Genomic DNA, 115,343 nt, shown 5'->3' with positions numbered 1-115,343 from the left:
TTCTCCCGCCTGGCGCGCGACATGGCGCAAAACGAACCGCGCGACTGGCGGCGTACCGAACTGCTGGCCCTCGCGGATAACTGTGAACAGATCGCCCATCGCCCGCCGCACACCTTCTGGCAGGCGCTGCAGCTGTGCTATTTCATCCAGCTGACGTTGCAGATCGAATCCAACGGCCATTCGGTTTCCTTCGGCCGCCTCGATCAATACCTCTATCCCTGGTATCGTCGTGACGTGGAGCTGGAGCAAAAGCTGGCGCGGGAAGACGCCATCGAGCTGTTGCACAGCTGCTGGCTGAAGCTGCTGGAGGTCAACAAGATCCGCTCCGGCTCGCATTCCAAGGCTTCCGCCGGCAGCCCGCTGTACCAGAACGTCACCATCGGCGGACAGAAGCTGATCGACGGCCGGCCGTGCGATGCGGTCAACCCGCTGTCCTACGCCATTCTCGAGTCCTGCGGCCGCCTGCGTTCCACCCAGCCCAACCTCAGCGTGCGTTACCATGCCGGGATGAGCGCCGACTTCCTCGACGCCTGCGTGCAGGTGATCCGCTGCGGTTTCGGCATGCCGGCGTTCAACAACGACGAAATCGTCATTCCCGAATTCATCAAGCTGGGGGTTGAGCCGCAAGACGCCTACGACTACGCCGCCATCGGCTGCATCGAGACCGCCGTCGGCGGCAAATGGGGCTATCGCTGCACCGGCATGAGCTTCATCAACTTCGCCCGCGTGCTGCTGGCGGCGCTGGAACAGGGCCGCGACTCGACCTCCGGGCAGATCTTCCTGCCGCAGGAACAGGCACTATCCAAAGGAAACTTCGCCGATTTCGAGCAGGTATTAGCCGCCTGGGACCGGCAAATCCGCTACTACACGCGCAAGTCGATCGAGATCGAATGCGTGGTGGACAGCGTGCTGGAAGAGAATGCCCACGATATCCTCTGTTCCGCGCTGGTGGATGACTGCATCGAACGCGGTAAAAGCATCAAGCAAGGTGGCGCCAAATACGATTGGGTTTCCGGCCTGCAGGTCGGCATCGCCAACCTGGGCAACAGCCTGGCGGCGGTGCGCAAACTGGTGTTTGACCAGGGGACGATCGGCCAGCAGCAGCTGGCGGCGGCGCTGGCCGACGACTTCGCCGGGCTGGATGGCGAACAGCTGCGCCAGCGGCTGCTCAACGCCGCGCCTAAATACGGCAACGACGTGGACGAGGTCGATCGGCTGCTGGTGCGCGCCTACCAAACCTATATCGAAGAACTGAAGCAGTATCGCAACACCCGCTTCGGCCGCGGGCCGATCGGCGGTGGTTACTACGCCGGCACTTCGTCGATCTCGGCCAACGTGCCCTTCGGCGCCGCCACTGCGGCCACGCCCGATGGACGCAAGGCGCACACGCCACTGGCGGAAGGCGCCAGCCCAGCGTCCGGTACCGATCACCTAGGGCCGACGGCGGTGTTCAATTCGCTCGCCAAGTTGCCGACCGAGGCGATCCTCGGCGGCGTGCTGCTCAATCAAAAGCTGAACCCGGCGACGCTGGACAACCCGCGCGATCGGGAAAAGCTGATGCTGATGTTGCGCACCTTCTTCGAGAACTACCGAGGCTGGCATGTGCAGTACAATATCGTGTCGCGCGAAACGCTGCTGGCGGCGAAGCAACACCCTGACCAATATCGTGATTTAGTGGTTCGCGTAGCTGGCTATTCCGCCTTCTTTACCGCATTATCCCCTGAGGCGCAGGATGATATTATTGCGCGCACAGAACATACTCTTTAAACCTTTGACTCTTAGCGGCCGCGCCTTGGTGGCCGCATCATCAGGCCGATATGAATTTACGACAACAGACCATATTGCAGTTGGTTAACGATCGCCGGCGGATCAGCGTCAATGAACTGGCGCGCGCCTCGGGCGTCTCGGAAGTCACTATCCGGCAGGATCTCAACCTGCTGGAAAAGCGCAGTTATCTGAAGCGGGTGCACGGCTCTGCCGTGGCGTTAGAGAGCGACGACGTCGACGCCCGCATGATGTCCAATTTCACCCTCAAGCAGCGGTTGGCGCAGTACGCCGCCGCGCAGGTCAATGACGGCGAGACGATCTTTATCGAGAGCGGCAGCACCAATGCCCTGCTGGCCCGCTACATCGCCGAACGCAAGCGCATTACGCTTATCACCGTCAGCCATTACATCGCCAACCTGCTCAAAGAAACCGACTGCGACGTCATCGTGCTGGGTGGCATGTACCAGAAGAAAAGCGAGACCGTGGTCGGCCCGCTGACGCGGCTGTGCATTCAGCAGGTGCATTTCAACAAGGCGTTTATCGGCATTGACGGCTTTCAGGCCGAAACCGGCTTTACCGGCCGCGACATGATGCGCGCCGATGTGGTCAGCGCAGTGCTGGCCAAGGGCGTGGAGAATATCGTGCTGACGGACTCCAGCAAATTCGGCCAAATCCAACCCAACCCGCTGGCGCAGCCGGGGCAGATCAGCCGGGTGATCACCGATTCACGTTTGGCGCTGGAGTATCAACATCAGCTGAAACGCCAGGGCGTGCAGCTTGAGTTGGTCAACGAGTAACGCGGCCGCCACCGCACCTATCGCGCCGCGCGGGCCACACCGCGCGCCTTTCCCCTTGCACAGCGGGTTTTTAAGACTATTTACCTGTTTATCCTTCCCGAGAAACCTATACTCAGCTTCGGTAACTTTTGGGCCGTAACCTGCTAATTATTCGGCCGTTAACAAAAGATGCCATTTTTTATATCGATACTGTATGGGAACCAACGGCAGGCCTGATCTATGGTTAACGCCTATACTTACAGGGCACTTCCATATAGCCAATGCTAAGGAGAAGTCATTATGATGATTATCAATAAACGTTTCGCCACCGCCGCTCTGGCTCTGACTCTGGCGTTTTCACTCAGCGCATGTTCCAACATGTCCAAACGCGATCGCAACACCGCTATCGGTGCCGGCGCCGGTGCAGTCGGCGGTGCGGTGCTGACCAACGGCAGCGCGTTGGGCACGCTGGGTGGGGCTGCGGTAGGGGGTATCATCGGTCACCAGGTTGGCAAATAAACCTGACCGATAGTCTTCCGCCGACAGGCTGGCAAAAGCGCATCTGCGCTTTGACGTATTAACCAGAATAACGATGATTTCAGGTCTGTTTTACTTTAAGTCTATGGTTCTTTTGCCGTTAACGGGCTAACCCCCGGCAGCAACAACCTCAAGCCATGCCGCGGCATTGCACTGCGGCATGGCGATTCGCCTCAGCCGCCCGCCAGCTTCACCTTCATGCCTTTGGCTTCCAGCAACTGTTTAAGCAGGTCGCGCTTATCGCCTTGGATCTCGATGACGCCTTCTTTCACCGAACCGCCGCAGCCGCATTTCTTTTTCAATTCCGCCGCCAGCTTGTCGAGCGCGGCATCATCCAGATCGACGCCGGCGATCAGGCACACGCCCTTCCCCTTGCGGCCGCTGGTCTGACGCTGGATGCGCACGATGCCGTCGCCCTTGGCGCGTTGCGGTTTAACCTCTTCCTGCTTGATGCGACCGGTGTCCGTGGAATACACCAGACGGCTGTTATCGTCATTCATCATCGCTTCCTCAGGCCAAAGAGGCGCGGATCGCGCGCAGCGTCGCGGCCGGATCTGTAGATTGGGTGATCGGACGCCCAATCACCATGTAGTCCACGCCGGCGGCCTGCGCCTGCACCGGCGTCATGATGCGGCGCTGATCGCCCGCCGCGCTGCCTTCAGGGCGGATCCCCGGCGTAACCAGTTGGAAAGCCTGCCCACAAGCGGCCTTCAGACGCTGCGCTTCGTGCGCCGAACACACCACGCCGTCCAGCGCGCAGTCGCGGGTCAGGCGCGCCAGGCGCTCGGCGTGCTCCGCCGGGCTGGCCTCGATGCCGATGCCGCGCAGGTCTTCCGCTTCCATGCTGGTCAGTACCGTAACGGCGATCAGCAGCGGCGCATCCGCGCCGTAAGGCACCAGTGCTTCTTTAGCGGCGGTCATCATGCGCGCGCCGCCGCTGGCGTGCACGTTAACCATCCAAACGCCCAGCTCGGCCGCTGCGGCAACCGCATGTGCAGTGGTATTGGGAATATCGTGGAATTTCAGGTCGAGGAACACGTCGAAGCCGCGCCCATGCAGATCGCGCACCAGCTGCGGCCCAAACAACGTGAACATTTCTTTGCCCACTTTCAAGCGGCAGTCTTGCGGATCGATACGGTCGGCGAACGCCAGCGCAGCGTTCTTATCGGCGTAATCTAACGCCACAACGATTGGAGATGATTTTAAGTCATTGTTATTAGTGTTATTTTCAGACTTCATTTCTTCTACCTTCTGTAAAATGGACATAATCAGGGACTCACCCGCGAAACTGACCGCCGCATTCTACATGCCGGGGACCAGAAATCCCAGCCGCAGCGCGCACCTACGCTCTGTCATGTTACCTCCCGTCTTTGTCATGGCGCGTCAACGAACGCCCGTCAGCAATAAACTACGCAGCGTAAAACGCCGTAAAGATGCGTAAATTGTTAATCAGATATTTTGAAAGACTTGCTCAGCATTATCAGATTTTCAATCGGCACGGATGCTTTATTATTCAACACATCGGAAGCGAACGGCTTCCTTCCTAAATAAACAGACTGGAGTCACCTATGAAAACCATCAAATATTTTGCAGCCGCTGCCGCTATTGCACTGACCTCATTCGCCACCTTCGCCGCTGAACCGATCAGCAGCCAGCAGGCCGATAACCTGACCGCCACCGGCGTCGTTTCCGCAGGTCACGCAACGACCCTCAGCAGCCTGGAGAAAAAACTGGCCGCTAAAGCCGATGCCCAGGGCGCCAGCAGCTACCGTATCATCTCCGCCGGTGGTAACAACATGTTGAGCGGCACCGCGATCATCTACAAATAATGTTTCCGGTACAGGGCCCGAACGTTCGGGCCCTGCCTCTGTTTACCGCCTGAAAAAAACCGCATTTCCCCCGCCCCATTTTGTTACAGAAATATTAAATTTTTATTACACACTAGACACCCTATCGTCAGTGGCTTAGCTTGAAGGCATCTTCCTGCAGAAAGGCTTTCAAAATGAGCGAGATATCGACACTTACCATTAAAATTCCTCTGGAACTGAAGGAAAAAATCCGCGCCGCCGCCGCTGAAAACGAATTTTCGTTGAGCGTAGAAGTGTGCCAACGCCTGGAAAGCAGCTTCAGCGCGCCCGCCGCCAAGGCTGAAAAACCCACCAAGAAAGCGGATGAGCTGCACCACGGCGAGATCGACAATCAAAGCACCGAAGAAGAGATTGAACAGCCGCTGAGCCAGAAAGAGCTGAAGAAACTGCGTCAGCTGTTGAAAACCGGCGCCAAAGGCGGCAAGAAAAAGTAAGTGATGAACATAAAAAAACGGGGCGATTTATCGCCCCGTTTTTTTTGCCGTACCGCCGCGTTATTGCCCATCCAGACCGCGGATCGGTTTAACCGACGACCAGGCGCGGCACGACGGGCAATGCCAATAGAGCGAGTGCGCGGTGAAGCCACATTTGTGGCAGCGGTAACGCGGTTTGGTGCGAATTTGCTCGCCGACCATATCGCGCAACAACAGCAGACTCTCTTTCGCCCGGCCGTCTTCAGCGTCTGCCAGGTGGTAATCCATCAGCCGATAAAACACCCGCATGGTGGGATGGCGCTGCAGCTGACGGTTGATATAGACCTGCACCACATCACGCCCTTCGTGCTGCTCGATGATTTCGGCCAGCATCAGATCGGCGGTGGCGCCGGTGTTCTCTTCCACACAGCGTTTCAGGAAATCCGCCCAGTTGTGCTGCTGTTCCGGCAGATGCCGGTAGCACTCCTGCAGCATCGGCAGCGTCTCGCTGACCAGCTCTTTATCCTGGCTCAATACGCGCTGCAGCGATTCCGCCGCTTTGGCATAGTCGTTTTGCGCCATGTAAATGCGCCCGAACATGATGGACACGCGCGCACACTGTTTGTCGGCGGCGTCCGCACGCTTGAGCAGGCTCATCGCCCGATCGAGATCGTCGCTGCCCATCGCCTGCAGCGCCAGCTCGCAATAGAAGTGCGCAATCTCGACGCGCTGTTTCTCTTTGCCCAGCTTGACCAGCTTTTCCGCCACGTCGATCGCTTTTTGCCAATCGCTGGTGGCCTGATGGATCACCAGCAGCTGCTGCAGCGCCGAGACGCGAAAATCCGCTTCGTCGGTCAACTGGCTGAACATATCCTCCGCACGATCGTACAGCCCGGCCGCCATATAATCGCGGCCCAGCTGCTGTACCGCCAACAGACGTTGTTCGAAGGTCAGGGAGGCGCTTTCCATCAATGCCTGATGGATACGGATAGCGCGGTCGACTTCGCCGCGCGAACGGAACAGGTTGCCCAGCGTCAGGTGAGCCTCAACGGTGTTGCTGTCCTCTTTCAACATATCGAGGAACAGATCGACCGCCTTGTCCTGCTGGTTGGAAAGCAGAAAGTTCACCCCTGCCACGTATTCACGCGACAGGCGGTTGGCTTCTTGCTGTTTGTCCTGCTGAGCGCTTCTGCGCCCCATGTACCAACCGTACGCGGCAGCCACGGGCAGCAACAGAAACAGCAGTTCTAACATAGAGGATTATTCCTTGCTGACAACGGGCTGAGTCGCCGGTTCAGCGGGCTGCTCGAGCTGCAGCTCCAGCCTTTTGATCTTGCGCTCGGCGCGGCCCAGCGCAATGCGCGTGCGCAGGTAAAACAGGCCGCAAATGATCCAGCCGAGCACGAAACCGGCGCCAAACAGCGTGGCCAACAGGGTCGATACGCGATAGTCGCCCTGCGCGACCAGATAGTTAAAATTGACCACCTGATCGTTATGCGCACCCAGAGTGACGGAAATCACGAAGATCACCAGAACCAACAAAAAAATCAGCAAATATTTCACATTCTTTCCCGCGATGCCGAGTGAATCGGATGAACGATGCCAAAACGTGGCGTCCCTAACCCTTAAGTTAGCATTTCCCGTTGCGGCAGGGAAACCCTGCGGCACGATAAAACCACATATCTGCTGGCATATTCGGCAGTCAACGGCTTTAGCGATCAAATTGATGAGAAAGCTTCTCAAAACGTCGAATTTATAAGGATATGGGGGCGGCGGCGCAGATTGCAATGGCGGGAAAATGTAAGCGGTTAATGCGGCGCCGATCGGGCGCCGCGTTGCATGTGACATGGTCACATAACCATCACGGCTCCGGCTTGCGCGCCGCGATTTCCTGCTGCTCTTGTGGTGGCGGCGTCAGCGGGCCGAACCAGCGCTGCGCCAGCCAGCAGGTGACCACCACCAGCAGCCAACTGATCAGCGTCGCCATCGCCAGATCGCGCGGCCAATGCATTCCCAGCAGCAGACGGCTGCCCATCACCCCCGTTGCCCACACCATCAGCAGCGCAACGGTTTTATAATGGCGGCGCGGCCACAGCAGCCCTACGCCCAACAGCGCCCAGGTGGCGGCGAACATGGTGTGCCCCGACGGAAACGCGAAGCCGGTTTCAAACTGCCAGTGCTTGCGCAGCCAGTTCGGCACCACAGTTTGATCCTGCAGCTGCTCGCGCACCAGCGCGCTGCGCTCTTTGCGGTGCAGCGAATAAAAATATTTGCCGTCCACGCCGTGGGTTTGCTCCAGCCATACCACAAACGGCCGCGGTTCTTGCACCCGATCCTTGATTAACGACTTCACCCCCTGCCCGATCACCAGCGCGGCGAAAAGCAGGATCGCCAAACCGATGGCCGCCTTCAGCCGAAAGCGCAGACACCACAAAAACCAGCCGCAGAGGATAACGCTGGTCAGAATGCCCCACGGTGAGGTTACGGTTTCGGTCACCCAGTACAGCGCTTTGAGCAGCGGCTCATTGCCGCCGGGTTGCCAGTGCCAGCCGGATACCCAGACCGCCAGCGGCATCAACAACAACAGCAGCGCGCCGCCCGCCGTGCGTTTTGCTATCTCATACATTGCCATTTTCCTCTGCGTGAATCAGGCAGCAGTGTAACAAGAGTGCAATATTGATAACACGCTAAAAATTAAACAGATAGGCAACCTATCGCAATAATAGGTGGCCAGAAAACGCCATCTGCTGGTTTGCTGAGCACCGCCCGGCAAGAAGTTGTGGCAAAATAGCCGATAATTAACGAAATAGAGATCGGCGTAGCACGTTTTAGTCTTGGTCAATGTACTCAACCGGACTTAGGATGCGCGACAATGATTGAATCGTACGCTTTTGTGGAGAGTGACATGCAGCTTAAACGGGTGGCAGAGGCAAAACTGCCGACACCTTGGGGCGATTTCCTGATGGTAGGATTCGAAGAACTGGCGACCGGGCATGACCATCTGGCGCTGGTATTCGGTGACATTTCCGGCGAAGCGCCGGTGCTCGCGCGCGTGCATTCCGAATGTCTGACCGGCGACGCTTTGTTCAGCCTGCGCTGTGACTGCGGTTTTCAACTGGAAGCCGCGCTGGAGCAGATCGCTGAAGAAGGCCGCGGCATCCTGCTTTATCATCGCCAGGAGGGCCGCAACATCGGCCTATTGAACAAGATCCGCGCCTACGCCCTGCAGGATAAGGGCGCAGACACCGTGGAAGCCAACCACCAGCTCGGCTTCGCCGCCGACGAACGCGACTTCACCCTGTGCGCCGACATGTTCAAACTGCTGGGCGTCGACGCGGTGCGTTTGCTGACCAACAACCCGAAAAAGGTCGAGATCCTGACCGAGGCCGGTATCAACATCAGCGAACGCGTGCCGCTGATCGTCGGCCGCAATCCGAAGAACGAACACTATCTGGCGACCAAGGCCGCCAAAATGGGCCATTTGCTCGACCAGAAGTGATCGCCGCCGCGACGGAAACAATCAGGGCGCCTTGCGGCGCCCTTTTTATTGCTCGATTTACAGCATCTTCCTGATCACATAGTGCAGGATACCGTCGTTTTCGTAGTAGGTCAGCTCATTGCCGGTATCGATGCGGCAACGGGTGTCAATCACCTCTTTGCGCCCGTCAGCATAGGTGATGTGCACCGGCACCGTCTGGCCCGGCTGCAGCTGTTGCAGGCCGCCGACGCTGATCTGCTCGTCCCCGGTCAGCCCCAGCGTTTTGCGCGTCACCCCCTGTGGGAACTCCAGCGGCAAAATGCCCATGCCGATCAGGTTGGAGCGGTGAATGCGTTCGAAGGATTCGGCGATCACCACCCGCACGCCCAGCAGGCGCGGCCCTTTCGCCGCCCAGTCACGGCTAGAGCCGGAACCGTACTCTTTACCGGCAATCACCGCCAGCGGCACCTTCTCTTGCTGATACTGCATCGCGGCGTCGTAGATAGACAGCTGCTGCTGCGACGGAATATGACGGGTATAACCGCCCTCCACGCCCGGCACCATTTCGTTGCGGATACGGATATTGGCGAAAGTGCCGCGCATCATCACTTCATGGTTGCCGCGGCGCGAACCGTAGGAGTTGAAATCCTGCGGTGCCACGCCGTGCTCGCTCAGATAACGCCCCGCCGGGCTGTCGCGCTTGATATTCCCCGCCGGCGAAATGTGGTCGGTGGTCACCGAGTCGGCCAGTATCGCCAGAATGCGCGCATCCTTGATGTCTTGCACCGGATCCGGCTTCACCTTCATGGTGCTGAAGAACGGCGGATGGCGGATATAGGTCGAGTCTTCCTGCCACTGATAGGTCGCCGAACCGGTCACCTGGATCGCCTGCCAGTTGGCGTCGCCGTCGAACACTTCGCCGTATTCCTTGTGGAACATCTCGGTGCGCACCTCTTCCACCGCCTGAGCGATGTCCTGGCTGCTCGGCCAGATGTCCTTCAGGTAAACAGGTTGACCGTCGTTGCCCTCGCCGAGCGGCTCTTTGCTCAGATCAATCTTCATGCTGCCCGCCAGCGCATAGGCCACCACCAGCGGCGGCGAGGCCAGCCAGTTGGTTTTCACCAGCGGGTGGATGCGCCCTTCGAAGTTACGGTTGCCTGACAGCACCGCGCCCACGGTCAGATCGCCCTCTTTGATCGCCTGTTCGATCGGATCCGGCAGCGGGCCCGAGTTACCGATGCAGGTGGTACAGCCATACCCCACCAGGTTGAAACCCAACTCTTCCAGATAGGCGGTGAGTTTGGCGCTGTCGAAATAGTCGGTCACCACTTTCGAGCCCGGCGCCAACGAGGTTTTTACCCAGGGCTTGCTGCGCAGCCCCTTCTTGACGGCGTTTTTCGCCAGCAGGCCGGCCGCCATCATCACGCTCGGGTTGGAAGTGTTGGTGCAAGAGGTGATCGCCGCGATCACCACCGCGCCGTCGCGCAGTTCGTGCTGCTGCCCGTCCAGCGTAAAGGTTTTGCTGTCGGCCTTGGCCTTGTGCCCACCGATATCCAGTTCGGTAGCGGCCTTGAACGCCTGCGGCACATTCGGCAGCGCGACGCGATCCTGCGGGCGTTTCGGTCCGGCGAGGCTGGCTTCCACCGTCGACATGTCCAGCGCCAGCGAGCTGGTGAAGACCGGTTCATCACCCGGATGGCGCCACATGCCCTGCGCCTTGGCGTAAGCCTCTACCAGCGCGATTTGTTCGGCGCTGCGGCCGCTGAGTTTCATATAGCCGAGCGTAACGTCATCCACCGGGAAGAAGCCGCAGGTGGCGCCGAATTCCGGCGACATGTTGGCGATGGTCGCACGGTCCGCCAGCGGCAGATCGGCCAGGCCGTCGCCGTAGAACTCGACGAACTTGCCGACCACGCCGTGCTTGCGCAGCATTTGAGTGACGGTCAGCACCAGGTCAGTGGCGGTAATCCCCTCTCTGAGCTTACCGGTCAGCTTGAAGCCGACCACGTCGGGGATTAACATCGACACCGGCTGGCCCAGCATCGCCGCTTCCGCTTCGATGCCGCCGACGCCCCAACCGAGGATGCCCAGGCCGTTGATCATGGTGGTGTGGGAGTCGGTGCCCACCAGCGTATCCGGATAGGCCACGCGGCGGCCGCTTTCGTCGCTGTGCCAGACCGTTTGGCCAAGGTATTCGAGGTTAACCTGGTGGCAGATGCCGGTGCCTGGCGGCACCACGCGGAAGCGGTTGAAGGCTTTCTGCCCCCAACGCAAGAAGGTGTAGCGCTCGTGGTTACGCTGCATCTCGATACGCACGTTGTCTTCAAAGGCGTTGTCATCGCCGAATTCATCGACGGTGACCGAGTGGTCAATCACCAGATCCACCGGCGACAGCGGGTTCACCTGGTCGACGTTGCCGCCCAGCCGCCGCACCGCTTCGCGCATCGCCGCCAGATCGACCACCGCCGGGACGCCGGTAAAATCCTGCATCAGCACGCGCGCCGGACGGTAGGCGATCTCACGGTCAGCATGGCCGGTTTGCAGCCAGGCGACGATGGCCTTGAGGTCGTCAACCTGCACGGTGTCACCATCCACATGGCGCAGCAGGTTCTCCAACAGCACTTTCATCGATTTTGGCAACCGGTCGATATCACCCAGCTGCTTCGCTGCCAGCGGCAGACTGTAATAGTAATACTCGCTATTCAGCGCAACCAGCTTATCCATACTTGTTTCACGAAGATCGGACGACATAGCTCCTCCATTTCTTATTGTGAGTAAAACAGGGTAATTACTGAGGTCTTGTTTAAAGATACCACAAAGATAAGTTAACGATTTGATAACAACACGTTTTGCACACAACGATAGGCGGGAACAATCAACGGGAAGAAAGGATCAACACGGCCAAGGGGTTAGACAGCGCGCCAACAAAAACGCCGCAACGATGCGGCGCTTTAGCACGAAAAGGCAGGTTTACAATGGTGCAGCGGGGAAATCCATGCCCACCACCGCCAGCTGATTCTTACGGCCCTTCTTCACCTGGATGCCCATCCCTTTGTGCAGCAGATGCATCTGGCCAGGTTGAACCAGGGCTTTGGCGGTGTGAAGGCGGGTGTCGCCCGGCAGATAAAAATCGACGTCAAAGAAAAAATCATTCCCGTATCGGGTGTTGGTTTGCCGACAGGACTCGAGGCGCGAGGCGATAATCTCGCCTTGCCAGCTGTCCTTGCTGAGATAGTTTTTAACCGCGGACATCTCGCTCGAGTTACCGCCGTTATTTTTAAAAATACAGTAAAAGAAAATACCCATCACGACAGGGGTGGCGATCCCCGCATACAGGAAGTACTTCGACATATCAGCCAGAGACATAAGTGTGCTGCTCCATTTTATGTAATTATAAACAACGAGTTATTCGTTACATTCAGCGTTCTGTTGCTGATATTGGTCACCTCGATATTCACCACCACACCGTTCGTTTCCGTTTTAAACGCCGTCTTTGAAAACTCTTTCAGCTTATAAGAATTTGACAAGCCTGTCAGGCTGTTGGACACGCCAACGATGCTGCTGGTTATCGCCGATGCCGATACGCTGTTGCCGGTGATACTTTCGCTGAAGGCGGTCACGGTCAGGCTGTGCAACTTGGGATTGAACACGGACTCCGGCGCTTCCAGGCTGATCTTTTCACCGCTGACAATCTTGATTTGATGCGGGCTGTAAATCGTAATGGTTCCCGCGTTGACGTTTTGCGTCCAGTCGCCGCTATTGATGTTGGTGGTGACGCCGTCTTTGATCGATTCATTGACGCCGCCTTTGATCTCGCGTGTGACGCCGCCGGTGACGTCCTCTTTATGGCCGCCGGCACCGATCTTAACCTCCCGCCCTTTATCCAGAGTCTCGGTCAGTTTGCCGGTGACATGGTGGCTTTCATTCCCGTCGATATCGCTGGTGCGGTCGCCTTTGATCGTAACCTTGTCGCCGCCGTCTTTAATGTCGAACGTCCGCCCCGCCTTGATCTCCGTTACGACGCCGCCATTAAAATAGCCGGTTTCTTTTTGATCCACCGTGGTGGTGCGCTGGCCTTTGTAGTGGAAGGTGGCGTTGCCCGTCACTTCGTCTTGCTGTTGCTTGAGGATAGTTGTCGTCCGGTTGCCGTCGATATTGACCTGCTGGTCATTTTCCACCGAAACCTTCATATCCTTTTCGGAATGCAGCTCTACAGCCTCGCTTCCCGCCTTATCTTCGAAAAACAGATAGCTGGCATTGTCCCGGCTGCCGTCCTTACTGCGGGTCATAAAGCCCATTTGCGTCGCCGCCGCCGGCAACACCCACGGCGGCATGCTCGCTTCATTGTAGACGCGCCCGGTGACAATCGGCCGGTCCGGATCGCCGTTGATAAAGTCCACCACCACTTCATCACCAACGCGCGGTATTTGTACCGAACCGAACCCTTGCCCCGCCCAAGCGCTCGAGACCCTTACCCAGCACGAACTGGTGTCATCCCCTTTGGCGCGGCGATCCCAGTGAAACTTCACTTTTATCCGGCCGTATTTGTCCGTCCAGATATTCTCGCCGGCGGGCCCTACCACCCTGGCCGTTTGCGGGCCATAGGTGCGCGGCCATGGCGTCACCGTCAGCGGGCGAAAAACGGTGGCGGCCGGGATAACCGTAAAGTCGATGCGATGTACCGTTTCGCCTTCTTCGCCGCTGGCGTAGCGGTTCTCGGAGAACGTGTAATCGGCGGCCGTCGTCAGGTATTCGCCGTTATCGCTGAAAAACGGGGCGTTGATCAGGGTAAAGGTGTAGCCCGGCGCCACTCCAATCGCCGTTGCGGTGCCGTGTATCTGTTGATGTTCCACCTGCCAGCGCTCCTGGCGCACGCGTGCGTAGAACTCCCCATCAGCGTGTTCGACATAGCGGCCCGGCCAATCGTAGACGTCGATGCTGCCCGGCATCGGCGAGGCCGGGTTTTGGCGTGCCTGGAACAGCCAGGCGTTCGGCTTGCGGAAGTCATAGTCGTCCAGGCCGTAAATGCCAGGCGTCACGCTGTCTTCCGGTGCCCATTGCCCGATGCCCTGTTCGAGGGTGCTGCCGCCAGACGGAGTCTGATGGTAGGGAATCGTCTCGTAGCCGCTAAACGGCTGATACTGCCCTGCCGCATCCGTCAGCACCAACGTGTGACGGCCCGCCTCATGGCGAAAGTGATAAACGATCCCCTCCAGCTCCATGAGGCGGCTGATGAAGTCGAGACTGCTCTCCTGATACTGAACGCAGTAATCCCACACCCGATAGTGACCGGTGAGTTTATCCTCTACGTTCACCTGATATTCGCTGAGCAAAGCACGCACCGTTTGCGGCACCGTCTGGCCCTGGAAGATGCGCAGATTGCGATCGCGCTTCATCGGCCATAGATCCGATTCCACCGTCAGCGTATACACGGCATAACGCGTGCCACTTAACTCGACGGCGCTGACGGCCACGCGAGTCACCTTGCCATTGATATGGCGATCCGCTGACAGCAGCCCCGTCGGCAGAGTTACCGTGACCGGTTGCCCCAACAGCTCGCTGCGATTAATACGGGCATCGCGGCCCAGCAAGGTCAGCGTCAGCGCAAAAGGCTCGGACAAGGCTTCACGGCCCGCCAGCTTCCAAAAAAGCAGGCCCTCAACGGGCAATTGGACAGAGATACGGCTGGTCATGAGATAAGCGGCTCCGGTGACAATTGGTTAGCATCACTTTAACTTCCGAGAGAAAAAAAACTCTTTGCCAGAACAAAAACGCCTCATTTTCGGAGGATTCCTAACCAGCAAGACACAGGCCGCCTCAACGCAGAATGAGGGGTATTCAGAAACTTAATGGAAATGGCAGAGGGAGTTTGGTCTGGCGCAAGAGCACCGCAACGCGTTCCCCTGGCCAAGATTGGATTAGCGCAATTTGCGAATGGGGCGGTTTATGCCGCAGGCGCTTGCTCATAAAAAACCCGGAAAGGCGCTGGCCTGTCCGGGTGTGGTTTGATGTCGTCAACGCGGGGGATTATTTGATCGGCAGCTTGATGTCTTTGAACATGGCTTCGATCTCTTCGTTGGAGCGCAGCGCCACCGCGCTGTCGACCACGTCGCGCGTCAGGTGCGGCGCGAAGCGCTGAATGAAGTCGTACATGTAGCTGCGCAGGAAGGTGCTGCGGCGGAAGCCAATCTTGGTAGTGCTGTAAGTGAAGATATCGCGCGCATCCACCGTCACCAGGTCCGGATCCTGCACCGGATCCACCGCCATGCTGGCGATAACCCCTACCCCCAATCCCAGGCGCACGTAGGTTTTGATCACGTCGGCGTCGGTGGCGGTAAAGACGATGCGCGGCGTCAGGCCGGCGCGGTTGAAGGCGGTATCCAGCTCCGAACGGCCGGTGAAACCGAAGGTGTAAGTGACGATCGGATAAGCCGCCAACTCTTCAATGCTGATGCTGCTTTTGCCCGCCAAAGGATGATCGGGTTTCACCACCACCGCGCGGTTCCAGTGATAGCACGGCAACATAATGAGATCGTCGTACAGGTGCAGCGCTTCGGTGGCGATAGCGAAATCGGCGGTGCCCTTGGAGACCGCTTCGGCGATCTGCGTCGGCGAGCCCTGATGCATGTGCAGCGAGACGCGCGGATAACGCTCGATAAAGCCCTTGATCACGTTAGGCAAAGCATAGCGTGCCTGAGTATGCGTGGTGGCGACGTACAGCGAGCCTTTGTCCGGGTAGGTGTGTTCACCGGCCACGGCTTTAATGGCGTCCACCTTGGACAGCACTTCACGCGCGATGCGAATGATTTCCTGGCCTGCCGGGGTGACCTGGGTCAGGTGTTTGCCGCTGCGGGCGAAAATCTGGATGCCCAGCTCGTCTTCGAGCATGCGCACTTGTTTACTGATGCCGGGTTGCGAGGTATAGAGCCCTTCTGCCGTTGAGGAGACATTCAGGTTGTGGTTAACCACTTCCACAATGTAACGAAGCTGCTGCAATTTCATATCTTATACCATCCTAGGTTAAACACTGCGGCTTACCCGCAGCCAGGTATATCGGTGTCGCCCCGGTATGCTGAAACTCACAAGCCATAAACACCGTGTTTTACCCTGATGGTGAAGAAAACGCCGTTGTTAATAAGCTTTAATAATAAAAAAACTTTTTATATAACCACTATACCACGTTGCAGCTTCAAGTATAGATCCGCGTCACACTATGATAACGATTATTTTGCATTGGTATCAACGTGAAACGGCGGCGGTGGAGGGATAAAAGCAGCAAAGCATAGATCCGTTCTCCTCTTTTCACCAATAAAAAAACCAGCCGCCAGGGCTGGTTTTTCTTCTTGCAGGCGGAATGCGGCCTTACTTCTTGCCTTCAACCCACTTGCCGTCCACGTAAAACGCGGACCAGCCGGTCGCCTTGCCGTCTTTCTCGGAAGAGACATACTGCTGCTTGGTTTTGCGGCTGAAACGCACCAGCGTTTTATTGCCTTCGGCATCCGCCACCGGCGCATCGGCCAGGTAGCGCAGCTTCTCCGGCAGGCGATCCTTGAAGCGAGCCAGCTCTTCCACCAGCGGCGCGCGGGTTTCACGCGATTTAGGGAAGGTGTTGGCCGCCAGGAACACGCCGGCCGCGCCGTCACGCAGCACGAAATAGGCGTCGGACTTCTCGCACGGCAGCTCCGGCAACGGCACCGGATCTTCCTTCGGCGGCGCAACATCGCCGTTACGCAGGATCTTGCGGGTGTTTTTGCAGTTCTCGTTGGTGCAACCCATGTACTTGCCGAAACGACCCATTTTCAGGTGCATTTCGGAACCGCACTTGTCGCACTCAACGACCGGACCGTCGTAACCTTTGAGGCGGAACTCGCCCTCTTCGATCTCATAGCCGTCGCACGCCGGGTTGTTACCGCACACGTGCAACTTACGCTGGTTATCGATCAGATAGCTGTCCATCGCGGTACCGCATTTCTTGCAGCGGCGACGGGCGCGCAGCGCGTTGGTTTCCGCGTCGTCGCCTTCAAGGATGTTGAGCACTTCCGCTTCCGGCACCAGGTTGATGGTGGTTTTGCAGCGCTCTTTCGGCGGCAGCGCATAGCCGGAACAGCCGAGGAACACGCCGGTGCTGGCGGTGCGAATGCCCATCTTGCGGCCGCAGGTCGGGCAGTCGATGCTGGTCATTACCATCTGGTTAGGCCGCATGCCGCCTTCTTCCGGATCCTTCTCCGCCGTTTCCAGCTGTTCGCTGAAGTCGACGAAGAACTCGTCCAGCACCGCTTTCCACTCGGCCTGGTTGTTGGCGACCTCATCGAGGCCGTCTTCCATGCGGGCGGTGAAGTCATAGTTCATCAGCTCGCGGAAGTTCTCTTCCAGACGATCGGTGACGATCTCACCCATTTTTTCGGCATAGAAGCGGCGGCTTTCTACCCGCACATACCCGCGATCCTGAATGGTCGAGATGATGGAGGCGTAGGTGGACGGGCGGCCGATACCGCGTTTTTCCAGCTCTTTCACCAGCGAAGCTTCGCTGTAACGCGCCGGTGGCTTGGTGAAGTGCTGGCTCGGGATCAGTTTCTGCAGATCCAGTTCGCTGCCGATTTCGACGTAAGGCAGCGTGCGATCTTCATCGCCCTTGCGCAGCGCCGGCATCACCTTGGTCCAACCGTCAAAGCGCAGCGTACGGCCCTTGGCACGCAGCTGATAATCGCCGGCTTTCACCGTCAGCGTGGTGGAATCGTATTGCGCCGGCGTCATCTGACAGGCGACGAACTGGCGCCAAATCAGCTGATACAGCTTCTGCGCGTCCGCTTCCATGTCTTTCAGCTGCTCGGCGAGCACGTTCACGTCCGAAGGACGGATCGCTTCGTGCGCTTCCTGAGAATTCTCTTTGCTGCTGTACTGGTTTGGCGCCTTAGGCAGGTATTTGTCGCCGAAGTTGTCGCCGATATAGCCACGCACCATGTTGAGCGCGTCCTGGCTCAGGTTGGTGGAGTCGGTACGCATATAGGTGATGTGGCCGGCTTCATACAGCCGTTGCGCCATCATCATGGTTTTCTTCACGCCGAAGCTCAGGCGGGTACTGGCGGCCTGTTGCAGCGTGGAGGTAATGAAAGGCGCGCCCGGCTTGCTGCTAGTCGGTTTATCTTCGCGATCCAGCACCGTGTAGCGGGCTTTTTCCAGCAGTTTGACCGCGGCGTGAGTCTGCTCGCGGTTGACCGGTTTGAACGGTTTGTCGTGCGCGTGGGTCACTTCCATCTGCAGCGCGGTTTCACCCTTCGCCAGCAGATCGGCATGCAGCTCCCAGTACTCTTCCGGCACGAAAGCCTTGATGTCGCGCTCACGCTCAACCACCAGGCGCACCGCCACCGACTGCACGCGGCCGGCGGACAGGCCGCGGGCGATTTTTTTCCACAGCAGCGGCGAGACCATATAGCCCACCACGCGGTCCATAAACCGGCGCGCCTGCTGCGCGTTGACGCGATCAATGTTCAGCTCGCCCGGCTGTTTGAACGCCTGTTGGATCGCGTTTTTGGTGATTTCGTTAAACACCACGCGGCTAAAACGTTTGTCATCCCCACCGATCACTTCCCGCAGGTGCCAGGCGATGGCTTCCCCTTCGCGGTCAAGGTCGGTTGCGAGATAAATGTGGTCGGCGTTTTCCGCCAACGATTTTAACTCGGCGACCACTTTTTCTTTACCCGGCAGGATTTCGTAATGCGCTTTCCAACCGTGGTAAGGGTCGACGCCCATGCGATTTACCAGCGCCGCCTTCTCATCTTTTTTAACTTTTTTCTTGGCTTTGTCTTCGGTTGAGTCAGCGCTCTTTTTGCTGGCTGAGCCACTGGTCGGCAAATCACGGATATGACCGACGCTGGACTTCACCACGTAGTCATTTCCTAAATATTTATTAATAGTTTTGGCTTTTGCCGGGGACTCAACTATTACGAGAGCTTTACCCATATTTACCTTTACCTAAATTTATTTCTTCTAAAAAGAAGTCTTTTATCTCGCCGTGCCGCGGCAATTCGTGTCTCTTTTTTATATTGCGGCAGTCTGGCAAGAGATCAACAGATTTTTTTCTTTTGGCTGCCCAACTGCTCAACCTGAACGCAAGTTGTTGATCCTGCCTGCTATTCACTCATGCCCCAGAAGTATGGCTGTGCGAGTTTTATTCATAGCGTAAACAAAACCTTCCACCCGACGCCGCAAAATCCCACACTGTACCTGATAAAAAGCGTCACGCAACCTAATTAGCACGGAAAGACCGATTTCGCCAACCGGCGGCCACCCATGGCCATCCAGACGGCAAATAAACCTTAGTCGGTTTGCGGATAAAAGCGAACCGGCGTTAGAATATGCGCAGCGTTTTTTGTTTGGAGTCTAATAAATGTACACAAATACTGCACCTATCGGCCGCGAGGCCCTGCTGGCGGAAGCAAATAACATCATCCGCCAACACGAAGATTATCTGCACGGCATGATCGCCACCGACGTTGAACAAAAAAACGGCGTTTTAGTTTTCCGCGGCGAATACTTTTTAGATGCCGACGGGCTGCCCACCGCCAAAACCACCGCCGTATTTAATATGTTTAAACATTTGGCGCATCTGCTTTCGGAAAAATACCATCTGGTCGATTGAGAAATGAAAACGGGGGCGCCAGGCCCCCGTTGATCCATACACTCACGCCGTTACAGCAGCGGTTTTTCCCCACGCTGCCACCAACGCAACAGCAAGCGATCGACGCTCTCCGCCGCGCTGCCGGTGAAACGGTCCATCAGGCGTTTGCGGCGCGCATAGCGCACGGCGACCACCTCGTGATTATCCAGTTCGGCGATCAGCAAATCGTCGCTGGTGCCGATGGCGTCGATCAATCCCTTCTCTTTAGCCTGCGAACCGAACCAGTGCTCACCGGTGGCGACGCTATCGATGTCCAGCGATGGGCGCTGCTCATGCACGAAGCGCTTGAACAGCTCATGCGTTTCGTTCAGATCTTCGCGGAACTTCTCGCGCCCCTGCTCGGTGTTTTCACCGAACAGCGTCAGCGTGCGTTTGAACTGCCCGGCGGTGTGCAGCTCCACATCGATGTCGTTCTTCTTCAACAGGCGATGGAAGTTAGGGATCTGCGCCACCACGCCGATGGAACCGATGATGGCGAACGGCGCCGCCACGATGCGATCCGCGACGCAGGCCATCATGTAGCCGCCGCTGGCCGCCACTTTATCCACCGCCACCGTCAGGCGAATGCCGCCCTTGCGCAGGCGCTCCAGCTGCGAGGCCGCCAGACCGTAGCCGTGCACCACCCCGCCCGGGCTTTCCAGACGCAGCAGCACCTCATCCTGCGCCGTGGCTACCGCCAGCACCGCCGAAATCTCTTCCCGCAGCGACGTCACCTCGTGCGCGTCCATGCTGCCCTTGAAGTCCAGCACATACAGGCACGGCTTGCTCACTTCAACCGCGCCGGACTTGGCGCGCTGCTTTTTCAGCTTGTCGTCGGCCTTGGTCTGCTTCTTGAACTGTTTCAGCCACACCTTCTGCTCGGCGGCATCCATGCGCGCCAGACGCATATCGCGTTGCATCTCGCGATACTGTTCGCCGAGATCGGTCAGCTGCAGCTCCCCTTTTTGGCGGCTCTTGCGTTGCCCCAAACTGACCGCCAGTATGGCCAACGCGGCGATGGCCAGCACCACCGTGGCGACCTTGGCCAGAAACAGGCCATAAACAGATATAAACTCCACAGATTCCGCCTTTATTTACAGGTTGTTAGTATGCTTCTTTCCATTTTAGCCAACCACGGCGGCTGCTGTCGCGGCTAAATGAAAATTCGTTGCGTCCTGCACGTCACTATGGGGACGATTGGCCACCGAACCAAGCCACCGCCGCACCGCTTTTGTTACAAAAGAATGCCATTTCAGCCAGCTACGCATTGAAAATGCGCACGGATTAAGGCATATAACACCCATTATTCATCAATACGATGAGACAGATTCGCTGCGCGGCCCGCAGACGGTCGAGCCTTCGCTCCCGCCCCGGCCGCGCGTTTCACCCTTGCTCCCCATTATCAGCGGGAGAACAGCCACCCAGGCGAGGATTTATCGTGCATTACCAACCCAAACAAGATCTGCTCGAACAACGTATCATTTTGGTCACCGGCGCCGGCGACGGCATCGGCCGCGAAGCGGCGCTGACCTACGCGCGTTTTGGCGCCCAGCTGGTTCTGCTGGGGCGCACCGAAAGCAAACTGCAGGCGGTTCAACAAGAGATCGCGGCCCGGGGCGGCGCCCCGGCGCTGGTAGTGACGCTGGACTTGCTGCACGCCACGCCGGAGCAATGCCGGCAAATCGCCGACGATCTGGCGCGCCAGCTCCCACGGCTGGACGGCGTGCTGCACAACGCCGGCCTGCTCGGCGACATCGCACCGATGGCCGATCTGTCGATGACCATGTGGCAAGAGGTGATGCAGGTTAACGTCAACGCCACCTTTATGCTGACTCAGGCGCTGCTGCCGCTGCTGCTGAAATCTCACGCCGGTTCACTGGTGTTCACCAGCTCCAGTGTCGGGCGCACCGGCCGCGCCGACTGGGGCGCCTATGCGGTATCGAAGTTCGCCACCGAAGGTATGATGCAGGTGTTGGCCGATGAATACAAAAATCGCAATCTGCGGGTAAACTGCATCAATCCGGGGGGAACTCGCACCAAAATGCGCGCATCCGCCTTCCCGTACGAAGACAAGAACAAGCTGAAAACCCCGGCCGACATCATGCCGCTGTATCTGTATCTGATGGGCGAAGACAGCCGCCGCAAAACCGGCATGAGCTTCGACGCTCAGCCGAATCGTAAACCCGGCGCGGCCGAATAATAAGGAGGGTTTTCATGGCGGAAGATCGTCATCAACAGCGCCAGCAACGCCTGAAAGAACAGGTCGATGCGCGCATCGCCGCCGCGCAGGAAACGCGCGGCCTGCTGCTGGTGTTTACCGGCAACGGTAAGGGCAAGAGCACCGCCGCTTTCGGCACCGTCACCCGCGCGGTGGGTCACGGCATGCGCGCCGGTGTGATTCAGTTCATCAAGGGCGAATGGCCCAATGGCGAAAAGAATCTGCTGCAGCAACACGGCGTTGAGTTTCAGGTGATGGCCACCGGCTTCACCTGGGAAACGCAGAACAAGGCCGACGATACTGCCGCCTGCCAGGCGGTGTGGCAACACGGCAAGCGCATGCTGGCCGACAGCAGCCTGGATCTGGTGTTGCTGGACGAAGTGACCTACATGCTGACCTACGGCTATCTGGAACTGGAGGAGCTGAAGGCAGCGCTGCTGGGGCGTCCTGCGCACCAAACGGTGATCCTGACCGGGCGCGGATGCCATCGCGATCTGCTGGAACTGGCGGATACGGTCACGGAGATGAGGCCGGTGAAACACGCGTTCGACGCGGGTGTGAAGGCGCAACAGGGGATCGATTGGTAACACAAAGTTCTGGCCCCGAACGGGGCCAGAATGAGGGATTAACTGCGTTTGCTCGGCTTGCTCGGTTTACCCGGCTTGCTGCCCGGCGCACTGCGGCGGCCGCTGCCGGCTACCTGTGAGTGACGCTTGACCGCGCGACGGATCTGGTTAGCCTTCACGCGGCGGCGCTCGCGCTCGACCGGCATCTTGCTGACCGTTTCCGGTTTCAATTCAACCAGCTCACGCAGGTAGTTGATCGCCGCCAGGTCCAGCTCGGCCCAACCGCCGCGCGGCAGGCCTTTCGGCAGATCGATGTCGCCGTAGCGCACGCGGATCAGACGGCTGACCTGCACGCCCACCGCTTCCCACAGGCGGCGCACTTCACGGTTACGGCCTTCGGTCAGGGTCACGTTGTACCACTGGTTGAGACCTTCACCACCCTGGAAGCTGATGGTGCGGAAGGCGGCCGGGCCGTCTTCCAGCTGCACGCCCTTGCTCAGCTGTTTCACTTTCGCATCGTCCACCTGGCCGAACACGCGCACTGCGTACTCGCGTTCCACTTCGCGGCTCGGGTGCATCAGACGGTTGGCCAGTTCACCATCGGTGGTGAACAACAGCAGACCGGAGGTGTTGACGTCCAGACGCCCTACCGCCACCCAGCGCGAACCGCGCAGCTTCGGCAGGCGATCGAACACCGTCGGGCGGCCTTCAGGATCGCTGCGGGTACACAGCTCGCCTTCCGGCTTGTAGTAAGCCAGCACGCGGCAAACCACCTCTTCGGATTCTTTGATCGACAGGACATGACCGTCCAGACGAATTTTCATCGCCGGCGTCACTTCAACGCGATCGCCCAGTTTGGCGACCTTGCCGTCGACGCTGACGCGCCCGGCTTCAATCATGGTTTCGATTTCACGACGCGAGCCATGCCCGGCGCGCGCTAAAACTTTCTGTAACTTTTCGCTCATTGAGCAACCTCTAATGTCGCCTTCACAGGCGTCGGGGGGATAACCGCCGCGGCTGACCGCCACAGCGGTAATAATACGTTTATCAGGATCGAACCGCGCATTATACAGGCTTTCTAAGGTGTTGAAACCCACTTTATCGGCGGGGGCACCCTCGGGCGGCGTTCAATACGCCAAAAAATCCTCCACCGCCCACAGCACCGCGTCAGGCCGTTCCAGAATGCCGAGATGGGTGCGCGCCTCGCCTAAACGCACTACGGAGAAAAACGGCTGCTCGGCGGCAAACATCTGCTGCCGCCGCAGGTAGTCATCGCGGCGATCCAACGAGTAAATATGGCGGCACGGCGGCGGCACACTCATCCCCGCCAGGCGTTGCAGCGGCGAACCGAATTGCCGATAGGCCTGTTCGATGGCCACGCCGGCGGCGCGCCAAAGCCGGTAATCCTCCTGCGCCATCTCGACCTCCAGGTGGCGTTTAACCTCAACATGGTTGATTCCCCCCTGCCAGAAGTCAAACAAGGCGTCTCGCGCCGCCAGCCATTGTTGCGGCTGCTGCATGCGGCTTACCGCCGTAAAGAAAGCCGGCTCCGGCGGCGTCATGATCCAGTCGAGAAACACCATGCCGCGCACGCGCTGCGGCAACGCCTCGGCCAACGCCACCGCCAGCCAGCTGGCGTGCGCCACCGACAGAGTGACCACGTTGTCCAAATGCAGCGCCGTCAACAACTGACGCGCATCTTCCAGCAGATCGTCCGCCGTCAGCGACATCTCCGCCGCTTTTGACGACAGGCCGTGGCCGCGCCAATCGATGCTGATCACCCGGTAACGCTCGGCCGCCAGAGCGATGAACGGCTCGAACACGGTTTTCGGTTCACACCAGCCGGGCAGCAACACCAGCGTTATCGGCCCTGAGCCGATATCCTGATAGTCGAGCGTCACGTTGGCGCTGTGAAATACGGTCATGTTACCTCCTGCGCGTCTCTCCCCGACCCGTTCGGGGACTCTCGGGATGATAAGGTGACAGCGCAGCAGGCATTGATCTATTGAAGTTCGTGCGGAAAAGAACTCGAGCGCACCTTATGAAAAAATGCGCACCAATTGGAATAAGAAATTAATGACGCACACAGGGATAGGCAGCTGTCAGCGCCAGCATAATCACCGACGGCGCGGAATAATGCAGCTGCTCAGGATGTTCGTTTAAATATTGCATTACCGCGTCGGCAGCTACGCCAATGCTCATCCCGGCCGCCGGGCAGATATTGCGATTGCCCTGCATGGAATAGGTATCGAATACGCCGGCGACGTATCCCATAAACATGCCGCCATTCAACGCTTCCGCCACGGTGGCTTCGCCGCTTTTATTTTTTACGTAACCGCCGGATTCCGACAGCAAGGCGCTGCCTGAATAAAAACCCGCATTTGCCATTGAGGAAAATAATAAGGCCGCTAAAAAAGAAACCTGTTTAATCATTGTTGCGCATCCTGCCCATTATCAATTCTGAAGTATTCAAGAATAGCGGCTTTCACGCGAAGTCGCGTCGTTTCGGCCGATTTTCAGATAATGGGCAAGGTGGCAACAATTTACATCAGCGGAAAGGCGCCGCGTCGCCCGCCCCTTCGCGCACCACTTCTGGCGAGGATTCGGTCAGATCGATAACCGTAGTCGGCTGTTGGCCGAGGAAGCCGCCGTGGATCACCAGATCGACCACCTTACCCAAGTGATCGTTGATCTCTTCCGGATCCGACTCGGCAAAATCATTGCCCGGCAGCATCAGAGTGGTGGACATCATCGGCTCGTTCAACGCCTCCAGCAGCGCCAGTGCGATCGGGTTCGACGGCACACGCAGACCGATGGTTTTGCGTTTTTCATTCATCAGGCGGCGCGGCACTTCTTTGGTCGCTTTCAGAATGAAGGTGTAGTTGCCTGGCGTATTGTTTTTGATCAGGCGGAACGCCGTATTGTCAACGTGCGCATAGGTCGACAACTCGGACAGATCGCGGCACATCAAGGTAAAGTTGTGGTTGCCGTCCAATTGGCGGATGCGGCAAATGCGCTCCATCGCCGCCTTTTCTTCCAGCATGCAGCCCAGCGCATAGCCGGAATCGGTGGGATAGACGATCACCCCACCCTTGCGCAGCGCCTCTACCGCCTGGTTGATCAAGCGCGGCTGCGGGTTGTCTGGGTGAATATAAAAAAGCTGACTCATGACTTGCTCCTAAAATGATGCCCGCGCGCGTCGCCACGCGCGTAAAATCAGACCGCCTCGCCCGACTGCGGCCAATCGCGCCACACCGGCTCGACGCCGCCCGGCAACCATAGCTTGCGCCCCAGCTCGATCCACGAACAAGGCTGATGAAAATCAGAACCTTGCGAGGCCAACAGGCGGTAATCCTGCGCGTATTTGGCCAGCTGAGTGCGCTCGTGCGGCGCCTGCTGACACTGCGCCACTTCCATGGCGTCACCGCCGTGTTCGGCGAAATGCACTAACAGACGCTTCAACCACTTCGCGGTCAGATCGTAACGGCCCGGATGCGCCATCACCGCCTGGCCGCCCGATTGATGAATCGCATCAATGGCTTGTTCTATTGTACACCACTGCGGCGGCACATAGCCGGTTTTGCCCTTGGCCAGGTATTTCTTGAACACCTGCGCCATATTGTCCGCCACGCCGATCTCCACCAGGTAACGGGCGAAATGGCCACGGGTTACCGCGCCGCCGCCCGCCAGCCGCTGGGCGCCGGCATAGGCGTCGGGAATACGCGCTTTACCCAGCCGCACGCCGATCTCTTGCGCCCGTTGGTTGCGGCGTTCGGTTTGTGCCGCCAACAGCGACACCAGCGCCGGGTGCGCGACGTCCATGCCCAGCCCAACGATATGGATCTCATGATTTTCCCACAGCGTCGAGATCTCCACCCCGTTGACCAAGCGTAACGGCAACGCCTGTGCCGCAATGGCGGCGGCGGCCTCGGCCAGCCCGGCGGTGGTATCGTGATCGGTGATCGCCAGCACGCCCACGCGCATCTCAACCGCGCGCTGCACCAGCTGCGTCGGCGTCAGGTAGCCATCGGAGGCGGTCGTGTGGCTGTGGAGATCGTACAGAGTAAAAGCGATGGATTGAGGGTTACTGTCTGTCAAAACGGCTATCCGGCAATGGCTTGGCTTTCTATCATACCCACGATCGGCGGCCGGACGGAAATCTATTCTTCCCCCCAGCCGTAGGCGTCAGGCGGAGGATGAATAGAATTCACGCTGACCGCTAAAACATTGTGCAAAAAGAGGGTTGACTTTGCCTCGCCGAACCAGTTAACTAGTACACAAGTTCACGGCAACGGCCGTGTCGGATGAGAGTTAACAGAGAGAGTCTGCAAATGAACAAATACATTTCTCTTCACGGTTGGTGGCGTACCTCCCTCTTGCGGGCGGTGTAATCGCGCATAGCTGTCATCTGACAATGCAGATTTCCTGAGCCCGCACCTGATGCGGGCTTTTTTATGGACAGAATTCACTGGAACCACCGATGATGAACACCAAACCACAACTGACACTGCTGAAGGCGCAAGCCAGCTACCGGGGCGACCCCACCACCATTTTCCACCAGCTGTGCGGCGCGCGGCCGGCCACCCTGCTGCTGGAGTCGGCGGAAATCAACAGCAAACAGAATCTTCAGAGCCTGTTGGTGATCGACAGCGCGCTGCGCATCACCGCGCTGGGCCACACCGTCAGCGTGCAGGCGCTGACCGCCAACGGCGCGGCGCTGCTGCCGCTGCTGGACGAAGCGCTGCCGCCCGAGGTGCGCAATCAGGCACGCCCTAACGGCCGCGAGCTGACCTTCCCGACGATCGACGCGGTGCAGGACGAAGACGCCCGCCTGCGTTCACTGTCGGTGTTCGACGCGCTGCGCACGCTGCTGACGCTGGTCGACTCTCCGGCGGACGAGCGCGAAGCCGTGATGCTGGGCGGCCTGTTCGCCTATGACCTGGTCGCCGGTTTCGAAAACCTGCCGGCGCTGCGCCAGGATCAGCGTTGCCCGGACTTCTGCTTCTATCTGGCGGAAACTCTGCTGGTGCTGGATCACCAGCGCGGCTCGGCCCGCCTGCAGGCCAGCGTTTTCAGCGAACAAGCGAGCGAGACACAGCGCCTGCAGCAGCGTCTGGAACAGCTGCAGGCCGAGTTGCAACAAACCCCGCAGCCGATCCCGCACCAAAAGCTGGAGAACATGCAGCTGAGCTGTAACCAGAGCGACGAAGAGTACGGCGCGGTGGTCAGCGAGCTGCAGGAAGCGATCCGTCACGGCGAGATTTTCCAGGTGGTGCCGTCGCGCCGCTTCTCCCTACCGTGCCCGGCGCCGCTGGCGGCCTACCAGACCTTAAAAGACAACAACCCCAGCCCGTACATGTTCTTCATGCAGGATGATGACTTCACCCTGTTCGGCGCTTCGCCGGAGAGCGCGCTGAAATACGATGCGGGCAATCGCCAAATTGAAATCTACCCGATCGCCGGCACCCGCCCGCGCGGTCGCCGTGCCGACGGTTCGTTGGATCTGGATCTCGACAGCCGTATCGAGCTGGAAATGCGCACCGACCACAAAGAGCTGGCCGAGCACCTGATGCTGGTCGATCTGGCGCGCAACGATCTGGCGCGCATCTGCCAGGCCGGCAGCCGCTACGTGGCCGACCTGACCAAAGTAGACCGCTATTCGTTCGTCATGCATCTGGTTTCCCGCGTGGTGGGCACCCTGCGCGCCGATCTCGACGTGCTGCACGCCTACCAGGCCTGCATGAACATGGGCACCCTCAGCGGCGCGCCGAAAGTACGGGCGATGCAGCTGATCGCCGCCTCCGAAGGCACGCGCCGCGGCAGCTACGGTGGCGCGGTGGGCTACTTCACCGCCACCGGCGATCTGGATACCTGCATCGTCATTCGCTCCGCCTACGTTGAAGACGGCATCGCCACCGTGCAGGCCGGCGCCGGCGTAGTGCTGGATTCCATCCCGCAGGCGGAAGCCGACGAAACCCGTAATAAAGCCCGTGCCGTGCTGCGCGCCATCGCCACTGCGCACCATGCCAAGGAGGTGTTCTGATGGCCGATATCCTGCTGCTCGACAACGTCGATTCCTTTACCTACAACCTGGTCGATCAGCTGCGCGCCAGTGGCCACCAGGTAGTGATTTACCGTAATCAGATCGCCGCCGAGGTGATCATCGAGCGTCTGCAACAGATGGAACAGCCGGTGCTGATGCTGTCGCCCGGCCCCGGCACCCCTTCCGAAGCGGGCTGCATGCCGGAACTGCTGCAGCGTCTGCGCGGCCAACTGCCGATCATCGGCATCTGTCTCGGCCACCAGGCGATCGTCGAAGCCTACGGCGGCCAGGTCGGCCAGGCGGGTGAAATTCTGCACGGCAAAGCCTCGGCGATCGTTCACGACGGTGAAGGCATGTTCGCCGGCATGGTCAATCCGCTGCCGGTGGCGCGCTACCACTCGCTGGTCGGCAGCAACATCCCGGCCGACCTCACCGTCAACGCCCGTTTCGGCGAGATGGTGATGGCGGTGCGCGACGACCGCCGCCGCGTGTGCGGCTTCCAGTTCCACCCGGAATCGATTCTGACCACCCACGGCGCGCGCCTGCTTGAGCAGACCCTGGCCTGGGCGCTGGCGAAGTAATATAAGGAACACGACGATGCAACCTATTCTTGAGAAACTGTACCGCGCCGAGTCGATGAGCCAGCAGGAAAGCCAACAGCTGTTCAGCGCCATCGTGCGCGGCGAACTGGAGCCGAGCCAACTGGCGGCGGCGTTGATCAGCATGAAGGTCCGCGGCGAACGCCCGGAAGAGATCGCCGGCGCCGCCAAAGCGCTGCTGGACGACGCTCAGCCGTTCCCGCGCCCTGACTATCTGTTCGCCGATATCGTCGGCACCGGCGGCGACGGCACCAACAGCATCAATATCTCCACCGCCAGCGCTTTCGTGGCGGCGGCGTGCGGCGCGAAGATCGCCAAGCACGGCAACCGCAGCGTCTCCAGCCGCTCCGGCTCCTCGGATCTGCTGGCGGCGTTCGGCATCCGCCTGGATCTGCCGGCGGAAGAAGCGCGCAAGGCGCTGGACGATCTCGGCGTGTGCTTCCTGTTCGCGCCGCAGTACCACACCGGCTTTCGTCACGCCATGCCGGTGCGCCAGCAGCTGAAGACCCGCACGCTGTTCAACGTGCTGGGCCCGCTGATCAACCCGGCGCGTCCGCCGCTGGCGCTGATCGGCGTTTACAGCCCGGAACTGGTGTTGCCGATCGCCGAAACCCTGCGCGTGCTGGGCTATCAGCGCGCGGCGGTGGTCCACGGCGGCGGCATGGACGAGGTGGCGATCCACGCCCCGACGCACGTGGCAGAATTGAACAACGGCGAAATCAGCAGCTACCAGCTCACGCCGCAGTCCTTCGGATTGGAAACCTATCCGCTGGAAGCCTTGCTGGGCGGCACGCCGGAAGAAAACCGTGACATTTTGGCGCGGCTGTTACAAGGTAAAGGCGAGCCGGCGCACGCCGCGGCGGTCGCGGCCAACGTCGCGTTGCTTCTGAAGTTATTCGGACATGAAGACCTGCGCCAAAATGCGCGGCAGGCACTGGATATGATCAACAGCGGGCAGGCCTATGAGCGTGTCATCGCACTGGCGGCAAGAGGATAAATGATGCAGGAAACCGTGCTACACAAGATTGTCCGCGACAAAGCGCAATGGATCGCGGCGCGACAACAGCAACAGCCCCTGGCCGGCTTTCAGAATGACATCGTACCGAGCGAACGCAGCTTCTACCACGCGCTGCAGGGCACCCGGACGGCTTTCATTCTCGAATGCAAGAAGGCCTCGCCTTCCAAGGGACTGATTCGCGAGAACTTTGATCCGGTGGAGATCGCCTCGGTCTATAAAGATTTCGCCTCGGCGATCTCGGTGTTGACCGACGAGAAATACTTCCAGGGCAGCTTCGACTTCCTGCCGCTGGTCAGTCAAACCGTCAGCCAGCCGGTGTTGTGCAAAGACTTTATCATCGATCCGTATCAGATTTACCTGGCGCGCTACTATCAGGCCGACGCCATCCTGCTGATGCTGTCGGTGTTGACCGACGAACAGTACCGCCAACTGGCGGCGGTGGCCCACAGCCTCAATATGGGCGTGCTGACCGAAGTGATCAGTGAAGAAGAGCTGCAGCGTGCGATCGCGCTGGAAGCGCGGGTGGTTGGCATCAATAACCGCGACCTGCGCGATCTGAGCATCGACCTGAACCGCACCCGTCAGTTGGCGCCGCGCGTGCCGCACGGCGTGACGGTGATCAGCGAATCGGGCATCAACAACTACGGGCAGATTCGCGAGCTGAGCCACTACGCCAACGGCTTCCTGATCGGCAGCGCGTTGATGTCGGAACCCGATCTGCGCGCCGCCGTGCGCCGCGTGATCCTCGGTGACAACAAAGTGTGCGGACTGACTCGCCCGCAGGACGCCGCCGCCGCTTATCAGGCCGGCGCCATCTACGGCGGGCTGATTTTCGTCGGCCGTTCACCGCGCTATGTGGATATCACCCGCGCCCGTGAAGTGATCTCCGGCGCGCCGCTGAAGTACGTCGGCGTATTCTGCGACGCCCAGGTCGATACCGTGGCGTTGACCGTTGAGCGTCTCGGCTTGCAGGCGGTTCAGCTGCACGGTGCGGAAGACCAGGCCTATATCAGCGCCCTGCGCGCCCGTTTGCCGGCCGATTGCCGCATCTGGAAAGCGCTGAGCGTGAAAGATCGGGTGCCGGCGCGCGATCTGCAGCATGTCGATCGCTATCTGCTGGACAACGGCGCAGGCGGCACCGGCCAACGCTTCGACTGGTCGGTATTGCAAGGCGAAGACCTGACTAACGTCATGCTGGCGGGCGGCCTGCGCGCAGACAACTGCGTTGAAGCGGCCAAGCTCGGCTGCGCCGGTCTGGACTTCAACTCCGGCGTGGAAAGCGAACCGGGCATCAAAGATCCCGCGCGCCTGGCATCGGTTTTCCAAACCCTGCGCGCCTACTGAATATGGCTCTACATTAATAACGGATAATAACGGGAACTCTCATGACGCTGCTTAACCCCTACTTCGGCGAATTTGGTGGCCAATACGTGCCGCAAATTCTGATGCCGGCCTTGAAACAACTGGAAGAAGCCTTTGTCAGCGCTCAGCGCGATCCGGCGTTTCAGGCAGAATTTATCGATCTGTTGAAGAACTATGCGGGCCGCCCAACGGCGTTGACGCTGTGCAAAAACCTCACCGCCGGCAGCAACACCAAGCTCTATCTGAAGCGTGAAGATCTGCTGCACGGCGGCGCGCACAAAACCAACCAGGTGCTGGGCCAGGCCCTGCTGGCCAAACGCATGGGCAAAACCGAGATCATCGCGGAAACCGGCGCCGGTCAACACGGGGTCGCCTCCGCGCTGGCCTGCGCGCTGCTCGGCCTGAAATGCCGCATCTATATGGGTGCCAAAGACGTCGAGCGCCAGTCGCCGAACGTGTTCCGCATGCGGCTGATGGGTGCGGAAGTGATCCCGGTACACAGCGGCTCCGCCACGCTGAAAGACGCCTGCAACGAAGCGTTGCGCGACTGGTCCGGCAGCTATGAAACCGCGCACTATATGCTCGGCACCGCCGCCGGTCCGCACCCGTATCCCACCATCGTGCGTGAATTCCAGCGCATGATCGGCGAAGAAACCAAAGCGCAGGTGCTGGAGCGTGAAGGCCGTCTGCCGGATGCGGTCATCGCCTGTGTCGGCGGCGGCTCCAACGCCATCGGCATGTTCGCCGATTTTATCGATGACGCCGAAGTGGGCCTGATCGGCGTGGAACCCGCCGGTCTGGGCATCGAAACCGGTCAGCACGGCGCGCCGCTCAAGCATGGCCACGTCGGCATCTACTTCGGCATGAAAGCGCCGATGATGCAAACCGACGAAGGCCAGATTGAAGAGTCCTATTCGATCTCCGCCGGGCTGGACTTCCCGTCCGTCGGGCCACAGCACGCCTACCTGAACAGCATCGGCCGCGCAGAATACGTGTCAATCACCGACGACGAAGCGCTGGAAGCGTTCAAGGCGCTGTCGCGCCATGAAGGCATCATCCCGGCGCTGGAATCTTCGCACGCCCTGGCGCACGCGCTGAAAATGATCCGTGAAACGCCGCAGAAAGAGCAGATCCTGGTGGTCAACCTGTCCGGCCGCGGCGACAAAGACATATTTACCGTTCACGACATTTTGAAAGCACGGGGAGAAATCTGATGGAACGTTATCAGCAACTGTTCACGCGTCTGGAAAGCAGCAAGGAAGGCGCATTCGTCCCGTTCGTCACGCTGGGCGATCCCAACCCGGCGCTGTCGCTGCAGATTATCGACACCCTGATTGAAGCCGGCGCCGACGCGCTGGAGCTGGGCATTCCCTTCTCCGATCCCCTGGCGGACGGGCCGACGATCCAGAACGCGACGCTGCGCGCCTTCGCCGCCGGCGTCACCCCGACCCAGTGCTTCGAGATGCTGGCGGCCATCCGCCAAAAGCACCCGACCATTCCTATCGGCCTGCTGATGTATGCCAATCTGGTGTTCCATAAAGGCATCGATGCGTTTTACCAACGCTGCGCCGAAGTGGGCGTGGATTCGGTGCTGGTCGCCGACGTGCCGTTTGAAGAGTCTGCGCCATTCCGCGCTGCCGCCGCGCGCCACGGTATCGCGCCGATCTTCATCTGCCCACCGAACGCCGATGACGAGCTGCTGCGTGAAATCGCTTCGCACGGCCGCGGCTATACCTACCTGCTGTCGCGCGCCGGCGTAACCGGCACCGAAAGCCGGGCGCAGCTACCGCTGCATCATCTGGTGAACAAGCTGCGCGAGTACCACGCCGCGCCGCCGCTGCAGGGCTTTGGCATCTCCGAACCGGAGCAGGTAAAGGCCGCGCTGCAGGCCGGCGCCGCCGGCGCGATCTCCGGCTCGGCCATCGTCAAAATCATCGAACAGCACCATGCCAACCCGGCGGAGATGCTGGCTAAACTGGCAACCTTCGTCAGCGCGATGAAGCACGCCACCCGGGCATGATCCTCTTTGGCGAGCGCCCTGCCGGCGCTCGCTTTAACAGCTTGTTTCCCTTCAAAGTTTGTTCCATTTATTTACCGCAAAAATTTGAACAAACCGCCGTCTTGTCTCACAATGAACTTTGTTCGCTATGCATTTCTTCGTTTGATTTGGGGAATGCGCTCGCAGTGGCGATACACCGTCGCGAGTTTTAACCATAACATTGCATGGAGAGTAATTTATGAAGCTTTTTAAAACCCTTTCGGCCTTGTGCATGGCAGCCGTTGTGGCGGTCGCGGTGAGCGCTTGCGCGCCGACGGCAAAATCTGAGGGAACGGGCGGCTATATCGATGACACGGTGATCACCACCAAAGTGAAATCGGCGCTGCTGGCGGATAAAAACATTAAGTCGCGCGAGATCAGCGTGGAAACCTTTAAAGGACGCGTTCAGCTGAGCGGTTTCGTGACGTCCAGCGATGACGCCAACCGTGCGGTGCAGGTTACTCGCGGCGTTGCCGGCGTGAAATCCGTTGACAACGTAATGCAGCTTAAATAATACCGACAGGGAGGCCTTGCGCCTCCCTGCTTACGGCTTTGATCAGAAGCGGTAACCCGCCCCGAACATGAACACCCACGGATCCAGACGCGTATCGAAGCTGTGGTGCCCACCATTCGCATCGTTGAAGCGAGTTTTGGTTTCGATGTTCATCCACCACACCGACATGTTCAGCATCCAGTGTTCGTCCAGGTTGTAATCCAGACCGGCCTGCGCCGCCACACCCCAGGAGTCTTTCAGATCGAGGTTGCTCAACCCGGCGCTTTTACCGTAGTCGTTGAACTTCTCGTCGAAGAAGGTGGTGTAGTTAACGCCGACGCCCAGGTAAGGACGCAGTTTGTCCTGCTTGTCGCCGAAGTAGTATTGCGCCATCAGCGTTGGCGGCAGTTGGTGAACGGTCGCCAGATCGGTGCCGCCCAGCGTCACCTTGTGGCGGAACGGGGTTGCGGCCAACAGCTCAACGCCAATGTTGTCCGTCACCATATACCCGAAGGTCAGGCCGAGCTGGGTGTTGTTTTTCGCATCCAGCGAACCTAAGCCCAGCACGTTGTCCGACCCCGCATTCGGGCGTACCGTCGCGGTACCCGCGCGGAACAGGAAATCACCAGCCTGATGCGCACTTGCCAACATAGGCGCCATCATCGTCGCCAATACCACCAGAGTTGTCTTTTTCATTATCCATTCCATTTGTGTGGTTAATCTCTCGGGGAGGAATATACCTACTTTCGGGTATTTGTGATCCCATCGAGATCACATCTTATGTGTAAAAATTTAAAATCCCACTAAAAACAAGGTTACCTAACCGCTTAATAAATCAAGGATTGATCTGCATCAAAAAATCGATTTTGTTGTAAATTATCTACATGTTCAAATTTCAGTTGCGGAGAAAAATGCGGCTGAGGTAATTTCATTTTCCGTGTTGGTTTTGGTTGGTGCCGTAAGGAGTCGGCGGGCAATCAAGATGAGCGAAATCCTTAATCCCTGTGTCAGCTGCGGCGCATGCTGCGGTTATTTTCGAGTGTCATTCTATTGGGCCGAAGCCGAAGACGGCGGCGGCACCGTCCCTCTTTCCCTAACGGAGCCTTTGACCCCGTTCCTGCGCTGCATGCAGGGGACCAACAGCAAGTCCCCACGCTGTACCGCATTGGACGGCGAGATCGGCACCGCCGTGTCCTGCTCGATCTACCTCAATCGGCCCAGCCCGTGCAGAGAGTTCGATCAGTCCGGTGAAAACGGCCTGCGCAACGAAGCCTGCGATCGCGCTCGCGAACGTTACGGCCTGCCGCCGTTGCCGGTGCCCTTGCCGCTTTCGCTGCCTGAGACGACGATCGTTGAAGAAATAGGCGTAGTGCAATTCGCGGGGTGCCACAGCGGCGTGGAACAGGGTACAATCACCCACTGATTTATCTCTGTTTTCCCGACGCCAAGGAGTCTGCATGCCTATCACGGCCAACGCTTTGTACCGTGACAGTTTTAACTTTTTACGCAACCAACTGGCCAGCATCCTGATGCTGGCGCTGTTGACGGCGTTTATCTCCGTGCTGCTGAATCAGGCCTTCAGCCCCGATGCCGAACAGTTGGCGACGCTCGCTGCCACCACCAGCGATTTCGCCTCGTCTACCGGCATGGGCATTCAGGAAGTGATCCAGCAGATGACGCCGGAACAGCAGATGGTGCTGCTGAAAGTGTCGGCCGCCGCCACCTTCTCCGCCCTGGTCGGCAACGTGCTGCTGGTCGGCGGGATGCTGACGCTGATCCGTCTGGTGTCGCAAGGGCAACGCACCAGCGCCCTGCGCGCGCTCGGCGCTTCGGCGCCCGATCTGCCTCGCCTGTTGCTGCTGCTGTTTATCTGCACCCTGCTGATCCAGCTCGGCCTGACGCTGTTTGTGGTGCCGGGCGTGATCATGGCGATCGCCTTCGCGCTGGCGCCGGTGATCGCCTCCGTCGACAAAAAAGGCGTGTTCGCTTCGCTCAAGTTGAGCAGCAAGCTGGCCTTCGCCAATGCGCGCGTGATTGTGCCGGCGATGATGCTGTGGCTGGCGGCCAAGCTGCTGGTGCTGTTCCTGGTGAGCCATCTGTCGGTGCTGACGCCGAACGTCGCCAGCGTGGTGTTGACCGCGTTGAGCAACCTGGTGTCCGCCCTGCTGCTGATCTATCTGTTCCGTCTGTATATGCTGCTGCGCGGCTAAGGCCGGCGCCACCAAAACCCAAGGGGCACGCTTCGGCGCGCCCCTTTTTTGTTTACCCCGCCGTGGCGGCTTCCGCCTGCTCCTTACTCTGAATCAGCTTCAGCGCCAGATACAGGTCCGGCACCAAAATCAGCTCTTTGTCACGCCCCAATCGGTTGATGCGGAACCAGCGCGTCAGCTCGGTGCGGCGCCCCGCCAGTACCAGCTTAACGTTACGCTGCAATAAGTCGCGTTTCAGTTCGTCGATGGCCGCCAGTACGCTGATGTCGGCATGGGTAAAGCTGGCCACCGCGTCCACCACCACCCAGCGCGGCTGGAACGGCGTGCCGTCGACCAAATTGAGGATGCGGCGTTTAAAATACGCCACGTTGAAATAGGTTAGCGGCGAATTGAAGCGGTACATCATGACGCCAGGCACCGCCTTCACGCCATTGTTGTTGCCCATGGAATGGATCATGCCTTCGTCGTTGACCCCCAGCAGCTGTTCCGTCGGCCGGAAGACGGTGCGCAGAAACTGCATCAATCCGAGCAAGACCGCCAAGCCGATGCCGCTGATCACCCCCACCAGCAGCACGCTGAGGAAGGTAAACAGCGCCAGGCGGAAAGCCTGAGCGTTGCGACGGCGCAAGACCCAGATGCCGCGAATGTCCAGCAGCGACCAGGCCGCATACATCAGCACCACGCCCAATCCCGCCACCGGAATAAACTGCAGCGGCGCCATCAGGAACAGCAAGACGAAGGCGATTACCGCCGCGGCGATGATCGACACCAGCTGGCTCTTGCCACCGTTGGCGTCATTCACCGCGGTGCGCGAGTCCGCACCGCTGATGGCGAAACCTTGCGACAGCGCCGAAACGATATTCACCAGCCCCAACGCGCGAAACTCGGCGTCGGCGTTGACCTCATAACCGTTCTTGGCGGCGAAGCTGCGGGCAGTAAGCATCATGCTGACAAAGCTCACCACCGCCAGGTTGAGCGCCGGGATCACCATGTCGCGCAGCAAACCAGGCTGAAAGTCCGGCCACTGGACGATCGGCAACACGCCGCTGAAGCCACCCACCGTCACCACGCCATGCTGCTGCAAGCCGCCAGCCCAGGTAACGAACGCCGCCAGCACGATGGCGAACAGCGGCGCCGGCCAGTTAGGCCGCCATTTTTTGAATCCAAGCAGCGTCACCAACGTCAGCAGCGACACCACCATCGTCAGCCAATCGCTGTGCAGCAGGTTACTCGGCAGCGCGTAGATGCGTTCGATCAGCTGCGCCTGATGCACCGTGAACCCCAACACCTTGCCGATTTGATCGACGATAATGGTCAGCGCCACGCCGTTCAGCAGCCCGCTGAGGATCGGCCGCGACAGCAGATCCGCCAACGCCCCCAGCTTGAACCGGCTGGCCAGCAGGCACCATCCCCCCATCATGGCGGTCATCATGATGGTCAGTTGCCAATGGCGTTCCATATTGCCCGCCGCCAGCGGCGTCACCACCGCGGCGATCACCGCACAGGTGGCGGCGTCGGGCCCGACGATCAGCTGGCGTGACGAACCGAACAGCGCATAGGCCACCATCGGCAAGATACAGGAATAGAGCCCGACTACCGGGCTGACGCCGGCCAGCTCGGCGTAGGCGATGGCCACCGGCAAGGCGACGGCGGCAACGGAAAGACCGGCGCGAATATCCGGCTTGAGCCAACCGCGTTGATACCCCAATAAATGCGTCAAACCAGGCGTCAGGGCCTGGAGAGATTTCCACTGCATGCTGTTTTCCGCGGTAAATTATCTGGTTATTATGACACTTACTATGCGACCTGTGGCCGACTCTGGCAATGCAACCGTGCTTTCTTGCGTAAGTTTATGCAAATTCCTGCTTTCGCGGCAGAAATCCGCCGGCCAAACGCCGATAATCGGCAACGTCCGGCGGTACACAGAGCCCGCCGAATCCGGTATAGTCGGCCGATGAACAGATGATGGATTGATTTATGAAGCAGTTTCTTGATTTTCTCCCGTTGATTGTCTTTTTCGCTTTTTACAAGCTGTACGACATTTACGTCGCCTCTGGCGCGTTGATCGTCGCCACCGCGCTGGCGCTGGTGTTCACCTGGGTGAAATACCGCAAGGTTGAGAAGATGACGCTGATCACCTTCCTGATGGTGTTGGTGTTCGGCACTCTGACGCTGGTGTTCCACAACGATTTGTTCATCAAGTGGAAAGTGACGGTGATTTACGCGCTGTTCGCGCTGGCGCTTCTGATCAGCCAGTGGGTGCTCAAAAAGCCGCTGGTTCAACGCATGCTGGGCAAAGAGCTGACGCTGCCGGACAAAGTGTGGAGCAACCTCAACCTGGCCTGGGCGGTCTTCTTCCTGGCCTGCGGCCTGGCGAATATCTATGTCGCTTTCTGGCTGCCGCAAAGCGTCTGGGTCAATTTCAAAGTCTTTGGCCTGACGGTGTTGACGCTGGTATTCACCCTGCTCAGCGGTATCTATATTTACCGGCACATGCCGGCAGAACAGAAAAAATAGTTACAAATTTGTTAATGCCTGCGGCGCTTGCCGCGGGCAGTATGAAGTGATTCCCTCCTTTTAAAAGCAGACTGCTATGACACAACAACGACCTTTACCCAGCGGCGAGCTGGTGCTGCGCACGCTGGCGATGCCGGCTGATACCAATGCCAACGGCGATATCTTCGGCGGCTGGCTGATGTCGCAAATGGATATCGGCGGCGCCATCCAGGCAAAAGAGATCGCCGAAGGGCGCGTGGTGACCGTACGCGTAGACGGCATGACCTTCCTGAAACCGGTGGCGGTAGGCGACGTGGTTTGCTGCTATGCGCACTGCATCCGCACCGGGCGCAGCTCGATCACCATCAATATCGAAGTGTGGGTAAAGAAAGTCTCTTCCGCTCCGATCGGTCAGCGCTATCGCGCGACCGAAGCGGTGTTCACCTATGTGGCAGTCGATGCGGAAGGCAACTCGCGCGCGTTGCCAGAGGGTAAAATGAATTTCCGCGTCGGCTTCGAAGAGTAAGCCGGCGGAGATACCGCAAATGCAAAAAGGGTCGCCGAGGCGACCCTTTTTTTCTTTGATGGTGACCGAACTCAGTTCAATTCGGTCGTGCCGTTCAGCTTGAAGCGAATAGTCACGGTGCGATCTTTCGCTTCCTTGGCTTCATACCGCCATTTGCGCATCGCCTGCTTCACTTCACGCTCAAACATATTGCGCGGTTCCGCCGACAGGATGCGCACGTTGCTCACCCGGCCGTCGCTGTCGATATCGAACTGTACCCGCACATTACCTTCGATCTGCAAAGCCTGGGCTCGCGGCGGATAGAGCGGGTTAGCACGGCTGATCGGCCTTGGCCCAACCTCGCGCGAGTTGCCCTGCACCGGCGCGGCAGGCGCCTGTTTCACCGGCGCTTTGTCGATCGGCTTGGCCGGCGAATCGTTGTTGAACGGCGACGGCTCGCGCGGCTCGACCTTCTTCGGCTCCGATTTAACCGGTTTTTCTACCTTCGGCTTTGGCTTAGGCTTCGGTTTCGGTTTCGGCTTGACCGGCTCCGGCTTCACGATCGCCTTTGGCGGCGGCTCCACAATGGGTTCCGGTTCTGGCTCCGGCTCAGGTTCAACCTGCGGCGGTTCCGGCTCGGCCGGCGCCGGTGGCGGCGGTTCGGCCATCGCGGCGGTGTTGACCATCATGACGCTGATCGGCGCGTCCTCTGGCTTCGGCAGCTCCACCACTTCCTTTACCGAAGCGTAAAGCAACCCCGCCACCAGGGCGCTGTGCAAGCCTACGGACAAAACAAAAGGCACGGATATACGGCGATTAAGGAACATCTTTTTTAGCGGCATAATGATTCTGTTTCCTCTGGTTCGCCAAGTTTAAATGCAAATAGCAATCATATTCAATAACGAAAGGCAAACTATCGCTTTAATCGTCAGTATCCGTAGCGAAAACCAGCAAACTCATAAGGATATTAACCTGGCCGTTGCTTTTTAACCGCCGAATCAACACGCTTCATTAACGTTTGGCCGAGCGCTAAAAATAAAAAACCCGCCGTAGCGGGTCGATTGCGGTGATTAAGCTTTATTCTTCATCGCCATAGTAGAGCACGCCCAGCTTAATCAGCGGCCGCCCCTGCGCTTTGCGATGCAGGTTGGTGTCGCGCAGCGAATAGACGCAGCCGCAGTATTCCTGCTGATAGAAGCGTTCGCGTTTGCTGATCTCTATCATGCGCGACGAACCGCCCTTCTTGCGCCAGTTGTAATCCCAATACACCAGATCGGGATACTTTTCCGCCGCCCGGACGCCGCAGTCGGTGATCTGCTGCATGTTCTTCCAGCGCGAGATACCCAGCGAGCTGGAGATGGTGTCGTAACCGTGCTCATGCGCATACAGCGCCGTGCGCTCGAAACGCATATCGAAGCACATGGTGCAGCGAATGCCGCGCTCCGGCTCATGCTCCATCCCTTTGGCGCGAGCGAACCAGTTGTTGGTGTCGTAATCGGCATCGATAATCGGCACCCCGTGCTGCTCGGCGAAACGGATATTCTCTTCTTTACGCAACAGATACTCTTTTTGCGGGTGAATGTTGGGGTTATAGAAGAAAATGGCGTATTCGATCCCGGACGCCTGGATCGCTTCCATCACCTCGCCGGAACAGGGCGCGCAGCACGAATGCAGCAGCAGTTTGCTTTTGCCCGCAGGCAAATCGAGTTTTTCCCTTACCAGTTCCGTCATATCCTCACCTCAATGGCATATCAGTTTAAGCGCGCCGCACTATACGAATAAAAAGTAGCGGCTTCAAGGCATAAGCGCCAATCCGCCGGGAAATTCGCCGCGCGCCGTTCCCCTGCCGCGTCTTTTGCGCTACCTTGATAGCACCGTTTTATAGCCATGATTTTAAAGGTGAAACATGCTTTATCTGATCTACGCGCAAGACGTCCCCAACTCGCTGGAAAACCGCCTGGCGGTGCGCCCGGCGCATCTGGCGCGCCTGCAGGCGCTGCGCGACGCTGGCCGCCTGGTGGTCGCCGGCCCTAACCCGGCCATCGACAGCAACGATCCCGGCGCCGCCGGCTTTACCGGCTCAACGGTGATCGCCGAGTTCGCTTCGCTGGCGGAAGCCCAGGCCTGGGCGCAGCAGGATCCCTATATCGCCGCCGGCGTCTACGCCGACGTGACGGTGAAACCGTTCAAGCAGGTATTCTGACCTCATTACCTGACCGGGAGCGGCGTACCGTTCCCGGATCAATGCGTGCTCTCGTCCGCCCTCATCGGTAGAAAAAATGCCTTCCCTTCGGGCGCTGTAGCGCCGCCTGCCTATACTCTCCTGAACCCGCGGCATCGCCGCGTACTCAGGGAGATCGACCGATGCGACTCGATGTTCACGCTCACCTGTGGAGCACAGAGTATCTGGATCTTTTGCAATCTCATGGCCTGCATGAAGTCGCCGCCTATCGGCAATTGGGCGCCGGCCGCAGCGAGCGCGAGCTGGCAGCCCGCTTCGCCCTGCTGGACAGCGCCGGCATCGACATGCAAATCTTGTCGGCGACGCCGCTGTCGCCGCACCTGGAAGACGAACAGGCGGCCGCTGATGCCGCGCGCCGGATCAACGATGAATATGCGGAGCTGGCAGCGCGTTATCCCACCCGCTTCCGGGCCATCGCTTCCTTGCCGCTACCGCACATCGACGCTGCGTTACGCGAGCTGGACAGAGCCTTGACCCAGCTCGGCATGCTGGGCGCCTGCATCACCACCTCGGTGCTCGGGCTCTCTATCGCCAACCCGGTGTTCGAGCCGCTCTATCAGGAACTCAACCGCCGCCGCAGCGTGCTGGCCATTCATCCCGCCGGCCGCGGCGCGCACTCGCCGCTGATCGCCGAGTATGCCTTGACCTGGTCGATCGGTGCGCCGATCGAAGACACGGTCGCCGCCATGCACTTTATCCTCAACGGCATCCCTCTACGCTTTCCGGAGATGAAAATCATCGTTCCGCATCTGGGCGGCCTGCTGCCAATGACGCTGGAACGCCTCGACCAAACCGTCGCGTGGGAAGCGCCGGATACGCCGGAACCCCCGAGCTGCGCCGCCCTGCGCATGTGGTACGACACGGTAGGACACGATCAGGTGCCTGCGTTGCAAGCGGCAGCAGCGACATTCGGCACCGAGCGGCTGCTGTTCGGCACCGATTTTCCGTTCCAGCCGGGCGAGCTGTTTCAAACCACGGTGGACTACATCCGGCGTGCCGGATTGCCGGAGGAAGAAGCGAGCGCCATTTTGGATCGCAATGCGGCTGCGCTGTTTGGGCTGGGTGCGGACTGAAGATCCGTCCTCATTCCATGTCGCACCCCCCGTAATAACGGGATGTGCGACATGTCGTGAACCGGTCAATGTTAGGAAACTGCGTCAGACCTGTCGCAGGTAAACATCCGTAATGCGCAGGTCAAAGTTGCTTTTCATTTCGGTGACGTCAATAAGCAAGAAAGCGTGCGTAGCCCAGTCCGGCGCTCGCTCGAAGGCGGGAGGCTGCGTAGGATAACCCTGCATTTGGCCTGGGATGATAACGCTCTTCAGATCGGATTCATTGCCGCTAAATTGATAGGTGTAAACGTGACCGGTTTGCTGCTTGAGAATTTGGGGTTCCACGTCTTGTTGCGGACCATATTCACGCAGCTTCGCCCATAGGATTTTGACCTGGCAGAGTTGCCCATCACCCGCGTAAGTGTTGGCGCGAACATGGTGAATAACGCTGCCGTAACCTTTCAGGCTGATGGTTCCCAGCACCGCCTGGAACACACCATTACCAGCGGCCGCGTTGCGCCCCAATGAAACGAAACCGGCCTGGCGAATAAGGCTGAAATTGGTGCTGTTAGTCGTGCCCCACCCGTAGCGAGATTTACGCACCGTATTAACGCCTCCCGGCGGCAGAACCCAAACTTCCTCAGTCCATTTGTCGCTACCGTTGCTATACGTCGTGCCATCCAGCCAATTGTCCTGTACGGCGGTATCGGTTCGCACCTGAGTTAACAGATAAGGCCAGGAAATGGGCAGTTGCGTGTTGTGCAGCGAGACAGAACCTGTGCCATCAATCCAGCCGCTGACGTTAGCATCACCGCCTTGCTGCATCTCGCCAATATTGACCTTATCAAAGACTACCCTAGCCAGACTGCCGACATAGAAGGGATTGGAGGTTGTCGGATAGGTCGTTGGGCTGCCGCCGGCTTTGAAGGTAAACAGACCGCCGATAACGTTGACTTTGCAACTTTTGGCATCCGGGATATTCAGGATGTAATTTTGCGGTCCATAACCTTCAACGTGACAATCACGGAAAATATGTTGCCCCCCCTCGATATGCATATACTTTCCGACATGACTGGTTGGGGTTTGCGGCCCGTTTTTACCGTAAATGTAATCGAAGGAACAGTTGAAGAAATAACTATACCCTCCCATCAATTTCACGCCACAGTTGCTCTGACCGAAGACGCAACTGTGGAAGTTCATCTCTTCGCCGGAATTGAAAGTATTGTCCGGGAAGTAGTAGCAAATGTCGCAGTGATTGAAACTAAAGCCGTACATACGCAGAAAGTAGAAATCGATGGTGCCGGTAATGCCATAAGCAAAACCTTCGATACCGCCGCCGATAAAGGTCAACGAATTGCGTCCATAGTTTGCCGAGAATGAAGTAGAAAACGTCATGCCATCGACAAAGGAATTGGGGCCAGGTCCCATCATGCGCAGATTTTTCACGCTGAGATTACCTTGGGTATATCCGGCGCTGTTTTGCCATTGAATGGCGGCTTTCCGCTTGACGTTATCGCCCGGAGTCATGGCGCTAAAATCCAGCAACGCACCGGAAAAATCGTAATCAACAGTTTTCAAATCCAGGTTCAGCGTTTTCGTGCATTTGAATTGCCCGCTACCGAACTGCAGATTACCGTTTTTCAACACGCGTGAGCCGCTGGAGACAGCCTGCGAACTGGCATAGTCGTGAGCGGCCTGAATTGCAGCGGCATCCTCTGAAATACCATCACCTTTCGCACCGAACATATAGGGCGACACCGTACCGGCAACATCCAGGACGCGTACCCATAACCAACCGGCGTTGGGGCGGATGAACATACCGCCGTCATCCATCGCTGTCGATTGTGCTTTGGCGACGAAGGTGCCACCACCGGTTGGCTGGCGATTGCTGGCGTTCCAATCGCCGTAGTATGCAGTCACAGCGATCAATTCGCCTGCAGCGATAGGCAGAGTGTTTCGTAGCGTGGCGATATCAGGGCAAGTATTCATCATGTTATCCTCATAGTTTTACTGTATTTATATACAGCCAAGTAACTCTATGAGTGGATGAACCTTGCATCAATAGCTGGGATGTTGTGCTCTTGACCCGCGAACATAGCGGTCTATCTGGTGTACCGCCTCTTTCTGTTGCATTTATCGCTCATACAAAGGCAGCAGCCGTCAGATGACTAATTTGCCCCGCACCACCACCTTACCCGGTTTAATGTCAGGATCGGCAATGCGGCGAATCGCCAGATTTAAGGCCTGCCAGGCGATCTCTTGCAAATCATGCGACACGCAGGGGAAATGAAAACCGTAAATCTCGGCATGCGAAACCTCATCGATGCTGAACAGCGACACCTCCTGCATCAACGGCAGCCGATGTTCGATGCAGGCCTTGATGATGCCCAGGGAGATTTGGTTGTTGCAGCCGACGAAAAAGTCCGGGGAGCGATTGTTGGCCAGCCAACGGCTCGTCTCTTGCCAGGCGACATCCATAAAGAAATCGGCGTACAGCACTTCCAGAGACGCCACTTTGCCTTGCAAAGCCGCTTGCAATCCAGTGACCCTGTCACGCGCCACATTGGAATTCTCCGGCCCGGAGACCACCACTACCCGCTGCGCCTGCTGTTCCAGCAGCCAACGCCCCGCCTGGAGACCGCAGTCCAGGTTATCGATATACACCCCGCTGCAATGGCGGCTGTCCAATTCCCTATCGATCAGCACCACCGGGATATTGAGCGTTTCCAAGCGTTTCAGATAGGAAGGCTGGTACAAATGATCGTTGGAAATGACCGATAGAATGATCGCATCGACGTTGTAGCCAATGAGTTTGTCGATGATTCTGTCTTCGCTTTCCTGAGACTCATAGGAGTCGAACACCAGGGTGTCGTACCCCATTTTTTGCGCTTCGAGCGTCATCAGGCGCGTCAGGCCGCCAAAGAATGGGTTGGCCATATCAGGATTGACGATACCGATGGTTCTGCTGCTTTTCGCTCGCAGATTGCGCGCGGCGGCATTGACCACGTAACCGAGTTCGGCGGCAGTCTCGCGAATTCTCCTCAACGTTTCCGGATGGACCTTGTCCGGCTGTGAAAACGCCCGCGAAGCGGTTATTTTGCTGACATTCGCCTGTGCGGCGACGCTGGCCAGCGTCGCTTTCCGTCCTCGATCCACTGCCAAATGCAGCTCCTTAGCTTGAAGATATCATTTCGTACCATTCTAGGCATCATGACAGAACTTTGCCCATGGCGCTAATGGTTTACGCCTGCAAGGCGGTTAATGCGCGGATCGGTAAAAATATCCAGCTCGTCGCGGCTCTCGGAAGAGAACTCGGAGACCACCGCGCCCTGCTTTCCCGCCTGAAACCAGTGCCGGGTGTTGGGGGCGATGGTGTATTGCTCACCCGGCCGCAGAAGGATATAGCGATCGCAGGTATACCACTGCTCCGCCCCTGCGGGCACCCGACATGCCAACTCACCGCCGCGATCGTTGGGCGTCAGGTTTTCATCATCGACAAACAGAAATACCTCCCCCCAACGGCAACGAAAAGTCTCTTGCTTACCGGGCGTGCCGGCGAAAGGCGGATGCAAATGCTCTGGGCAGGTCTGCCCCGGAAAGAGCACCAACTCTTTCGCACAATACCGGGGGGAGTTGACGTAAGTCAGCAGCTGCAATCCCGACACGGGATAGTCAGCCAGACCAAAGGTTGCAATTTCAATACGTTGCTGCTCGTCTTTCGTCAGGACAATGTCCGCCTGGCGCAAATATTCCAGCGTGGCGGCTTTGGCGTTTTGTTGTTTGTTCATCATTTTCCCTGCAAAGTAACGGTATCGATATCAACACGCCGATATTAAAACCGTCATTGCCCCGCCGGTTTTGTGACCGTCATCTCCATATTGAATAACAACCCCCCAGCAAAATTAACTCTCGTCGAGCAATTCCAACATTGATCACAGTTTAACCACCCGCTTTGGCCCACTATCGCCGCATTGAAATGATATCGTTACCATAAAAATGATTCACCAGGAGGCAATATGAAAGCATTAGTGTTGGCCAAGGCAGGGCAAATCGCTATTGAGGACGTCCAGCTGGCCGAGGCGTTGGGGCCCGATGATGTGCAGATTAAAATTCATTCCGTAGGTATCTGCGGCAGCGATGTGCACTATTACCAGCATGGCCGCATTGGCCCGTTCGTGGTTAACGCCCCGATGGTGCTCGGCCATGAAGCTTCCGGCGTGGTGCTTGCGACTGGCGAAAATGTCACTCACCTCAGCGTCGGCGATCGCGTTTGCATGGAGCCCGGCATTCCCGATCTCAACTCGGCCCAAACGCGCGCCGGTATTTACAACCTTGACCCGGCCGTTCGCTTCTGGGCAACGCCGCCGGTGCACGGCTGCCTGCGCGAAACCGTCATCCACCCCGCCGCGTTCACGTTCAAATTGCCGGACAACGTCAGTTTTGCTGAAGGCGCCATGGTTGAGCCCTTGGCTATCGGTATGCAAGCGGCCACCAAAGCCGGGATTAAACCCGGCGACATCGCGCTGGTGATCGGCGCCGGGCCGATCGGCGTGGTAACGGCCCTTGCCGCACTGGCGGGCGGCTGTTCGGACGTCATTATTTGCGACCTGTTTGACGAGAAACTCGCGGTGGCGGCCAGCTACGAAGGGTTGCACGCCGTCAATATCAAAACCGGCGACCTGGCGGGGAAAGTGGCCGCGCTCACCAGCGGCAACGGCGCCGATGTCGTGTTTGAATGCAGCGGCGCAAAACCGGCTATCGCAACGCTGGCTGAGCATGCGGCGCCGGGCGCGACCGCGGTGCTGGTCGGCATGCCGATCGACGCTGCGCCGATGGATATCGTCGCGGCGCAGGCCAAGGAAATTACCTTCAAGACCATCTTCCGCTACGCCAACATGTATCCGCGCACGCTGCGGCTGTTGAGCAGCGGCAAATTGCGCGTCCAGCCTTTAATCAGTCAGACCTACAAGTTCTCCGACAGCGTGGCCGCCTTCGAACGCGCGGCGGCGGGGCATGCCTCAGACATCAAAATCATGCTGGAGATGGAGTAAACCTATGACGCTCTATGCTGGCATAGACTGCGGTACGCAAGGCACGAAAGTCGTGATTGTCGACAGCGCACAGGGCGTGATCCTCGGTGAGGGCAGCGCCCCTCACCGCCTCATCAGCCATTCCAACGGCCGGCGCGAACAAGAGGCCGACTGGTGGGTTGACGCGCTGATCATCGCGTTTCAACAAGCGGTGACCAACGCCGGCGTCGACGCACGGGAGATTAACGCGTTGGGGGTTTCGGGCCAGCAGCATGGCTTCGTGCCGCTGGACGCACAAGGCAACGTGCTGCACAGCGTCAAGCTGTGGTGCGATACCGAAACCGCAGAGGAAAACGAACGGCTGCTGCAGCGGCTCGGCGGCGCCAACGGCTCGCTGGAAACACTCGGTCTGCGGGTCGCCACCGGTTACACCGCGTCGAAAATCCTTTGGTTCAAGACGCACCACCCGGCGCTCTGGGCAAAACTGCACACCGTGCTGCTGCCCCATGATTATTTGAACTTCTGGCTGACCGGGGAACGCGTGGCGGAATACGGCGACGCCTCCGGCACCGGACTGCTCGATGTGCGCACCCGCAGCTGGAGCAAAACCGCCGTCGATCTCATCGACGACAGCGGCCGCCTGTGGCAAGCCCTGCCGCCGCTCAAAAGCGCGGAATGCTGCATCGGCACGGTGCGCCCTGTCGCGGCGGAAAAGCTCGGCCTCAGCCCCACCGCCAGGGTATCGACCGGCGGCGGCGACAATATGATGGCGGCCATCGGCGCCGGCAACATCGAGGCCGGCGCCGTCACTCTGAGCCTGGGCACTTCCGGCACGCTATTCGCCTGGTCCGCCGCGCCCGTCGTGGCGGAGTCGGACATGATTGCCGGTTTCTGCTCCAGTACCAACGGGTGGTTGCCGTTGATATGCACCATGAATGTCACCTCGGCCACCACCGCGATGCAAACGCTGCTGGACGAAGATCTTGCCGGCTTCAACGCCCTATTGGCGCAGGCCGCACCGGGCGCCGGCGGCGTCGAGATGCTGCCGTTCTTCAACGGCGAACGCGTTCCGCCGCTGCCCCACGCGCGCGCCAGCCTGCATAACCTGGATAGCGACAATTTTACCCGCGCCAACCTCTGCCTGGCCGTGGTGGAGAGCGCCACCTACGGCCTGCGCTATGGCATCGAGCTGTTCCGCCGCCAGGGCATCGAAACGCGCGAGATCCGTCTCACCGGCGGTGGCGCCCGCAGCGCCGCCTGGCGACAAATCGTCGCGGACGTGATGGGATGCCCGGTGGTCTGTCTGAAAGTCAAAGAGACCGCCGCGTTGGGCGGCGCCATTCAGGCGATGTGGGCGACATCGTTGGCCGATCGCCCGAACCAGAGCGCCGCCGAATTATTGGCTGAACTGTGCCAACGCTTCGTTTCACTGGATGAAGCCACGCGCGCGACGCCAAACGACGACCGACAAACGCAATACGAGACGCTTTATCAACGGTACCTGCAGCGTTTGCAACGAACCTACCCGGAGGTACAACTGTGACGCAAGATCCCCATACGTCAGCCCCCGCCTACCTGCTGGAAGTCAGCGGCGTCAGGAAAGCCTTTGGCCCGGTCGTGGCGCTTAAAAATGCAGAGTTTTGCCTGCGGCGCGGGTCCATCCATGCCCTGTGCGGCGGCAACGGCGCGGGTAAATCCACCTTTCTCAGCATTCTGATGGGCTTTATTCAACCCGATGGCGGCGACATTTTTATCCATGGCCAACGCTGCGAATTTCATCATCCCCGCGATGCCCTCAACGCCGGCATCGCCATCGTGCAGCAGGAACTGAGCGCGATCCCGGACCTGACGGTGGCCGAGAACATTTGGCTGGGCCGCGAGCCGAGGCGCCTGGGTTTCGTCGACTTCGCGACGCTCAACCAGCGCACGACCAGCCTGCTCAATGAACTGGATTTCAAGATCGACGCCCGGGAAAAGATGCGCAATCTGAGCGTCGCCGAGCAACAGCTGGTCGAGATCGCCAAGGCGCTGTCGCATGCCAATGCCGACATCATCATCATGGATGAGCCCACCTCGGCGATTGGCGAAGAAGATGCGCAGAAAATCTTTCAGACGCTGCAGCAACTGGCGGCGAAAGGCAAAGGCATTATCTATGTGTCTCACCGCTTGTCAGAGATCTTCCAGATCGCGGACAGCTACACCATTTTTCGCGATGGCGCCTACATCCATGAAGGCTATATCGCCGACATTACCCGTGAACAGCTGATCGAACACATTATCGGCGGCGAGTACGACAGCGAGTTCGCCAAATTCAATCAACCCGGCGAGGCGGTGTTGCTGGAGGTTAACAACCTGTGTTGGCGCGACAAGATCAAAGATATCAGCCTGCAGCTTAAGCACGGCGAAATCCTGGGCATCTACGGCCTGGTGGGATCGGGCCGCAGCGAGTTCCTCGATCTTATCTTCGGCGTTCAGCATGCCGACAGCGGCACGATTCGCTTGGGCGACAAAACGCTGAGCCGTCACTCCCCGCGCGAAGCCATCGACAGCGGTATCGCCTATTTAACGGAAGACCGTAAGGAAACCGGCCTGGTGCTGTGCCGCTCCGTCAGCGAAAACATCAATATCGCCTCTTTCGCCGACATCAGCCGGATGGGATTTGTCAGCGAGAAACGGGAGCAAGCGCGTACCCGCGACATGATCCAGCGCTTCAACGTTAAAACCCACGACGGCGAGCAGCCGGTGGGCAACCTGAGCGGCGGCAACCAGCAAAAAGTGGTGCTGGGCCGCTGGGCGCTGCTGGATCCGGAGGTTTTGCTGCTCGACGAGCCGACGCGCGGCATCGACGTCGGCGCCAAAAAAGAGATCTATCGATTCATGTCGGAATTCGCCTTGCAAAACAAAGGGATCATCATGGTTTCTTCCGAACTTTCGGAAATCATAGGCATGAGCGATCGCATATTGGTGTTCCGTGACGGGCAGTTGGCCGGCGAGCTTTCGGCAACCCATGCGACTCAGGCAGCACTGATGAAACTCGCGGTTTAACAGAGAGAGAATAACAATGAGCAGCGCCCACTCCTTATCACCAGGAATGTCATTTTTCACCCGCAATAAGCGCCGTATGCACAAATACGGCATTATCATCGCCTTTTTCGCCCTGTGCCTGACCGTGGCGCTGATTGGCGAATATCAGGTCGCCCAGGGGGCCTGGAGCAGCAATTATTTTCTCAGCAATGAAAACACCCTGATCGTCCTGCGCCAGGTCTCGATCAACGGCATTCTGGCAATCGGCATGACCTTCGTCATCATCACCGCCGGCGTCGATCTCTCCGTGGGTTCGGTGCTGGCGTTAAGCGGGATCGTCGCCGCCCGTTTCGCCACCAACAATAGCGGATTGGCCATCGGCGATACCGCGACCGCCGTCATGGCACCGCTGATTGTGGCGCTGGGCATCGGCATCGTCTGCGGCCTGGTGAACGGCACCGTGTTAGCCCGCTACCGGCTGCAACCCTTTATCGTCACCATGGGCATGCTCTCTGCGGCGCGCGGTTTAACCATGTTGACCACCAACGGCAATCCGGTTTCGCAATTGAACAGCGATTTCCGCTGGTTGGGCAATGGTTATGTCGGCGGCGTTCCGGTGCCCGTCATCATCTTCATCGTGCTGTTCGCCCTCGCCTGGCTGGTGCTGAATAAAACCCTCTTCGGGCGCTACATCTACGCCGTCGGCGGCAACCCGAAAAGCGCACGCACCTCAGGGATTAACGTCACTCGTATCAAGATACTGGTGTATACGCTGTGCGGCGCGCTGGCCGGCATCGCCGGTTTGATCCTCACCGCGCGCACCGGTTCGGCGCAAACCAACGCCGGCGCAGGCTATGAGCTGGACGCCATCGCCGCGGTGGTGATCGGCGGCACCAGCATGGCGGGCGGCGTCGGTACGCTGGTCGGCACCTTCTTCGGCGTGCTGATCATCGGGGTGATGAATAACGGCCTCGATCTGCTTGGCGTGCAATCGTATTACCAACAAATTATCAAAGGCGCATTGATCGTTCTTGCCGTCTTGCTCGACCCATCGCGTAAGCAACAGCGCGATTAATAACATCAGACCCAACTCTACCAGGAGAAAACCATGAATAAGACCAAGATAGCGTTGTTTGCCTCTGCCATGATGTTCGGCAGCCTGTCGGCTGCTCAGGCGGCCCCGGTTAAAATCGCGGTATTGATGTACGGCAACAAAGCCGAATTCGTGCAATTGATGGAAAGATTCGGCAAGGAACACCCGGCGGTGAAAAGCGGCGAAGCCGTGCTGACCTTCTACGATGGGCGCTATGATGCATCGGTGCAAAACGATCAGGCCGCCACCGCGATCCAGACGCGCGCCGACGCCATTATCGTCAACCCCATGGATTTTGAGGCCAATATCGATATCGTCACCAATGCCAACGAAGCCAAAATCCCGGTGGTGGTCACCAACGCGCGTCTGAACACGGACGCGATGACCTCTGAAGTGGTGTCTAACGATGAGCTGGGGGGCTATCTCGAGGCCAAAGCCGTCCTGGACAAACTCGACTGCAAGAACCATAAGGTGAACGTGGTGATTATCGAAGGCCCGAAAGGCGGCAGCGGCGAGATCCAGCGCGGCAAGGGCAATGACAAAGCGATTGCCGAGTGCGGCGCCGGCCAGGTCACCGTGCTTGAACGCAAAACGGCCAACTGGTCGCGCGCTGAAGCGCAGCCGCTGATGGAAAACTGGCTGCAGAAACATCGGGGTAAAATCAACGGCGTGATTGGCCAGAACGACGAGATGGCGCTGGGCGCGATTGAAGCGATTAAAGGCGCCGGCCTGAATGTTAAGGACTTCGCGATCGCTGGCGTGGACGGCGTTTCCGACGCGATTCATGCGGTGCAGGCCGGTGAAATGGTCTCCATCCTGCAAGACGCCAAAGGCCAGATGCAGGGTTCCATCGACGTCGCATTGCGCGCCGTGAAAGGTGAAAGCTATCAACCACAGTCGGATATCTGGAAACAATACGCCAAGGATCTGAAATGGGAAGGCGGCACGCAGAAGCATTACTACATCCCGTGGACCGTCGTCACCCCAGAGAATGCCCAATCGCTGTTGGATGCCCGTAAATAACCCTTCGCCCCCCTCTCCGGGGGCCCGCCCGCACGTAAACAAAAAAAAGCCAGCACGGAGTGGCTGGCTTAAAGGTTCTTCGAGGGAATATCTTGTTCGATAAACATACGCCTGCCGCTGCCCATTGACTAACTATCAGTGTGATAGGCGCAGCCGTCAGCGGCGATTTATTATTGCCGCCGCAGAGCAAACCGCCGCCGCTGATCTACACTTTAGCCGTAGTTCAGATGCAGTTACGGGTCATTTTTATTTTCGAATCGAAAAGGAATAATTATGAAGGCAACTAAATATCTCTTGGCACTGCTGGCGTTCACCTCTTTCTCATCGCTGGCGGCGATTGAAATCACCCGGGAAGAGGCGGCGAAACATACCGAGATTGGTCCGGTGACCATTTCGCAAGACGGCGACGACACCGTGGGGATCGATCACGCGCGCCTGTCGAAAGCGGTGGACGAAAAAGGCGGCAAGTATTACGTCATTATTGGCCGCGAGGGCAAAACCACCTTCGAAACCATCAATGCGATAGCCTATAAATAATCGGGTTTATCCTGCGGCAGGCTGACACCTGCCGCTTAATTCATTCGTTATTTATCTCCGTCCGCCAGTATCAACGCCTGCATATCGGCGAACATCGTTTCCCACTCCGCCTGGTCGATATCCATCAAACCGAAATAACGCAGCATAAAAGCGCCTTCGGTGGCGAGAAACGCCAGGCGCGCGCGCTTGCCCTCTTCGCTCGCCAAATCGAGCCCGGCGATGCGGCTGCGGTACCATTCGCGCGTACTCGCCAGATGCTCCGGCGTTTGAATCAGCGTCGCCATCAGCCCGGCGGCCTTGGCGCTGGCGGTCTGATCCGAACTTTGGGTCGCCAACATATGCGCCCGCACGCCGGTCTGTGGCGAAGGGTCGGCGCCGGCGATATCCGCGAACAGCGCTTCATAGGCGCTGCCCCAGCGATCGAACATGGCGTCGATCAAGGCGTCCTTGCTACCGAAGCAATACTGCACCCCCCCCTTGGAGATCCCCATCGCTTTGGCGACGGCGTCGATGGTCAAGCCGGCGGCGCCCTGAGTGGCGACGATCTCTTCGGCGGTGTCCAAAACCTTATCGCGATCGATGCTGCGTTGACGTCCCATTAAGAAACCCTTCTTTTCAATACGAACGTATGGATATATATTATCAACCAGTATACCACCCGGCGCCGCCGGAGGGTTACCGGAATGGCGGCGCCTTCGCGCCGCCCACTTTAGTGGATGAATGACTTATGTACGCCAAGAACCGCTGGCTGATCCTGGCCCTGATCGCCAGCGCCCTTTTCCTGATCGTTATCGATATGACGGTGTTATATACCGCGCTGCCGCGCTTGACCCAGGCGTTGGATGCCAGCGCCTCGCAGAAACTGTGGATCGTCAACGCCTACCCGTTGGTGGTGGCCGGGCTGTTGCCCGGCGCCGGGATGCTGAGCGACCGCATCGGCCATAAGCGGCTGTTTCTGGCCGGGCTGCCTGTGTTTGCCGTCGCTTCGCTGTGCGCCGCCTTCTCGCCAACCGCCGAGTGGCTGATCGCCGCACGGGTGTTCCTCGCCGTTGGCGCGGCGATGATGATGCCCGCCACGCTGTCCATCGTGCGCCACGTCTTTACCGACGAACGCGAGCGCGCGCTGGCGATCGGCATCTGGGCCTCGGTGGCCTCCGGCGGCGCGGCCATCGGCCCGGTGGTCGGCGGCCTGCTGCTGGAGTATTTCTGGTGGGGTTCGGTGTTCCTGATCAACGTGCCGGTGGTGCTGCTGGTCTGGCCGCTGGCGTGGAAACTGATCCCGCGCTGCGGCGGCGATAACCCGCGCCCTTCCGACATCATCGGTTCGGTACAGATCATGATCGGCCTGGTCGGCGCTATCTACGCGCTGAAGGAGCTGAGCAAGCCGGCGCCAGACGTCGGCGCCTTGATCGCGGCGGCCCTGATCGGCGTGCTGTTCCTGGCGATGTTCGTGCGCCGCCAGCAGCGCAGCGCCAATCCGATGATCGATTTCTCCCTGTTCCGCAACCGGCTGTTCGCCGGCGGCATCGGCGTAGCGCTGCTGTCGATGGTGGCGCTGATCGGCGTCGAGCTGGTACTCAGCCAACGCTTGCAGCTGGTGCTCGGCCTCAGTCCGCTGCAGGCGGCGCTGTTTATCTTGCCGATCCCGCTAGCTTCGGCGTTGGCGGGGCCGATGGCCGGTTTGCTGTTGCCGCGCTACGGCGAACGCAGCATCATCCTCGGCGGTTTCGCCCTGACCGCTTTCGGCATCGCCGCCCTCGCCCTGCTGTCTCAGAGCGGCATGGCGCCGCAGCTGGTGAGCCTGGCGTTGGTGGGCTTTGGCCTCGGCGGCGTGATCACCGCCGCGTCCACCGCCATCATGTTGAATGCGCCGGAGGAGAAATCCGGCATGGCCGCATCGATCGAGGACGTCTCCTATGAGCTGGGCGGCGTGCTGGGCGTAACGTTGCTCGGCGGGCTGATGACGGCGGTTTACAGCCACAGTCTGGCGCTGCCGGCGGAACTGCCGGTCAGCGATTTGGCCTACGACAGCATCGACGAAGCGTTGCGTCTGGCGGCCGGGATGGCGGCCGATCGCGCGCAGCAGCTGACCCAGCTGGCGCGTTTGGCCTTCGATCGCGCATTTATTACGGTGTTGATCGCCGCCGCACTGTTGATGGCGCTGGGCGCCGGCACGGTAAAACTGGCGCTGCGCAAGTAACCGATAAAAGCGGCTTTTTTCGCCTGCGGATCCTGCGTACACTGATTCGGCAATTTGCTCGACGGATTTATCGTCATCGGTTTGAGCGATGGCAATGATGACTGATATCGTGTTTAACCCTGCGATAAATCCGGTTACTGTAACAGCTATGGAAATGAATTCTGTCTACCCTTGGAACGAATAATCAGGAGAAGATTATTATGGCAACGGCGAAGAAAGCAGCGAAAACCCATATCGGCCTCGACAGTAAACAATCGGCAAAACTCGCCGAAGCGCTGAATGCGCTGTTGGCGAATTATCAGGTGCTGTATATGAACGTGCGCGGCTATCACTGGAATATTACCGGCCCGCAATTCTTTGAGCTGCACGCAAAATTCGAAGAAACTTACAACGATCTGCTGACCAAGGTGGATGAGCTGGCGGAACGCATTCTGACGCTGGGCTCGCAGCCGCGTCACGCTTACAGCGACTATCTGAAAACCGCCGATATCAAGGAACACACCAACGTGACCGATGATAAAGGCACGCTGCGCGGCCTGTTGGAAGGGTATTCAATCTTGCTGCAACAGCAGCGCGAACTGCTGACGGTGGCGGCCGACGCCGGCGACGAAGGCACCGCGTCGCTGATGAGCGATTACATCAAAGAACAGGAAAAACAGGTCTGGATGCTCAACGCCTATCTGGGCAAATAACCCAGGCGCCATGACAAAACAGTCCCTCACGGGACTGTTTTCGTTTTACCACTCGCAGGATACCGCAAACAGCAGCGCGCGCCGGTGCTGATCGTCCAGGCGGCGGCGCACCCGGATGATATGGCGATTGCTGCACGACTGGCGCTCCAGCCAGCGATGCCGGCGGCGTTGGCTCTGCCGCAACATGCGCCAGCGGCCCACTTCATTTCTACTGCGTCTCATAATTCCGTCACTCGTTCGTCTAATGCCAACCGCGGGCATTATAGCCCTTTCGGCTCATGATCCAAGTCGCCGTTATCGGCGGCACAGCGGACGCCACACGGGCAAAAGCCGCCCTTTCATTTTCAGCAAGTGCCTTAACTTCATCATATTTATGTAACATAAGCGCCGATAAAAGGTTTCGCCTTGACCGATCTGTGCGTACACTCATCATTGGTGGTTTGCGAACGGGATTTTTCGCCTTTATGACAACATTTTATACCGTAATCAGTTGGCTCATGGTGTTCGGCTACTGGCTGCTGATCGCCGGCGTGACGATGCGCATTTTGATGAAACGCCGTGCGGTTCCCTCCGCCATGGCCTGGCTGCTAGTTATCTATATTCTGCCGCTGTTCGGCATCGTAGCCTATTTATCCTTCGGCGAGCTGCACCTGGGCAAACGCCGGGCCGAGCGCGCCAAAGCCATGTGGCCGTCGACCGCACGCTGGCTGAAGGAATTGAAAGAGAGCCGCCGCATCTTCGCCACCGAGTATAGCGAGGTCGCCGAGCCGCTGTTCCAGCTGTGCAACCGCCGCCAGGGCATCGACGGCGTCAAGGGCAACCAGCTGCAGCTGCTCACCACCACCGACGACACGCTCAAAGCGTTGATCCGCGACATCGAACTGGCGCGCCACAACATCGAGATGGTGTTCTATATCTGGCAGCCCGGCGGCCTGGTCGATCAGGTGGCCGAATCGCTAATGGCCGCCGCCCGACGCGGCGTACACTGCCGCCTGATGCTGGACTCCGCCGGCAGCCTGCAATTCTTCCGCAGCCCCTACCCGGCGATGATGCGCAACGCCGGCATCGAAGTGGTCGAAGCGCTGAAGGTCAATCTGCTGCGCGTATTCCTGCGCCGCATGGATCTGCGCCAGCACCGCAAGGTGGTGCTGATCGACAACTACATCGCCTATACCGGCAGCATGAACATGGTCGACCCGCGTTACTTCAAGCAGGATGCGGGCGTCGGCCAATGGATCGATCTGATGGCGCGCATGGAAGGCCCGGTGGCCACCACCATGGGCATCGTCTATGCCTGCGACTGGGAAATTGAAACCGGCAAGCGCATTCTGCCGCCGCCGCCGGACGTCAACATCATGCCGTTCGAGCAGGAGAGCGGCCACACCATTCAGGTGATCGCCTCCGGCCCCGGCTTCCCCGAGGAGATGATCCACCAGGCGCTGTTGACCGCGGTCTATTCCGCGCGCGAGCAGCTGATCATGACCACGCCGTATTTCGTACCGAGCGACGATCTGCTGCATGCCATCTGCACCGCCGCCCTACGCGGCGTCGAGGTCAGCATCATCGTGCCACGCGACAACGATTCGATGATGGTGCGCTGGGCCAGCCGGGCGTTCTTCTCCGAGTTGCTGGAAGCCGGCGTGAAAATCTATCAGTTCGAAGGCGGCCTGCTGCATACCAAAAGCGTCCTGGTGGACGGCCAGCTCAGCCTGGTCGGCACCGTCAATCTGGATATGCGCAGCCTGTGGCTGAACTTCGAAATCACGCTGGTGATCGACGACGACGGCTTCGGCAGCGATCTGGCCTGCGTGCAGGAAGATTACATTGCCCGCTCCAAGCTGCTGAACGCTAAAGAGTGGTTGAAGCGGCCGTTCTGGCATCGCCTGGTCGAACGCCTGTTCTACTTTTTCAGCCCGCTGCTGTAAAAGCCGCGGCGAGCGTGCTTTAATAGCGCCAAATCATTTGTTATCAGGATTTTTTTATGGATTTGAATAACCGCCTTACCGAAGACGAAACGCTGGAACAGGCCTACGATATCTTCCTCGAATTGGCCGGCGACAATCTGGATCCGGCGGATATTCTGCTGTTCAATCTGCAGTTTGAAGAGCGCGGCGGCGCCGAACTGTACGATCCCTCCGAAGACTGGAGCGAGCACGTGGATTACGACCTGAACCCGGACTTCTTCGCCGAAGTGGTGATCGGTCTGGCGGACAGCGACGGCGAGCCGATCAATGACGTGTTCGCTCGCGTGCTGATCTGCCGCGAGAAAGACCACAAGCTGTGCCACATTCTGTGGAAAGAGTGATTCGCCGCTGGCGTCTCGGATAAAAAAAGCCCCGCTCAGTCAGCGGGGCTTTTTGTTGCCGGCTAACGGCACATTACAGCGGGTCGACCTTCAGGCAGGAAACCGCGTGGCGGAAACTGCCCTCCAGCAGCGGACGCGTTTTGGCGCACTCCGGCCCGGCGATCGGGCAGCGGGTACGGAACACGCAGCCTGACGGCGGGTTGATCGGCGAAGGCAGTTCCCCTTCCAGCAGCTGGATCTGCTTTTCCTTCTCCTTGTCCGGATCCGGGATCGGCACCGCCGACATCAACGCCTTGGTGTAAGGGTGCTGCGGATTGTGGTACACCTCGTCATAGGTGCCCAGCTCCACCGCATGGCCCAGGTACATCACCAGCACGCGATCGGAAATGTGCTTCACCACCGCCAAATCGTGGGCGATAAAGATCAACGACAGGCCCATCTCGCGCTGCAGCTGCTGCAACAGGTTCACCACCTGCGCCTGAATCGACACGTCCAGCGCGGAGACCGGCTCGTCGCAGATCACCAGCTTCGGCTCGAGGATCAGCGCACGCGCGATGCCGATGCGCTGGCACTGGCCGCCGGAGAACTCGTGCGGATAACGGTTGATCAGGTTAGGCAGCAGGCCGACCTTCAGCATCATCGCCTTGACCTTGTCCTTCACTTCCTGACGCGGCATTTTCGGGTAGTAGGTGCGCAGCGGCTCGGCGATGATCTCGCCGATGGTCATGCGCGGGTTGAGCGAAGCCAGCGGATCCTGGAAGATCATCTGAATATCGCTGCGGGTTTTGCGCCAGTCGGCGTCGCTCATGCCCAGCAGATCTTTACCCAACCAGGCGACGCGCCCGCTGGTGGCCTTCACCAGGCCGATGATGGCGCGCGCGAAGGTGGATTTGCCGCAGCCGGATTCGCCGACCACGCCGAGGGTCTCGCCCTCGAACAGCCGCAGCGTAACGCCATCGACCGCCTTCAGGGTTTTCGGCGGTTGCCAGAACCACTGCTTGTCGTCATGAATGTCGAAGTGCACTTTCAGATCGGCCACTTCGAGCAGCACTTTCTTGTCGGTTACCGCTGTCATACCAACGCCTCCACCGGTTTAAAGCAGGCGCGCAGGCGCCCTTCCCCAAATTGCTCCAACGGCGGAGCGCTCGCGCACTGTTCCATGGCATGCGGGCAGCGCGGCTGGAACGGGCAGCCTTTCGGCAACCGCAGCAGGTTCGGCGGGTTGCCGGGAATGGTCAGCAACGCCTCGCCTTCAGCGTCGAGACGCGGCACCGCGTTCAACAGGCCGATAGAGTACGGGTGGCTCGGCTGGTAGAACACTTCACGCGCGCTGCCGTATTCCATGGTGCGGCCGGCGTACATCACCAGCACCTTGTTGCAGATGCCGGCCACCACGCCCAGATCGTGGGTAATCATGATGATGGCGGTGTTGAACTCACGCTTCAGCTCGTTCAGCAATGTCATAATCTGCGCCTGAACGGTCACGTCCAATGCGGTGGTCGGCTCGTCGGCGATCAGCAGCTTCGGCCGGCACAGCAGCGCCATGGCGATCATCACGCGCTGGCGCATGCCGCCGGAAAACTCGTGCGGGTACATGCGCATGCGCTTGCGCGCCTCCGGCATTTTCACCGCGTCGAGCATGCGCACCGACTCTTCGAAGGCTTCGCTTTTGCTCATTTTCTTATGCAGCATCAGCACTTCCATCAGCTGCTCGCCAACGCGCATATACGGGTTAAGCGAGGTCATCGGGTCCTGGAAGATCATCGAAATCTCTTCTGCCCGCAGCTTGTTGAGCTGATTTTCCGGAAGGTTGAGGATTTCGCGGCCGTTGAATTTGGCCGATCCGCCGATGCGGCCATTGCTGGCCAGCAGCCCCATCAGGGCGAACGCGGTCTGCGATTTGCCGGAACCGGATTCACCGACGATGCCCAGCGTTTCGCCGGCGCGCAGATCGAAGTTCAGATCGTTCACCGCCGTCACGTCGCCGTCCGGGGTCGTGAACGTGACGCGCAGATCTTTCACGTCCAGCAGCGGCGAGGTTTTGACGCCGACGCCGGTTTGCAACTCAGGATGTTCAATGGTGCTCATGATTGCACTCCTTAACGATCTTTCGGGTCGAGGGCGTCACGCAGGCCATCGCCGATAAAGTTGAAACAGAACAGAGTGACAACCAGGAAACCCGCCGGGAACAGCAGCAACCACGGTGAAACTTCCATTGAGTTGGCGCCGTCGCTGAGCAAGGCGCCCCAGCTGCTGAGCGGCTCTTGCGTGCCCAGCCCCAGGAAGCTGAGGAAGGATTCGAACAGGATCATGCTCGGCACCAGCAGCGACGCATACACCACCACCACGCCGAGCACGTTCGGCACGATATGCCGCAGCACGATATTGCGCGTGGATACGCCGCACACCAGCGCCGCTTCGATAAACTCCTTACGCTTCAAACCGAGGGTTTGGCCGCGCACGATACGCGCCATATCCAGCCACGACACCATGCCGATCGCCACGAAGATCAACAGGATATTTTGGCCAAAGAAGGTCACCAGCAGGATCACGAAGAACATGAACGGGAAGGAGTTGAGGATCTCCAGCAAGCGCATCATCACCGAATCGATCTTGCCGCCCAGATAGCCGGACATCGCGCCGTACAGAGTGCCGACGATCACCGCCACCAGCGCCGCTGCCACGCCGACCATCAGCGAGATACGCCCGCCGATCGCCACGCGCACCAGCAGATCGCGCCCGGAGGAGTCGGTGCCGAAATAGTGCCCCGATTCGAAGCTCGGCACCGCGGACATCATCGCCCAGTCGGTATCGTCATAGGCAAATTGCGACAGCATCGGCGCCAGCACCACAAACAGCGTGATCAGCGCCAGTACGAACAGGCTGCTGACCGCCGCGCGGTTGTGCATAAAGCGCCGACGCGCGTCTTGCCACAGGCTGCGCCCTTCCACTTCCAGCTTCTCGCTGAAGTTTTCCAGAGCTTCGCTGTTCTTTTTAGTCAACATCATTCGCGTGCTCCAGATTAATAACGGATTTTCGGATCGATGACCGCATACAGCACATCGACGATCGCGTTGAACAGAATGGTCAGGGCGCCCACCAAAATGGTCAGGCTCAGCACCAGGGAGTAATCGCGGTTCAGCGCGCCGTTAACGAACAGCTGGCCGATCCCCGGCAAACCATAAATGGTTTCGATCACCATCGAACCGGTAATGATGCCGACGAAGGCCGGGCCCATGTAGGACAGCACCGGCAACAGCGCCGGCTTCAGCGCATGGCGGAAAATGATGCGGCGCATCGGCAAGCCTTTGGCGCGCGCGGTGCGAATGAAGTTGGAGTGCAGCACTTCGATCATCGAGCCGCGCGTGATACGGGCGATACTGGCGATATAGGCCAGCGACAGCGCCACCATCGGCAAGATGATGAACTTGGGCGCGCCGCCGTTCCAGCCACCGCCCGGCAGCCATTTCAGCGTGATGGCGAAGATCAGCACCAACAGCGGCGCCACCACGAAACTGGGTATCACCACCCCGGTCATGGCGAACCCCATCACCGTATAGTCCCATTTGGTGTTCTGATTCAGTGCGGCGATAACGCCAGCGCTAACGCCCAGCACCACCGCCAGCAAAAATGCGGCCAGGCCGAGTTTGGCGGAAACCGGGAACGAGCTGGCGACCAGATCGTTGACCGAATAGTCCTTGTATTTAAAGGATGGGCCGAAGTCTCCCTGCGCAAGCTGCGCCAGATAATGACCGTACTGTTTCCAGATAGGATCGTTCAAATGATATTTGGCTTCGATATTGGCCATGACTTCCGGCGGCAAAGCGCGCTCCCCGGTAAAGGGGCTGCCGGGCGCCAGACGCATCATGAAGAATGAGATGGTGATAAGGATAAATAGTGTCGGGATCGCTTCCAACAAGCGACGAAGTATAAATTTAAGCATTGCCCTAACCCTGTGCGACAGCCTGATGACGGCTTATTATTCTCAACATGGGCCGGCGGCTGCGCCGCCGGCTCTTACCGTATCAATGCTTGATGATGTACAGGTTTTTGTCGTACACGTTATCAAGCGGGTCTTTGCCGGTGTAGCCACCGACGTAAGGTTTCACCAAACGGGCGTTCACGTAGTAATACAGCGGAACGATGGCGGAATCTTTATCCAGCTGAACTTCCGCTTTCTGATACAGATCGGCGCGCTCGTCTTTGGTCTTCGCGGTCAACACGTTCGCCATCAGCTTGTCGAACTCGGCGCTCTTGTAGTGCGGGGTGTTACTGCTGCTGTCGGACAGCATCATGTTCAGGAACGAGCTCGGCTCGTTGTAATCGGCACACCAGCCGGCGCGCGCCACGTCATAGGTACCCTGATGGCGGGTATCCAGGAAGGTTTTCCACTCCTGGTTCACCAGCTTCACGTCCACGCCCAGGTTTTTCTTCCAGATGGAGGCGGCGGCGATCGCCAGCTTCTTGTGCAAGTCGGAGGTGTTGTACAGCAGGGAGAAAGTCAGCGGTTTACCCGGGCCGTAGCCGGCGTCCGCCAGCAGTTTCTTCGCCACTTCGTTGCGTTTTTCCTGCGTCCAACCGAACCACTCTGGCGGGGTCAGCTTGGCGCCGTCGGTGTATGGCGGCGTAAAGCTGTAGGCCGGCAGATCGCCCTGGTTTTTCACCTTGTTGACGATAATGTCGCGGTCCATGCCCAGCTTCAGCGCTTCACGCACGCGCGCATCGGTGAACGGCGCCTTCTGGTTGTTGATTTCGTAGTAATAGGTGCACAGATAAGGATCGACGTGCACCTCTTTCGGGATCTCTTTCTTCAGCTTCTGGAACAGTTCGATCGGCATGTTGTTGTAGGTCATGTCGATTTCACCGGTGCGGTAGCGGTTAACATCGGTCACTTCCGACGAAATAGGCAGGAACGTCACTTTATTGATGATGGTTTTGGCATTGTCCCAATATTCCGGGTTGCGCTCCAGCACGATGCGTTCGTTGACGATCCAGTCTTTCAGTTTATAGGCGCCGTTGCTGACGTAGTTGGCCGGCAGCGTCCACTTCTCGCCGAACTTCTCCACCGCGTCTTTATAAACCGGCTTCATGGCGTAGTGCGGGGTCATTTCAACCAGATAAGGCACCGGCTCGCTCAAGGTTACCTGGAAGGTGTGGTCGTCGATGGCCTTCACGCCCAGCGTCGATTTGTCTTTTTTGCCGGCGATGATGTCATCGACGTTTTCTACGTGAGCGTATTGCAGATAGCTGGCGTAAGGCGAAGCGGTTTTCGGATCGACCACGCGCTGCCAGCTGTAGACGAAATCTTGCGCCGTCACCGGCTTGCCGTTGGACCATTTGGCGTCTTTACGCAGGTGGAAGGTCCAGACTTTGAAATCCTTGTTATCCCAGCTTTCCGCAACCCCTGGCACGATAGAACCGTCCGGGCTGTTGTTCGCCAGGCCTTCCATCAGATCGCGGGTGACGTTATTTTCCGGCACGCCCTCGATTTTATGCGGATCCAGCGACTGCACTTCGGAACCGTTGTTTTTGACGATTTCTTGCTTGTCGGCCAGCTGCACGCCCGCAGGAACGTCAGCGGCGAAAGCGCCCGCGGTTGCTGTGATGCCCAGCGCGGCGATAACGCCGGCGGCAATGAGAGTTTTCTTCGTGATGTTGGTCATGCTTATCGACTCCAGTTTTTATTATCACAGGCTCTCCGTGGAGCCTGCGTTGCCCGTTAGCGGACTCTGTTTTCCCGCCGCCGCGGAACGAATGCGGCGGCCGGCCTTCCCCCATATTCCTCTGCGGTTCGACGCGAGGAATACCCCTTTTACTGCTTGATAATGTACAGATTCTTAACGTCGGTATAGTCCAGCGGATCTTTGCCGGTGAACCCGCCCACCGTCGGTTTGATCAATCGCGCACTGACGCGGTAATAAACCGGGATCAACGCGGAGTCTTTATCCAGCTGCGCTTCCGCCTGCTGGTAGAGCGCGGCGCGCGCAGCTTCATCCGGCGCCTTCAACGTCGCGGCCATGATGGCGTCGAACGCCGGGCTCTTATAAAACACGGTATTGATGCTGCTGTTGGACAACACCAGATTCAGGAAGGCGCTCGGTTCGTTGTAATCCCCGCACCAGGTGGCGCGCGCCACGTCGTATTGCCCCTGATGGCGGCTTTCCAGCGAGGTTTTCCACTCCTGATTGCGCAGCGTGACGTCGGCGCCGAGATTCTTCTTCCACATCGACGCGGCGGCGATCGCCTGCTGTTTGTTTTGATCGGAGGTGTTGTACAACAGTGAGAATTTCAGCGGTTTGGCGTCGCTGTAGCCCGCTTCCGCCAGCAGTTTTTTGGCTTCGGCATTGCGCTGTTCCTGGCTCCAGCCGGCCCAGGCCGGCTGAGAGAAGTTGGCGCCTTCCGTGAAGGTCGGCGTGAAGCTGTAGGCCGGGATCTGCCCCTGGCCCATGATCTTGTTGGCGATGATGTCGCGATCCAGCGTCATTTTCACCGCCGCGCGCACGCGCGGATCGGTGAACGGCGCCCGCTGGTTATTGAGCTCGTAATAGAAGGTGCACAGATAAGGGTTAACGTGCAGCTGCTCGGGCACTTCGCGTTTCATTTTGACGTACAGATACGGCGGGATGGCGCTGTTGGTGATGTCGATCTCGCCGCTGCGGAAGCGGTTGACGTCGCTGACTTCCGAAGCGATCGGCAGGAAGGTCGCCTGATTGATCACCGTCTGCTTGTCATTCCAGTAGCTCGGGCTGCGCACCAGTACGATGCGTTCGTTCACCACCCACTCTTTCAGGCGGTAAGCGCCGTTGCCGACATAGTTGGCGGGCAGCGTCCATTTGTCGCCAAATTTCTCCACCACCGCGCGCTTGACCGGTTTGAGCGACGTGTGACTCAGCATGCTGATGAAATACGGCACCGGCTCGCTCAGGGTCACCTGCAGCGTCTGGTCGTCCAACGCCTTGACGCCGAGCGTCTGCGGGCTCTTTTTGCCGGTCAGGATGTCGTCGATATTCTCGACCTTGGTGTATTGCAGATAGCTGGCGTACGGCGAGGCGATTTTCGGATCGGCCAAACGCTGCCAGCTGTAGACGAAGTCTTGCGCGGTCACCGGGCTGCCGTCACTCCACACCGCGCCAGGGCGCAGGTGGAAGGTCCACTGCCGATAATCCTGATTTTCCCAGCGGGTCGCCGCCGCCGGCACCACATGCCCGTTGGCGTCGGTGCTCACCAGCCCTTCCAGCAGGTTAAGAATGATATTGCTTTCCGGCACCCCCTCGACCTTATGCGGATCCAATGAAGCCACTTCGCTGCCGTTGTTAATCACAATATTCTGCTGCTGCGCCAATTGGACGCCGGCTGGAACCTCAGCCGCCAAACTGCTATTTACGGCGCCGACGCTCAACGCGCCGCTAATCAACAAGGTCAAAGAAGTGCGCTTCAGGGTTTGCTGCATAATCGAGGCTCCTTTTCACCGACAAGCATCGCTTATCGAAGTTTGTGAAGTGTTTATAAGAATTCTTAATAAACGGATACCAGCAAAAATCATTCCCGTTTTTTTGGCGCATTTCAGTTAATTGACCACGGGAAAGTTGCTCGGAAATTAGCAGAAGCCAAATTCCATAGCCAATAAATTTTACGAAAATGTTAAGCAATTCTCTTTTATCGTACCAAGCCTCGTCCGCCCCCTGAGATCGAGGCCGCGTGAAGGCAATCTCATAACTTTGATTTTAAAGATAAAAAAACAAAAATCATTTCATTTGAAACCGTTAGTGCAATCTCACCGCCATACAAAGAAACATTCAGTTAACAATCTGGCCATTCAAAGAACAAACACCTGCCAATGGGGCGGTTAATCACTAATAACACCTGGATGAAAGTGAGACAAGCCCCACAGAATGATGTGATTAATTTAACAACAGCTTGACCGTTGAACGGGGGCAAAAATGGCAGAAATGGGGAAGGAAAAGTGTTTGAAATAATGCTTAGCGTTTTTTTTGAGCAGCAACATGAGATTTATGCAACATAAGAGTGCAACGGCTTAAATTTTATTCACTCCATGCACTATAATAATGCGAACTAATAAATAATTTAAATTTTAAAATTAACTTTAGCCGCGCCAATAGGCGAGGCGCGGCTAAACGCGGCTATCACAACAGACCGGGGAATATCGCCTTAATGCCGGTCACGATAAATTCGATTCCAAGCGCCATCAGCAACAGGCCCATGATACGGGTGATCACGTTAATGCCGGTCTGCCCCAGCAAGCGTACCAACAGCGGCGCGGCACGGAACAACAGCCAGCAACAAAATGCGAACAAAGCGATCGCCACCGTGAAGCCGAGCAGGCTTTGCCAGTTGTGATAGCGGGAACTCCAGACGATGGTGGAACTGATGGCCCCCGGCCCCGCCATCAGCGGCAGCGCTAACGGCACCACGCCGATGCTCTCGCGGATCGCGCTCTCCGATTTTTCCTGCTTGTTCTGTTTGTCTTCCCCCAGCTTGCCGCTGATCATCGACATGGCTATGGTCACCACCAGAATACCGCCGGCGATGCGAAACGAATCGATAGAGATGCCGAACATGCGCAAGATCCCTTCACCCAGGAACAACGACGTCCACAGAATGATGGCGACCGACAGGTTGGCGGTCAGGTTGGTTTTGTTGCGCCCGGCTTCCGCCTGGTAGCTGGTCATGCTGATAAACACCGGCAAAATGCCGACCGGGTTGACCAGCGCAAACAGACCGACAAAGAACTTGATAAAGCCGGAAAGATCCAACAGAGATTGGCCCACAGATGGCTCCGCATTAATCGCTATGAAAAGGTGTGCTGCCTATGCGCGCTAATGTAATGGAATTGGCGCGGGTAATCCATCCGGCCCGAGCAGCATTTTTGACTGCCAGCAAGTTATGAGACGAAACAAATGCCCTTTGTTAAAGTGATGTATGGCCTTTTGATTTTTTATGTTGAAAAAAGAGTCACCGCTCACAGTTATCAAGAATGATTCCCAACACCAGCAAGCTGAAAGGTGTCAGCTTGCACTTTTCATGATTTAGATCACAAATAAACTACCCAACAGTGGGTAAGCTCTTAGTCGTAGTCAGGGAGTAGAACAAAGTAGGTGGCCACATCGCCGGTTCCGTTCTCCTCACTGCCTGCCCCTCCGGTTGGCGTAGGGTAAAGCTCTTTAAGCAAATCAGCAGCATGCGAAGAAATAGCGCGGGAAATCCCCGGTATTCGAATCACCGTTTATCCGCGTTATGACTATACTAGTGGCTCGCACGGCTTATTTACTGAAAGAGTTTAACATTATCAGGAGAGCATTATGGCTGTAACGAATGTCGCTGAACTGAACGAGCTTGTCGCACGTGTCAAAAAAGCCCAGCGCGAATATGCCGACTTCACTCAAGAGCAAGTGGACAAAATCTTCCGCGCTGCCGCCCTCGCCGCTGCTGATGCCCGTATCCCGTTGGCCAAAATGGCCGTGGAAGAATCCGGAATGGGTATCGTCGAAGACAAAGTGATCAAAAACCACTTCGCTTCCGAATACATCTACAACGCCTATAAAGACGAAAAAACCTGTGGCATCCTGTCTGAAGATGACACTTTCGGTACCATCACCATCGCCGAGCCTATCGGTCTGATTTGCGGTATCGTCCCTACCACCAACCCAACTTCTACCGCGATCTTCAAAGCGCTGATCAGCCTCAAAACCCGCAACGGCATCATCTTCTCGCCACATCCGCGCGCGAAGAATGCCACCAACAAAGCCGCCGATATCGTGCTGCAGGCCGCTATCGCCGCCGGGGCGCCAAAAGACATCATCGGTTGGATCGATCAGCCTACCGTCGAGCTGTCCAACCAGCTGATGCACCACCCTGACATCAACCTGATCCTGGCCACCGGTGGCCCGGGCATGGTGAAAGCCGCCTACAGCTCAGGTAAACCGGCGATCGGCGTAGGTGCCGGTAATACGCCGGTGGTAGTAGACGAAACCGCAGACATCAAACGCGTGGTCGCCTCTATCCTGATGTCCAAAACCTTCGACAGCGGCGTCATCTGCGCCTCCGAGCAGTCGGTCATCGTCGTTGACTCCGTCTATGATGCGGTGCGCGAACGCTTCGCCTCCCACGGCGGCTACCTGCTGCAGGGTAAAGAGCTGAAAGCGGTGCAGGACATCATTTTGAAAAACGGCGGTCTGAACGCGGCCATCGTGGGTCAATCCGCGCCGAAAATCGCCGAGATGGCAGGCATTAAAGTGCCGGCCAACACCAAGGTGCTGATCGGTGAAGTGAAACTGGTCGACGAAACCGAACCTTTCGCGCATGAAAAACTGTCGCCTACCCTGGCGATGTACCGCGCCAAAGACTTCGAAGACGCGGTCTCCAAAGCCGAAAAACTGGTCGCCATGGGCGGTATCGGCCACACCTCCTGCCTGTACACCGACCAGGATAACCAAACGGCTCGCGTCGCCTACTTCGGCGATAAAATGAAAACGGCTCGCATCCTGATCAACACCCCGGCTTCTCAGGGCGGCATCGGCGACCTGTACAACTTTAAACTCGCGCCTTCGCTGACGCTGGGTTGCGGTTCCTGGGGTGGTAACTCCATCTCTGAAAACGTCGGACCTAAACACCTGATCAACAAGAAAACTGTAGCGAAGCGAGCAGAAAACATGTTGTGGCATAAACTTCCGAAATCGATCTACTTCCGCCGTGGCTCGCTGCCTATCGCGCTGGAAGAAGTGGCGACCGACGGGGCGAAACGCGCCTTCATCGTGACCGACCGTTTCCTGTTCAACAACGGCTATGCCGACCAGATCACCAAGGTTCTGAAGTCACACGGCATCGAAACCGAAGTGTTCTTCGAAGTAGAGGCCGATCCGACGCTGAGCATCGTGCGTAAAGGCGCCGAGCAGATGAATTCCTTCAAACCGGACGTCATCATCGCGCTGGGCGGCGGTTCGCCGATGGACGCCGCGAAAATCATGTGGGTGCTGTACGAACATCCTGAAACCCACTTCGAGGATCTGGCGCTGCGCTTCATGGACATCCGCAAGCGTATCTACAAATTCCCGAAAATGGGCGTGAAAGCGAAAATGATCGCCATCACCACCACGTCAGGTACCGGTTCAGAAGTCACACCGTTCGCGGTCGTGACCGACGACGCCACCGGACAGAAATACCCGCTGGCCGACTATGCGCTGACCCCGGACATGGCGATTGTCGACGCCAACCTGGTGATGAACATGCCGAAATCCCTGTGCGCCTTCGGTGGCCTGGATGCGGTGACCCACGCGCTGGAAGCTTACGTGTCGGTGCTGGCGAACGAATACTCCGACGGCCAGGCGCTGCAGGCGCTGAAACTGTTGAAAGAGTATCTGCCGGCCAGCTACAAAGAAGGCGCGAAAAACCCGGTTGCCCGTGAACGCGTGCACAACGCCGCCACCATCGCCGGTATCGCTTTCGCCAACGCCTTCCTCGGGGTTTGTCACTCCATGGCGCACAAACTGGGTTCGGAGTTCCACATTCCGCACGGCCTGGCCAACGCGATGCTGATTTCCAACGTCATTCGCTACAACGCGAACGACAACCCGACCAAGCAGACGGCCTTCAGCCAGTACGACCGCCCTCAGGCGCGCCGTCGCTACGCTGAAATCGCCGACCACCTCGGTCTGAGCGCACCGGGCGACCGCACCGCGCAGAAGATTGAGAAACTGCTGGCCTGGCTGGATGAGCTGAAAACAGAGTTGGGCATCCCAACCTCCATCCGTGAGGCGGGCGTGCAGGAAGCGGACTTCCTGGCGAAGGTCGACAAGCTGTCGGAAGACGCTTTCGACGACCAGTGCACCGGCGCCAACCCACGCTATCCGCTGATTGCCGAACTGAAGCAAATCATGCTGGATACCTTCTACGGCCGCGAATTCAGTGAAACGGTAGAAGAGGAAGCGGCAGCTGCCAAAGCTGCGGTAAAAAAGTCCAAGAAATAACGGTTCCGTGAACCGATGAAAAAACCCGCCGAACGGCGGGTTTTTTATTGCGCCTGACGCGCTGTTTTCTGACCCCGCCGCCAAAGCGCCTCAGCCGGCCCTGACGACGTTTTCGGCCCTACTCCAGGGAGTGAATCGCCTCTTTATAATGCTTGCGGCAGACAGAGACATAGCTCTCGTTACCGCCAATCACCACTTGCTCGCCGGCGTGCATCGCCTTGCCATTCTCATCCAACCGCAACACCATATTGGCTTTGCGCCCGCAGTGGCAGATGGTTTTCAATTCCACCAGCTTATCGGCCCAGGCCAGTAAATATTGGCTGCCGATAAACAGTTCGCCGAGAAAATCGGTTCGCAAGCCGTAACACAATACGGGAATGTCCAGTTGATCCACCACGTCGCACAATTGTTCAACCTGTGCTTTGGTCAGGAACTGGCTTTCGTCCAGCAGCACACAGTGCACCGGCTGCTGCTGATGCTCTTGCTGAATCATGGCGTACAACATCGAGTCATTGTTATAAAGCTGGGCCTGCGAGGATAAGCCGATGCGCGAACTGACTTTGCCCACGCCAAAGCGATGATCGATCTCCGCAGTGAACACCAGCGTGCGCATACCACGCTCTTGATAGTTATATGAAGACTGTAGCAGCGCGGTGGACTTGCCGGCATTCATCGCAGAGTAATAAAAATAAAGTTGAGCCATGGCCCCGCAACTCCGATGGTATAAGAAATATTCAAATGTTGATTAGGACGGCAAGTGTACCATAACCCGGCCCCGGGCTCAGCCCAAAGCGAGTGAATATTGCGTTCGCCGTAATAATGCGCTTTCAAGCGAAACATATCGTTCTGTCGGTATGTTCTTTTTACAGCTATTTACAGGATAATGTATGCCTGTCATCACTATTAATTCTTGCTAATGGTTATCGCACATTAATGCACAGCCGCCCTTTACCCACCGCAGGCGCGGCAGCCGTGACGGCAGCTCTGGCTATTATACTGCGGCCAATATCGGGCATTTAATCACCTTCACAAGCCCCCCGACGTTTCCTGACGTGATCTTTACCAATATACCCCTATTGTTTACAATGTCTGCAGTGCCACGACGTGATTAAGCCCACAGAACTCATTGTAATATTGATATAAATTGCGGCGATAACTTATCGAGGAAAGCCTTGCGGCACGTATCTTTTAAAGCATGTCTGCTGAAATTTTGGCTTAAGCAAGATGAGGGTAATAGTTAACAGCCCTTCCTATTATTAGTCGTCCGGATCCGATTAACGGTTTCTTTAAAGGTAAATTTGAGTATTCATGTCAATTTGGCTATTGCAGAAAAGAAAAGAGCACTCTATTATTATCGAGACGCCCCCCACCAATATAATTTGAGACTAGGACAATGAGCGAAGCATTAAAGATTTTGAACAACATCCGCACTCTGCGCGCCCAGGCAAGAGAATGCACGCTGGAAACGCTGGAAGAAATGCTCGAGAAACTGGAAGTTGTTGTGAACGAACGTCGCGAAGAAGACAGCCAGGCTCAAGCAGAAATCGAAGAACGCACTCGTAAACTGCAGCAATACCGCGAAATGCTGATTGCTGACGGTATCGACCCGAATGAACTGCTGCAAACTATGGCTGCCAACAAGGCTGCTGGTAAAGCAAAACGCGCAGCACGCCCGGCTAAATACCAATATAAAGACGAAAACGGCGAACTGAAAACCTGGACCGGTCAAGGCCGTACTCCTGCGGTGATCAAGAAAGCTATCGAAGAGCAAGGTAAATCTCTGGACGATTTCCTGCTGTAATAGCGACGCAGTCCGTATCTGAAAGGCTCCCTTCGGGGGGCCTTTTCATTTTAAAGCTTATCGCTCGACTCCCGCTCTCTCTCGCCTTTTAGTAAATATCCTAATTCGCTTTTCCTTCTAGCATGAAATTTCAGTGAAAAAAAGGGACCCTAAGGCCCCTTTATCGCATTTACACCCACGTTCAATTATTGAACCTGATAGAATGCCTTATACCAGTCAACGAAGCGCTTTACGCCCTCTTCAACACTGGTTTCCGGTTTAAAACCGATGTCACGATAAAGCTCTTCCGTATCCGCGCTGGTATCCATCACGTCGCCAGGTTGCATCGGCAGCATATTCTTACGGGCAGTCACCCCCAATGCCAGCTCCAATGCACGGATATATTCCATCAGTTTAACAGGCGTGTTATTGCCGATATTATAAACATGATACGGCGCGGAACTGGTCGCCGGCGATCCCTGTTCAACGGTCCATGACGGATCTGCCTGCGGAATAACCGCCTGCAGCCGTACAATCGCCTCAGCGATATCATCGATGTAAGTAAAGTCACGGTGCATTTCACCGTGGTTATATACATCGATGCTCTCCCCCGCCAATATAGCCTTGGTAAACTTGAACAGCGCCATATCCGGACGCCCCCAAGGACCATAAACGGTAAAGAAGCGCAGCCCCGTCGTAGGGAGACCGTATAAATGGGAGTAACTGTGCGACATCAGCTCATTGGCTTTTTTAGTTGCCGCATACAGTGATACCGGATGATCAACCGAATCTTCGGTTGCAAACGGCAGCTTGCGATTCAGGCCATATACCGAACTGGAAGAGGCATAGAGCAAATGCTCAACTTTATTATGACGGCAACCTTCCAGAACGTTTAAATGGCCGATCAGGTTAGCATCCGCATAAGCCAACGGATTGACCAACGAATAACGCACGCCGGCCTGAGCTCCCAAATGAATGACTCGTTGGAACTGATGCTCGGCAAACAATGCCGCCATACCTTCACGATCGGCCAAATCCAGCTTAATAAAGCGGAATCCCGGCTTATCCGCCAGTCTGTCCAGACGGGCCATTTTCAGGCCCACGTCATAATAGTCGTTCAGGTTATCAATGCCGACAACCTGATGACCGGCGGTCAACAAACGCTCTGCAACGTGATAGCCAATAAACCCTGCGGCGCCTGTAACCAGGAATTTCATGCCCACTCCTTAAATAACCGGTTTAATCGAGGCGCCGCGGCCAATCGCGTAGTAGGTAAAGCCGCGATTTTCCAAACGCTCCGGATCGTACAGGTTACGTCCATCGAAGATCACCGGCTGCTTCAGTTCACTTTTGATCACGTCGAAGTCCGGTGCGCGGAAATTCTGCCATTCGGTGCAGATCACCAGAGCATCGGCGCCGTGCAGCGCAGCCTCTTTGGTACCCATCAGCTTCAAGTCATCACGTTGGCCATAGATGCGTTGGACTTCGTTCATCGCTTCCGGATCGTAAGCCTGAACGGTGGCGCCGGCGGCCCACAGTTGCTCCATCAGCACGCGGCTGGAGGCTTCACGCATGTCATCGGTATTCGGCTTGAACGCCAGGCCCCACAGCGCGAAGGTTTTGCCCTTCAGATCGCTGCCGAAGTAGTCTTTGATAAAGCTGTTCAGCTTGTCTTTCTGTTGGTAGTTGACCTGCTCAACCGCCTGCAGCAGCTTCGGTTGGTAACCGATCTGCTCCGCCGTGCGGATCAGCGCCTGCACGTCTTTCGGGAAGCACGAGCCGCCGTAACCACAGCCAGGGTAGATGAAGTGATAACCGATGCGAGAGTCGGAACCGATGCCCTGACGCACTTTTTCGATATCTGCGCCCAGCATTTCCGCCAGATTGGACATTTCGTTCATAAAGCTGATTTTAGTCGCCAGCATGCAGTTAGCGGCGTATTTGGTCAGCTCCGCGCTGCGGATATCCATCATGATCATGCGATCGTGATTGCGGTTAAACGGTTCGTACAGCTCGCGAATAGGTTCGATCACATCTTTATTATCGGTGCCGATGACGATGCGCTCAGGACGCATGCAGTCTGCCACCGCCGCGCCTTCCTTCAGGAATTCCGGGTTAGACACCACGTCGAACGGCACATTGCTGCCGCGCTTCGCCAGCGTTTCCGCCATCACCTGGCGCACCTTGTCCGCCGTACCGACCGGTACGGTAGATTTGTCGATCACCACTTTGCGATCGGTCATGTGCTCGGCAATGGTGTGAGCCACCGCAGTGACATATTTCAGGTCGGCGGAACCGTCTTCATCCGGCGGCGTACCGACGGCGATGAACTGGATATTCCCGTGCGCCACGCCCGCTTTGGCATCGGTGGTGAAATGCAGGCGGCCGGCCTCATAGTTTTGCTGCACCAGCGGGGTCAGACCCGGTTCAAAAATCGGGATATTACCTTTTTTCAGGTTTTCGACTTTTCGTTCGTCGACGTCGATGCACATCACGTCATGGCCGACTTCAGCCAGCACGGCGGCCTGCACCAGACCCACATAGCCAATACCAAAAACTGTTACTTTCATGTGAAAATCCTAGTTTTTCAAATTAAGACGAAAGATCATTCAATTACTTCTTGTCAGCGGCAACAACCTGTTGCAGCCACTGAGAAAATTCTTTGCCCAAGCTGGCATGACGCATGCCGTATTCTACAAACGCCTGCATATAACCCAGCTTGTTGCCGCAGTCGTGGCTCACGCCTTTCAGGTGATACGCTTCCACCGTTTCCTGCTGCATCAACATTTCGATGCTGTCAGTCAGCTGAATTTCATCGCCGGCGCCCGGAGGCGTTTTCGCCAGCAGCGGCCAAATATCGGCGGACAGCACGTAACGACCGACGATCGCCAGGTTGGAAGGCGCTTTATCCGGTGACGGCTTCTCGACCACGCTGACCATCGGCGCGCTTTCACCAGGCTGCAGATCGACGCCCTTGCAGTCGGCTACGCCGTAGTTTCCGACATCCTTATGCGGCACGGGTTCAACCATGATCTGGCTGACGCCGGTGGTTTCGAAGCGCTGCAACATCTCGCGCAGATTGTCTTTTTTCGGATCGGCGCTGTATTCGTCGAGGATCACGTCCGGCAACACCACGGCGACCGGCTCATCGCCCACCATCGGGTAAGCGCACATGATTGCGTGCCCCAAACCTTTCGCGTTCCCCTGACGGACTTGCATCACGGTAACGCCTTTCGGGCAGATCGACTGCACTTCATCCAGCAATTGACGCTTGACGCGTTTTTCCAGCATCGCTTCCAGCTCGAAACTGGTATCAAAATGGTTTTCGATCGAGTTCTTGGAGGAGTGAGTGACCAGCACAATCTCGTTAATCCCTGCCGCAATGCACTCATTGACGACGTATTGGATCAGCGGTTTATCAACCAGCGGCAACATTTCTTTTGGAATGGCTTTGGTGGCCGGCAACATCCGCGTACCCAAGCCTGCAACCGGGATCACGGCTTTTCTGACTTTGCGATTTACAGCAGGCATTATTTCCTCTCTTAAAGCTAAAGCGCTCATTTTATGAGCTTGGGCTCGATATAAAAAAACCTTCGGAGTATACCAGCTTATGCGCACCGAGCATTAGCCAGAACACAAATAGAAAACATTTAGGACTATTACCCGCTCTGATAATCGGGGGAATAAATAAACGGTTTAATTACCGATAAGTGAATAGCTTAAGATCTCGCCACTCGGCACCGATTATTCAGCGCTGAGCATCAGCCGCAATCGGCCCCCGCTCCCCCATACCTGACATTGCCAGGCAGTGCAGCGTTGGCTGATCTGATTCATGTAGGTGGCGCCCAGCGTACCCAGCGGCACGCCGTTGCTCAGCTGAATTTGATTGTCGCCGGTATTGACGTTGGCGTGCAGCCCGGCGGAAACCAGAATCAGGTTTTTATTTTCGGCGTGATAATATCCCAGCAACAGGGGGAATTGCCCCTCCAATTTCCCCTGTCGCAATAATTGATTAACCTGCTTTAACAATGCCGACATTTGCGGCAAGCGATGTTGTTGATTAGCCAGATGGTCTTGCAGCAATCCATTAAATAATGCGCGCAACAGCAACGCCGCCAATACGCCATTATCGCCGGCGCGGGTGACGTCCAGACAATAGAACGCCAGATCCTTTTCTGACAGCGCTGCGATATCCAATACCAGGCCGGGATTCTCTCCCGTGGTCAACTGCCGATAATTGATCCGGCAATGCGCAATGGTCTGTTGTACCGGCGGCTGCAGCTGTTTAAGCAATTTAATCGCTTCGGAAGGATTTTTGCTCAACGCATCCCAATCTTGAAACAGCTCGACCTCTTCAATGGCCTGGGAGGTGAACATATTGGGATATAAACACGCCAGCACCGCTTCACGCAGGCGATTCAGATCGGTCAGCGGCTTCAGCAACACATCCTGCACGCCCAGCCGCAATACCTTGGCGATGTCAGCCATCTTGTCGGTCGCCGAGATCACCAGCACCGGGATCTGCCCCCCCTGCAGGCGCAGGTGCTCGACAAATTCAATGCCGCCCATTTCCGGCATCGCGAGATCGCACAGAATCAGATCCGGCTTGAAATCATCCACGGCACTCAGCGCCTGTAAACCGTTGGTCGCTTCGCCGGTTTCTGCGCCCAGCGAGGTCAAGTACCCGACCAGCACGGAACGAAAAACCTGTTCGTCCTCCACGATCAAGATGCGCTTGTGAGTGAGTGGTAATGCCATCAGCCGAGCCTCGTCCCTTTCCATAGTGTAATAGTGGCTCAAAAAGGTCACTTATGCTCGTCTGAAACAGACCGACCGTGCATTGCCAACCGAGAACCGAGAATTATCTATTTTTTATCAACGGCAACAACCGATCCAGTTGTTTTTCCACCGCCAGCAGCCCCGCCTCGATCGCCTCTTCGGCGCGATGGAAATCCAACGTCGAAATCTGCGGACAGAAAGGTTGGATCAAGACGTCCGGCGGATCGCTCGCCATCCGCGTGCGTTTCAAACGATTTTCCAACATTTGAATCGACGTGCCCATAATCTCCATCGCCGTCGGCGCCGTCGTCGGTTTGCGCTGCCGCATTCTGCCAACCCGCTCTCGCAGACGCCCGCGCCAATTGCCTGCGGGGGCATCATCCGCACTTTGGTCCTCACCGCGTACCGAGAACAGATCCTGCTGCATCAGATGCGCGTCATGCTGCAGATCGACAGCGATGACGATGTCGGCGCCGAGCGCCCGGCAGAGCGACACCGGTACCGGATTCACCACCGCGCCATCTACCAGCCAATAGCCGTCGGCCCACACCGGCGCCAACAGGCCGGGCATGCTGCAAGAAGCGCGCACCGCCTGATGAATATCGCCCTCGGTCAGCCACAGTTCGCGGCCGGTGCTGAGGTTGGTCGTCACGGCGCCGAACTTCAGCGCACACTCGGCGATGTCATTGATCTTCAACAGCTGCCCGACGGCATTAAATACGCGTTCGCCGCGCAGCAAACCGCCGCGCTGCCAGGAAAAATCCATCAACCGGATCACGTCCCAATAGCTGAACGACCGCACCCACTGCTCCATCGCCGGCAAACGGTGGCTGGCGAACGCCGCGCCCACCAGCGCACCGACAGAGCAACCCGCAACGATATCGACCTCAATCCCCAGTTTCTTTAACGCATTAATCACGCCGATGTGGGCCCAGCCTTTGGCCGAGCCTGCCCCCAGCGCCAGTCCGATCTTGATTTGCCGCATAGCGCCATCCTCTCGGTAAAGGGTTGCCTCTGCTTTCAGGGTAGATTGTCACCAACGAATATTGTTAGGTAACATATGCGCTAAATTCATTTTCTGCCTCGTCTTTCAGGAGTTATTTTGCCCGAATCATGCCCATGCGGCAGCGGACTGACCTACAACGCGTGCTGCGCCCCTTTTATCAATGGCAGCCAGCCGGCGCCGACCCCGGGTCAGCTGATGCGTTCACGCTTCACCGCCTACGTTAATCATAACGTCGACTATCTGATCGCCACCTGGCACCCCGATTGCGGCGCCGAAGCGTGGCGCAATGCCATCGTCGACAGTTTTAAAAACACCGAATGGCTGGGCCTGACGATCGTGGAAGAGAAAGCCGGCCATGAAGCGGATGAGGGCTTCGTCGAATTCATCGCCCGTTTTACCGACGGTGACAGCGGTACCCCTAAGGCGATGCATGAGCGCTCACGCTTCCTTCGCCGCGATCAACGTTGGTATTATATCGACGGTACCCAACCCCAGCCCGGCAGAAATGCAATTTGCCCCTGCGGCTCTGGGAAAAAATATAAGAAGTGCTGCGGGCGCTAGCCGGCCGGCGCTTCACGTTTATGCCTACGCAGACAGGCCATTCAGTTCAGACAGGATCCCCAAGCTCATGCCACACCAAAATGTACAACGGAAAGTGTTACGCACCATCTGCCCGGACGCCAAAGGGCTGATCGCCAAGATCACCAACATTTGTTACAAGCACGAACTCAATATCGTCCAGAACAATGAGTTCGTCGATCACCGCACCGGGCGTTTCTTCATGCGCACCGAGCTGGAAGGCATTTTCAACGACAACACGCTGCTGGCCGATCTGGACAGCGCGCTGCCGGAAGGTTCACTGCGCGAGCTGCACAGCACCGGACGCCGGCGCATCGTGGTGCTGGTCACCAAAGAGGCCCACTGCCTGGGCGATCTGTTGATGAAAAGCGCCTATGGCGGTCTCGACGTTGAAATCGCCGCCGTGATCGGCAACCACGACACCTTGCAATCGCTGGTGGAGCGTTTCGACATTCCTTTCCACCTGGTGAGCCACGAAGGCCTGACGCGCGAACAGCACGACCGCGAAATGACGGCCAGGATCGATCAATATCAGCCGGATTATGTAGTGCTGGCCAAATATATGCGCGTACTGACGCCGGCCTTCGTACAACATTATCCGAATCAGGTGATCAACATTCACCATTCGTTCCTGCCGGCGTTTATCGGCGCGCGTCCTTATCACCAGGCCTACGAGCGCGGCGTGAAAATCATCGGCGCCACCGCCCACTACGTTAACGACAATCTCGACGAAGGCCCAATCATCATGCAGGACGTGATCCACGTCGATCACACCTACTCCGCCGAGGATATGATGCGCGCCGGCCGCGACGTTGAGAAAAATGTGCTCAGCCGCGCGCTGTACCAGGTACTGGCGCAGCGTGTCTTCGTCTACGGCAATCGCACCGTTATTCTGTAATCGCTCAATAAATCGGTGCATTTCGTTCAGGGATGCACCGCCAAGAATAAAAAAACGGCAAACGATTCATTTTCTGCATTTCAATGCTTTACACATCCGCTTCATTTGATATGATGCGCCCCGCTTACCGAGACAGCGCTCTCGCAAGCAAGGCCAGTTAAATAGCCATGTAATATGGTGGGGTTCCCGAGCGGCCAAAGGGAGCAGACTGTAAATCTGCCGTCACTGACTTCGAAGGTTCGAATCCTTCCCCCACCACCATCTTCTCTTTGTTGATGAACTTGAAGCGAAAGCTGAAATCTCATTAAACGCCGAGGGGGAGGATGAGAAGCTTCGACAAGATTCGAGCCGAGCGCAGCGAGACAACGCGCTTTAGCGCGGTAATCCTTAGAAGCACACAACAGGAATTTAGCCCATTCCTTAAAAAATCAGTAAATCCATGAATATCATGGTGGGGTTCCCGAGCGGCCAAAGGGAGCAGACTGTAAATCTGCCGTCACTGACTTCGAAGGTTCGAATCCTTCCCCCACCACCATTCCTTGCACAAAACTCCAAAACCCACTTAAAGCACATCGCATCCATAATGCTCCGTACCGGGGAAGGATGAGAAGCTTCGACAAGGTTCGAGTCTCACGCAGTGAGACAACACGCTTCAGCGCGGCCCGCAGGGTGAGTCGCGCAGCGACGAATCATCCTTCCCCCACCACCATCCCTTGCAAAAAACTCCAAAACCCACTTAAAGCACATCGCATCCATAATGCTCCGTACTGGGGAAGGATGAGAAGCTTCGACAAGGTTCGAGTCTCACGCAGTGAGACAACGCGCTTCAGCGCGGCCCGCAGGGTGAATAGCTCTCGTATCAATAAACTCAATTTATCTCCCTTTATCGCCGCTTTCTCCTTGATGTTTTATCTCCACACTCCCAGCAGTAACTTGAACTCCGGCCGACAATTCGCTATACCACTGGCTTCTTTAGTGCAGTAAGGGACAGGTGGATGCGAAACAATATTTGCGTTTTTTGTGGCGCCAGCGAAGGCGTCAACCCCGCTTATGCCGAGCAGGCCCGTCAACTGGGGCAACTGCTGGCCGGACAGGGGCGCCGGTTGATCTACGGCGGCGGCAAAAAAGGGTTGATGGGCATCGTGGCGGACGCCGTGCTGGCCGCAGGCGGTGAAGCTGTCGGCATTATCCCTGAGCGCCTGGTTGAAGCGGAAACGGCGCATCGCGGCCTGACCGAGTTGGAAGTGGTGCCTGACATGCATACGCGCAAAGCCCGTATGGCGGCGCTGGCGGACGGTTTTATCGCCCTGCCCGGCGGCATCGGCACGCTGGAAGAGCTGTTTGAAATCTGGACCTGGGGACAGATCGGCTATCACAACAAACCGGTCGGCCTGCTCAACGTTAACGGGTTCTACCGCCCACTGAGCCAGTTCCTCGAACATGTCGCCGATCAGGGCTTCATGCGTCACGACTATCTCGGTACGCTGCACATCAGCGAATCGGCGCAAACGCTGCTGCAACAGTTTGACGACTATCAGCCTAAAAATTACGACCGCTGGGCGAAATAACCGGCTGCGCAGTCAGCGGGCCCGCCGCTGTCTGCGTTACATTTCCCGCCAAACTCTGCTACTATCACAGCACATTTTTCTCGTGAAAACGGCACCGCTCATGAAGTTTGTCTCTTTTAATATCAATGGACTGCGCGCGCGTCCGCACCAGCTGGCGGCAATTATCGAGCAGCACCAGCCCGACGTGATCGGTCTGCAGGAAACCAAAGTTCACGACGACATGTTCCCGCTGGAAGAAGTCAGCCAGCACGGCTACCACGTGTTCTATCACGGGCAAAAAGGCCATTACGGCGTGGCGCTGCTGACCAAAGCGGAACCGTTGGCTGTACGCCGCGGCTTCCCGACCGATGAAGAAGACGCGCAGCGTCGCATCATCATGGCCGATCTGGCGACCCCGCAGGGTACGCTGACGGTGATCAACGGCTACTTCCCACAGGGAGAAAGCCGCGACCACCCGATCAAGTTCCCGGCTAAGACGCGTTTCTATCAGGACCTGCAAAACTACCTGGAGCAACAGCTGTCGGCGGAATCCCCGGTGTTGATCATGGGCGACATGAACATCAGCCCCAGCGATTATGACATCGGCATCGGCGAAGACAGCCGTAAACGCTGGCTGCGTACCGGTAAGTGCTCCTTCCTGCCGGAAGAGCGCGCATGGATGGATCGCCTGCTGAACTGGGGCCTGGTGGACACCTATCGCCACGCCAACCCGGAGCGCAATGACGAGTTTTCGTGGTTCGACTATCGCTCAAAAGGCTTCGACGATAACCGCGGCCTGCGCATCGATCTGCTGCTGGCCAGCACCCCGCTGGCTTCGCGCTGCATCGCCACTGGTATCGACTATCAAACCCGCGGCATGGAGAAACCTTCCGACCACGCGCCGGTTTGGGCGGAATTTACGCTGTAACCCATCACCCCGGCGCTCGCCGGGGTTTTACTTTGTGAAGCCAATGAAAATTATCGACGTGGTAGCCGCTATTTTGGAACAGAACGGCCGCATTTTGCTGGCCCAGCGCGGCCCAGGCAGCGATCAGGCCGGTCTGTGGGAGTTTCCCGGCGGCAAGGTTGAGCCGGGCGAGAGCCAGCCAGAGGCGCTGGCGCGCGAGCTGGATGAAGAATTGGGGATTTGCGCCCGTGTCGACGCCTATGTGGGCAGCAATCAATGGCAGCAAGGCGAACGCGTCATCCGGCTGCACGCCTGGCGAGTCGTGGATTTCTCCGGCGAACTGCAACAGCGTTGCCACTCGGCGCTGGTCTGGGTCACGCCGCAACAAGCGCAGGAATTCGCCCTGGCACCCGCCGACGTTCCACTGCTGGCGGACTATATCGCCGCGCAAAGCGATGCACGCTGAGCGCGGCAATAGGTTACATCGTCACTTCTTCAGGTGCACCCAGATCAAGGGGTTGGTGCCGATGGTGTTGGGCTCACGCACGCACTGCAACACTTCCCCCTCCACTTTGAGCACCGCGCCTTCGGAATAGTTTTGATTCTGGTAGACGCAGCAACGGTTGCAGGGCTGCGCCGGCGGCGGATTGACGCCGTTTTTCGCCGTACCCCAGATCTCTGGAGAGACCGGCAACACCACGTCCACATCGCCACGGTTGGCGGCGGCCTGGCCGGAAAACGCCAGCGCAGCGGCGGCCAGCAATCCCATGAGTCCGTGCTTCATTCACTCTTCTCCTGCGCCTTACCGGCGCTTTTTCTGCGTTTTTTGCCCCCGCTGGCAGGCGGCGGTGGCAATCCACGAAACGCCATGCTCGCCCGGCTCTGCTTGGCCTGATAAATCAGCTCTTGCAGCGTGCCGACCAACGGCTGCATAAAGTCCTGATAACGGCAGGATTTCTCGCTGATTTGCGTCAGCGTAGCCTCCCAGTTGGCCGTCATATCAGGACGAGCAGCAAGATCCGGCAGCGAGTGAATCAACGCGCGCCCGGTTTCGCTGGAGTGAATATAGCGCCCCTTCTTGTACAGAAACGCCCGCTTGAACAGTAATTCGATGATCCCCGCTCGCGTCGCTTCCGTCCCTAAACCATCGGTCGCTCGCAGGATTTTCTTTAGCGCTTTATCTTGTACGAACCGCGCGATGCCGGTCATGGCCGACAGCAGGCTGGCGTCGGTAAACGGCCGTGGGGGCTGGGTCTGGCGTTCCACCACTTCACCGCGCTCGCACAGCAGCTCATCATCTTTAGCCACCACCGGCAGCGGCGCACCTTCGTTTTCCTCGTCGCGCTCCTTGCTGCCCAACAGCGTACGCCAGCCGGCTTCCGCCAGGAAACGCGCCTTGGCGATAAATTTGCCGCCGGCGATATCCAGCTCGATCACGCATTTGCGGAATACCGCATCCGGACAAAACTGCATCAGGTACTGACGTGCCACCAGCCCATACACGTTCCGCTCATCCTGCGTCAGGTTGACCTTGCCGGCGCGGGCGGTGGGAATAATGGCGTGGTGGGCATCGACCTTTTTATCGTCCCAGCAGCGGTTGCGGCGATCGCTGTCGATCACCGGCTGCGGGTACAGCTCAGGTTGATGTACGCTGATTGCGTTTAGCACCGCGTGACGGCCGGCGAAATGCTCTTCCGGCAAGTAACGGCAGTCGGAACGCGGATAGGTGAGCAATTTGTGGGTTTCATACAGCCGCTGGCAAACATCCAGCACCTGCTGCGCACTGAGGTTATAACGCCGGGCCGCTTCGATTTGCAGCGTAGAGAGCGAAAATGGCAGCGGTGCGGTATCTGATTCCCGTTTATCATTATAGGCGGTGACCAGGGCCGGTTGGCCTTCGATGCGCTTAACCACGTGCTCCGCCAACGGCCGATGCAGCAAACGCCCCTCTTCATCCTGATAAGGCTCGCAAGATTCGCTGGGCTGCCACAGCGCCACAAAGCGCTCTTCTTTCGGCGTGACGATGTGCGCTTTGACCTCGAAGAAGTCTTTCGGCACAAAGTTTTCTATCTCTTCGTCGCGCCGCACCACCAACCCCAGCACCGGCGTCTGCACCCTGCCCACCGACAGCACGCCGTCGTAACCGGCATTGCGGCCCAGCAGCGTATAGGCGCGGGTCATATTGATGCCATAGAGCCAGTCGGCGCGCGAACGCGCCAGCGCAGACACGCACAGTGGAATGAAATCACGGTTGTCGCGCAGGCGTTCGAGAGCACGCTCCACCGCCTGCGGGTTGAGATCGTTGATCAGACAGCGGCGCACGTTCTGGCGCTTTTCTGCCGTCAAATCCAGATAGTCCAGCACCTCATCCACCAGCAACTGCCCTTCGCGGTCCGGGTCTCCGGCGTGCACCACTTCATCGGCTTCGAGCAGCAACTTTTTAATCGCATTGAGCTGTTTGCTGACCGAAGGGCGCGGCTGCAATCGCCATTTTTCAGGAATGATCGGCAGATCCGCCAACGACCAACGCGCATAGCGGCTGTCATAGGCGTCAGGCTGGGCCTGCTCCAACAGGTGACCGACGCACCAGGTCACCACATCGTTGTTGCCGCAGGCGATATAACCGTCGCCGCGGCGATGCGGCTTGGGCAATACGTCGGCAATGGCGCGCGCCAAACTCGGTTTCTCGGCTATGAACAGTCGCATTATTCACCGTTTTTCTGGCTGAACGTCATCAAGAATTCTCTTACTTCTGCATAGTTCCCGCGGAAGACGATCCGCTGGGCTTTCTTTTCCAACTGATAGCAATACATCGGATCGTAGTACTGCTGCAACAGGGGCGCCAACCATTCGCGGTGCGCGTCGCCCTGGCCGCTGAGGCGCTGTATCCGCAACGCCGCTTCGAGTCGCAGCGTCAACTGCTGGAAGCGCTCCAGCCCCAGACGACGGCGTATGGCGAACAGGCCATGGTGCAAATAGTCGTCGTATTGCCGCCAACCCTCTTCTGCGCCATAGGTTTGTTCGAACTGTTCGCGCATGCCGTCGATATATTCCGCCTGCAGGCGCGCCAGGCGAATGTCGAACGGATCGTCGATCACCGCTACCGGCGCCTGCTGCATGCCATTGAACAACGGCAACGGCAGATTGTTGCTGCCGATGATCCGCCCTTCGTCTTCCAGCACCCAACGGCGGCTGCCACCATGCTGTTTTTTCAGCAATAACACAGCCAGACGATTCTCAAAATCGATCTGCGAGCTCTGGCCCGCCAACGTTCGGCCAAAAGATGAACCGCGATGGCGCGCCGCGCCTTCCAGATCGACGCCGTCGGCCAGTTCGTTGACCAGCAGCGTCTTGCCACTGCCGGTATTGCCGCCGACCAGGGCCATCGGCAGCTCGGCGCTTTGCGCCAGCACGCCGAGCAGATAATTGCGCAGCGCCTTGTAGCCGCCGACGATGCGCGGGTAGTCCACGCCGGCCTCATGCAACCATTGCTGCACCAGTTGCGAGCGCAGCCCGCCGCGGAAACAGTAAATATAGCCTGCGGGCCGCTCTGCGCAGGCCGTCAGCCAGGCGGTAGTGCGCTGTTCGCGCAGTTTGCCGTTCACCAGACTGTGGCCGAGCGCAATCGCTGCTTGCTGGCCATGCTGCTTATAGCAGGTACCGACCGCCTGCCGCTCGCTGTCGACCATCAGCGGCAAATTCAGCGCCTGGGCGAAGGCGCCCTGCTGGAATTCAATCGGCGCACGCACGTCAATCAGCGGCACGTCCTGCAGGAAAATGCGTGGGTAATCGTCGCTGTCCGGCCTTCCTTGCACGTTGGACACTACTCGACCTCGATCAGCGGCTTACCGGCCGAGGCCGCATGCAACTCGCCGATGGCGTTGAGCGTGATGCCATGCTGCTCGGCAATCGCCAACACCTGCGCTTCCGCCTCAGGCAGCACCGCCAACAGCAGGCCGCCGGAGGTCTGCGGATCGCACAGCAGCTGGCGCTGCAGATCGCTCATCCCACCCACCAGATGGCCGTAGCTGTCGAAGTTGCGCCCGGTGCCGCCCGGCACGCAGCCCTCGGCGATGTACGCCTCGACGTCCGGCAGTTTCGGCACCCGATCGAACCAGACCGTCGCCTGCAGACCGGAGCCCTGACAAACTTCGCTCAGGTGGCCCAACAGGCCAAAGCCGGTGATGTCGGTCATCGCCGTGACGCCCGCCACTTCGGCAAAGTCGGCGCCCGGTTTATTCAGGCGGCACATCACCTCCGTCGCCAGGCCCTGATGCGCCGGGCGCAGCTTGCTTTGTTTTTCGGCGGTCGTCAGCACGCCGATGCCGAGCGGTTTAGTCAGATAGAGTTTCGCCCCGGCCTGTGCGGCGCTGTTTTTCTTCACCCGCTCGGTATTGACCACGCCGGTGACCGCCAGGCCGAAAATGGGCTCCGGCGCATCGATGGAGTGGCCGCCGGCCAGCGCGATCCCCGCCTGCTGGCAGGCGAAACGGCCGCCGTCGATCACTTGCTGCGCCACCTCCGGCGGCAGTTTGGCGATCGGCCAGCCGAGAATGGCAATCGCCATGATCGGTTTACCGCCCATGGCGTATACGTCGCTGATGGCGTTAGCGGCGGCGATGCGGCCGAAATCGAACGGATCGTCGACGATCGGCATGAAGAAGTCGGTGGTGCTGATGATGCCGACGCCGTTGCCGATGTCGTACACCGCCGCGTCGTCGCGGGTTTCATTGCCGACCAGCAGGCGCGGATCGACAAATTTTTCCCGCTCGCTGTGCAAGATGGTTTCGAGAACTTTCGGTGAGATTTTGCAGCCGCAGCCAGCGCCATGGCTGTACTGGGTTAAACGGATCGCTGGCGATGTCATAGTCCACTCCCTTCGATAACGGCACTCAAGATAACATAGGGTAGCGCTTGCCGAGGGGATTGATAAGAGCGGGCCGCCGATAAGCGAACGGCCTGCTCAGAAACCATGCAATTTTGCGGGGTTTGGCGCATTTTCACCGCGCCCCGCGGGGAACAAACTCAGAAATAGCTGACGAAAGGCGCGCTGTCCGGCGGCGTCACCTTGGTGGCGGCCTTCAGCTGCGGCGTACCCAGATAGAGGAAGCCGACGATCTCGTCCTGCTCGCGGCAGCCGAAGGCTTCGCGCACCAGCGCATGCTCGGTCCAGGCGCCGGTGCGCCAGATACCGTTAAAGCCCTGCGCCAGCGCCGCCATCTGCATCGCCTGCACCGCGCAACCGGCGGAAACCACCTGCTCCCAGCGCGGCACCTTGGTCTCTTCGGTGCAGTGCGCGATGACGGTGATGATCAGCGGCGCGCGGAACGGCGCTTTAGTGGCCTTCTCGATCGCCGCGTCGTCCAGTTGATCCTGCTTCGCCGCCGCCTGTAGCAGCTGGCTGAAACGCTCCAGACCCTGATTCTCGATCATCACGAAACGCCACGGCTGCAGCGCGCCGTGATCGGGCGCACGCAGGCCCGCGTTGATGATATTTTGGCGCACTTCCCCCGCCGGCGCCGGTTCCGCCAGGCGCGAAGCCGAGCGGCGATTCAATAAAAGATCCAGAGCATCCATCGTAAACTCCTGATAACAATTTTCATTCCGGCCACGTTAACATAGCTAAACGACGAGTTACAGCCTCGGCGATAGCGTCCGTGTGCCACGATTTAAAGCTGACATTTACCCGGCCGCTCATTAGGATAGCGGAACATTCTCGACTCTTGTTGGAGAGCACATGCGCACATTGTGGCAAATTATTGCCGGCATTTTCCGGTGGACATGGCGTCTGCTGAATTTTATCAGGGAACTGATCCTTAACCTGTTCCTGGTATTGCTGATCCTGGTTGGGGTCGGCATCTATCTATCCTTCCAAAGTTCTTCCACCTCGACGGCTCCGGCGCGCGGCGCACTGCTGGTCGATTTAAGCGGCGTAGTGGTCGATCAGCCTTCGGTCAACAACCGGGTACGGCAATGGGGCCGCGAACTCTTGGGCGCCTCCAGCAGTCGTCTGCAGGAGAATTCGCTGTTCGACGTGGTGGACAGCATCCGCAAGGCCAAAGACGACAAAAACATTACCGGCATGGTGTTGCAGCTGAATGACTTCGCCGGCGCCGATCAGCCGTCGCTACGTTATATCGGCAAGGCGCTGCGCGAATTCCGCGACAGCGGCAAACCGATCTTCGCCATCGGCGACAGCTACAACCAGACGCAGTACTACCTGGCCAGCTACGCCAACAAGGTCTACCTGTCGCCGCAGGGCGCGGTCGATCTGCACGGCTTTGCCACCAACAACCTGTACTACAAGTCGTTGCTGGACATGCTTAAGGTCACCACCAATATCTTCCGCGTCGGCACCTATAAATCGGCGGTAGAACCGCTGATCCGCGACGATATGTCGCCGGCGGCGCGTGAAGCGGACAGCCGTTGGATTGGCGGCCTGTGGCAGAATTACCTGGAGACCGTGGCAGCCAACCGTCAACTGACGCCGCAGCAGCTGTTCCCGGGCGCGGCCGGCGTGTTGAGCGGCCTGCAGGCTGCCGGTGGCGATACCGCCCGCTATGCGCTGGACAATAAGCTGGTGGATGAGCTGGCGTCGCGCACCGCGATCGAAAATCAGCTGGTCAAAACCTTTGGCTGGGACAAACAGGCGAACGATTTCAACGCCATCAGCATCTATGATTACCAGCCGAAACCGGATGCCAACCAGGGCGGCAAGATCGCCGTAGTGTTCGCCAACGGCGCCATCATGGACGGCCCGCAGACGCCGGGCAACGTCGGTGGCGACACCACCGCCGCCGAACTGCGTCAGGCGCGCCTGGATCCGGCCATCAAGGCCGTGGTGTTCCGCGTCAACAGCCCTGGCGGCAGCGTCAGCGCGTCCGAAGTGATCCGCTCCGAGCTTGCCGCCGTGCGCGCCGCCGGCAAGCCGGTGGTGGTTTCCATGGGCGGCATGGCCGCATCGGGCGGCTACTGGGTCTCGACGCCGGCCGACTACATCATCGCCAGCCCGAGCACGCTGACCGGCTCCATCGGCATTTTCGGCATCATCAACACCTACGAGAAAACCCTTGATACGTTGGGCGTGCACACCGACGGCGTGGCGACCTCGCCGCTGGCCGACATCGCGGTCACCAAGGCGCTGCCGCAGGAGTTCTCGCAGATGATGCAGCTGAACATCGAAAACGGGTATAAGAACTTCCTCGATCTGGTCGCCAAATCGCGCAAGATGACCCCGCAACAGGTTGACCAAATCGCGCAAGGCCACGTGTGGCTCGGCAGCGACGCCAAGGCCAACGGCCTGGTCGATCAGTTAGGTGATTTCGACGACGCGGTGAAGAAAGCCGCCGAGCTGGCGAAACTGCAACAGTGGCAGCTCGACTGGTTCGTCGACACCCCAAGCCTGAGCGATATGGTGCTCAGCCAGTTCGGCGTTTCCATTCACGGCATGCTGCCGGCGGCGATTCAGGCCATGCTGCCCGCCCCGCTGGCGTCGGTCGCCAACGCGGTGAAAGAACAGCCGGGCTTGTTCAATAACCTGAACGATCCGCAAAACCGCTATGCGATCTGCCTGACCTGCGGAGAAGTCCGCTAACAAATAATTCTGCAGCCCGGCCATCGCCGGGCTTTTTTTCTGCCGCCATGCCCCTATAATTCAGCCCATCTTATCTTTGTTAAAATCATGACCATGCAAAAGAAATCCATTTACGTCGCCTACACCGGCGGCACCATCGGCATGCAGCGTTCCGATCACGGCTATATCCCGGTTTCCGGCCACCTGCAGCGCCAGCTGGCGCTGATGCCCGAATTCCATCGGCCGGAGATGCCGGATTTCACCATTCATGAATATGCGCCGCTCATCGACTCTTCGGACATGACGCCGGAAGACTGGCAACACATCGCCGACGATATCAAACAGAACTACGACCGCTACGACGGCTTCGTGATCCTGCACGGCACCGACACCATGGCGTTCACCGCCTCGGCGCTCTCCTTTATGCTGGAGAACCTGGCCAAACCGGTGATCGTCACCGGTTCGCAAATTCCCCTAGCGGAACTGCGTTCCGATGGCCAAACCAATCTGCTGAACGCACTGTATCTGGCGGCCAACCATCCGGTGAATGAAGTCAGCCTGTTCTTCAACAACAAGCTGTTCCGCGGCAACCGCACCACCAAAGCGCACGCCGACGGCTTCGACGCCTTCGCTTCCCCCAATCTGCCGCCGCTGCTGGAAGCCGGCATCCATATTCGCCGCCAGCACGGCATCGACAGTCCGGCGTGTGACGGCGCGTTGCAAGTGCACGACATCACGCCGCAGCCGATCGGCGTGGTCACCATCTATCCGGGCATTTCCGGCGCGGTGGTGCGCAACTTCCTGCTGCAGCCGGTCAAAGCGCTGATCCTGCGCTCCTACGGCGTCGGCAACGCGCCGCAGAAAGCCGAGCTGATCGACGAGTTGCGCGCGGCGTCCGAACGCGGCATCGTGGTGGTCAACCTGACGCAGTGCATCTCCGGGCGCGTCAATATGGAAGGCTACGCCACCGGCAACGCGTTGGCGCACGCCGGAGTGATCAGCGGTTTCGACATGACGGTGGAGGCCGCACTGACCAAACTGCACTATCTGTTGAGTCAGCCGCTGACGCCGGAACAAATCCGCACGCTGATGCAGCAAGACCTGCGCGGTGAACTGAGCATCAACGGTTAATCCACTGACCTAGGGAGTGGCGATGAAAACGGCCTTGTTGTTGATCGATCTGCAAAACGATTTCTGCCCCGGCGGCGCGCTGGCGGTCACGGAGGGCGACGCCGTCATTCCGGTCGCCAACCGGGCGATCGCCGCCTGTTTGGCGCGCGGCGAGCCGGTGGTGGCCAGCCAGGACTGGCACCCGACCAATCACCGCAGCTTTGCGGTGAACTCCCATACGCAGGTCGGTACCCTCGGCGAGCTGGAAGGCCTGCCGCAGGTGTGGTGGCCGGTGCACTGCGTGCAAGGGAGCCACGGCGCCGATTTTCATCCCCAGTTGCAGCGGCAACACATCGATGCCGTTTTTCGCAAAGGACAGGATACGGATATCGACAGCTACAGCGCGTTCTTCGATAACGGCCACCGGGCGCAGACCGAACTGCACGATTGGCTGCAATCGCAGGGTGTCCGACAGTTGGCGATCATGGGCCTGGCGACCGATTACTGCGTGAAGTTCAGCGTGCTGGATGCGCTGGCTGCCGGCTATCCAACGCAAGTGATCGTCGACGGCTGCCGCGGCGTTAATCTGCAGCCGGGCGACAGCGAAAAGGCGCTGCAGGACATGGCGCACGCCGGCGCACAACTGGTTACCCTGTCACAGTTCCTCGCCAGCTAAATCCTCTCGGGTGCCATCGGCGCCCTTTTTGCGCGGCGGCGAAAATATCGACGCCGCTCACAATACCGCCCTTCTTCTCCGCCAGCCGCTTGTGACCGACAGACGCTTTTGCTGTTATGACTGCGACGCTTTTGACGTCAATCGGTTATACGCATCCGGGGCCCGCTGAGCCCGGCTTTATTGTGACCGCCGCTGGCGGTACGGTCGGCCTTGCCGACCCAAGGAGACAAACATGAAATTAACCCGAAAACTGCTGCCTTTGCTGGCAGCGGTGCAGTTGGCTATGGCCGGCGTCGGCTCGGCGCAGGCAGGCTATCTATCCGTCGGCTACTTCAACGGCGGTGGCGACGTCACCGCCGGCCCCGGCGGTGATATCGACAAACTGGACGTGACGCAAATCACCCACCTCAACTATTCGTTTGGCCTGATCTACAACGGTGAGAAGGATGAAACCAATGCGGCGTTGAAAGATCCCGCGCGCCGGCACCAGATCTACCTGTCGCCTAAAGTAACGGCCGATCTGCAACGGCTGCCGGTGTTGCGTAAACAGAACCCCGAGTTGAAAGTCCTGTTGTCGGTCGGCGGCTGGGGGGCTCGCGGCTTCTCCGGCGCAGCCGCCACCGCAGAAAACCGGGCGATATTCATCCGCTCCGCGCTACAGGTGATTGCACAGCATCAGTTGGATGGCATCGACCTGGACTGGGAATACCCGGTGAACGGCGCCTGGGGGCTGGTGGAAAGCCAGCCGGCAGACCGCGACAACTTCACCCTGCTGCTGAAAGAGCTTCACCAGGCACTGGGTAAAGGTAAACTACTGACCATCGCCGTCGGTGCCAACGTCAACAGCCCGCAGGAATGGGTCGATGTGAAAAGCATTGCCCCTTACCTCAACTACATCAATCTGATGACCTATGACATGGCTTACGGCACGCAGTACTTCAATGCCAACCTGTACGATTCAAAGCGCTGGCCAACCGTGGCCGCCGCCGACCGCTACAGCGCCGATTCCGTGGTAAAACATTATCTTGCCGCCGGATTAAAACCGGCGCAGATGAACCTCGGCATCGGTTTTTATGGCCGGGTGCCGAAACGAGCGACCGAAGCGGGCATCGACTGGGACAAGCCGGACGCCGCCAAACATCCGGTGACACAGCCTTATTTCAGTGCGCGAGAAACCGCTCTGTTCAACGCGCTGGGGCTGGATCTCAGCAAAGACACTTACTTTAAATACCACGACATCGTCAGCAAACTGCTCAACGATCCGCAGCGCCGTTTCCGCGAGCACTGGGATGACGACGCCAAAGTGCCTTATCTGACGCTGCAATCCGCCGCAGGCAAACCGCTGTTCGCTATCTCCTACGAGAACCCGCGTTCGGTGGCCATCAAAGCCGAATACATCAAAAGCCAGGGATTGGGCGGTGCGATGTTCTGGGAATACGGCGCGGACGACAACAACCGGCTGGCGCAACAGCTGGCGGAATCGCTTGGGGTTAAGGGAGAGAAACGGTAAATCGACGGGGCGATGGCGACATCGCCCCGCTTTAGGGACAGCTTACTGCGGTTTGAGTTTGACCAGCGGCTCGGCAACGAACTGCTGCTTCAGCTCTTGCTTGCTCTTCATCACGATCTGCCCGTCGGTGCCGATGCTCATGTGTTGCGGATCGACGTTGTTCATCGACTGCCACAGCATCACCGCCTGCAGGCTGTTTTCCTTCTGCTCAGGCGTGAGCGCCACGCCGTCCGGCCACTTGCCCAGCTCAACCGCCTGCACCAGGCGCTGGTATATCTCGGGCGTCATCGCCGCAATCATATCTTTCACGTCCATCAGAGCCCTTCCCACTTACGGATGAATAATTAGCTGAATCGATTTTGTTGGTTAAATTACCACTTAACCGGCCGTTTGGTCGCCATTCTCACCGTCGGTGAAGCTCAGCGAAGCGGAGTTGACGCAGTAACGCTCGCCGGTCGGCTGCGGGCCGTCGGGGAAAACGTGCCCCAGGTGCGCGTCGCAGTGGCCGCAGCGGATTTCAACACGATGCATATTATGAGAGTTATCATCGAGATAACGGATCGCATCGGCGGAAACCGGCTCATAAAAGCTCGGCCAGCCGCAGCCGGAATCGTATTTGGTTTCGGAATAGAACAGCGGCTGGTTACAACACAGACAATGGTACACGCCCTCACGCTTATTGTGCAGCAATTTGCCGCTGAACGGCGCTTCGGTGCCGCGCTGTTGCGTCACATAACGTTGGATTTCATTCAGTTCCGTGACCGGATGACCGGGGGTTGTCTCTTTAGCCATTTGTGCTTATCTCTGAATGTGGATAATGTCAACGAAAACAATGATTAATAATAACAAAAAATTAACACCACTGCAGGGTTTTTTGGCCTAAACTGTAGCCCATAAAGGCCACGTCACGATGATATGTGATAACGATCACACATCTTGCGCATGCTGACTTTATACTTGGCGGCTTGTCCCCATATACGGATAAGGCCGAGCGCAAATGGACTGTGCAATAAGCGTGCAAAACCACCCTTCCGGTTTGACTTGCCGCAAGAATTGACACGATTCCGCTTGACGCTGGGTAAGGTTTTTGTAATTTTACAACCAACCTTTTATTCACTAACAAATAGCTGGTGGAATATATGACTATCAAAGTAGGTATCAACGGTTTTGGCCGTATCGGTCGCATTGTTTTCCGTGCTGCTCAAGAGCGTTCTGACATCGAGATCGTTGCAATCAACGACCTGTTGGACGCAGAGTACATGGCTTACATGCTGAAGTATGACTCTACTCACGGCCGTTTCAACGGTACGGTAGAAGTTAAAGACGGCCACCTGGTTGTTAACGGCAAAACCATCCGTGTTACCGCAGAGAAAGACCCGGCTAACCTGAAGTGGAACGAAGTGGGCGTTGACGTGGTTGCTGAAGCGACCGGTATCTTCCTGACCGACGAAACCGCACGTAAACACATCACCGCTGGCGCTAAGAAAGTCGTTCTGACTGGCCCATCCAAAGATGCGACCCCAATGTTCGTGCGCGGCGCTAACTTTGACAAATATGCCGGCCAGGACATCGTGTCCAACGCCTCTTGCACCACCAACTGCCTGGCGCCACTGGCTAAAGTCATCAACGACAACTTCGGTATCGTTGAAGGCCTGATGACCACCGTTCACGCGACCACCGCTACTCAGAAAACCGTTGATGGCCCGTCCCACAAAGACTGGCGCGGCGGCCGCGGCGCATCCCAGAACATCATCCCTTCTTCTACCGGCGCAGCGAAAGCGGTTGGCGTGGTTCTGCCAGAGCTGAAAGGCAAACTGACCGGTATGGCGTTCCGCGTACCAACTCCTAACGTATCCGTTGTTGACCTGACCGTGCGTCTGGAAAAAGCGGCTACCTACGAAGAAATCAAGAAAGCCATCAAAGACGCCGCTGAAGGCTCGATGAAAGGCGTTCTGGGCTATGTTGAAGACGACGTGGTTTCCACCGACTTCAACGGCGAAGTGCTGACTTCCGTATTCGATGCCAAAGCCGGTATCGCACTGAACGACAACTTCGTGAAACTGGTTTCCTGGTACGACAACGAAACCGGTTATTCCAACAAGGTTCTGGATCTGATCGCTCACATCTCCAAGTAATGGCATGATGTTAAGCTGATAATAAGGGCGACATTTTTGTCGCCCTTTTTTATTTGTCTCTCCGGCAAACAATAAGGTAATGAAATGAACGAGAAAATTTTCACCCTGCCCGTTTCCGAACAGATTTCTCCTTACATCAGCCAACGTCAACTCGACGAGCTGGGTGTGGTTGTGGTGTCGCATCCGAAAGTGCGCGCAGCCGTCGCGCTGCAGGGCGCCCATTTGCTGGCCTGGCAGCCCAGCGGCGAGCAGCCGGTGATTTGGCTCAGCAGCAATACCCCTTTCGCTAAAGGCAAGGCCATCCGCGGCGGCGTGCCGATCTGCTGGCCGTGGTTCGGCCCAGCCGGACAACCTTCGCACGGTTTTGCCCGCAACCAGCCCTGGAGCCTGACGGCGCACGATGAAGATGACAACGGCGTCATCCTGACCTTTACGCTGAAAGACAACGAACAGACCCACAAACTGTGGCCGCACGCCTTCACGCTGATCGCCCGCTTCAAGCTGGGTGCAGAGTGCGAGATCGAACTGGAATCGCACGGCGATTATCAAGCCACTGCGGCGCTGCACAGCTACTTCCAGGTCGGCGACATCGATCGAGTCAGCGTAGCGGGCCTGGGCGAGCCGTATATCGATAAGGTGGCGGGCGGCGCCGAAGCGCGTCAGACCGGCGAAGTGACCTTCGTCGGCCAAACCGACCGCGTCTATACCCGCCCCGAGGCCTTCAGCCTGATCCGCGATCCGGCGCTCGCTCGCACCATCGAGGTTCACCACCACCATATGAGCGACGTTATCGCCTGGAACCCCGGCGTAGAGCTCTCTTGCAGCATGGGGGACATGCCGAACGACGGTTACAAGACCATGGTTTGCGTAGAGACCGGGCGCGTGAGCAAACCGCTGATCGCCGCCGGCGAACAACCTGCTCGATTGGGCGTCACCTTCCGCAGCCGCAAGAAGGCCTAATACACCGAGCGCGGCGGCGCACTACAGATGTGCAAAAGGGGCGCCAGCGCCCCTTTTTGATGCACGCGATGCACGATAATCGTGCGATGCATGATTAGAAGGTGTAGCTCACACCCGTCATCAACAAACCGGTGTAGGATTTATCCACCATCGGGCTGTCTTTCACTTCATCCGACAACTTCACATAGCGGCCGACGAAGAAGGCGTTCCAGCTCTTGTTGATCTGGTAATTGGCGCTCAGCTCGAGGTACGGCGCCCAGCTATCGCCCGGGGTGTAGCTATCAAGGCCGCTGCGGCGGGATTCATTGGCACTGACGCCGTAGTAATATTTGTTCTGGTTCTTGCTGTTCCACATCACGCCTACGCCCGGTACCAGCGTCAGCGCGTCCAGATCAAACTTGTACAGATAGGCCAAATCGCCCACCAGCCCGTTGCTGTTGTTCAGCGTGTCGCCGGTAAAGGTGGTGCGGAGGGTACCCCACTCGGCGTTGTGCGAATAGGCCAGGCCAGCCATCAGCGTGCCGCGGCGCTTGTCGAGACGCTTCATGCGATCGTCGTCGCTGTCGCCCGGACGGTAGCCCCATGGCGTGTAGTAGCCCATGATGCTCAGCTGGTTTTCCTGATCTTTCCACAGGTAGTAACCGGCGGTCAGCGTACGGAAGTAGAAGTCGTCACCTTCATAGTCGATGACGGGCACCGGATAAACGCGGTCCTGATAACCACGATACGCGTCCGGGCTAACCAGCGCGGCAGCGCCGAGTGACCAGGTTCCCGCCTGAGCACTTTGCGCACAAACCATTGCGGAAGCGATAATTGCTAGCGTTTTGAGTTTTGAAATCTTCACTGGTTCTTTTTCCATAAATTACAGGGTTAATAGCCGCAACAGTTTATGTGAAAATTTAGTTACGCGCCTAATCTTTACAATAGAAAACGACCAAGATCGAATAACTTATAGCGGAATTATGAATTAATCATGGCGGAACGATGACGATTCAAGCCGCAGGCCGCGCCAGACAAGGCATTTGGCTCCCAGAGTAATAACTGAGTCATTGATATGACTTAAAAAAAGCTTTTTCTACGGCAGGAAATTTTCCGGCAAGCAAACTAAGCTTAAATCAGAAGGTGAATTTATCCTGAGCCCAGTGGCATACAGCGCAACTCGCGATAATAAGCGCACCAAGTTGGCATACGGGTTGCTGTACTTAGGCGTATTCTCATCTTTCGGGAGCCAGAACACTATCACACGCTCTCTTTAACCTGTGCTAATAACAAAAGGACGGGCATCATGAACATATTTGACCACTATCGCCAGCGCTATGAAGCTGCCAAGGACGAAGAGTTCACACTGCAGGAATTTCTTACCATTTGCCGGCAAGATCGCAGTGCCTATGCCAACGCGGCCGAACGTCTGCTGATGGCTATCGGTGAACCTGTGATGGTCGACACTGCGCTAGAATCACGCCTGTCGCGCCTGTTCTCCAACCGCGTGATCGCACGCTATCCGGCCTTCGAAGAGTTCTACGGCATGGAAGAGGCCATCGAACAGATCGTCTCTTACCTGAAACACGCCGCGCAGGGCCTGGAAGAGAAGAAACAGATCCTTTATCTGCTGGGCCCGGTGGGCGGCGGTAAATCCTCGCTGGCGGAACGTCTGAAGGCGTTGATGCAGCGCGTGCCTATCTATACCCTTAGCGCCAATGGCGAACGCAGCCCGGTCAACGATCATCCGCTGTGCCTGTTCAATCCGCAGGAAGACGCCACGATCCTGGAAAAAGAGTTCAATATCCCCAGTCGCTACCTCGGCACCATCATGTCGCCGTGGGCGGCGAAACGTCTGCATGAGTTCGGCGGCGACATCACCAAGTTTAAAGTGGTGAAAGTGCGCCCTTCCATTCTGGAACAGATCGCCATCGCCAAAACTGAGCCGGGCGATGAAAACAACCAGGACATCTCGGCGCTGGTCGGTAAAGTGGATATCCGCAAACTGGAGAACCACGCGCAGAACGATCCGGACGCCTACGGTTACTCCGGCGCCCTGTGCCGCGCCAACCAGGGGATTATGGAATTCGTCGAGATGTTCAAGGCGCCTATCAAGGTGCTGCATCCGCTGCTGACCGCAACCCAGGAAGGCAACTACAACGGTACCGAAGGCATCTCCGCCCTGCCGTTCAACGGCATTATTCTGGCGCACTCCAACGAATCCGAGTGGGTGACATTCCGCAACAACAAGAACAACGAAGCGTTCCTCGACCGCGTCTATATCGTCAAGGTGCCTTACTGCCTGCGCGTGTCGGAAGAGATCAAGATCTACGATAAGCTGCTGGATCACAGCGAGTTGACCCACGCGCCGTGCGCGCCGGGCACCCTGGAAACGCTGGCGCGCTTTAGCGTGCTGTCGCGGCTGAAAGAGCCTGAAAACTCGAGCATTTACTCGAAAATGCGCGTGTACGACGGCGAAAGCCTCAAAGACACCGATCCGAAAGCCAAGTCCTATCAAGAGTACCGCGACTATGCGGGGGTTGACGAAGGCATGAACGGCCTCTCCACCCGTTTTGCCTTTAAAATCCTCTCGCGGGTGTTCAACTTCGATCACGCCGAGGTGGCGGCTAACCCGGTTCACCTGTTCTATGTGCTGGAGCAGCAGATAGAACGCGAGCAGTTCCCGCAGGATTTGGCGGAGAAATACCTGGAACACCTGAAAGGCTATCTGATCCCGAAATACGCCGAGTTTATCGGCAAAGAGATCCAGACTGCCTATCTGGAATCCTACTCGGAATATGGCCAAAACATTTTTGACCGCTACGTGACCTACGCAGACTTCTGGATCCAGGATCAGGAGTATCGCGATCCCGACACAGGTCAACTGTTCGACCGCGAGTCCCTGAACGCCGAACTGGAAAAAATTGAAAAACCGGCCGGCATCAGCAACCCGAAAGATTTCCGCAACGAAATCGTGAACTTCGTGCTGCGCGCCCGCGCCAATAACAACGGCCGCAATCCGAACTGGACCAGCTACGAGAAGCTGCGCACCGTGATCGAGAAGAAAATGTTCTCCAATACCGAAGAGCTGTTGCCGGTGATCTCGTTCAACGCCAAAACCTCGACGGACGAGCAGAAAAAACACGACGACTTCGTCGATCGCATGATGGAGAAAGGTTACACCCGCAAGCAGGTGCGCCTGCTGTGTGAATGGTATCTGCGGGTCAGAAAATCCTCATAACGCCTCAGGTAAGCGGCATTATCAGGGCCATGTCCGCAGTTATGGCCGTAGCAGCGCAGCCCACGGAGGGGCTGCACATTGCGCTGTCGCGGTCGGGACATGAAGAGTTGGCAACGTCGTTTGGGGGAAGTATGGCCTATTTCATTGACCGACGGCTGAACGGCAAAAACAAGAGCATGGTGAATCGCCAGCGCTTCTTGCGCCGTTACAAGTCGCAAATCAAACAGTCGATTGCCGAAGCCATCAACAAGCGTTCGGTCACCGACGTGGACAGCGGGGAGTCGGTATCCATCCCCACTGACGATATCAACGAACCGATGTTTCATCAGGGGCGCGGCGGCACGCGCCATCGGGTTCACCCGGGCAACGACCATTTTGTGCAGAACGATCGCGTCGAGCGACCTCAGGGCGGATCGGGCGGTGGCGGCGGCCAGGGTAACGCCAGCCAGGACGGTGAAGGCCAGGATGAATTCGTTTTTCAGATCTCCAAAGATGAGTATCTCGATCTCTTGTTCGAAGATCTCGCCCTGCCCAACCTGAAAAAGAACCAGTACAAACAGCTGACCGAGTTCAAAACCCATCGCGCCGGTTATACCGCTAACGGCGTGCCGGCCAACATCAGCGTCGTGCGCTCACTGCAAAATTCGCTGGCGCGGCGTACCGCCATGACCGCCGGCAAAAGACGCGCGTTGCACGAGCTGGAAGAGGCGCTGACCCAGCTGGAAAACACCGAGCCGGTGCAACTGCTGGAAGAGGAACGGCTGCGTAAAGAGATTGCCGAGCTGCGCAAGAAAATCGAAAGCGTGCCGTTTATCGACACCTTCGACCTGCGTTACAAAAACTACGAGCGCCGGCCGGAGCCCTCCAGCCAGGCGGTGATGTTCTGCCTGATGGACGTGTCCGGCTCGATGGATCAGGCCACCAAAGACATGGCGAAACGTTTTTACATTCTGCTTTATCTGTTCCTGAGCCGAACCTACAAAAACGTCGACGTGGTGTATATCCGCCATCACACTCAGGCGAAAGAAGTGGACGAGCAGGAGTTCTTTTATTCGCAGGAAACCGGCGGCACCATTGTCTCCAGCGCGCTGAAGCTGATGAGTGAAGTGGTCGAAGAGCGTTACGACCCGGCGCAGTGGAATATCTACGCCGCGCAGGCGTCTGACGGGGACAACTGGGCAGACGATTCACCGCTGTGCCATGAGCTGTTGGCGAAGAAGCTCCTGCCGATGGTGCGTTACTACAGCTACATCGAAATCACCCGTCGCGCCCACCAAACGCTGTGGCGCGAATACGAGGATCTACAGGCGAAATTCGACAACTTCGCCATGCAGCATATCCGTGAACCGGACGATATCTATCCGGTATTCCGCGAACTGTTTCGCAAACAGACCGTTTGAATAATCTGCAATAACGCCACCACAGCCGGAGAACCACGTTTCCCGGCTGTTTCTTTTTCGCCATGATATATCGCCGAGCCTGAGCGTATAATTTTTGACCGCCACCCGAGAAATAATAAGCCGCGTTATCCCGAATGGCGCTGCCTATTATTCTTTCTTCTGAGGTTATTCCTAAACATTCGCCGTCGCGTCCGCACGGCTTGATGGGAATATTCCCATTCAGTTATCGTTATCTTATCGCTTAAGCCCTTTCCTAAGCGAAATTTGCCTTACTTTATTTTTCTATGGCTTCTCTGTCCGCCGTGGCGGGCTTTTACCGGTCAGCAGGTTAGACATCATGATCGATTACACCCTCTATGGCCTCAACCAGCACGATGTTGACGAATACCATAAGCAAATATGCTGCCTGCTCGGCAAAAGCGTGTTGCTGGCGCTGATCGCCAACAAACCGATAACCAAACAGAACCTGCTCAGCTGTCTTGTTCAGGAGGCGGAAAAGCAACCCGATGATTATTTCCAGCGGTTGCACCGCGCAGCCATCGAAATGATCGGCGTTAACGGACGCTAGGGCGATATGCGCAAGGCGGAAATCTACGCCATTATTGCCACCGTCGTGGTGTTGATTGCGCTGTTAATAATTAGCTACGATAGCGATATCCCTGTTTATCCCTGACGGCCAACCTGCTTGCGCCGGTTTTTCACCCGGCGCAAGCAGGATGCGCAGAAACAATTTGCCACCAGAGCCGCTTTACAGCCCGGATAACATTCCCGCCCTGGCGTTATTTCGAACCGGCCGCTTCGTCAATCAACCTCGCCACCTCATCGGCGTGGGAGGCCAGCGAGGCGTGACTGGCATTCAAGGTCAACACTTTCCTGGCCTGCAACCGCTGCGCCATTCGCCGCTGATTCTCCGGCGCTATCATGCGATCGTCGCTGGAGAGTTGATACCATGACGGTTTATGTTTCCAGGCGGGGTCGCCGATAGCGTTGCCAAAGGTGCCGGCCAGCGGAGCCTTCTGCGCCACCGCCATCACCAGCGCCTCGTCAGCAGTCAGATCCTGGCAAAAGCTTTCATGGAACTTGTCGGCCTTGATCCACAGGTAACCGTCGCTGTCCGGCGCCAAATTCGCGGCTGCCGCCGGAGGATGTTCTTGCGTAATGCCGCCGGGACTTTCACCGGCATCCGGCGCAAACGCGGCGATATAGACCAGCCCAATCACGTTGGGCTGGTTGCCCATTTCCGTGATCACCGCCCCACCGTAAGAGTGCCCGACCAACAAGACCGGCCCCGCTTGTTGCGCGACCATCTTGCGCGTGCGCTCCGCATCTTCAGCCAGTGACGTTAGCGGCATTTCCACCGCATGGATCGCCGAATATCCCCTGCGCGACAACGCGATAATGACTTTACTCCAGTGCGCCGCACCGCCCCAGAATCCATGTACCAGCACGATAGTTGGTTTTGAGCTCATTGCCGACTCCTTTATCTCATAGGGAAGCGCGGTACACCGATAGGCAGGCGCCCTTTACGCAGGCGCCGTACTGCCAGCGACGCTGCGCGCACTCCCCATTTTATATAGTCAGCCTCGCGACGTTCGACAATAGCTACGACGGGTTAACACGCCCGATTTTCCGGCATCGCCGTGAACGGCCGCAGCGGCGCAGGCCGCAATGGCCGAGCGAAAGATGGGATTAAAACTAGGATTTTTACCCATGCCGATCTAAAATCTCGCGCAAAAACAAAGAGAAGTAAATTTGAATCACCGGGAAAAGGAATGAAGTTGTGAAGGAAATGATCTCCATCGTATTGATGACGTGCCTGCTGGCGCTGCTGTTTTCGTGGCTGTTCGTCTACGGTCTTAACATTCATTAAACCTACGGCGGCTACCCACGCCCCTTCCTGACTGGCAGGCAGCGCATCCGCACGGTGCGCTCAAAACCGCCGAATCGCGTCATGCTTTCATCCAACAACACGCCCCCTGCAACTGGCAAGAACACGCGCCCACCGAACCCGGCTTCCTCTCACCCAAACCCTTCGCAAATACATCATAAATTTTTATCAATTACAGTTTCACCGCGTTCCTCTGTGACTCACCGCCCCTTTTCTTGCCTAACCGTGTCTCACTCTGGCGAAGGCTTGTTCACCCACCAATGTTACCGGTAACTATATTGTTGATTTCTTTTCGAAATAAACAGAAAGCTGTTAATAACCCTACGTTCTTTATAGAAATAAATTATGTATTCTTATGGATAAAGGTTTGAATTAACGGCCGTGGGTCATTGATTATCGTCCGCCAAGCTCCTAGAATTCGCGCGTAAAAATACAACTGGGATCGGGTTTCATGTCGTCGCTGTGGGTTGCAACGCAATACTGTTATTTTATTGGTCTGTTAGTTTCTATGGTTTTCACCTATCTGGTTAGCAGGGACACCGTCAAGATTCGATGCATCAGCGCATTGACCATCGGGTTGACCTGGCCGTTGAGTCTGCCGGTCGTGTTGCTGTTTTCGCTGTTCTAACTCTTCCAACGTCTCGCTGCGCTTTCGCTTTAAACAGCCTGCTCATGAAAATAGATTGATCGCCGCGGTTGCGGCTGCTGGCGTGGAATAAAAAAACGCCAGCACGAAGGCTGGCATGAAAAAATTGGAAGCAATGTGAGCAATGTCGTGCCGGCTTGGGGGGCACAGAAGGAGACAACCCTTTTCCCCTCACCGGTGATATGAATGATAATGCGTCTCATTATTAAATGTAAAGTCATTTCCCTGCGCAACTTTTTCCGTTTGGTAAAATATCAGCCGCGCGGCGTTCGCCAGCGCCGATACATCCGCACCGCCCCCCATACCAGCAACCACAGCAAAATATTCACCCCCAACCACAGCATCAGCAAGTAGCAGAAGGTCTGGTAACCGGGTATGCCCCGATCGGCCAAAAACGGGTTAAAGTGAAAAAATTTGACGATCGCGAACGGATTAAGATTGAAACGGTTGAATACGGCCGCCGTCAACAACGGTGGCAACAGGGTGTAAAACGCCAGGCTGAACAGCAGCAGGATCTTTGTACCCGAAGTGTTTTTATAATCTTTCATATCAATGTATTACGTCTTTCGCTGTGATGTAAAAACCGCCGAACATTCGCACGTCAATCGACCCCGAGCGCGAAAAAGAGTTCCCGGCCAACGCGGAAATAAAGCCGATCCTGTGTTTAATCGTCATTTAGCGCCCGGGTGATATATACCCTGTGGATTTTAAATTACGATGCCGGCGCACCGCCCTCATTCGCAACATTTGCGTGGCGTCATCAGGAGGCCTTAATGAAACCGGACGCACTCTCCCTGCCGCCGAACTCAAAAAAACTTAAAGTGATCTACGGCTGGTATATTTACGTAGTCTATATCCTGCTGGTTTTTAACATCTACATGGCGGTTTACAACGTCTGCGTTCGGCATCCGTTCGAAGCCCCGCTGCTGTCGCTGTTTCACAGCCTGTTCCTCGCGCTGATGCTGCAGCAGGTGCTCAAGAAAAACGTCATTTTCGCCTGGATCTTGCTGAGCTATTTTATTCTGATGCGTCTGTATTACGCCAATGTGCTGCATGTCGAGTTTACGCTGCTGAGCCGCAGCCTGGTACTGCTGATTCTGACGCTGTTGCTGACCGGCTCCGTGGCCGTCGGGCAACTGGCCACGCCCCCGCAGCGGCATGACTGGCTGGCGCGGTTGGGCTGGCGTCAGTGGGCTGCGCTCACGGCGCTGGCGGCGATTCTGACCCCGCTGATTACCACCGACTATCTGGGGTAAACAGGGCGTTATTTGGGGATATGAGGCTCGGATATGTCTACGATGCGGCATATTTTGGTGTAGTTACCCGCCTTCTCACAGATTTTGTCTGTGACGAACACGCTAAGGTAGCCCAGCAACAGCAAGTAGCCGACCATGCACAAAATAAAGATAAGCGTTCTCACCGATAGCGACCAACCAGACAAGAGTATCCCGAGCATCATAACCTGAACGCGGCGCTTTAAAAGGATTTCATGTGCGCACCAGCCGCATCAACGCACGTTCTGTAGTAAGATTAGGCAACCTCACCCACCACCGGAAACGCCAATGCACCATCTGATGTTAGACATTGAAACCCTGGATATAAAACCCAGCGCCGTCATTTTGGTGGTTGCGGCGGTGTTTTTCGATCCCCGCACCGGGGAACTGGGCGCCGAATTCGAAACCGCCGTCAGCAGTCAGAAAGACCAACCGGGCAGAACCATCAGCCTGGATACGGTCGCCTGGTGGGCGAAACAGTCCGATGAAGCGCGCAAGCAGGCCTTCGGCGGCACCGAGAGCCTGAAACGCGTGCTGAGCAGCCTCAGCCGCTTTATCCATATGAACAGCACCGACACGGTGAAAGTCTGGGGCAACGGCAAAGAGTTCGATTGCGCGATCCTCGAACACGCCTTCCAGCAGTTGGAAATGCCCTGCCCGTGGAAATTCTGGAATACACAGGACGTGCGCACAGTGATCACGCTGGCGGAACTGCACGGCTTTAACCCGAAAAAGACCCGCCCATTCGAAGGCATGCCGCATCGCGCGCTGGACGACGCCCGCCATCAGGCCCGCTACGTGGCCGACACCGTCTCGGCGCTCTATTACCGCCCGGCAGCGCAGCGTTGACCGCGCTTTGCCCCTTTTCATTTGCCGCCAGAATCTCTACTCTAGCCCTCTTTGTCACTCGGACGTGCCTTTCTTGTTATGCAAAAGTTTCTGTTTATGCTTCTCAGCCTGGTGCTGCTTGGCCCATTAGGCATCGACCTTTATCTGCCGACCATTCCCGCCATCGCCGTCGGCCTGGGCAGCAGTGAAGCGCTGATACAATCCACCATTTCACTGTTTATTTTGGTGCTCGGTCTCGGCCAGGTCATCGCCGGTCCGTTGGTGGATAACTACGGCCGCAAACCGGTGGCGCTGGCCGGCATTATTCTCTACATGCTCGGTGCGGCGATGGCGGCGCTGGCCAGCAACCCGACCGTTTTCATCGCCTCGCGTCTGCTGCAAGGGGTAGCGGTCTGTTGCACCGCTGTCGTCGCCTTCAGCGGCGTACGCGATCGCCTGAATGGTGACGATGCCGCTCGCGCGTTCGGCTTCCTCAACGGCACGCTGAACATCATCCCGGCGCTGGCGCCGCTGCTCGGCGGTCTGCTCGCCGAGGCCTTCGGCTGGCGCGCGCCTTTCTGGTTCCTGGTCGGCTACGCGCTGCTGGTATTGGCGATCATCGCGCTGTATCTGCCTGAAACCCGCCCCGTCGATACCGTGCCGGTCAAAGGGCTGCCGGTGCGCCAATACGCACGCATCCTCAGCGAACGGCGTTTCCTCTCCTTTGCCGTGGTGAATTCCGGGGCGATGGGCATGGCGTTGACCTACGTTTCCCTGGCCCCCAATGTGCTGATGGGCACCGCCGGCCTGACCCCGCTGCAATTCTCGCTGGTGTTCGGCGCCAACGGCTTCTGGATCATGTTGGTCAGCTTCTTCGCCAACCGCATCATCCACAAAGTCGGCCGCCCGGTTTGCCTGGCGATCGGTGGCATGCTGATGGGATTGGGCTGTCTGGGGCTGCTGCTGGGCGTCATGCTGCTGCCTGCGGCGGCGCAAGCGCATTGGCTGGCATATATGCTGCCGGTCGCCAGCGCCTGCGCCGGATTGGCGTTCGTGATGGGCCCGGCCACCAGCTATGCGCTGGAACCCTACTCCAATGAGGCCGGCGTCGCGTCTGCGCTGGTCGGCTTCGTGCAGATGGCGGGCGGCGCCGCGCTGGGTCTGGTGGCGATGGCGTTGCCGCTGCAACCGAAACTGTCGCTGGCGTTGGTTATGCTGGTAGGCTGCCTGCTGGCGCTGCACGCGCGGCGTCTCAGCAAGCAGATTAAAGGACAGATCAGAAAAGTCGCCTGAGCCCGTCTCAGGCTTCGGTGACGACCGGCACCCGCGCCGCTAACGCCGACAACAGCTCATAACCTAACGTCCCTGCCGCCGTGGCTACTTCGTCCACCGGCAGGCGTTTCCCCCACAGCTCGACTTCGGCGCCCAATTCGGCTTGTGGACAGGGCGTTAAATCTACCGCCAGCATATCCATCGATACTGTTCCCAGGGTGCGCGTCAGTACGCCATCCACCCATACCGGCGTACCGGTCGGCGCATGACGCGGATAGCCGTCGGCATAACCGCAGGCCACCACACCGATACGCTGCGCGCCGGCGGCGCTGTAACGGCCGCCATAGCCGACGCGATCGCCAGACTTCAGTTGCTGAATGCCGATGATTTCACTGCTCAGCGTCATCGCCGGCTGCAACCCCGTCGACGCCACATCACTCCAGCAACCGCTCGGCGAGGCGCCATAGAGAATGATCCCAGGGCGCACCCAGCTGCCGTGGGTCGAAGGATGCCACAGCGTGGCGGCCGAGTTGGCCAGGCAGCGCGGCAGCGGTATATCGGCGGCGGCCGCCTCGATGGTGGCCATCTGCCGGGTCACTCCTTCCGGACCGTCGGCGGTGGCGAAATGGCTCATCAGCGTCAGCTCGGCGATGTTGGCAACCGCCTGCGCCCTGCGCCACACCTCGTGCAGCCGTTCGGGTGCGAATCCCAGCCGGTTCATACCGCTGTTCACTTTCAAATAGACGTCGAGCGGCGCGCTCAGCCTGGCGTCGGCGATCGCCGCCAACTGCCAGTCGCTGTGCACCGCCGTCGTCAGGCGATAACGGTCGAGCAGCGCCAGATCCTGCGGTTGGAAAAAGCCCTCCAGCAGCAGAATCGGCCCCTGCCAGCCGGACTCACGCAGCAGCACCGCTTCGGCCAGATCCAGCATGGCGAAACCGTCGGTTTGCGCCATGCTGCGCCAAACGTGTTTGATGCCGTGGCCATAGGCGTTGGCTTTAACCACCGCCCAGACTTTGGCGCCGGGGGCGAAACGGCGCACCACCTGCAGGTTGTTTTCAATCGCGCCGAGATGCATCGTGGCAGTTATCGGACGGGGCATCGCTTCTCCTTGGGGCAGCATACAGCGGCCACGCGCGCCTGCGCGTGGCCAGGAAAGTCTATAATCGAATCGGGCGATTAGCGTGCGGGATGCACGTCGCTCAGCGGAACCGCGTGTTGCTGGCGAAACCCGGCGCTGTAGCGCGCCACCGCCAGATCATCGGAAGGGATCGCCGGCGTAATGCCAGACATCAGATCGGACAGCAACTGCCCGGAACCGCAGGCCATCGTCCAGCCCAACGTGCCATGCCCGGTGTTGAGGTACAGATTCTTCAGCGAAGTGCGGCCGACGATCGGCGTTCCGTCCGGCGTCATCGGGCGCAGCCCGGTCCAGAACGTCGCGTCCTCCACTCTGCCGCCGTTCGGATAGAGATCGCGCACCACCATCTCCAGCGTTTCGCGCCGTTTTTGCTCCAGCTGAGTATTGAAACCGACGATCTCCGCCATACCGCCGACGCGAATACGCTGGTCGAAACGGGTAATGGCGATTTTGTACGTCTCATCCAGTACCGTAGAGAATGGCGCCGCCGTTTCATCAGCGATCGGGATGGTCAGCGAATAGCCCTTCAACGGGTAAACCGGGATAGACACCAGGCCGCGCAGCAGCGCCGTAGAGTAAGACCCGAACGCCACCACGTAGCTATCGGCTTTGAACACCTCTTCACCGCACTGCACGCCGGCGATCTTGTCGCCCTCCACCAGCAGGCGATCGACGCTGCGGTTGAACAGGAAGGTCACGCCCGCCTGCTCTGCCATCTTCGCCAATTGCTGCGTGAACAGCTGACAATCGCCGGTTTCGTCGTTAGGCAACTGCAAACCGCCCGTCAGCTTGTGCGCCACCTGCGCCAGCGCCGGTTCGACGCTGGCGAGCTGGTTGGCCTCCAGCAACCGGTAAGGCACCCCGGCATCTTCCAATACCGCGATGTCTTTCGCCGCGTTTTCAAACTGTTGTTGGGTACGGAACAGCTGCAACGTGCCGCCCTGACGCCCTTCGTACTGGATGCCGGTTTCCTGGCGCAGCGCTTTGATGCAATCGCGGCTATATTCCGCCAGGCGCACCATGCGGCCTTTGTTGGTCATGTAGTGTTCGGTATTGCAGTTTTTCAGCATCTGCCACATCCAGCTCAGCTGGAAGCTGCTGCCGTCGAGGCGGACCGCCAACGGCGCATGGCGCTGGAACATCCACTTGATGGCTTTCAGCGGCACGCCCGGCGCCGCCCAGGGGGCAGCATAGCCCGGTGAGATCTGCCCGGCGTTCGCCGCGCTGGTCTCCAATGCCGGGCCGGGCTGACGATCGATCACCGTCACCTCATGCCCCGCTTTCGCCAAATACCAGGCACTGGCTACGCCCACCACTCCACTACCTAAAATTACCACTCGCATCGCTGACTCCAGCTCAAGGCTTCACAAAGCATAATCTTCTGCTCACAGGAAATTAACTCAGTGAAAAAATCCGTCCAACAACTTCATCATCAAACGTGACAATATTCACAATTAATTTATCGTCGATAGGCCAGGCATTTGCAATAGCCGCCAGTAAATAGCGATAAGATGCGGTTCATGGGGGATTATAACACGAGGTCGACGCTGAATCGCTAGCAATGCTGTCAGTGACAGCACCAAATAAAGGCGTGATAAGCAACATGGTTTTAACAGAATATAAAAATATCAGCCAACATATAAACAGAATAAAACACCAATAAAATACGAATAACCAACACAACAGACAGAGCCAGACTCTTGCCTCCGCAGCAGAAAAGTCGCGTAAAATTTCAGCCAATAATAGCCACATTGTTGCTATTGAATTGAGCAGCCGCTCACCCCGGCGCCAATCCCCCTCTTTTCATCGCTCAGCACGATATGAACCGTTATGCCGTCGAGCAGATCCTAGAGTTCACATTATCGCTATTCTGGAGTGCCTATTATGTTTATCGCTATCTACCGATTCTCAGTCAAAACCGGACACGAATCAGCCTTTCGCCAGGCCTGGCTTGAGTTGACTCAGGGTATCTATCTGCAGCGCGGCAGTCTCGGTTCGCGCCTGCATCGCGATGCGGGCGGGCAGTTTATCGGCTATGCGCAGTGGCCAAGCCGCGCCGCATGGGAAAGCGCCGGTGCCGTTCAATTGGAGGAACGCTATCGGCAAGCCCGGGAGAGAATGCGCGCAGCGTTGTTGACGGATGAAACGTTATTTGAACTGGAGGTTACGGATGATTATCTGCAAATCAGGCCGTTTGACTGAGCACAAGCCCACCCGTGCGGGTTTGTGACTGTGAGACAGACCGGCGTCAGTGATGCAGCATCTCGTCCACGACCTCTTTGGTCTGTAGCTGGAACGGGTAGTAGGTCGGCCAGTTATCCATTTCTTTCAGCAGCGCCTCCTGCGACGTGTTGCCCATAAAGATATGGAAATGCGCCGATTTGCGCGGGCCGATAATATGATCGCTGAACTGCACGAATTTTGGTGCCTGGCTGTCGGCATCCTGGCATTCGAACAGATAGCGCACGCCCTTTTTACCGGAGACATAAGTCAGGATCTTATGCCCGGCGTACTTATACTGACAGGCGCTGGATTGATCTCCGCGGTGAAACTCCATGACGCCGTTCTCAATGCCGATGGTATCCACATCAGTGGCGTACCCTTTGCGGTAATACGCCTTCACTTCGGCGAAGCTCTTGCTGTTATCCTGCGTCGCTTTCTTCTTGAACACCGGGTCAAGCTCCCCATTGAGCAAATAAGGATAGACGGATTGCCATACCCCCTCCCAGTCGGCCAGGTCGCGATCTTTGACGTCCTTGTCGTCGAACACGCCCGCTTCCGCCCTTTTTTCCACTTCCGTCAGCGGTTTGCCATGTGAATGATGCCCGTGGGCGACCGCCTGTCCGCTTATGAACATCGCCGCCAGCGCCACCGCCAGTTTGCCAAAATGCCTCGCCAAAATGCGCTCCTTGTCCGTCATTGAGAATTGAGAAAAACAGGAAGTTACAATATAACATAACAGTTTTCAATCCTTCTGGCGCTGTAAGCAAGCTATTGCGCCCCCATGCCGCAGGGCTATACTCGGAGAAGAAGCGCGGGGCTTCTGCCGGGACGGACGCGGCGCCGGATCGACCGCCGTTCGCTCCCTTGCGTACCGGCATTTTTATTTCACTGATTTGCAACGGTTAATTATGACTTGAACTATGCTTGTTACAGGGCCTGCCGTTTGAGCGAGGCCCGTGAATAATGAGGGTGCGCTGATGACTACTTCAACACATGAAAAGGTTAAGGATGATAAACGGCTGAGCGATGGACCGGACTGGACGTTCGAACTGCTGCAGGTGTATTTGGAGCAGATCGACCGCGTCGCCAAGCATTACCGGCTCGACACCTACCCCCATCAGATCGAGGTGATCACCTCCGAGCAGATGATGGACGCTTATTCGAGCGTCGGCATGCCGATCAACTATACCCACTGGTCCTTCGGCAAAAAGTTCATCGAAACCGAGCAGCGCTACAAGCAAGGCCAGCAAGGGCTGGCGTATGAAATCGTCATCAACTCCAATCCCTGCATCGCCTACCTGATGGAAGAGAACACCATCACCATGCAGGCGCTGGTGATGGCGCACGCCTGCTATGGCCACAACTCGTTCTTCAAGAACAACTACCTGTTCCGCAGCTGGACTGATGCCAGCTCTATCGTCGATTATCTGCTGTTTGCTCGCCACTACATCAGCCAGTGCGAAGAGCGCTACGGCGTCGATGAGGTGGAACGGCTGCTGGATTCCTGCCACGCGCTGATGAATTACGGCGTCGACAGGTACAAACGCCCGCAAAAGATTTCATTGGTGGAAGAGAAAGCGCGCCAGAAAAGCCGCGAAGAGTATCTGCAGAGCCAGGTGAACACGCTGTGGAAGACCTTGCCGCGCGTCGAGCGCGAAGAGTCGCCGGAGCAGGCGCGCCGCTATCCGAGTGAACCGCAGGAAAATATCCTCTATTTTATCGAGAAGAACGCGCCGCTGCTCGAGCCTTGGCAGCGTGAGGTGTTGCGCATCGTGCGCAAAGTCAGCCAATATTTCTACCCGCAAAAACAGACTCAGGTGATGAACGAGGGTTGGGCCACCTTCTGGCACTACACCATCCTCAATCATCTGTACGACGAAGGCCGGGTGACCGAACGCTTTATGCTGGAGTTTTTGCACAGCCACACCAACGTGGTGTACCAGCCGCCGTACAACAGCCCGTACTATAACGGCATCAACCCTTACGCGCTGGGCTTCGCCATGTTCCAGGACATCAAGCGCATCTGCCAATCACCGACCGAAGAAGATCGCTACTGGTTCCCGGACATCGCCGGCAAAGACTGGCTGGACACGTTGCATTTCGCCATGCGTGACTTTAAGGACGAGAGCTTCATCAGCCAGTTCCTGTCGCCCAAAGTGATGCGCGACTTCCGCTTGTTCACCGTGCTGGACGACGATCGCAACAACTATCTGGAAATCGCCGCGATCCACAACGAAGCCGGCTACCGGGCGATCCGCCAGGAGCTGTCGGCGCAATACAATTTGAGCAACCACGAACCGAACATTCAGATCTGGAACGTGGATTTGCGCGGCGACCGCTCGCTGACCCTGCGTTATATTCCGCAGGAACGCGCGCCGCTGGATAAAAGCCGCCGCGACGTGTTGAAACATCTGCATCGCCTGTGGGGCTTCGACGTGATCCTCGAGCAGCAAAACGAAGACGGCAGCGTAGAGCTGCTCGATCGTTGCCCGCCGCGGCCTACGCCGCAGTAACTGCGGTGCCATAACGACAAAGGGCGCCGAAAGGCGCCCTTTATTATTTCGCTCGCACGCGATCAGCGGCGCGCTTCGGTCAGATCGCTTGGCATGGTGCCCTGCATGCTCTGCCAAATCGCCCCGCTGTCTTTACCGTAATTACGCACGGTATCCATCACCTGGTCGTACATCTTCTCATGGCACAGCGTGGACAGTTTGCTGTAGAAGGTCAGCGCCAGCTTGCGCGCTTCCGGGTTGGAGAAGTAGTAACGGCCCACGCGGGTATACAGCCCTTTCAACCCGTTGAAGATCAGGCCGTAGATCGGGTTGCCGGAAGCAAACGCCAGACCGCGGAAGATTTCATAATCCAGCACATTGAACGCATCCGCCTGATCTTCGACTTCGGCGGCCTTCGCCAGCACTTCCTGCGCCTGCTCCGGATGATTGCGCACCGCGGCACGAATAAAGATCGACGCGATATTGGTGCGTACCGACAGCAGATTATCGATCAGCTGCGGGACGCTTTTGTGATCGAGACGGGCTACGGTCTCAAGGATGTTGAGGCCGGACGTTTCCCAGAAATTGTTCACTTTGGTCGGTTTGCCATGCTGAATGGTCAACCAGCCATCGCGGGCAAGACGTTGCAACACTTCACGTAATGTGGTGCGCGTGACGCCAATCAACTCCGAAAGCTCACGCTCCGCGGGCAAAATAGAGCCAGGGGGGAAGCGATTATTCCAAATACTCTCAATAATGTACTCTTCCGCGAAACCGGCAGGACTCTGCGCCTTTATGACCATGTGTTTGACGTTCCGTTGCGACGATAAATTCAGTAAAAGTAATCAGCTCATCATACCAGATCACACAGACATGACATAGCGTGAGCGAAAAACAATAAACGAAAGTGTGCATAAAGTGGCAAAAAACGCGCAAAAACACCGGTTGCAAGAAATTTACCGCCGTAAAACAAGCTCCGGTTGCGCCCGCCCCCGCCGCGTTGTTAGGGTACGTGCTACGACTGATTTAAGGATGCATAAAGGACAATGGAAACAACCTTGCGCAGCGCCCTGCTCAAAAACTTCCTGGGGCAATCTCCCGACTGGTACAAACTGACCATTATTATTTTCCTGGCGATCAACCCGCTGGTGTTCTTTTTCGCCAGTCCGTTTATCGCGGGTTGGCTGCTGGTGGTGGAGTTCATCTTTACCCTGGCGATGGCGTTGAAGTGCTACCCGTTGCTGCCGGGCGGCCTGCTGGCGCTGGAGGCGGTAGCCATCGGCATGACCAGCCCGGCCCAGGTCTCGCAGGAAATCGAACATAATCTGGAAGTGCTGCTGCTGCTGGTCTTTATGGTAGCCGGCATCTACTTTATGAAGCAGCTGCTGCTGTTCGTATTTACCAAACTGCTGCTCAACATCCGCTCGAAAACGCTGTTGTCGCTGGCATTCTGCCTAGCCGCCGCCTTCCTTTCCGCTTTCCTCGACGCGCTGACGGTCGTGGCGGTGGTAATTAGCGTCGCCACAGGGTTCTATTCCATCTATCACAACGTGACCTCAAATCGCCCCGACGGCGACATCGGCGACGACAGCGATTTCACCGGCGAAGAGCGCAAACAGACGCTGGAACAATTCCGCGCCTTTCTGCGCAGCCTGCTGATGCATGCCGGCGTCGGCACCGCGCTCGGCGGGGTCATGACGATGGTGGGCGAGCCGCAGAACCTGATCATCGCCAAGAGCGCGGACTGGGGCTTCATCGACTTCTTCCTGCGTATGGCGCCGGTCACCTTGCCGGTGCTGGTGTGCGGCCTGCTGGTCTGCTGGCTGGTAGAGCGTTTTCGTCTGTTTGGCTACGGCGTGCAGCTGCCGGACGCAGTGCGCGAGGTGCTGAAAGAGTATGACCGCAAGGCCACTGCAGGCCGCAGCAAGCAAGAACGACTCAAGCTGGTGATGCAGGCGTTGATCGGCGTTTGGCTGGTGTTGGCGCTGGCCTTCCACCTGGCCGAGGTCGGGTTGATCGGCCTGTCGGTGATCATTCTCGCCACCTCGCTGTGTGGCGTGAACGATGAACACGCCATCGGCAAAGCGTTCCAGGAAGCGCTGCCGTTCACCGCCCTGTTGACGGTGTTTTTCACCGTCGTTGCGGTGATCATCGAACAGCACCTGTTCAGCCCGGTGATCCAGTTTGTGCTGCGCGCCGAGCCCGCCTCTCAGCTTTCGCTGTTCTACCTGTTCAACGGTCTGCTGTCGTCGGTTTCCGACAACGTGTTCGTCGGCACGGTTTACATCAACGAGGCGCGTGCCGCGCTGGAGTCTGGTGCCATTGCGCTGAAACAGTTTGAACTGCTGGCGGTCGCCATCAATACCGGTACCAACCTGCCTTCTGTCGCTACCCCGAACGGCCAGGCGGCGTTCCTGTTCCTGCTGACGTCGGCGCTGGCGCCGCTGGTGCGCCTGTCGTATGGACGCATGGTGTGGATGGCCCTGCCGTATACGGTGGTGCTGACCGTGGTCGGCCTGCTGTGCGTACAGTTCACGCTGGAGCCGGCGACCGAACTGTTGACGCAGTGGCACTGGCTGACGCTGCCTCCTCTCGACGCTATCGGCCACTGATGCGGCGCCGGCAGAGTAAACCGACTATTTTTACGCGGAAACCGGCCCAGGTGGCTGGCAGCGAAGATGAATTGGTTTACACTGCCGGTTCAATTGCTTACTGCATGGAAGAATCTAGATATGTTGCAATTCTTTAACCGCTGTTCACAAGGACGCGGCGCCTGGCTGCTGATGGCCCTGACAGCGTTGGTGTTGGAACTGGTCGCGCTCTATTTCCAGCACGTGATGCTGCTGCAGCCCTGCGTCATGTGCATTTACGAGCGTTGCGCACTGTTCGGCATCCTCGGCGCCTCGCTGGTGGGCGCCATCGCGCCGAAAACCCCGCTGCGCTACGCGGCGATCTTGCTGTGGATCTACAGCGCCTGGGAAGGCGTTCAGCTGGCGTGGAAGCACACCATGATCCAACTGCACCCTTCGCCGTTCAATACCTGCGATTTCTTCGTCAGCTTCCCTTCGTGGCTGCCGCTGGACAAATGGCTGCCGGCGGTGTTCCACGCCTCCGGTGACTGTTCCGTGCGCCAATGGCAGTTCCTGACCCTGGAAATGCCGCAATGGCTGGTCGGCATCTTCGGCGCCTACCTGCTGGTGGCGCTGATCGTGTTGATCGCACAGTTTGTTCGCCCACGCCGCCGCGATCTGTTCGGCCGCTGATCGGTACATA

General features: G+C 57.8%; 106 protein-coding genes, 2 tRNA genes, 2 other RNA genes, 1 pseudogene and 1 other annotated feature (1 of these 112 running past the window's edge). Of the genes and pseudogenes, 59 read left to right on the top strand and 52 right to left on the bottom strand.

Annotation, left to right across the window (positions count from 1 at the left end; translation table 11 throughout):
- The 3 genes from AAIE04_RS13300 to osmB all read left to right on the top strand — a co-directional run.
- Positions 1-1,767, top strand: the 3' portion of a protein-coding gene (locus AAIE04_RS13300; RefSeq protein WP_498577099.1) for a formate C-acetyltransferase/glycerol dehydratase family glycyl radical enzyme. The gene continues 666 nt to the left of window position 1, outside the view; only the last 1,767 of its 2,433 coding nucleotides appear in the window; its start codon lies off the left edge, out of view; it ends in the stop codon at positions 1,765-1,767.
- A gap of 50 nt (positions 1,768-1,817) precedes the next feature.
- Positions 1,818-2,564, top strand: a complete 747-nt coding sequence (locus AAIE04_RS13295; protein ID WP_019452688.1) for a DeoR/GlpR family DNA-binding transcription regulator — start codon at positions 1,818-1,820, stop codon at positions 2,562-2,564.
- A 279-nt stretch (positions 2,565-2,843) separates the two neighbouring features.
- Entirely contained in the window at positions 2,844-3,062 is a 219-nt protein-coding gene (gene osmB / locus AAIE04_RS13290) for an osmotically-inducible lipoprotein OsmB (protein WP_004930634.1), read from the top strand.
- 191 nt (positions 3,063-3,253) lie between these two features.
- Here the strand turns inward: osmB and yciH are convergent, their stop codons facing one another.
- Complete coding sequence (yciH, locus tag AAIE04_RS13285; RefSeq protein ID WP_019452689.1) at positions 3,254-3,580, bottom strand: stress response translation initiation inhibitor YciH; 327 nt, start codon at positions 3,578-3,580, stop codon at positions 3,254-3,256.
- Positions 3,581-3,590: 10 nt separating this feature from the next.
- On the bottom strand, positions 3,591-4,319 hold the full coding sequence (gene pyrF, locus AAIE04_RS13280; RefSeq protein WP_498577098.1) for an orotidine-5'-phosphate decarboxylase: 729 nt from the start codon (positions 4,317-4,319) through the stop codon (positions 3,591-3,593).
- 329 nt (positions 4,320-4,648) lie between these two features.
- Between pyrF and bhsA the strand changes: the two genes are divergently transcribed.
- Complete coding sequence (gene bhsA / locus AAIE04_RS13275; protein ID WP_019452691.1) at positions 4,649-4,909, top strand: multiple stress resistance protein BhsA; 261 nt, start codon at positions 4,649-4,651, stop codon at positions 4,907-4,909.
- A gap of 173 nt (positions 4,910-5,082) precedes the next feature.
- Positions 5,083-5,382, top strand: coding sequence for an Arc family DNA-binding protein (locus AAIE04_RS13270; protein WP_063918434.1), 300 nt, complete (start codon positions 5,083-5,085; stop codon positions 5,380-5,382).
- A 60-nt stretch (positions 5,383-5,442) separates the two neighbouring features.
- On the opposite strand, the gene lapB is transcribed toward AAIE04_RS13270, so the two are convergent.
- From lapB to pgpB, 3 genes are all read right to left on the bottom strand, one after another.
- Complete coding sequence (gene lapB / locus AAIE04_RS13265; RefSeq protein ID WP_019452693.1) at positions 5,443-6,615, bottom strand: lipopolysaccharide assembly protein LapB; 1,173 nt, start codon at positions 6,613-6,615, stop codon at positions 5,443-5,445.
- Between the two features lie 6 nt (positions 6,616-6,621).
- Positions 6,622-6,924 (bottom strand): LapA family protein, encoded by a 303-nt coding sequence (locus AAIE04_RS13260; protein ID WP_498577263.1) that lies wholly within the window; start codon positions 6,922-6,924, stop codon positions 6,622-6,624.
- A gap of 298 nt (positions 6,925-7,222) precedes the next feature.
- Positions 7,223-7,987 carry a phosphatidylglycerophosphatase B gene (gene pgpB / locus AAIE04_RS13255; protein ID WP_019452694.1) on the bottom strand — a complete coding sequence of 255 codons (765 nt, stop codon included), beginning with the start codon at positions 7,985-7,987 and terminating at the stop codon, positions 7,223-7,225.
- Positions 7,988-8,266: 279 nt separating this feature from the next.
- On the opposite strand from pgpB, the gene ribA reads away from it, so the two are divergent.
- Positions 8,267-8,860, top strand: coding sequence for a GTP cyclohydrolase II (gene ribA, locus AAIE04_RS13250; protein WP_019452695.1), 594 nt, complete (start codon positions 8,267-8,269; stop codon positions 8,858-8,860).
- Positions 8,861-8,917: 57 nt separating this feature from the next.
- Here the strand turns inward: ribA and acnA are convergent, their stop codons facing one another.
- From acnA to topA, 5 genes are all read right to left on the bottom strand, one after another.
- On the bottom strand, positions 8,918-11,590 hold the full coding sequence (gene acnA, locus AAIE04_RS13245) for an aconitate hydratase AcnA (RefSeq protein WP_074054078.1): 2,673 nt from the start codon (positions 11,588-11,590) through the stop codon (positions 8,918-8,920).
- 219 nt (positions 11,591-11,809) lie between these two features.
- Positions 11,810-12,205, bottom strand: a complete 396-nt coding sequence (locus AAIE04_RS13240; RefSeq protein ID WP_019452697.1) for a hypothetical protein — start codon at positions 12,203-12,205, stop codon at positions 11,810-11,812.
- 17 nt (positions 12,206-12,222) lie between these two features.
- Complete coding sequence (locus AAIE04_RS13235; protein WP_498577097.1) at positions 12,223-14,532, bottom strand: type VI secretion system Vgr family protein; 2,310 nt, start codon at positions 14,530-14,532, stop codon at positions 12,223-12,225.
- Between the two features lie 334 nt (positions 14,533-14,866).
- On the bottom strand, positions 14,867-15,841 hold the full coding sequence (gene cysB, locus AAIE04_RS13230) for an HTH-type transcriptional regulator CysB (protein ID WP_004930690.1): 975 nt from the start codon (positions 15,839-15,841) through the stop codon (positions 14,867-14,869).
- A gap of 360 nt (positions 15,842-16,201) precedes the next feature.
- On the bottom strand, positions 16,202-18,799 hold the full coding sequence (gene topA, locus AAIE04_RS13225; RefSeq protein ID WP_025159788.1) for a type I DNA topoisomerase: 2,598 nt from the start codon (positions 18,797-18,799) through the stop codon (positions 16,202-16,204).
- Positions 18,800-19,226: 427 nt separating this feature from the next.
- Here topA and AAIE04_RS13220 point away from each other — a divergent pair, with 427 nt between their 5' ends.
- Positions 19,227-19,478 (top strand): YciN family protein, encoded by a 252-nt coding sequence (locus AAIE04_RS13220; protein ID WP_019452700.1) that lies wholly within the window; start codon positions 19,227-19,229, stop codon positions 19,476-19,478.
- Between the two features lie 50 nt (positions 19,479-19,528).
- Here the strand turns inward: AAIE04_RS13220 and sohB are convergent, their stop codons facing one another.
- Positions 19,529-20,575, bottom strand: a complete 1,047-nt coding sequence (sohB, locus tag AAIE04_RS13215) for a protease SohB (protein WP_019452701.1) — start codon at positions 20,573-20,575, stop codon at positions 19,529-19,531.
- 359 nt (positions 20,576-20,934) lie between these two features.
- Between sohB and AAIE04_RS13210 the strand changes: the two genes are divergently transcribed.
- Positions 20,935-21,696, top strand: a complete 762-nt coding sequence (locus AAIE04_RS13210) for a YciK family oxidoreductase (protein ID WP_498577096.1) — start codon at positions 20,935-20,937, stop codon at positions 21,694-21,696.
- Positions 21,697-21,710: 14 nt separating this feature from the next.
- Entirely contained in the window at positions 21,711-22,301 is a 591-nt protein-coding gene (cobO, locus tag AAIE04_RS13205; RefSeq protein WP_019452703.1) for a cob(I)yrinic acid a,c-diamide adenosyltransferase, read from the top strand.
- A gap of 38 nt (positions 22,302-22,339) precedes the next feature.
- On the opposite strand, the gene rluB is transcribed toward cobO, so the two are convergent.
- The 5 genes from rluB to rnm form a co-directional block, all read right to left on the bottom strand.
- Positions 22,340-23,245: a 23S rRNA pseudouridine(2605) synthase RluB gene (rluB, locus tag AAIE04_RS13200; RefSeq protein ID WP_063918438.1), complete on the bottom strand. Its 906-nt coding sequence runs from the start codon at positions 23,243-23,245 to the stop codon at positions 22,340-22,342.
- A 162-nt stretch (positions 23,246-23,407) separates the two neighbouring features.
- Complete coding sequence (locus tag AAIE04_RS13195; RefSeq protein WP_498577095.1) at positions 23,408-24,205, bottom strand: alpha/beta hydrolase; 798 nt, start codon at positions 24,203-24,205, stop codon at positions 23,408-23,410.
- Between the two features lie 148 nt (positions 24,206-24,353).
- Positions 24,354-24,713, bottom strand: a complete 360-nt coding sequence (locus AAIE04_RS13190; RefSeq protein WP_019452706.1) for a Rap1a/Tai family immunity protein — start codon at positions 24,711-24,713, stop codon at positions 24,354-24,356.
- 115 nt (positions 24,714-24,828) lie between these two features.
- Positions 24,829-25,449, bottom strand: a complete 621-nt coding sequence (locus tag AAIE04_RS13185) for an L-threonylcarbamoyladenylate synthase (RefSeq protein ID WP_063918440.1) — start codon at positions 25,447-25,449, stop codon at positions 24,829-24,831.
- 47 nt (positions 25,450-25,496) lie between these two features.
- Positions 25,497-26,378: an RNase RNM gene (gene rnm / locus AAIE04_RS13180; RefSeq protein WP_498577094.1), complete on the bottom strand. Its 882-nt coding sequence runs from the start codon at positions 26,376-26,378 to the stop codon at positions 25,497-25,499.
- Positions 26,379-26,632: 254 nt separating this feature from the next.
- Positions 26,633-26,736, top strand: a sequence feature (Trp leader region).
- A gap of 24 nt (positions 26,737-26,760) precedes the next feature.
- Between rnm and AAIE04_RS13175 the strand changes: the two genes are divergently transcribed.
- The 6 genes and pseudogenes from AAIE04_RS13175 (at position 26,761) to AAIE04_RS13150 (ending at position 33,854) form a co-directional block, all read left to right on the top strand.
- Complete coding sequence (locus tag AAIE04_RS13175; protein ID WP_019452709.1) at positions 26,761-28,323, top strand: anthranilate synthase component 1; 1,563 nt, start codon at positions 26,761-26,763, stop codon at positions 28,321-28,323.
- Positions 28,323-29,919: pseudogene (trpD, locus tag AAIE04_RS13170) on the top strand (bifunctional anthranilate synthase glutamate amidotransferase component TrpG/anthranilate phosphoribosyltransferase TrpD). Before AAIE04_RS13175 ends, trpD begins: the two are co-directional and overlap by 1 nt.
- A 3-nt stretch (positions 29,920-29,922) precedes the next feature.
- Positions 29,923-31,284, top strand: a complete 1,362-nt coding sequence (gene trpCF / locus AAIE04_RS13165; protein WP_025159789.1) for a bifunctional indole-3-glycerol-phosphate synthase TrpC/phosphoribosylanthranilate isomerase TrpF — start codon at positions 29,923-29,925, stop codon at positions 31,282-31,284.
- Between the two features lie 41 nt (positions 31,285-31,325).
- Positions 31,326-32,516: a tryptophan synthase subunit beta gene (gene trpB, locus AAIE04_RS13160; protein ID WP_049242960.1), complete on the top strand. Its 1,191-nt coding sequence runs from the start codon at positions 31,326-31,328 to the stop codon at positions 32,514-32,516.
- Positions 32,516-33,322 (top strand): tryptophan synthase subunit alpha, encoded by an 807-nt coding sequence (gene trpA, locus AAIE04_RS13155; RefSeq protein ID WP_063918443.1) that lies wholly within the window; start codon positions 32,516-32,518, stop codon positions 33,320-33,322. Before trpB ends, trpA begins: the two co-directional genes overlap by 1 nt.
- 217 nt (positions 33,323-33,539) lie before the next feature.
- On the top strand, positions 33,540-33,854 hold the full coding sequence (locus tag AAIE04_RS13150) for a BON domain-containing protein (protein WP_019452714.1): 315 nt from the start codon (positions 33,540-33,542) through the stop codon (positions 33,852-33,854).
- 42 nt (positions 33,855-33,896) lie between these two features.
- On the opposite strand, the gene ompW is transcribed toward AAIE04_RS13150, so the two are convergent.
- Positions 33,897-34,529 (bottom strand): outer membrane protein OmpW, encoded by a 633-nt coding sequence (ompW, locus tag AAIE04_RS13145; protein ID WP_019452715.1) that lies wholly within the window; start codon positions 34,527-34,529, stop codon positions 33,897-33,899.
- Positions 34,530-34,815: 286 nt separating this feature from the next.
- On the opposite strand from ompW, the gene AAIE04_RS13140 reads away from it, so the two are divergent.
- Positions 34,816-35,256, top strand: coding sequence for a YkgJ family cysteine cluster protein (locus AAIE04_RS13140; protein ID WP_025159790.1), 441 nt, complete (start codon positions 34,816-34,818; stop codon positions 35,254-35,256).
- Positions 35,257-35,290: 34 nt separating this feature from the next.
- The gene (locus AAIE04_RS13135) at positions 35,291-36,043 is read left to right on the top strand and encodes a YciC family protein (RefSeq protein ID WP_019452717.1); all 753 of its coding nucleotides are present in this window, start codon (positions 35,291-35,293) and stop codon (positions 36,041-36,043) included.
- Positions 36,044-36,095: 52 nt separating this feature from the next.
- Here AAIE04_RS13135 and AAIE04_RS13130 read toward each other — a convergent pair whose 3' ends face one another.
- Complete coding sequence (locus tag AAIE04_RS13130; RefSeq protein WP_498577093.1) at positions 36,096-37,799, bottom strand: SulP family inorganic anion transporter; 1,704 nt, start codon at positions 37,797-37,799, stop codon at positions 36,096-36,098.
- A 221-nt stretch (positions 37,800-38,020) separates the two neighbouring features.
- Between AAIE04_RS13130 and AAIE04_RS13125 the strand changes: the two genes are divergently transcribed.
- Both AAIE04_RS13125 and yciA read left to right on the top strand, forming a co-directional pair.
- Positions 38,021-38,560, top strand: a complete 540-nt coding sequence (locus AAIE04_RS13125; protein WP_019452719.1) for a septation protein A — start codon at positions 38,021-38,023, stop codon at positions 38,558-38,560.
- A gap of 76 nt (positions 38,561-38,636) precedes the next feature.
- Positions 38,637-39,065 carry an acyl-CoA thioester hydrolase YciA gene (yciA, locus tag AAIE04_RS13120; protein ID WP_004932085.1) on the top strand — a complete coding sequence of 143 codons (429 nt, stop codon included), beginning with the start codon at positions 38,637-38,639 and terminating at the stop codon, positions 39,063-39,065.
- 71 nt (positions 39,066-39,136) lie between these two features.
- Here the strand turns inward: yciA and tonB are convergent, their stop codons facing one another.
- Both tonB and AAIE04_RS13110 read right to left on the bottom strand, forming a co-directional pair.
- Positions 39,137-39,886, bottom strand: a complete 750-nt coding sequence (tonB, locus tag AAIE04_RS13115) for a TonB system transport protein TonB (protein ID WP_498577092.1) — start codon at positions 39,884-39,886, stop codon at positions 39,137-39,139.
- Positions 39,887-40,121: 235 nt separating this feature from the next.
- The gene (locus tag AAIE04_RS13110; protein ID WP_498577091.1) at positions 40,122-40,775 is read right to left on the bottom strand and encodes an epoxyqueuosine reductase QueH; all 654 of its coding nucleotides are present in this window, start codon (positions 40,773-40,775) and stop codon (positions 40,122-40,124) included.
- Between the two features lie 175 nt (positions 40,776-40,950).
- On the opposite strand from AAIE04_RS13110, the gene AAIE04_RS13105 reads away from it, so the two are divergent.
- Both AAIE04_RS13105 and AAIE04_RS13100 read left to right on the top strand, forming a co-directional pair.
- Positions 40,951-41,247, top strand: a complete 297-nt coding sequence (locus AAIE04_RS13105) for a YciI family protein (RefSeq protein ID WP_004932096.1) — start codon at positions 40,951-40,953, stop codon at positions 41,245-41,247.
- 161 nt (positions 41,248-41,408) lie between these two features.
- Positions 41,409-42,359, top strand: a complete 951-nt coding sequence (locus tag AAIE04_RS13100; protein ID WP_498577090.1) for an amidohydrolase family protein — start codon at positions 41,409-41,411, stop codon at positions 42,357-42,359.
- 84 nt (positions 42,360-42,443) lie between these two features.
- On the opposite strand, the gene AAIE04_RS13095 is transcribed toward AAIE04_RS13100, so the two are convergent.
- The 3 genes from AAIE04_RS13095 to AAIE04_RS13085 all read right to left on the bottom strand — a co-directional run bounded on the left by AAIE04_RS13095 (position 42,444) and on the right by AAIE04_RS13085 (position 46,126).
- Positions 42,444-44,330, bottom strand: coding sequence for a putative phage tail protein (locus AAIE04_RS13095; protein ID WP_498577089.1), 1,887 nt, complete (start codon positions 44,328-44,330; stop codon positions 42,444-42,446).
- 168 nt (positions 44,331-44,498) lie between these two features.
- A complete protein-coding gene (locus tag AAIE04_RS13090) occupies positions 44,499-45,500 on the bottom strand; it encodes a LacI family DNA-binding transcriptional regulator (RefSeq protein ID WP_498577088.1) in 1,002 nt (333 codons plus the stop codon).
- Between the two features lie 71 nt (positions 45,501-45,571).
- Positions 45,572-46,126 (bottom strand): D-lyxose/D-mannose family sugar isomerase, encoded by a 555-nt coding sequence (locus tag AAIE04_RS13085; protein WP_019452726.1) that lies wholly within the window; start codon positions 46,124-46,126, stop codon positions 45,572-45,574.
- A gap of 228 nt (positions 46,127-46,354) precedes the next feature.
- On the opposite strand from AAIE04_RS13085, the gene AAIE04_RS13080 reads away from it, so the two are divergent.
- The 6 genes from AAIE04_RS13080 (at position 46,355) to AAIE04_RS13055 (ending at position 53,045) form a co-directional block, all read left to right on the top strand.
- Entirely contained in the window at positions 46,355-47,389 is a 1,035-nt protein-coding gene (locus AAIE04_RS13080; RefSeq protein WP_063918449.1) for an NAD(P)-dependent alcohol dehydrogenase, read from the top strand.
- Between the two features lie 4 nt (positions 47,390-47,393).
- A complete protein-coding gene (gene xylB / locus AAIE04_RS13075) occupies positions 47,394-48,911 on the top strand; it encodes a xylulokinase (protein WP_498577087.1) in 1,518 nt (505 codons plus the stop codon).
- Positions 48,908-50,413 carry a sugar ABC transporter ATP-binding protein gene (locus tag AAIE04_RS13070; RefSeq protein WP_498577086.1) on the top strand — a complete coding sequence of 502 codons (1,506 nt, stop codon included), beginning with the start codon at positions 48,908-48,910 and terminating at the stop codon, positions 50,411-50,413. The genes xylB and AAIE04_RS13070 overlap by 4 nt, the downstream gene beginning before the upstream one ends.
- Positions 50,414-50,429: 16 nt before the next feature.
- Positions 50,430-51,467, top strand: coding sequence for an ABC transporter permease (locus AAIE04_RS13065; protein WP_043128958.1), 1,038 nt, complete (start codon positions 50,430-50,432; stop codon positions 51,465-51,467).
- 33 nt (positions 51,468-51,500) lie between these two features.
- Positions 51,501-52,508 carry a substrate-binding domain-containing protein gene (locus AAIE04_RS13060; RefSeq protein WP_019452731.1) on the top strand — a complete coding sequence of 336 codons (1,008 nt, stop codon included), beginning with the start codon at positions 51,501-51,503 and terminating at the stop codon, positions 52,506-52,508.
- Between the two features lie 273 nt (positions 52,509-52,781).
- A complete protein-coding gene (locus tag AAIE04_RS13055; protein WP_019452732.1) occupies positions 52,782-53,045 on the top strand; it encodes a hypothetical protein in 264 nt (87 codons plus the stop codon).
- A gap of 47 nt (positions 53,046-53,092) precedes the next feature.
- Here AAIE04_RS13055 and AAIE04_RS13050 read toward each other — a convergent pair whose 3' ends face one another.
- Positions 53,093-53,644, bottom strand: a complete 552-nt coding sequence (locus tag AAIE04_RS13050; RefSeq protein ID WP_019452733.1) for a TetR/AcrR family transcriptional regulator — start codon at positions 53,642-53,644, stop codon at positions 53,093-53,095.
- A 128-nt stretch (positions 53,645-53,772) separates the two neighbouring features.
- Here AAIE04_RS13050 and smfY point away from each other — a divergent pair, with 128 nt between their 5' ends.
- Both smfY and AAIE04_RS13040 read left to right on the top strand, forming a co-directional pair.
- Positions 53,773-55,245: a multidrug efflux MFS transporter SmfY gene (gene smfY, locus AAIE04_RS13045; protein ID WP_498577085.1), complete on the top strand. Its 1,473-nt coding sequence runs from the start codon at positions 53,773-53,775 to the stop codon at positions 55,243-55,245.
- A 200-nt stretch (positions 55,246-55,445) separates the two neighbouring features.
- A complete protein-coding gene (locus AAIE04_RS13040; protein ID WP_019452735.1) occupies positions 55,446-55,937 on the top strand; it encodes a Dps family protein in 492 nt (163 codons plus the stop codon).
- Between the two features lie 45 nt (positions 55,938-55,982).
- Here AAIE04_RS13040 and AAIE04_RS13035 read toward each other — a convergent pair whose 3' ends face one another.
- Positions 55,983-56,159: a YciY family protein gene (locus AAIE04_RS13035; RefSeq protein ID WP_025159792.1), complete on the bottom strand. Its 177-nt coding sequence runs from the start codon at positions 56,157-56,159 to the stop codon at positions 55,983-55,985.
- Positions 56,160-56,401: 242 nt separating this feature from the next.
- Here AAIE04_RS13035 and cls point away from each other — a divergent pair, with 242 nt between their 5' ends.
- Together cls and AAIE04_RS13025 are read left to right on the top strand one after the other, a co-directional pair.
- The gene (cls, locus tag AAIE04_RS13030; protein WP_025159793.1) at positions 56,402-57,862 is read left to right on the top strand and encodes a cardiolipin synthase; all 1,461 of its coding nucleotides are present in this window, start codon (positions 56,402-56,404) and stop codon (positions 57,860-57,862) included.
- 56 nt (positions 57,863-57,918) lie between these two features.
- The gene (locus AAIE04_RS13025; RefSeq protein WP_004932139.1) at positions 57,919-58,242 is read left to right on the top strand and encodes an HI1450 family dsDNA-mimic protein; all 324 of its coding nucleotides are present in this window, start codon (positions 57,919-57,921) and stop codon (positions 58,240-58,242) included.
- A gap of 73 nt (positions 58,243-58,315) precedes the next feature.
- Here the strand turns inward: AAIE04_RS13025 and oppF are convergent, their stop codons facing one another.
- From oppF to AAIE04_RS12990, 7 genes are all read right to left on the bottom strand, one after another.
- Positions 58,316-59,317: a murein tripeptide/oligopeptide ABC transporter ATP binding protein OppF gene (oppF, locus tag AAIE04_RS13020; protein ID WP_019452737.1), complete on the bottom strand. Its 1,002-nt coding sequence runs from the start codon at positions 59,315-59,317 to the stop codon at positions 58,316-58,318.
- Positions 59,314-60,330 carry an ABC transporter ATP-binding protein gene (locus tag AAIE04_RS13015; protein WP_063918453.1) on the bottom strand — a complete coding sequence of 339 codons (1,017 nt, stop codon included), beginning with the start codon at positions 60,328-60,330 and terminating at the stop codon, positions 59,314-59,316. The genes oppF and AAIE04_RS13015 overlap by 4 nt, the downstream gene beginning before the upstream one ends.
- An 11-nt stretch (positions 60,331-60,341) precedes the next feature.
- Positions 60,342-61,250 (bottom strand): oligopeptide ABC transporter permease OppC, encoded by a 909-nt coding sequence (gene oppC / locus AAIE04_RS13010; protein ID WP_019452739.1) that lies wholly within the window; start codon positions 61,248-61,250, stop codon positions 60,342-60,344.
- Positions 61,251-61,264: 14 nt separating this feature from the next.
- Positions 61,265-62,185, bottom strand: a complete 921-nt coding sequence (gene oppB, locus AAIE04_RS13005; protein WP_004932150.1) for an oligopeptide ABC transporter permease OppB — start codon at positions 62,183-62,185, stop codon at positions 61,265-61,267.
- Positions 62,186-62,267: 82 nt separating this feature from the next.
- Positions 62,268-63,905 (bottom strand): oligopeptide ABC transporter substrate-binding protein OppA, encoded by a 1,638-nt coding sequence (gene oppA, locus AAIE04_RS13000; protein WP_019452741.1) that lies wholly within the window; start codon positions 63,903-63,905, stop codon positions 62,268-62,270.
- Positions 63,906-64,054: 149 nt separating this feature from the next.
- Entirely contained in the window at positions 64,055-65,692 is a 1,638-nt protein-coding gene (locus AAIE04_RS12995) for an ABC transporter substrate-binding protein (protein WP_074054051.1), read from the bottom strand.
- 694 nt (positions 65,693-66,386) lie between these two features.
- Positions 66,387-67,031: a YchE family NAAT transporter gene (locus AAIE04_RS12990; RefSeq protein ID WP_015378089.1), complete on the bottom strand. Its 645-nt coding sequence runs from the start codon at positions 67,029-67,031 to the stop codon at positions 66,387-66,389.
- Positions 67,032-67,562: 531 nt separating this feature from the next.
- Between AAIE04_RS12990 and adhE the strand changes: the two genes are divergently transcribed.
- Positions 67,563-70,226 (top strand): bifunctional acetaldehyde-CoA/alcohol dehydrogenase, encoded by a 2,664-nt coding sequence (gene adhE / locus AAIE04_RS12985; protein ID WP_498577084.1) that lies wholly within the window; start codon positions 67,563-67,565, stop codon positions 70,224-70,226.
- A gap of 118 nt (positions 70,227-70,344) precedes the next feature.
- Here adhE and AAIE04_RS12980 read toward each other — a convergent pair whose 3' ends face one another.
- Positions 70,345-70,929 (bottom strand): thymidine kinase, encoded by a 585-nt coding sequence (locus AAIE04_RS12980; protein WP_063918455.1) that lies wholly within the window; start codon positions 70,927-70,929, stop codon positions 70,345-70,347.
- 690 nt (positions 70,930-71,619) lie between these two features.
- Between AAIE04_RS12980 and hns the strand changes: the two genes are divergently transcribed.
- Complete coding sequence (gene hns, locus AAIE04_RS12975) at positions 71,620-72,027, top strand: histone-like nucleoid-structuring protein H-NS (protein ID WP_004932170.1); 408 nt, start codon at positions 71,620-71,622, stop codon at positions 72,025-72,027.
- 185 nt (positions 72,028-72,212) lie between these two features.
- Here the strand turns inward: hns and AAIE04_RS12970 are convergent, their stop codons facing one another.
- From AAIE04_RS12970 to rssA, 5 genes are all read right to left on the bottom strand, one after another.
- Positions 72,213-73,223 carry an NAD-dependent epimerase gene (locus AAIE04_RS12970; protein WP_019452745.1) on the bottom strand — a complete coding sequence of 337 codons (1,011 nt, stop codon included), beginning with the start codon at positions 73,221-73,223 and terminating at the stop codon, positions 72,213-72,215.
- Positions 73,224-73,232: 9 nt separating this feature from the next.
- Positions 73,233-74,576: a UDP-glucose dehydrogenase family protein gene (locus AAIE04_RS12965; RefSeq protein ID WP_498577083.1), complete on the bottom strand. Its 1,344-nt coding sequence runs from the start codon at positions 74,574-74,576 to the stop codon at positions 73,233-73,235.
- A 43-nt stretch (positions 74,577-74,619) separates the two neighbouring features.
- Complete coding sequence (gene galU, locus AAIE04_RS12960; RefSeq protein WP_154746317.1) at positions 74,620-75,537, bottom strand: UTP--glucose-1-phosphate uridylyltransferase GalU; 918 nt, start codon at positions 75,535-75,537, stop codon at positions 74,620-74,622.
- A 213-nt stretch (positions 75,538-75,750) separates the two neighbouring features.
- Positions 75,751-76,764: a two-component system response regulator RssB gene (gene rssB, locus AAIE04_RS12955; RefSeq protein ID WP_154746318.1), complete on the bottom strand. Its 1,014-nt coding sequence runs from the start codon at positions 76,762-76,764 to the stop codon at positions 75,751-75,753.
- Positions 76,765-76,867: 103 nt separating this feature from the next.
- The gene (gene rssA, locus AAIE04_RS12950) at positions 76,868-77,770 is read right to left on the bottom strand and encodes a patatin-like phospholipase RssA (RefSeq protein WP_019452749.1); all 903 of its coding nucleotides are present in this window, start codon (positions 77,768-77,770) and stop codon (positions 76,868-76,870) included.
- Between the two features lie 117 nt (positions 77,771-77,887).
- On the opposite strand from rssA, the gene AAIE04_RS12945 reads away from it, so the two are divergent.
- The 9 genes from AAIE04_RS12945 to AAIE04_RS12905 all read left to right on the top strand — a co-directional run bounded on the left by AAIE04_RS12945 (position 77,888) and on the right by AAIE04_RS12905 (position 82,188).
- Positions 77,888-78,352, top strand: coding sequence for a YchJ family protein (locus AAIE04_RS12945; RefSeq protein ID WP_074054044.1), 465 nt, complete (start codon positions 77,888-77,890; stop codon positions 78,350-78,352).
- 67 nt (positions 78,353-78,419) lie between these two features.
- The gene (purU, locus tag AAIE04_RS12940; RefSeq protein ID WP_019452751.1) at positions 78,420-79,268 is read left to right on the top strand and encodes a formyltetrahydrofolate deformylase; all 849 of its coding nucleotides are present in this window, start codon (positions 78,420-78,422) and stop codon (positions 79,266-79,268) included.
- 176 nt (positions 79,269-79,444) lie between these two features.
- Positions 79,445-79,529, top strand: a tRNA-Tyr gene (locus AAIE04_RS12935).
- A 189-nt stretch (positions 79,530-79,718) separates the two neighbouring features.
- Positions 79,719-79,803, top strand: a tRNA-Tyr gene (locus AAIE04_RS12930).
- 47 nt (positions 79,804-79,850) lie between these two features.
- Positions 79,851-79,977, top strand: a non-coding RNA gene (locus AAIE04_RS12925) — RtT sRNA.
- A gap of 50 nt (positions 79,978-80,027) precedes the next feature.
- Positions 80,028-80,151, top strand: a non-coding RNA gene (locus tag AAIE04_RS12920) — RtT sRNA.
- A gap of 112 nt (positions 80,152-80,263) precedes the next feature.
- Positions 80,264-80,836, top strand: a complete 573-nt coding sequence (locus tag AAIE04_RS12915; RefSeq protein ID WP_019452752.1) for an LOG family protein — start codon at positions 80,264-80,266, stop codon at positions 80,834-80,836.
- A gap of 100 nt (positions 80,837-80,936) precedes the next feature.
- On the top strand, positions 80,937-81,743 hold the full coding sequence (gene xthA / locus AAIE04_RS12910; RefSeq protein WP_019452753.1) for an exodeoxyribonuclease III: 807 nt from the start codon (positions 80,937-80,939) through the stop codon (positions 81,741-81,743).
- 43 nt (positions 81,744-81,786) lie between these two features.
- Positions 81,787-82,188: a pyrimidine (deoxy)nucleoside triphosphate diphosphatase gene (locus AAIE04_RS12905; protein ID WP_498056319.1), complete on the top strand. Its 402-nt coding sequence runs from the start codon at positions 81,787-81,789 to the stop codon at positions 82,186-82,188.
- Between the two features lie 21 nt (positions 82,189-82,209).
- Here the strand turns inward: AAIE04_RS12905 and AAIE04_RS12900 are convergent, their stop codons facing one another.
- The 5 genes from AAIE04_RS12900 to AAIE04_RS12880 all read right to left on the bottom strand — a co-directional run bounded on the left by AAIE04_RS12900 (position 82,210) and on the right by AAIE04_RS12880 (position 87,299).
- Complete coding sequence (locus AAIE04_RS12900) at positions 82,210-82,506, bottom strand: DUF1496 domain-containing protein (protein WP_498577082.1); 297 nt, start codon at positions 82,504-82,506, stop codon at positions 82,210-82,212.
- Positions 82,503-84,428, bottom strand: coding sequence for a DNA topoisomerase III (locus tag AAIE04_RS12895; protein WP_498577081.1), 1,926 nt, complete (start codon positions 84,426-84,428; stop codon positions 82,503-82,505). The genes AAIE04_RS12900 and AAIE04_RS12895 overlap by 4 nt, the downstream gene beginning before the upstream one ends.
- Positions 84,428-85,546 carry a tRNA 2-selenouridine(34) synthase MnmH gene (gene mnmH / locus AAIE04_RS12890; protein WP_498577080.1) on the bottom strand — a complete coding sequence of 373 codons (1,119 nt, stop codon included), beginning with the start codon at positions 85,544-85,546 and terminating at the stop codon, positions 84,428-84,430. Before mnmH ends, AAIE04_RS12895 begins: the two co-directional genes overlap by 1 nt.
- Complete coding sequence (gene selD / locus AAIE04_RS12885; RefSeq protein ID WP_498577079.1) at positions 85,546-86,589, bottom strand: selenide, water dikinase SelD; 1,044 nt, start codon at positions 86,587-86,589, stop codon at positions 85,546-85,548. The genes mnmH and selD overlap by 1 nt, the downstream gene beginning before the upstream one ends.
- Before the next feature lie 158 nt (positions 86,590-86,747).
- The gene (locus tag AAIE04_RS12880; RefSeq protein ID WP_019452759.1) at positions 86,748-87,299 is read right to left on the bottom strand and encodes an NAD(P)H nitroreductase; all 552 of its coding nucleotides are present in this window, start codon (positions 87,297-87,299) and stop codon (positions 86,748-86,750) included.
- A 160-nt stretch (positions 87,300-87,459) separates the two neighbouring features.
- On the opposite strand from AAIE04_RS12880, the gene sppA reads away from it, so the two are divergent.
- The 4 genes from sppA (at position 87,460) to chiD (ending at position 92,591) form a co-directional block, all read left to right on the top strand.
- Positions 87,460-89,316 carry a signal peptide peptidase SppA gene (gene sppA, locus AAIE04_RS12875; RefSeq protein WP_019452760.1) on the top strand — a complete coding sequence of 619 codons (1,857 nt, stop codon included), beginning with the start codon at positions 87,460-87,462 and terminating at the stop codon, positions 89,314-89,316.
- A gap of 93 nt (positions 89,317-89,409) precedes the next feature.
- Positions 89,410-90,426, top strand: a complete 1,017-nt coding sequence (gene ansA / locus AAIE04_RS12870; RefSeq protein WP_025159798.1) for an asparaginase — start codon at positions 89,410-89,412, stop codon at positions 90,424-90,426.
- Positions 90,427-90,448: 22 nt separating this feature from the next.
- Positions 90,449-91,081, top strand: coding sequence for a bifunctional nicotinamidase/pyrazinamidase (gene pncA / locus AAIE04_RS12865; RefSeq protein WP_498577078.1), 633 nt, complete (start codon positions 90,449-90,451; stop codon positions 91,079-91,081).
- Positions 91,082-91,313: 232 nt separating this feature from the next.
- On the top strand, positions 91,314-92,591 hold the full coding sequence (chiD, locus tag AAIE04_RS12860; protein WP_498577077.1) for a chitinase ChiD: 1,278 nt from the start codon (positions 91,314-91,316) through the stop codon (positions 92,589-92,591).
- Positions 92,592-92,633: 42 nt separating this feature from the next.
- Here the strand turns inward: chiD and AAIE04_RS12855 are convergent, their stop codons facing one another.
- Positions 92,634-92,906, bottom strand: coding sequence for a YeaC family protein (locus AAIE04_RS12855; protein WP_498577076.1), 273 nt, complete (start codon positions 92,904-92,906; stop codon positions 92,634-92,636).
- 63 nt (positions 92,907-92,969) lie between these two features.
- On the bottom strand, positions 92,970-93,383 hold the full coding sequence (gene msrB / locus AAIE04_RS12850) for a peptide-methionine (R)-S-oxide reductase MsrB (protein ID WP_019452764.1): 414 nt from the start codon (positions 93,381-93,383) through the stop codon (positions 92,970-92,972).
- 347 nt (positions 93,384-93,730) lie between these two features.
- Here msrB and gapA point away from each other — a divergent pair, with 347 nt between their 5' ends.
- Complete coding sequence (gene gapA, locus AAIE04_RS12845) at positions 93,731-94,726, top strand: glyceraldehyde-3-phosphate dehydrogenase (protein WP_004932222.1); 996 nt, start codon at positions 93,731-93,733, stop codon at positions 94,724-94,726.
- 84 nt (positions 94,727-94,810) lie between these two features.
- Positions 94,811-95,686 (top strand): D-hexose-6-phosphate mutarotase, encoded by an 876-nt coding sequence (locus tag AAIE04_RS12840; RefSeq protein WP_498577075.1) that lies wholly within the window; start codon positions 94,811-94,813, stop codon positions 95,684-95,686.
- A 94-nt stretch (positions 95,687-95,780) separates the two neighbouring features.
- Here AAIE04_RS12840 and AAIE04_RS12835 read toward each other — a convergent pair whose 3' ends face one another.
- Complete coding sequence (locus tag AAIE04_RS12835) at positions 95,781-96,545, bottom strand: MipA/OmpV family protein (protein ID WP_498577074.1); 765 nt, start codon at positions 96,543-96,545, stop codon at positions 95,781-95,783.
- A gap of 426 nt (positions 96,546-96,971) precedes the next feature.
- Between AAIE04_RS12835 and yeaG the strand changes: the two genes are divergently transcribed.
- From yeaG to AAIE04_RS12820, 3 genes are all read left to right on the top strand, one after another.
- Positions 96,972-98,906: a protein kinase YeaG gene (yeaG, locus tag AAIE04_RS12830; RefSeq protein ID WP_019452766.1), complete on the top strand. Its 1,935-nt coding sequence runs from the start codon at positions 96,972-96,974 to the stop codon at positions 98,904-98,906.
- Between the two features lie 131 nt (positions 98,907-99,037).
- Entirely contained in the window at positions 99,038-100,306 is a 1,269-nt protein-coding gene (locus AAIE04_RS12825) for a YeaH/YhbH family protein (RefSeq protein ID WP_019452767.1), read from the top strand.
- Between the two features lie 337 nt (positions 100,307-100,643).
- Positions 100,644-100,874, top strand: a complete 231-nt coding sequence (locus AAIE04_RS12820) for a hypothetical protein (protein WP_019452768.1) — start codon at positions 100,644-100,646, stop codon at positions 100,872-100,874.
- A 211-nt stretch (positions 100,875-101,085) separates the two neighbouring features.
- Here the strand turns inward: AAIE04_RS12820 and AAIE04_RS12815 are convergent, their stop codons facing one another.
- Complete coding sequence (locus AAIE04_RS12815) at positions 101,086-101,775, bottom strand: alpha/beta hydrolase (RefSeq protein ID WP_498577073.1); 690 nt, start codon at positions 101,773-101,775, stop codon at positions 101,086-101,088.
- A gap of 870 nt (positions 101,776-102,645) precedes the next feature.
- On the opposite strand from AAIE04_RS12815, the gene AAIE04_RS12810 reads away from it, so the two are divergent.
- Positions 102,646-102,822, top strand: a complete 177-nt coding sequence (locus AAIE04_RS12810; RefSeq protein WP_025159799.1) for a GhoT/OrtT family toxin — start codon at positions 102,646-102,648, stop codon at positions 102,820-102,822.
- Between the two features lie 272 nt (positions 102,823-103,094).
- Here AAIE04_RS12810 and AAIE04_RS12805 read toward each other — a convergent pair whose 3' ends face one another.
- Positions 103,095-103,388, bottom strand: a complete 294-nt coding sequence (locus AAIE04_RS12805) for a hypothetical protein (protein WP_063918467.1) — start codon at positions 103,386-103,388, stop codon at positions 103,095-103,097.
- Between the two features lie 225 nt (positions 103,389-103,613).
- Here AAIE04_RS12805 and AAIE04_RS12800 point away from each other — a divergent pair, with 225 nt between their 5' ends.
- The 3 genes from AAIE04_RS12800 to AAIE04_RS12790 all read left to right on the top strand — a co-directional run bounded on the left by AAIE04_RS12800 (position 103,614) and on the right by AAIE04_RS12790 (position 106,235).
- Positions 103,614-104,096, top strand: coding sequence for a hypothetical protein (locus AAIE04_RS12800; protein WP_063918468.1), 483 nt, complete (start codon positions 103,614-103,616; stop codon positions 104,094-104,096).
- 306 nt (positions 104,097-104,402) lie between these two features.
- Positions 104,403-104,963, top strand: coding sequence for a 3'-5' exonuclease (locus tag AAIE04_RS12795; RefSeq protein WP_498056231.1), 561 nt, complete (start codon positions 104,403-104,405; stop codon positions 104,961-104,963).
- Between the two features lie 78 nt (positions 104,964-105,041).
- On the top strand, positions 105,042-106,235 hold the full coding sequence (locus AAIE04_RS12790) for a multidrug effflux MFS transporter (protein ID WP_498056232.1): 1,194 nt from the start codon (positions 105,042-105,044) through the stop codon (positions 106,233-106,235).
- A 7-nt stretch (positions 106,236-106,242) separates the two neighbouring features.
- On the opposite strand, the gene dadX is transcribed toward AAIE04_RS12790, so the two are convergent.
- Positions 106,243-107,316: a catabolic alanine racemase DadX gene (dadX, locus tag AAIE04_RS12785; protein WP_025159800.1), complete on the bottom strand. Its 1,074-nt coding sequence runs from the start codon at positions 107,314-107,316 to the stop codon at positions 106,243-106,245.
- 77 nt (positions 107,317-107,393) lie between these two features.
- Positions 107,394-108,698 (bottom strand): D-amino acid dehydrogenase, encoded by a 1,305-nt coding sequence (locus AAIE04_RS12780; RefSeq protein ID WP_025159801.1) that lies wholly within the window; start codon positions 108,696-108,698, stop codon positions 107,394-107,396.
- A gap of 541 nt (positions 108,699-109,239) precedes the next feature.
- Between AAIE04_RS12780 and AAIE04_RS12775 the strand changes: the two genes are divergently transcribed.
- Positions 109,240-109,557, top strand: coding sequence for an antibiotic biosynthesis monooxygenase family protein (locus tag AAIE04_RS12775; RefSeq protein ID WP_019452779.1), 318 nt, complete (start codon positions 109,240-109,242; stop codon positions 109,555-109,557).
- A 46-nt stretch (positions 109,558-109,603) separates the two neighbouring features.
- Here AAIE04_RS12775 and zinT read toward each other — a convergent pair whose 3' ends face one another.
- On the bottom strand, positions 109,604-110,254 hold the full coding sequence (gene zinT / locus AAIE04_RS12770) for a metal-binding protein ZinT (RefSeq protein WP_063918472.1): 651 nt from the start codon (positions 110,252-110,254) through the stop codon (positions 109,604-109,606).
- A gap of 301 nt (positions 110,255-110,555) precedes the next feature.
- On the opposite strand from zinT, the gene AAIE04_RS12765 reads away from it, so the two are divergent.
- Positions 110,556-112,091 carry a SpoVR family protein gene (locus AAIE04_RS12765; protein ID WP_019452781.1) on the top strand — a complete coding sequence of 512 codons (1,536 nt, stop codon included), beginning with the start codon at positions 110,556-110,558 and terminating at the stop codon, positions 112,089-112,091.
- Positions 112,092-112,153: 62 nt separating this feature from the next.
- Here AAIE04_RS12765 and fadR read toward each other — a convergent pair whose 3' ends face one another.
- Positions 112,154-112,873 carry a fatty acid metabolism transcriptional regulator FadR gene (gene fadR, locus AAIE04_RS12760; protein ID WP_025159802.1) on the bottom strand — a complete coding sequence of 240 codons (720 nt, stop codon included), beginning with the start codon at positions 112,871-112,873 and terminating at the stop codon, positions 112,154-112,156.
- 243 nt (positions 112,874-113,116) lie between these two features.
- On the opposite strand from fadR, the gene nhaB reads away from it, so the two are divergent.
- The gene (gene nhaB / locus AAIE04_RS12755; RefSeq protein ID WP_063918474.1) at positions 113,117-114,682 is read left to right on the top strand and encodes a sodium/proton antiporter NhaB; all 1,566 of its coding nucleotides are present in this window, start codon (positions 113,117-113,119) and stop codon (positions 114,680-114,682) included.
- Between the two features lie 120 nt (positions 114,683-114,802).
- Complete coding sequence (gene dsbB, locus AAIE04_RS12750) at positions 114,803-115,333, top strand: disulfide bond formation protein DsbB (protein ID WP_004932277.1); 531 nt, start codon at positions 114,803-114,805, stop codon at positions 115,331-115,333.
- Positions 115,334-115,343: the final 10 nt, after the last annotated feature.

The organism is Serratia sp. Ae19-1 (assembly GCF_059801225.1).
Note: the sequence above shows the minus strand (reverse complement) of the source record. Positions and strands in the feature narration are given on the sequence as shown.

Coding starts and splice junctions, on each gene's coding strand:
- AAIE04_RS13295 (WP_019452688.1), top strand. CDS start 1,818: ATGAATTTACGACAACAGACCATATTGCAGTTGGTTAACGATCGCCGG.
- osmB (WP_004930634.1), top strand. CDS start 2,844: ATGATGATTATCAATAAACGTTTCGCCACCGCCGCTCTGGCTCTGACT.
- yciH (WP_019452689.1), bottom strand. CDS start 3,580: ATGAATGACGATAACAGCCGTCTGGTGTATTCCACGGACACCGGTCGC.
- pyrF (WP_498577098.1), bottom strand. CDS start 4,319: ATGAAGTCTGAAAATAACACTAATAACAATGACTTAAAATCATCTCCA.
- bhsA (WP_019452691.1), top strand. CDS start 4,649: ATGAAAACCATCAAATATTTTGCAGCCGCTGCCGCTATTGCACTGACC.
- AAIE04_RS13270 (WP_063918434.1), top strand. CDS start 5,083: ATGAGCGAGATATCGACACTTACCATTAAAATTCCTCTGGAACTGAAG.
- lapB (WP_019452693.1), bottom strand. CDS start 6,615: ATGTTAGAACTGCTGTTTCTGTTGCTGCCCGTGGCTGCCGCGTACGGT.
- pgpB (WP_019452694.1), bottom strand. CDS start 7,987: ATGTATGAGATAGCAAAACGCACGGCGGGCGGCGCGCTGCTGTTGTTG.
- ribA (WP_019452695.1), top strand. CDS start 8,267: ATGCAGCTTAAACGGGTGGCAGAGGCAAAACTGCCGACACCTTGGGGC.
- acnA (WP_074054078.1), bottom strand. CDS start 11,590: ATGTCGTCCGATCTTCGTGAAACAAGTATGGATAAGCTGGTTGCGCTG.
- AAIE04_RS13240 (WP_019452697.1), bottom strand. CDS start 12,205: ATGTCTCTGGCTGATATGTCGAAGTACTTCCTGTATGCGGGGATCGCC.
- AAIE04_RS13235 (WP_498577097.1), bottom strand. CDS start 14,532: ATGACCAGCCGTATCTCTGTCCAATTGCCCGTTGAGGGCCTGCTTTTT.
- cysB (WP_004930690.1), bottom strand. CDS start 15,841: ATGAAATTGCAGCAGCTTCGTTACATTGTGGAAGTGGTTAACCACAAC.
- topA (WP_025159788.1), bottom strand. CDS start 18,799: ATGGGTAAAGCTCTCGTAATAGTTGAGTCCCCGGCAAAAGCCAAAACT.
- AAIE04_RS13220 (WP_019452700.1), top strand. CDS start 19,227: ATGTACACAAATACTGCACCTATCGGCCGCGAGGCCCTGCTGGCGGAA.
- cobO (WP_019452703.1), top strand. CDS start 21,711: ATGGCGGAAGATCGTCATCAACAGCGCCAGCAACGCCTGAAAGAACAG.
- rluB (WP_063918438.1), bottom strand. CDS start 23,245: ATGAGCGAAAAGTTACAGAAAGTTTTAGCGCGCGCCGGGCATGGCTCG.
- AAIE04_RS13195 (WP_498577095.1), bottom strand. CDS start 24,205: ATGACCGTATTTCACAGCGCCAACGTGACGCTCGACTATCAGGATATC.
- AAIE04_RS13190 (WP_019452706.1), bottom strand. CDS start 24,713: ATGATTAAACAGGTTTCTTTTTTAGCGGCCTTATTATTTTCCTCAATG.
- AAIE04_RS13185 (WP_063918440.1), bottom strand. CDS start 25,449: ATGAGTCAGCTTTTTTATATTCACCCAGACAACCCGCAGCCGCGCTTG.
- AAIE04_RS13175 (WP_019452709.1), top strand. CDS start 26,761: ATGATGAACACCAAACCACAACTGACACTGCTGAAGGCGCAAGCCAGC.
- trpCF (WP_025159789.1), top strand. CDS start 29,923: ATGCAGGAAACCGTGCTACACAAGATTGTCCGCGACAAAGCGCAATGG.
- trpB (WP_049242960.1), top strand. CDS start 31,326: ATGACGCTGCTTAACCCCTACTTCGGCGAATTTGGTGGCCAATACGTG.
- trpA (WP_063918443.1), top strand. CDS start 32,516: ATGGAACGTTATCAGCAACTGTTCACGCGTCTGGAAAGCAGCAAGGAA.
- AAIE04_RS13150 (WP_019452714.1), top strand. CDS start 33,540: ATGAAGCTTTTTAAAACCCTTTCGGCCTTGTGCATGGCAGCCGTTGTG.
- ompW (WP_019452715.1), bottom strand. CDS start 34,529: ATGAAAAAGACAACTCTGGTGGTATTGGCGACGATGATGGCGCCTATG.
- AAIE04_RS13140 (WP_025159790.1), top strand. CDS start 34,816: ATGAGCGAAATCCTTAATCCCTGTGTCAGCTGCGGCGCATGCTGCGGT.
- AAIE04_RS13135 (WP_019452717.1), top strand. CDS start 35,291: ATGCCTATCACGGCCAACGCTTTGTACCGTGACAGTTTTAACTTTTTA.
- AAIE04_RS13130 (WP_498577093.1), bottom strand. CDS start 37,799: ATGCAGTGGAAATCTCTCCAGGCCCTGACGCCTGGTTTGACGCATTTA.
- AAIE04_RS13125 (WP_019452719.1), top strand. CDS start 38,021: ATGAAGCAGTTTCTTGATTTTCTCCCGTTGATTGTCTTTTTCGCTTTT.
- yciA (WP_004932085.1), top strand. CDS start 38,637: ATGACACAACAACGACCTTTACCCAGCGGCGAGCTGGTGCTGCGCACG.
- tonB (WP_498577092.1), bottom strand. CDS start 39,886: ATGCCGCTAAAAAAGATGTTCCTTAATCGCCGTATATCCGTGCCTTTT.
- AAIE04_RS13110 (WP_498577091.1), bottom strand. CDS start 40,775: ATGACGGAACTGGTAAGGGAAAAACTCGATTTGCCTGCGGGCAAAAGC.
- AAIE04_RS13105 (WP_004932096.1), top strand. CDS start 40,951: ATGCTTTATCTGATCTACGCGCAAGACGTCCCCAACTCGCTGGAAAAC.
- AAIE04_RS13100 (WP_498577090.1), top strand. CDS start 41,409: ATGCGACTCGATGTTCACGCTCACCTGTGGAGCACAGAGTATCTGGAT.
- AAIE04_RS13095 (WP_498577089.1), bottom strand. CDS start 44,330: ATGATGAATACTTGCCCTGATATCGCCACGCTACGAAACACTCTGCCT.
- AAIE04_RS13085 (WP_019452726.1), bottom strand. CDS start 46,126: ATGAACAAACAACAAAACGCCAAAGCCGCCACGCTGGAATATTTGCGC.
- AAIE04_RS13080 (WP_063918449.1), top strand. CDS start 46,355: ATGAAAGCATTAGTGTTGGCCAAGGCAGGGCAAATCGCTATTGAGGAC.
- xylB (WP_498577087.1), top strand. CDS start 47,394: ATGACGCTCTATGCTGGCATAGACTGCGGTACGCAAGGCACGAAAGTC.
- AAIE04_RS13065 (WP_043128958.1), top strand. CDS start 50,430: ATGAGCAGCGCCCACTCCTTATCACCAGGAATGTCATTTTTCACCCGC.
- AAIE04_RS13060 (WP_019452731.1), top strand. CDS start 51,501: ATGAATAAGACCAAGATAGCGTTGTTTGCCTCTGCCATGATGTTCGGC.
- AAIE04_RS13055 (WP_019452732.1), top strand. CDS start 52,782: ATGAAGGCAACTAAATATCTCTTGGCACTGCTGGCGTTCACCTCTTTC.
- AAIE04_RS13050 (WP_019452733.1), bottom strand. CDS start 53,644: ATGGGACGTCAACGCAGCATCGATCGCGATAAGGTTTTGGACACCGCC.
- smfY (WP_498577085.1), top strand. CDS start 53,773: ATGTACGCCAAGAACCGCTGGCTGATCCTGGCCCTGATCGCCAGCGCC.
- AAIE04_RS13040 (WP_019452735.1), top strand. CDS start 55,446: ATGGCAACGGCGAAGAAAGCAGCGAAAACCCATATCGGCCTCGACAGT.
- AAIE04_RS13035 (WP_025159792.1), bottom strand. CDS start 56,159: ATGAGACGCAGTAGAAATGAAGTGGGCCGCTGGCGCATGTTGCGGCAG.
- cls (WP_025159793.1), top strand. CDS start 56,402: ATGACAACATTTTATACCGTAATCAGTTGGCTCATGGTGTTCGGCTAC.
- AAIE04_RS13025 (WP_004932139.1), top strand. CDS start 57,919: ATGGATTTGAATAACCGCCTTACCGAAGACGAAACGCTGGAACAGGCC.
- oppF (WP_019452737.1), bottom strand. CDS start 59,317: ATGACAGCGGTAACCGACAAGAAAGTGCTGCTCGAAGTGGCCGATCTG.
- AAIE04_RS13015 (WP_063918453.1), bottom strand. CDS start 60,330: ATGAGCACCATTGAACATCCTGAGTTGCAAACCGGCGTCGGCGTCAAA.
- oppC (WP_019452739.1), bottom strand. CDS start 61,250: ATGATGTTGACTAAAAAGAACAGCGAAGCTCTGGAAAACTTCAGCGAG.
- oppB (WP_004932150.1), bottom strand. CDS start 62,185: ATGCTTAAATTTATACTTCGTCGCTTGTTGGAAGCGATCCCGACACTA.
- oppA (WP_019452741.1), bottom strand. CDS start 63,905: ATGACCAACATCACGAAGAAAACTCTCATTGCCGCCGGCGTTATCGCC.
- AAIE04_RS12995 (WP_074054051.1), bottom strand. CDS start 65,692: ATGCAGCAAACCCTGAAGCGCACTTCTTTGACCTTGTTGATTAGCGGC.
- adhE (WP_498577084.1), top strand. CDS start 67,563: ATGGCTGTAACGAATGTCGCTGAACTGAACGAGCTTGTCGCACGTGTC.
- AAIE04_RS12980 (WP_063918455.1), bottom strand. CDS start 70,929: ATGGCTCAACTTTATTTTTATTACTCTGCGATGAATGCCGGCAAGTCC.
- hns (WP_004932170.1), top strand. CDS start 71,620: ATGAGCGAAGCATTAAAGATTTTGAACAACATCCGCACTCTGCGCGCC.
- AAIE04_RS12970 (WP_019452745.1), bottom strand. CDS start 73,223: ATGAAATTCCTGGTTACAGGCGCCGCAGGGTTTATTGGCTATCACGTT.
- AAIE04_RS12965 (WP_498577083.1), bottom strand. CDS start 74,576: ATGAAAGTAACAGTTTTTGGTATTGGCTATGTGGGTCTGGTGCAGGCC.
- galU (WP_154746317.1), bottom strand. CDS start 75,537: ATGCCTGCTGTAAATCGCAAAGTCAGAAAAGCCGTGATCCCGGTTGCA.
- rssB (WP_154746318.1), bottom strand. CDS start 76,764: ATGGCATTACCACTCACTCACAAGCGCATCTTGATCGTGGAGGACGAA.
- rssA (WP_019452749.1), bottom strand. CDS start 77,770: ATGCGGCAAATCAAGATCGGACTGGCGCTGGGGGCAGGCTCGGCCAAA.
- purU (WP_019452751.1), top strand. CDS start 78,420: ATGCCACACCAAAATGTACAACGGAAAGTGTTACGCACCATCTGCCCG.
- AAIE04_RS12915 (WP_019452752.1), top strand. CDS start 80,264: ATGCGAAACAATATTTGCGTTTTTTGTGGCGCCAGCGAAGGCGTCAAC.
- xthA (WP_019452753.1), top strand. CDS start 80,937: ATGAAGTTTGTCTCTTTTAATATCAATGGACTGCGCGCGCGTCCGCAC.
- AAIE04_RS12905 (WP_498056319.1), top strand. CDS start 81,787: ATGAAAATTATCGACGTGGTAGCCGCTATTTTGGAACAGAACGGCCGC.
- AAIE04_RS12900 (WP_498577082.1), bottom strand. CDS start 82,506: ATGAAGCACGGACTCATGGGATTGCTGGCCGCCGCTGCGCTGGCGTTT.
- AAIE04_RS12895 (WP_498577081.1), bottom strand. CDS start 84,428: ATGCGACTGTTCATAGCCGAGAAACCGAGTTTGGCGCGCGCCATTGCC.
- selD (WP_498577079.1), bottom strand. CDS start 86,589: ATGACATCGCCAGCGATCCGTTTAACCCAGTACAGCCATGGCGCTGGC.
- AAIE04_RS12880 (WP_019452759.1), bottom strand. CDS start 87,299: ATGGATGCTCTGGATCTTTTATTGAATCGCCGCTCGGCTTCGCGCCTG.
- sppA (WP_019452760.1), top strand. CDS start 87,460: ATGCGCACATTGTGGCAAATTATTGCCGGCATTTTCCGGTGGACATGG.
- ansA (WP_025159798.1), top strand. CDS start 89,410: ATGCAAAAGAAATCCATTTACGTCGCCTACACCGGCGGCACCATCGGC.
- pncA (WP_498577078.1), top strand. CDS start 90,449: ATGAAAACGGCCTTGTTGTTGATCGATCTGCAAAACGATTTCTGCCCC.
- chiD (WP_498577077.1), top strand. CDS start 91,314: ATGAAATTAACCCGAAAACTGCTGCCTTTGCTGGCAGCGGTGCAGTTG.
- AAIE04_RS12855 (WP_498577076.1), bottom strand. CDS start 92,906: ATGGACGTGAAAGATATGATTGCGGCGATGACGCCCGAGATATACCAG.
- msrB (WP_019452764.1), bottom strand. CDS start 93,383: ATGGCTAAAGAGACAACCCCCGGTCATCCGGTCACGGAACTGAATGAA.
- gapA (WP_004932222.1), top strand. CDS start 93,731: ATGACTATCAAAGTAGGTATCAACGGTTTTGGCCGTATCGGTCGCATT.
- AAIE04_RS12840 (WP_498577075.1), top strand. CDS start 94,811: ATGAACGAGAAAATTTTCACCCTGCCCGTTTCCGAACAGATTTCTCCT.
- AAIE04_RS12835 (WP_498577074.1), bottom strand. CDS start 96,545: ATGGAAAAAGAACCAGTGAAGATTTCAAAACTCAAAACGCTAGCAATT.
- yeaG (WP_019452766.1), top strand. CDS start 96,972: ATGAACATATTTGACCACTATCGCCAGCGCTATGAAGCTGCCAAGGAC.
- AAIE04_RS12825 (WP_019452767.1), top strand. CDS start 99,038: ATGGCCTATTTCATTGACCGACGGCTGAACGGCAAAAACAAGAGCATG.
- AAIE04_RS12820 (WP_019452768.1), top strand. CDS start 100,644: ATGATCGATTACACCCTCTATGGCCTCAACCAGCACGATGTTGACGAA.
- AAIE04_RS12815 (WP_498577073.1), bottom strand. CDS start 101,775: ATGAGCTCAAAACCAACTATCGTGCTGGTACATGGATTCTGGGGCGGT.
- AAIE04_RS12810 (WP_025159799.1), top strand. CDS start 102,646: ATGTCGTCGCTGTGGGTTGCAACGCAATACTGTTATTTTATTGGTCTG.
- AAIE04_RS12805 (WP_063918467.1), bottom strand. CDS start 103,388: ATGAAAGATTATAAAAACACTTCGGGTACAAAGATCCTGCTGCTGTTC.
- AAIE04_RS12800 (WP_063918468.1), top strand. CDS start 103,614: ATGAAACCGGACGCACTCTCCCTGCCGCCGAACTCAAAAAAACTTAAA.
- AAIE04_RS12795 (WP_498056231.1), top strand. CDS start 104,403: ATGCACCATCTGATGTTAGACATTGAAACCCTGGATATAAAACCCAGC.
- AAIE04_RS12790 (WP_498056232.1), top strand. CDS start 105,042: ATGCAAAAGTTTCTGTTTATGCTTCTCAGCCTGGTGCTGCTTGGCCCA.
- dadX (WP_025159800.1), bottom strand. CDS start 107,316: ATGCCCCGTCCGATAACTGCCACGATGCATCTCGGCGCGATTGAAAAC.
- AAIE04_RS12780 (WP_025159801.1), bottom strand. CDS start 108,698: ATGCGAGTGGTAATTTTAGGTAGTGGAGTGGTGGGCGTAGCCAGTGCC.
- AAIE04_RS12775 (WP_019452779.1), top strand. CDS start 109,240: ATGTTTATCGCTATCTACCGATTCTCAGTCAAAACCGGACACGAATCA.
- AAIE04_RS12765 (WP_019452781.1), top strand. CDS start 110,556: ATGACTACTTCAACACATGAAAAGGTTAAGGATGATAAACGGCTGAGC.
- fadR (WP_025159802.1), bottom strand. CDS start 112,873: ATGGTCATAAAGGCGCAGAGTCCTGCCGGTTTCGCGGAAGAGTACATT.
- nhaB (WP_063918474.1), top strand. CDS start 113,117: ATGGAAACAACCTTGCGCAGCGCCCTGCTCAAAAACTTCCTGGGGCAA.
- dsbB (WP_004932277.1), top strand. CDS start 114,803: ATGTTGCAATTCTTTAACCGCTGTTCACAAGGACGCGGCGCCTGGCTG.